Annotated in this window: 100 protein-coding genes, 3 tRNA genes and 1 pseudogene (2 of these 104 running past the window's edge); 59 read left to right on the top strand and 45 right to left on the bottom strand. The window is 70.7% G+C overall.

Features of this window, described 5'->3' with window-relative positions:
- The 8 genes from gnd to ACIRD7_RS30095 all read left to right on the top strand — a co-directional run.
- On the top strand, positions 1 to 468 hold the 3' portion of the coding sequence (gene gnd, locus ACIRD7_RS30130; RefSeq protein ID WP_403458542.1) for a phosphogluconate dehydrogenase (NAD(+)-dependent, decarboxylating). 408 nt of this gene lie to the left of the window's left edge; 468 of the gene's 876 nt are visible here — the last part of the coding sequence; the start codon falls outside the window, past its left edge; the stop codon is at positions 466 to 468.
- A 166-nt stretch (positions 469 to 634) separates the two neighbouring features.
- Positions 635 to 1756: a DNA replication/repair protein RecF gene (gene recF, locus ACIRD7_RS30125; protein WP_403458541.1), complete on the top strand. Its 1122-nt coding sequence runs from the start codon at positions 635 to 637 to the stop codon at positions 1754 to 1756.
- Positions 1753 to 2307 carry a DUF721 domain-containing protein gene (locus ACIRD7_RS30120; RefSeq protein ID WP_403458540.1) on the top strand — a complete coding sequence of 185 codons (555 nt, stop codon included), beginning with the start codon at positions 1753 to 1755 and terminating at the stop codon, positions 2305 to 2307. The genes recF and ACIRD7_RS30120 overlap by 4 nt, the downstream gene beginning before the upstream one ends.
- Before the next feature lie 462 nt (positions 2308 to 2769).
- Positions 2770 to 4854, top strand: a complete 2085-nt coding sequence (gyrB, locus tag ACIRD7_RS30115) for a DNA topoisomerase (ATP-hydrolyzing) subunit B (protein ID WP_403458538.1) — start codon at positions 2770 to 2772, stop codon at positions 4852 to 4854.
- A gap of 42 nt (positions 4855 to 4896) precedes the next feature.
- Complete coding sequence (gene gyrA, locus ACIRD7_RS30110; protein ID WP_403458537.1) at positions 4897 to 7494, top strand: DNA gyrase subunit A; 2598 nt, start codon at positions 4897 to 4899, stop codon at positions 7492 to 7494.
- Positions 7495 to 7512: 18 nt separating this feature from the next.
- On the top strand, positions 7513 to 8304 hold the full coding sequence (locus tag ACIRD7_RS30105; RefSeq protein WP_403458535.1) for a DUF3566 domain-containing protein: 792 nt from the start codon (positions 7513 to 7515) through the stop codon (positions 8302 to 8304).
- 111 nt (positions 8305 to 8415) lie between these two features.
- A tRNA-Ile gene (locus ACIRD7_RS30100) sits at positions 8416 to 8492 on the top strand.
- 77 nt (positions 8493 to 8569) lie between these two features.
- Positions 8570 to 9313, top strand: coding sequence for an AAA family ATPase (locus ACIRD7_RS30095; RefSeq protein ID WP_403458533.1), 744 nt, complete (start codon positions 8570 to 8572; stop codon positions 9311 to 9313).
- 233 nt (positions 9314 to 9546) lie between these two features.
- On the opposite strand, the gene ACIRD7_RS30090 is transcribed toward ACIRD7_RS30095, so the two are convergent.
- Positions 9547 to 9927, bottom strand: coding sequence for a DUF6344 domain-containing protein (locus ACIRD7_RS30090; RefSeq protein WP_403458531.1), 381 nt, complete (start codon positions 9925 to 9927; stop codon positions 9547 to 9549).
- A 337-nt stretch (positions 9928 to 10264) separates the two neighbouring features.
- On the opposite strand from ACIRD7_RS30090, the gene ACIRD7_RS30085 reads away from it, so the two are divergent.
- Both ACIRD7_RS30085 and ACIRD7_RS30080 read left to right on the top strand, forming a co-directional pair.
- On the top strand, positions 10265 to 10393 hold the full coding sequence (locus ACIRD7_RS30085) for a DLW-39 family protein (protein WP_003999697.1): 129 nt from the start codon (positions 10265 to 10267) through the stop codon (positions 10391 to 10393).
- A gap of 229 nt (positions 10394 to 10622) precedes the next feature.
- The gene (locus ACIRD7_RS30080) at positions 10623 to 11996 is read left to right on the top strand and encodes a hypothetical protein (RefSeq protein ID WP_403458529.1); all 1374 of its coding nucleotides are present in this window, start codon (positions 10623 to 10625) and stop codon (positions 11994 to 11996) included.
- A 106-nt stretch (positions 11997 to 12102) separates the two neighbouring features.
- Here ACIRD7_RS30080 and ACIRD7_RS30075 read toward each other — a convergent pair whose 3' ends face one another.
- Positions 12103 to 13734: a serine/threonine-protein kinase gene (locus ACIRD7_RS30075; RefSeq protein ID WP_403458526.1), complete on the bottom strand. Its 1632-nt coding sequence runs from the start codon at positions 13732 to 13734 to the stop codon at positions 12103 to 12105.
- Between the two features lie 176 nt (positions 13735 to 13910).
- On the bottom strand, positions 13911 to 14459 hold the full coding sequence (locus ACIRD7_RS30070; protein WP_403458525.1) for a helix-turn-helix domain-containing protein: 549 nt from the start codon (positions 14457 to 14459) through the stop codon (positions 13911 to 13913).
- A 182-nt stretch (positions 14460 to 14641) separates the two neighbouring features.
- Between ACIRD7_RS30070 and ACIRD7_RS30065 the strand changes: the two genes are divergently transcribed.
- Positions 14642 to 14714: transfer RNA gene (locus ACIRD7_RS30065), tRNA-Ala, on the top strand.
- 178 nt (positions 14715 to 14892) lie between these two features.
- Here ACIRD7_RS30065 and ACIRD7_RS30060 read toward each other — a convergent pair.
- A complete protein-coding gene (locus ACIRD7_RS30060) occupies positions 14893 to 15600 on the bottom strand; it encodes a DUF5324 family protein (protein WP_403458522.1) in 708 nt (235 codons plus the stop codon).
- Between the two features lie 326 nt (positions 15601 to 15926).
- On the opposite strand from ACIRD7_RS30060, the gene ACIRD7_RS30055 reads away from it, so the two are divergent.
- Positions 15927 to 16454: a peptidylprolyl isomerase gene (locus tag ACIRD7_RS30055; RefSeq protein ID WP_403458521.1), complete on the top strand. Its 528-nt coding sequence runs from the start codon at positions 15927 to 15929 to the stop codon at positions 16452 to 16454.
- Between the two features lie 140 nt (positions 16455 to 16594).
- Complete coding sequence (locus ACIRD7_RS30050) at positions 16595 to 17479, top strand: rhomboid family intramembrane serine protease (protein ID WP_403458868.1); 885 nt, start codon at positions 16595 to 16597, stop codon at positions 17477 to 17479.
- Between the two features lie 310 nt (positions 17480 to 17789).
- On the opposite strand, the gene crgA is transcribed toward ACIRD7_RS30050, so the two are convergent.
- On the bottom strand, positions 17790 to 18044 hold the full coding sequence (gene crgA / locus ACIRD7_RS30045; RefSeq protein ID WP_403458519.1) for a cell division protein CrgA: 255 nt from the start codon (positions 18042 to 18044) through the stop codon (positions 17790 to 17792).
- A 143-nt stretch (positions 18045 to 18187) separates the two neighbouring features.
- On the opposite strand from crgA, the gene ACIRD7_RS30040 reads away from it, so the two are divergent.
- Genes ACIRD7_RS30040 through ACIRD7_RS30015 form a run of 6 tightly spaced genes read left to right on the top strand, consistent with a single transcriptional unit; the run spans position 18188 to position 22583 of the window.
- Positions 18188 to 18964, top strand: coding sequence for a DUF881 domain-containing protein (locus tag ACIRD7_RS30040; protein ID WP_403458518.1), 777 nt, complete (start codon positions 18188 to 18190; stop codon positions 18962 to 18964).
- An 18-nt stretch (positions 18965 to 18982) separates the two neighbouring features.
- Complete coding sequence (locus ACIRD7_RS30035) at positions 18983 to 19690, top strand: class E sortase (protein ID WP_403458515.1); 708 nt, start codon at positions 18983 to 18985, stop codon at positions 19688 to 19690.
- Positions 19691 to 19744: 54 nt separating this feature from the next.
- The gene (locus tag ACIRD7_RS30030) at positions 19745 to 19906 is read left to right on the top strand and encodes a hypothetical protein (RefSeq protein WP_403458514.1); all 162 of its coding nucleotides are present in this window, start codon (positions 19745 to 19747) and stop codon (positions 19904 to 19906) included.
- Entirely contained in the window at positions 19903 to 20541 is a 639-nt protein-coding gene (locus tag ACIRD7_RS30025; RefSeq protein ID WP_403458513.1) for an aminodeoxychorismate/anthranilate synthase component II, read from the top strand. The genes ACIRD7_RS30030 and ACIRD7_RS30025 overlap by 4 nt, the downstream gene beginning before the upstream one ends.
- Positions 20538 to 21809, top strand: a complete 1272-nt coding sequence (locus tag ACIRD7_RS30020) for a class E sortase (protein WP_403458511.1) — start codon at positions 20538 to 20540, stop codon at positions 21807 to 21809. The genes ACIRD7_RS30025 and ACIRD7_RS30020 overlap by 4 nt, the downstream gene beginning before the upstream one ends.
- A 12-nt stretch (positions 21810 to 21821) precedes the next feature.
- Positions 21822 to 22583, top strand: a complete 762-nt coding sequence (locus ACIRD7_RS30015) for a class E sortase (RefSeq protein ID WP_403458509.1) — start codon at positions 21822 to 21824, stop codon at positions 22581 to 22583.
- Between the two features lie 103 nt (positions 22584 to 22686).
- Here the strand turns inward: ACIRD7_RS30015 and pknB are convergent, their stop codons facing one another.
- The 6 genes from pknB to ACIRD7_RS29985 all read right to left on the bottom strand — a co-directional run bounded on the left by pknB (position 22687) and on the right by ACIRD7_RS29985 (position 30889).
- Positions 22687 to 24684: a Stk1 family PASTA domain-containing Ser/Thr kinase gene (gene pknB / locus ACIRD7_RS30010; RefSeq protein WP_403458508.1), complete on the bottom strand. Its 1998-nt coding sequence runs from the start codon at positions 24682 to 24684 to the stop codon at positions 22687 to 22689.
- Positions 24685 to 24854: 170 nt separating this feature from the next.
- The gene (locus ACIRD7_RS30005; RefSeq protein WP_403458507.1) at positions 24855 to 26333 is read right to left on the bottom strand and encodes a peptidoglycan D,D-transpeptidase FtsI family protein; all 1479 of its coding nucleotides are present in this window, start codon (positions 26331 to 26333) and stop codon (positions 24855 to 24857) included.
- Positions 26330 to 27778, bottom strand: a complete 1449-nt coding sequence (locus ACIRD7_RS30000) for an FtsW/RodA/SpoVE family cell cycle protein (protein WP_403458506.1) — start codon at positions 27776 to 27778, stop codon at positions 26330 to 26332. The genes ACIRD7_RS30005 and ACIRD7_RS30000 overlap by 4 nt, the downstream gene beginning before the upstream one ends.
- A gap of 27 nt (positions 27779 to 27805) precedes the next feature.
- A complete protein-coding gene (locus tag ACIRD7_RS29995; RefSeq protein ID WP_403458866.1) occupies positions 27806 to 29389 on the bottom strand; it encodes a Stp1/IreP family PP2C-type Ser/Thr phosphatase in 1584 nt (527 codons plus the stop codon).
- Positions 29390 to 29484: 95 nt separating this feature from the next.
- Positions 29485 to 30000, bottom strand: a complete 516-nt coding sequence (locus ACIRD7_RS29990) for an FHA domain-containing protein (protein WP_403458505.1) — start codon at positions 29998 to 30000, stop codon at positions 29485 to 29487.
- Between the two features lie 10 nt (positions 30001 to 30010).
- On the bottom strand, positions 30011 to 30889 hold the full coding sequence (locus ACIRD7_RS29985; protein WP_403458503.1) for an FhaA domain-containing protein: 879 nt from the start codon (positions 30887 to 30889) through the stop codon (positions 30011 to 30013).
- A gap of 504 nt (positions 30890 to 31393) precedes the next feature.
- On the opposite strand from ACIRD7_RS29985, the gene ACIRD7_RS29980 reads away from it, so the two are divergent.
- Positions 31394 to 31480, top strand: a tRNA-Leu gene (locus ACIRD7_RS29980).
- 581 nt (positions 31481 to 32061) lie between these two features.
- Positions 32062 to 32610: a DUF4232 domain-containing protein gene (locus ACIRD7_RS29975; RefSeq protein WP_403458502.1), complete on the top strand. Its 549-nt coding sequence runs from the start codon at positions 32062 to 32064 to the stop codon at positions 32608 to 32610.
- A 66-nt stretch (positions 32611 to 32676) separates the two neighbouring features.
- Here ACIRD7_RS29975 and ACIRD7_RS29970 read toward each other — a convergent pair whose 3' ends face one another.
- Both ACIRD7_RS29970 and ACIRD7_RS29965 read right to left on the bottom strand, forming a co-directional pair.
- Positions 32677 to 33039 carry a DUF1304 domain-containing protein gene (locus tag ACIRD7_RS29970; protein ID WP_403458501.1) on the bottom strand — a complete coding sequence of 121 codons (363 nt, stop codon included), beginning with the start codon at positions 33037 to 33039 and terminating at the stop codon, positions 32677 to 32679.
- A gap of 367 nt (positions 33040 to 33406) precedes the next feature.
- On the bottom strand, positions 33407 to 34057 hold the full coding sequence (locus tag ACIRD7_RS29965) for an FMN-dependent NADH-azoreductase (RefSeq protein ID WP_403458500.1): 651 nt from the start codon (positions 34055 to 34057) through the stop codon (positions 33407 to 33409).
- A 149-nt stretch (positions 34058 to 34206) separates the two neighbouring features.
- Here ACIRD7_RS29965 and ACIRD7_RS29960 point away from each other — a divergent pair, with 149 nt between their 5' ends.
- The 4 genes from ACIRD7_RS29960 to ACIRD7_RS29945 all read left to right on the top strand — a co-directional run bounded on the left by ACIRD7_RS29960 (position 34207) and on the right by ACIRD7_RS29945 (position 37748).
- Complete coding sequence (locus ACIRD7_RS29960; RefSeq protein WP_403458497.1) at positions 34207 to 34572, top strand: winged helix-turn-helix transcriptional regulator; 366 nt, start codon at positions 34207 to 34209, stop codon at positions 34570 to 34572.
- 217 nt (positions 34573 to 34789) lie between these two features.
- Entirely contained in the window at positions 34790 to 36226 is a 1437-nt protein-coding gene (locus tag ACIRD7_RS29955) for a DUF2252 domain-containing protein (protein WP_403458496.1), read from the top strand.
- A 68-nt stretch (positions 36227 to 36294) separates the two neighbouring features.
- Positions 36295 to 37287, top strand: a complete 993-nt coding sequence (locus tag ACIRD7_RS29950; RefSeq protein WP_403458494.1) for a hypothetical protein — start codon at positions 36295 to 36297, stop codon at positions 37285 to 37287.
- A gap of 113 nt (positions 37288 to 37400) precedes the next feature.
- Positions 37401 to 37748 (top strand): rhodanese-like domain-containing protein, encoded by a 348-nt coding sequence (locus ACIRD7_RS29945; RefSeq protein ID WP_403458493.1) that lies wholly within the window; start codon positions 37401 to 37403, stop codon positions 37746 to 37748.
- Positions 37749 to 37859: 111 nt separating this feature from the next.
- Here ACIRD7_RS29945 and ACIRD7_RS29940 read toward each other — a convergent pair whose 3' ends face one another.
- A complete protein-coding gene (locus ACIRD7_RS29940; RefSeq protein ID WP_403458492.1) occupies positions 37860 to 38993 on the bottom strand; it encodes an acyl-CoA dehydrogenase family protein in 1134 nt (377 codons plus the stop codon).
- Between the two features lie 253 nt (positions 38994 to 39246).
- On the opposite strand from ACIRD7_RS29940, the gene ACIRD7_RS29935 reads away from it, so the two are divergent.
- From ACIRD7_RS29935 to ACIRD7_RS29925, 3 genes are read left to right on the top strand one after another with little or no spacing between them, the layout of a single operon-like run.
- A complete protein-coding gene (locus ACIRD7_RS29935) occupies positions 39247 to 40029 on the top strand; it encodes a DUF5819 family protein (protein ID WP_403458491.1) in 783 nt (260 codons plus the stop codon).
- On the top strand, positions 40026 to 41252 hold the full coding sequence (locus tag ACIRD7_RS29930; protein ID WP_403458490.1) for an HTTM domain-containing protein: 1227 nt from the start codon (positions 40026 to 40028) through the stop codon (positions 41250 to 41252). The genes ACIRD7_RS29935 and ACIRD7_RS29930 overlap by 4 nt, the downstream gene beginning before the upstream one ends.
- Positions 41249 to 41992, top strand: coding sequence for a TrmH family RNA methyltransferase (locus ACIRD7_RS29925; RefSeq protein ID WP_403458489.1), 744 nt, complete (start codon positions 41249 to 41251; stop codon positions 41990 to 41992). The genes ACIRD7_RS29930 and ACIRD7_RS29925 overlap by 4 nt, the downstream gene beginning before the upstream one ends.
- Here the strand turns inward: ACIRD7_RS29925 and paaN are convergent.
- The gene (paaN, locus tag ACIRD7_RS29920) at positions 41989 to 43683 is read right to left on the bottom strand and encodes a phenylacetic acid degradation protein PaaN (RefSeq protein WP_403458488.1); all 1695 of its coding nucleotides are present in this window, start codon (positions 43681 to 43683) and stop codon (positions 41989 to 41991) included. The two genes, ACIRD7_RS29925 and paaN, sit on opposite strands and share 4 nt — an antisense overlap.
- A gap of 160 nt (positions 43684 to 43843) precedes the next feature.
- On the opposite strand from paaN, the gene ACIRD7_RS29915 reads away from it, so the two are divergent.
- The 3 genes from ACIRD7_RS29915 to ACIRD7_RS29905 all read left to right on the top strand — a co-directional run bounded on the left by ACIRD7_RS29915 (position 43844) and on the right by ACIRD7_RS29905 (position 46347).
- Entirely contained in the window at positions 43844 to 45361 is a 1518-nt protein-coding gene (locus ACIRD7_RS29915) for a 3-hydroxyacyl-CoA dehydrogenase (RefSeq protein WP_403458487.1), read from the top strand.
- On the top strand, positions 45358 to 45948 hold the full coding sequence (locus tag ACIRD7_RS29910) for a TetR/AcrR family transcriptional regulator (protein ID WP_403458486.1): 591 nt from the start codon (positions 45358 to 45360) through the stop codon (positions 45946 to 45948). Before ACIRD7_RS29915 ends, ACIRD7_RS29910 begins: the two co-directional genes overlap by 4 nt.
- 96 nt (positions 45949 to 46044) lie before the next feature.
- A complete protein-coding gene (locus ACIRD7_RS29905; RefSeq protein ID WP_403458485.1) occupies positions 46045 to 46347 on the top strand; it encodes a hypothetical protein in 303 nt (100 codons plus the stop codon).
- A 16-nt stretch (positions 46348 to 46363) separates the two neighbouring features.
- Here ACIRD7_RS29905 and ACIRD7_RS29900 read toward each other — a convergent pair whose 3' ends face one another.
- Complete coding sequence (locus ACIRD7_RS29900; protein ID WP_403458864.1) at positions 46364 to 46849, bottom strand: Lrp/AsnC family transcriptional regulator; 486 nt, start codon at positions 46847 to 46849, stop codon at positions 46364 to 46366.
- A 189-nt stretch (positions 46850 to 47038) separates the two neighbouring features.
- Here ACIRD7_RS29900 and pdhA (ACIRD7_RS29895) point away from each other — a divergent pair, with 189 nt between their 5' ends.
- The 6 genes from pdhA (ACIRD7_RS29895) (at position 47039) to ACIRD7_RS29870 (ending at position 54060) form a co-directional block, all read left to right on the top strand.
- A complete protein-coding gene (gene pdhA, locus ACIRD7_RS29895) occupies positions 47039 to 48184 on the top strand; it encodes a pyruvate dehydrogenase (acetyl-transferring) E1 component subunit alpha (RefSeq protein ID WP_403458484.1) in 1146 nt (381 codons plus the stop codon).
- The gene (locus tag ACIRD7_RS29890) at positions 48181 to 49185 is read left to right on the top strand and encodes an alpha-ketoacid dehydrogenase subunit beta (protein ID WP_403458482.1); all 1005 of its coding nucleotides are present in this window, start codon (positions 48181 to 48183) and stop codon (positions 49183 to 49185) included. Before pdhA (ACIRD7_RS29895) ends, ACIRD7_RS29890 begins: the two co-directional genes overlap by 4 nt.
- Positions 49185 to 50543 carry a dihydrolipoamide acetyltransferase family protein gene (locus ACIRD7_RS29885; RefSeq protein ID WP_403458481.1) on the top strand — a complete coding sequence of 453 codons (1359 nt, stop codon included), beginning with the start codon at positions 49185 to 49187 and terminating at the stop codon, positions 50541 to 50543. Before ACIRD7_RS29890 ends, ACIRD7_RS29885 begins: the two co-directional genes overlap by 1 nt.
- A gap of 66 nt (positions 50544 to 50609) precedes the next feature.
- Positions 50610 to 51581, top strand: a complete 972-nt coding sequence (locus ACIRD7_RS29880) for an NTP transferase domain-containing protein (RefSeq protein ID WP_403458480.1) — start codon at positions 50610 to 50612, stop codon at positions 51579 to 51581.
- The gene (locus tag ACIRD7_RS29875; RefSeq protein ID WP_403458477.1) at positions 51578 to 52954 is read left to right on the top strand and encodes a molybdopterin molybdotransferase MoeA; all 1377 of its coding nucleotides are present in this window, start codon (positions 51578 to 51580) and stop codon (positions 52952 to 52954) included. The genes ACIRD7_RS29880 and ACIRD7_RS29875 overlap by 4 nt, the downstream gene beginning before the upstream one ends.
- Positions 52942 to 54060, top strand: a complete 1119-nt coding sequence (locus ACIRD7_RS29870) for a potassium channel family protein (protein ID WP_403458476.1) — start codon at positions 52942 to 52944, stop codon at positions 54058 to 54060. The genes ACIRD7_RS29875 and ACIRD7_RS29870 overlap by 13 nt, the downstream gene beginning before the upstream one ends.
- A gap of 9 nt (positions 54061 to 54069) precedes the next feature.
- Here ACIRD7_RS29870 and ACIRD7_RS29865 read toward each other — a convergent pair whose 3' ends face one another.
- Positions 54070 to 54918: an ABC transporter permease gene (locus ACIRD7_RS29865; RefSeq protein ID WP_403458474.1), complete on the bottom strand. Its 849-nt coding sequence runs from the start codon at positions 54916 to 54918 to the stop codon at positions 54070 to 54072.
- On the bottom strand, positions 54915 to 55997 hold the full coding sequence (locus ACIRD7_RS29860; RefSeq protein ID WP_403458862.1) for an ATP-binding cassette domain-containing protein: 1083 nt from the start codon (positions 55995 to 55997) through the stop codon (positions 54915 to 54917). Before ACIRD7_RS29860 ends, ACIRD7_RS29865 begins: the two co-directional genes overlap by 4 nt.
- A 143-nt stretch (positions 55998 to 56140) precedes the next feature.
- On the opposite strand from ACIRD7_RS29860, the gene ACIRD7_RS29855 reads away from it, so the two are divergent.
- Positions 56141 to 57121 carry an NAD(P)H-quinone oxidoreductase gene (locus tag ACIRD7_RS29855; RefSeq protein WP_403458473.1) on the top strand — a complete coding sequence of 327 codons (981 nt, stop codon included), beginning with the start codon at positions 56141 to 56143 and terminating at the stop codon, positions 57119 to 57121.
- 135 nt (positions 57122 to 57256) lie between these two features.
- On the opposite strand, the gene ACIRD7_RS29850 is transcribed toward ACIRD7_RS29855, so the two are convergent.
- Positions 57257 to 57532: a hypothetical protein gene (locus tag ACIRD7_RS29850; RefSeq protein WP_403458472.1), complete on the bottom strand. Its 276-nt coding sequence runs from the start codon at positions 57530 to 57532 to the stop codon at positions 57257 to 57259.
- Between the two features lie 127 nt (positions 57533 to 57659).
- Here ACIRD7_RS29850 and ACIRD7_RS29845 point away from each other — a divergent pair, with 127 nt between their 5' ends.
- Positions 57660 to 58220: a hypothetical protein gene (locus tag ACIRD7_RS29845; protein ID WP_403458471.1), complete on the top strand. Its 561-nt coding sequence runs from the start codon at positions 57660 to 57662 to the stop codon at positions 58218 to 58220.
- A gap of 86 nt (positions 58221 to 58306) precedes the next feature.
- The gene (locus ACIRD7_RS29840) at positions 58307 to 58849 is read left to right on the top strand and encodes a bacterial proteasome activator family protein (RefSeq protein WP_403458469.1); all 543 of its coding nucleotides are present in this window, start codon (positions 58307 to 58309) and stop codon (positions 58847 to 58849) included.
- Between the two features lie 66 nt (positions 58850 to 58915).
- On the opposite strand, the gene ACIRD7_RS29835 is transcribed toward ACIRD7_RS29840, so the two are convergent.
- Positions 58916 to 60550, bottom strand: coding sequence for a protein kinase (locus tag ACIRD7_RS29835; protein ID WP_403458466.1), 1635 nt, complete (start codon positions 60548 to 60550; stop codon positions 58916 to 58918).
- A gap of 351 nt (positions 60551 to 60901) precedes the next feature.
- On the opposite strand from ACIRD7_RS29835, the gene ACIRD7_RS29830 reads away from it, so the two are divergent.
- Positions 60902 to 62470, top strand: coding sequence for a protein kinase (locus tag ACIRD7_RS29830; protein WP_403458465.1), 1569 nt, complete (start codon positions 60902 to 60904; stop codon positions 62468 to 62470).
- A 105-nt stretch (positions 62471 to 62575) separates the two neighbouring features.
- Here ACIRD7_RS29830 and ACIRD7_RS29825 read toward each other — a convergent pair whose 3' ends face one another.
- Entirely contained in the window at positions 62576 to 63598 is a 1023-nt protein-coding gene (locus ACIRD7_RS29825) for a phosphotransferase (protein ID WP_403458464.1), read from the bottom strand.
- A gap of 501 nt (positions 63599 to 64099) precedes the next feature.
- Here ACIRD7_RS29825 and pdhA (ACIRD7_RS29820) point away from each other — a divergent pair.
- From pdhA (ACIRD7_RS29820) to ACIRD7_RS29810, 3 genes are read left to right on the top strand one after another with little or no spacing between them, the layout of a single operon-like run.
- The gene (gene pdhA / locus ACIRD7_RS29820; protein WP_403458462.1) at positions 64100 to 65278 is read left to right on the top strand and encodes a pyruvate dehydrogenase (acetyl-transferring) E1 component subunit alpha; all 1179 of its coding nucleotides are present in this window, start codon (positions 64100 to 64102) and stop codon (positions 65276 to 65278) included.
- A gap of 2 nt (positions 65279 to 65280) precedes the next feature.
- Positions 65281 to 66261, top strand: coding sequence for an alpha-ketoacid dehydrogenase subunit beta (locus ACIRD7_RS29815; RefSeq protein ID WP_403458459.1), 981 nt, complete (start codon positions 65281 to 65283; stop codon positions 66259 to 66261).
- Between the two features lie 10 nt (positions 66262 to 66271).
- Positions 66272 to 67678 carry a dihydrolipoamide acetyltransferase family protein gene (locus ACIRD7_RS29810; protein WP_403458457.1) on the top strand — a complete coding sequence of 469 codons (1407 nt, stop codon included), beginning with the start codon at positions 66272 to 66274 and terminating at the stop codon, positions 67676 to 67678.
- A gap of 67 nt (positions 67679 to 67745) precedes the next feature.
- Here the strand turns inward: ACIRD7_RS29810 and ACIRD7_RS29805 are convergent, their stop codons facing one another.
- Entirely contained in the window at positions 67746 to 68645 is a 900-nt protein-coding gene (locus ACIRD7_RS29805) for a D-alanyl-D-alanine carboxypeptidase family protein (RefSeq protein WP_185932862.1), read from the bottom strand.
- Between the two features lie 208 nt (positions 68646 to 68853).
- Here ACIRD7_RS29805 and ACIRD7_RS29800 point away from each other — a divergent pair, with 208 nt between their 5' ends.
- Positions 68854 to 69516: a GntR family transcriptional regulator gene (locus ACIRD7_RS29800; protein ID WP_403458456.1), complete on the top strand. Its 663-nt coding sequence runs from the start codon at positions 68854 to 68856 to the stop codon at positions 69514 to 69516.
- On the top strand, positions 69513 to 70808 hold the full coding sequence (locus ACIRD7_RS29795; protein ID WP_403458455.1) for a nitrate/nitrite transporter: 1296 nt from the start codon (positions 69513 to 69515) through the stop codon (positions 70806 to 70808). Before ACIRD7_RS29800 ends, ACIRD7_RS29795 begins: the two co-directional genes overlap by 4 nt.
- A 1-nt stretch (position 70809) precedes the next feature.
- Here the strand turns inward: ACIRD7_RS29795 and ACIRD7_RS29790 are convergent, their stop codons facing one another.
- The gene (locus ACIRD7_RS29790) at positions 70810 to 71583 is read right to left on the bottom strand and encodes an SAM-dependent methyltransferase (protein ID WP_403458453.1); all 774 of its coding nucleotides are present in this window, start codon (positions 71581 to 71583) and stop codon (positions 70810 to 70812) included.
- A gap of 88 nt (positions 71584 to 71671) precedes the next feature.
- The gene (locus ACIRD7_RS29785) at positions 71672 to 72496 is read right to left on the bottom strand and encodes a maleylpyruvate isomerase family mycothiol-dependent enzyme (RefSeq protein ID WP_403458452.1); all 825 of its coding nucleotides are present in this window, start codon (positions 72494 to 72496) and stop codon (positions 71672 to 71674) included.
- A gap of 178 nt (positions 72497 to 72674) precedes the next feature.
- Here ACIRD7_RS29785 and ACIRD7_RS29780 point away from each other — a divergent pair, with 178 nt between their 5' ends.
- Positions 72675 to 73469 carry a carbon-nitrogen family hydrolase gene (locus ACIRD7_RS29780; protein WP_403458451.1) on the top strand — a complete coding sequence of 265 codons (795 nt, stop codon included), beginning with the start codon at positions 72675 to 72677 and terminating at the stop codon, positions 73467 to 73469.
- Positions 73470 to 73556: 87 nt separating this feature from the next.
- On the opposite strand, the gene ACIRD7_RS29775 is transcribed toward ACIRD7_RS29780, so the two are convergent.
- The gene (locus ACIRD7_RS29775; RefSeq protein WP_403458450.1) at positions 73557 to 74054 is read right to left on the bottom strand and encodes an LURP-one-related/scramblase family protein; all 498 of its coding nucleotides are present in this window, start codon (positions 74052 to 74054) and stop codon (positions 73557 to 73559) included.
- Positions 74051 to 75049 carry a helix-turn-helix domain-containing protein gene (locus ACIRD7_RS29770; RefSeq protein WP_403458449.1) on the bottom strand — a complete coding sequence of 333 codons (999 nt, stop codon included), beginning with the start codon at positions 75047 to 75049 and terminating at the stop codon, positions 74051 to 74053. Before ACIRD7_RS29770 ends, ACIRD7_RS29775 begins: the two co-directional genes overlap by 4 nt.
- Positions 75050 to 75101: 52 nt before the next feature.
- Here ACIRD7_RS29770 and ACIRD7_RS29765 point away from each other — a divergent pair, with 52 nt between their 5' ends.
- Together ACIRD7_RS29765 and ACIRD7_RS29760 are read left to right on the top strand one after the other, a co-directional pair.
- A complete protein-coding gene (locus ACIRD7_RS29765) occupies positions 75102 to 75488 on the top strand; it encodes a cupin domain-containing protein (RefSeq protein WP_403458448.1) in 387 nt (128 codons plus the stop codon).
- 29 nt (positions 75489 to 75517) lie between these two features.
- Positions 75518 to 77386: a thioredoxin-like domain-containing protein gene (locus tag ACIRD7_RS29760; RefSeq protein WP_403458447.1), complete on the top strand. Its 1869-nt coding sequence runs from the start codon at positions 75518 to 75520 to the stop codon at positions 77384 to 77386.
- Here the strand turns inward: ACIRD7_RS29760 and ACIRD7_RS29755 are convergent.
- The 4 genes from ACIRD7_RS29755 to ACIRD7_RS29740 form a co-directional block, all read right to left on the bottom strand.
- On the bottom strand, positions 77374 to 77625 hold the full coding sequence (locus tag ACIRD7_RS29755; protein WP_403458446.1) for a DUF6458 family protein: 252 nt from the start codon (positions 77623 to 77625) through the stop codon (positions 77374 to 77376). The two genes, ACIRD7_RS29760 and ACIRD7_RS29755, sit on opposite strands and share 13 nt — an antisense overlap.
- A 59-nt stretch (positions 77626 to 77684) precedes the next feature.
- Positions 77685 to 78983: a M18 family aminopeptidase gene (locus tag ACIRD7_RS29750; protein WP_403458444.1), complete on the bottom strand. Its 1299-nt coding sequence runs from the start codon at positions 78981 to 78983 to the stop codon at positions 77685 to 77687.
- Positions 78984 to 79121: 138 nt separating this feature from the next.
- A complete protein-coding gene (locus ACIRD7_RS29745) occupies positions 79122 to 80948 on the bottom strand; it encodes an acyl-CoA dehydrogenase (protein WP_403458861.1) in 1827 nt (608 codons plus the stop codon).
- Positions 80949 to 81076: 128 nt separating this feature from the next.
- Entirely contained in the window at positions 81077 to 81940 is an 864-nt protein-coding gene (locus tag ACIRD7_RS29740; protein WP_403458441.1) for an intradiol ring-cleavage dioxygenase, read from the bottom strand.
- Between the two features lie 120 nt (positions 81941 to 82060).
- Between ACIRD7_RS29740 and ACIRD7_RS29735 the strand changes: the two genes are divergently transcribed.
- Positions 82061 to 82534, top strand: coding sequence for an SseB family protein (locus tag ACIRD7_RS29735; protein ID WP_403458438.1), 474 nt, complete (start codon positions 82061 to 82063; stop codon positions 82532 to 82534).
- An 88-nt stretch (positions 82535 to 82622) separates the two neighbouring features.
- Here the strand turns inward: ACIRD7_RS29735 and ACIRD7_RS29730 are convergent, their stop codons facing one another.
- Positions 82623 to 83369 (bottom strand): TetR/AcrR family transcriptional regulator, encoded by a 747-nt coding sequence (locus ACIRD7_RS29730; RefSeq protein WP_403458436.1) that lies wholly within the window; start codon positions 83367 to 83369, stop codon positions 82623 to 82625.
- 144 nt (positions 83370 to 83513) lie between these two features.
- On the opposite strand from ACIRD7_RS29730, the gene ACIRD7_RS29725 reads away from it, so the two are divergent.
- From ACIRD7_RS29725 to ACIRD7_RS29715, 3 genes are all read left to right on the top strand, one after another.
- Positions 83514 to 85013: an MFS transporter gene (locus tag ACIRD7_RS29725; protein WP_403458434.1), complete on the top strand. Its 1500-nt coding sequence runs from the start codon at positions 83514 to 83516 to the stop codon at positions 85011 to 85013.
- Positions 85014 to 85204: 191 nt separating this feature from the next.
- Entirely contained in the window at positions 85205 to 86176 is a 972-nt protein-coding gene (locus ACIRD7_RS29720) for a pirin family protein (protein WP_403458431.1), read from the top strand.
- A 124-nt stretch (positions 86177 to 86300) separates the two neighbouring features.
- Positions 86301 to 87395 (top strand): AI-2E family transporter, encoded by a 1095-nt coding sequence (locus tag ACIRD7_RS29715; RefSeq protein ID WP_403458429.1) that lies wholly within the window; start codon positions 86301 to 86303, stop codon positions 87393 to 87395.
- On the opposite strand, the gene ACIRD7_RS29710 is transcribed toward ACIRD7_RS29715, so the two are convergent.
- Positions 87329 to 89497, bottom strand: a complete 2169-nt coding sequence (locus ACIRD7_RS29710) for a SpoIIE family protein phosphatase (protein ID WP_403458426.1) — start codon at positions 89495 to 89497, stop codon at positions 87329 to 87331. The two genes, ACIRD7_RS29715 and ACIRD7_RS29710, sit on opposite strands and share 67 nt — an antisense overlap.
- 215 nt (positions 89498 to 89712) lie before the next feature.
- On the opposite strand from ACIRD7_RS29710, the gene aspS reads away from it, so the two are divergent.
- Together aspS and ACIRD7_RS29700 are read left to right on the top strand one after the other, a co-directional pair.
- On the top strand, positions 89713 to 91476 hold the full coding sequence (gene aspS / locus ACIRD7_RS29705; RefSeq protein WP_403458424.1) for an aspartate--tRNA ligase: 1764 nt from the start codon (positions 89713 to 89715) through the stop codon (positions 91474 to 91476).
- Positions 91477 to 91599: 123 nt separating this feature from the next.
- Positions 91600 to 92505 (top strand): intradiol ring-cleavage dioxygenase, encoded by a 906-nt coding sequence (locus tag ACIRD7_RS29700; protein WP_403458421.1) that lies wholly within the window; start codon positions 91600 to 91602, stop codon positions 92503 to 92505.
- An 87-nt stretch (positions 92506 to 92592) separates the two neighbouring features.
- On the opposite strand, the gene ACIRD7_RS29695 is transcribed toward ACIRD7_RS29700, so the two are convergent.
- From ACIRD7_RS29695 to ACIRD7_RS29665, 7 genes are all read right to left on the bottom strand, one after another.
- Positions 92593 to 95796: an FG-GAP-like repeat-containing protein gene (locus ACIRD7_RS29695; protein ID WP_403458418.1), complete on the bottom strand. Its 3204-nt coding sequence runs from the start codon at positions 95794 to 95796 to the stop codon at positions 92593 to 92595.
- A gap of 131 nt (positions 95797 to 95927) precedes the next feature.
- Positions 95928 to 96614 carry a nucleotidyl transferase AbiEii/AbiGii toxin family protein gene (locus tag ACIRD7_RS29690; protein ID WP_403458415.1) on the bottom strand — a complete coding sequence of 229 codons (687 nt, stop codon included), beginning with the start codon at positions 96612 to 96614 and terminating at the stop codon, positions 95928 to 95930.
- 61 nt (positions 96615 to 96675) lie between these two features.
- Entirely contained in the window at positions 96676 to 97041 is a 366-nt protein-coding gene (locus ACIRD7_RS29685; RefSeq protein ID WP_030950219.1) for a PH domain-containing protein, read from the bottom strand.
- Between the two features lie 85 nt (positions 97042 to 97126).
- Positions 97127 to 97603, bottom strand: a complete 477-nt coding sequence (locus tag ACIRD7_RS29680; protein ID WP_403458412.1) for a hypothetical protein — start codon at positions 97601 to 97603, stop codon at positions 97127 to 97129.
- Positions 97604 to 97796: 193 nt separating this feature from the next.
- Positions 97797 to 99248 carry an ATP-binding protein gene (locus tag ACIRD7_RS29675; protein ID WP_403458409.1) on the bottom strand — a complete coding sequence of 484 codons (1452 nt, stop codon included), beginning with the start codon at positions 99246 to 99248 and terminating at the stop codon, positions 97797 to 97799.
- 159 nt (positions 99249 to 99407) lie between these two features.
- A complete protein-coding gene (gene metG, locus ACIRD7_RS29670; RefSeq protein ID WP_403458407.1) occupies positions 99408 to 101123 on the bottom strand; it encodes a methionine--tRNA ligase in 1716 nt (571 codons plus the stop codon).
- 156 nt (positions 101124 to 101279) lie between these two features.
- Complete coding sequence (locus ACIRD7_RS29665) at positions 101280 to 103088, bottom strand: VWA domain-containing protein (protein WP_403458405.1); 1809 nt, start codon at positions 103086 to 103088, stop codon at positions 101280 to 101282.
- Positions 103089 to 103375: 287 nt separating this feature from the next.
- On the opposite strand from ACIRD7_RS29665, the gene ACIRD7_RS29660 reads away from it, so the two are divergent.
- Positions 103376 to 105454 carry a PhoX family protein gene (locus tag ACIRD7_RS29660; protein ID WP_403458404.1) on the top strand — a complete coding sequence of 693 codons (2079 nt, stop codon included), beginning with the start codon at positions 103376 to 103378 and terminating at the stop codon, positions 105452 to 105454.
- A 29-nt stretch (positions 105455 to 105483) separates the two neighbouring features.
- Here the strand turns inward: ACIRD7_RS29660 and ACIRD7_RS29655 are convergent, their stop codons facing one another.
- Complete coding sequence (locus ACIRD7_RS29655) at positions 105484 to 106428, bottom strand: LysR substrate-binding domain-containing protein (RefSeq protein ID WP_403458403.1); 945 nt, start codon at positions 106426 to 106428, stop codon at positions 105484 to 105486.
- Between the two features lie 172 nt (positions 106429 to 106600).
- On the opposite strand from ACIRD7_RS29655, the gene snpA reads away from it, so the two are divergent.
- A complete protein-coding gene (gene snpA, locus ACIRD7_RS29650) occupies positions 106601 to 107260 on the top strand; it encodes a snapalysin (RefSeq protein ID WP_403458401.1) in 660 nt (219 codons plus the stop codon).
- Positions 107261 to 107354: 94 nt separating this feature from the next.
- On the opposite strand, the pseudogene ACIRD7_RS29645 reads toward snpA, so the two are convergent.
- The 3 genes and pseudogenes from ACIRD7_RS29645 to ACIRD7_RS29635 form a co-directional block, all read right to left on the bottom strand.
- Positions 107355 to 107552, bottom strand: a pseudogene (locus ACIRD7_RS29645) (FUSC family protein); the annotation flags it as partial.
- Between the two features lie 167 nt (positions 107553 to 107719).
- Positions 107720 to 108694, bottom strand: a complete 975-nt coding sequence (locus ACIRD7_RS29640) for an endonuclease/exonuclease/phosphatase family protein (RefSeq protein WP_403458858.1) — start codon at positions 108692 to 108694, stop codon at positions 107720 to 107722.
- A 61-nt stretch (positions 108695 to 108755) separates the two neighbouring features.
- Positions 108756 to 109568, bottom strand: a complete 813-nt coding sequence (locus ACIRD7_RS29635) for an alpha/beta fold hydrolase (protein WP_403458400.1) — start codon at positions 109566 to 109568, stop codon at positions 108756 to 108758.
- Between the two features lie 76 nt (positions 109569 to 109644).
- Between ACIRD7_RS29635 and ACIRD7_RS29630 the strand changes: the two genes are divergently transcribed.
- Entirely contained in the window at positions 109645 to 110964 is a 1320-nt protein-coding gene (locus ACIRD7_RS29630) for a PLP-dependent aminotransferase family protein (protein WP_403458398.1), read from the top strand.
- Here ACIRD7_RS29630 and ACIRD7_RS29625 read toward each other — a convergent pair.
- Positions 110879 to 111796 carry a hypothetical protein gene (locus ACIRD7_RS29625; RefSeq protein WP_403458397.1) on the bottom strand — a complete coding sequence of 306 codons (918 nt, stop codon included), beginning with the start codon at positions 111794 to 111796 and terminating at the stop codon, positions 110879 to 110881. The genes ACIRD7_RS29630 and ACIRD7_RS29625 overlap by 86 nt on opposite strands.
- A 192-nt stretch (positions 111797 to 111988) precedes the next feature.
- The gene (locus ACIRD7_RS29620) at positions 111989 to 112441 is read right to left on the bottom strand and encodes a hypothetical protein (protein ID WP_403458395.1); all 453 of its coding nucleotides are present in this window, start codon (positions 112439 to 112441) and stop codon (positions 111989 to 111991) included.
- A gap of 143 nt (positions 112442 to 112584) precedes the next feature.
- Between ACIRD7_RS29620 and ACIRD7_RS29615 the strand changes: the two genes are divergently transcribed.
- Positions 112585 to 113317 carry the 5' portion of a PP2C family protein-serine/threonine phosphatase gene (locus ACIRD7_RS29615; protein ID WP_403458394.1) on the top strand. 485 nt of this gene lie beyond the right edge of the window, so only the first 733 of its 1218 coding nucleotides appear in the window; its start codon is at positions 112585 to 112587; the stop codon falls past the right edge of the window.

Below are 113317 nucleotides of genomic sequence, written 5' to 3'. Positions count from 1 at the left end.
CAGCCGGTCTTCGACGCCCTCAAGCCCGAGGGCGACTTCGGCGCCGTGCACGCCGGCAAGGTCGGCGCGGGGCACTTCGCGAAGATGGTCCACAACGGCATCGAGTACGCGATGATGCAGGCCTATGCCGAGGGCTGGGAGCTGCTGGAGAAGGTCGACTCCGTGACCGACGTCCGGGAGGTCTTCCGCTCGTGGCAGGAGGGCACGGTCATACGTTCCTGGCTGCTGGACCTCGCGGTGAACGCCCTCGACGAGGACGAGCACCTGGACAGGCTCAGGGGTTTTGCACAGGACTCCGGTGAGGGACGCTGGACTGTGGAAGCCGCCATCGACCACGCGGTGCCGCTGCCGGCGATCACGGCGTCGCTGTTCGCGCGGTTCGCGTCGCGTCAGGACGACTCCCCGCAGATGAAGATGATCGCGGCGCTGCGGAACCAGTTCGGCGGCCACGCGGTCGAGGCGAAGTGACCGGCGGGAACAAGAAGGCGGTGACCGGCGGGGTGGAAGAGCCCGCCGGTAACGAGAAGAAGTAATCCACACCCTGGGGATGCCGCCCTGGCACCCTCGGGAGTGACCCGGTTGTCCACAGCTGGGGAAAGTCGAACCACATGTTGGGGGAGGTCGGGCAACGACCATGCACGTCACGCATCTGTCGCTGGCCGACTTCCGCTCGTACGCCCGGGTCGAGGTTCCGCTGGACCCGGGCGTCACCGCCTTCGTGGGCCCCAACGGCCAGGGCAAGACGAACCTCGTCGAGGCCGTCGGCTATCTCGCCACCCTCGGCAGCCATCGCGTCTCCTCCGACGCTCCCCTGGTCCGCATGGGCGCCGAGCGGGCGGTCATCCGGGCGCAGGTGCGGCAGGGTGAGCGGCAGCAGCTGGTCGAGCTGGAGCTCAACCCGGGCAAGGCCAACCGCGCCCGTATCAACAGGTCCTCGCAGGTCAGGCCGCGTGACGTGCTCGGGATCGTGCGGACCGTGCTGTTCGCGCCGGAGGACCTCGCCCTGATCAAGGGCGACCCCGGCGAGCGGCGCCGCTTCCTCGACGAGATGATCACCGCCCGCTCCCCGCGGATGGCGGGCGTGCGCTCCGACTACGAGCGCGTGCTCAAGCAGCGCAACACCCTCCTGAAGTCGGCCGCGCTCGCGAGACGGCACGGCGGCCGCACCATGGACCTGTCCACACTCGACGTCTGGGACCAGCATCTCGCGCGCGCCGGCGCCGAGTTGCTGGCCCAGCGCCTGGACCTGATCGCGACGATCCAGCCGCTCGCCGACAAGGCGTACGAGCAGCTGGCCCCCGGCGGCGGACCCGTGTCCCTGGAGTACAAGCCGTCGGCTCCCGGCGAGGCGCACACGCGCGAGGACCTCTTCGAGCAGCTGATGGCGGCGCTGGCGGAGGCGCGCAAGCAGGAGATCGAGCGGGGCGTCACCCTCGTAGGACCCCATCGGGACGATCTGCTGCTCAAACTCGGTCAGCTGCCCGCCAAGGGATACGCCTCCCACGGCGAGTCCTGGTCCTACGCGCTCGCACTGCGCCTGGCCTCGTACGACCTGCTCAGGGCCGAGGGCAACGAACCGGTGCTGGTCCTCGACGACGTCTTCGCCGAGCTGGACACCCGCCGCCGCGAGCGCCTGGCCGAGCTGGTCGCGCCCGGCGAGCAGGTGCTGGTGACAGCCGCGGTCGATGACGACGTACCGCACGTACTGACGGGGGCGCGGTACGCCGTGTCCGACGGGACGGTGGAGCGGGTATGAGCGACGACCGGTCCGAGAACCCGGCCGAGAACACCCCCAAGCAGACCCCCGAGCCCTCCGGCGTCGACCTCGCGCGCGTGGCGCTCAGGGCGGCCAAGGAGCAGGCACGCGCGCGTGGGGACGCGGCGCGGCAGAAGAAGCAGGCGCGTCGCGGGGGCGGTCTGCGCTCCGGCGCGCGGGCCGACGGACGCGACCCCCTGGCGCTCGGCGCCGCCATTAACCGCTTGATCACCGAGCGGGGCTGGGAGACCCCGGCCGCGGTGGGCGGGGTGATGGGCCGCTGGCCGCAGATCGTCGGGGACGACGTCGCCAAGCACTGCGTGCCGGAGAAGTACGACGAGGACGAGCGGATCCTCTTCGTGCGCTGCGACTCGACGGCCTGGGCGACGAATCTGCGGCTGCTCGCCCCGACCCTGGTCGCCCGCCTCAACGAGGACCTCGGCCATGGCGCGGTCCGCCAGATCAGGGTGAACGGCCCCGGCGGCCCGGCCCGCCGCTACGGTCCGCTGCGCGCTCCCGGCAGCACCGGGCCCGGCGACACCTACGGCTGATCACGCCGGCCGGACCTGCGGCGACGGGTGCACCGACCCCCGCCGGACCGCCTTCGCAGCAGTCCCGCCTGCCCCATCAGCCACAGGTGACCGACATCACATCAGCAGTCGTCGACGGTCGCGAAGCGCGGTCGGCGACGCCCTCCTCGTACCACCGCACGCGGTTGCGAATAGCGACCTGACTCCGAAGTAGCCAAGGGTTGACGGCCGGAAGCGCTGAGTGGCTCTGTGAGCCTCTTTGAGCCCCCATCCGCATATCGGGAGTCGGCGGAGGCAGGTTCAGGGCGGCACATGCGGACTCAGGTACCGGCAAACCCCCATCACTGTCGGCGCTACCGGTAGACTGGAGCCCAATCCCGCCCCACTCGTGGGGACAGTCCGGGAAAAGCTGAGCAACGCTGATCAGGGCTTACCAACGCAACATGCCGCAGCCGCTCCGGCAACCGCCGACGAGCCCGGCTCGTGCTGTGCCAGAAAGGGCGCTTCGTGGCCGATTCCGGCAACCCCAACGAGAACATCCCGTCCACCGACGCCGGCGCCAGCGGCGCGGTGACCTCGTCGAACGACGAGGTCACCGCCTCGTACGACGCCAGCGCCATCACCGTCCTCGAGGGTCTGGACGCGGTCCGCAAGCGACCCGGTATGTACATCGGCTCAACCGGTGAGCGCGGACTGCACCACCTCGTGTACGAGGTGGTCGACAACTCCGTCGACGAGGCGCTGGCCGGCCACGCGGACACCATCGAGGTCACGATCCTCGCCGACGGCGGCGTGCGCGTCGTCGACAACGGCCGTGGCATCCCGGTGGGCATCGTCCCCTCCGAGGGCAAGCCGGCCCTCGAGGTCGTGCTGACCGTGCTGCACGCGGGCGGCAAGTTCGGCGGCGGCGGCTACGCGGTCTCCGGTGGTCTGCACGGCGTGGGCGTCTCCGTGGTGAACGCGCTGTCGTCGAAGGTCTCCGTCGAGGTCAGGACCGACGGCCACCGCTGGACGCAGGACTACAAGATGGGCGTCCCCACGGCACCGCTCGCCCAGCACGAGGCCACCGAGGAGACCGGCACGTCGGTCACCTTCTGGGCCGACGGCGACATCTTCGAGACCACCGACTACTCCTTCGAGACGCTCTCGCGGCGCTTCCAGGAGATGGCGTTCCTCAACAAGGGTTTGACGATCAAACTCACTGATGAGCGCGAGTCGGCGAAGGCCACCTCAGGGGCGGACGAGGCCGGCGCGGACGAGACCGCCGAGGTCAAGACGGTCACGTACCACTACGAAGGCGGCATCGTCGACTTCGTGAAGTACCTCAACTCCCGCAAGGGCGACGTGGTGCACCCGTCCGTGATCGACCTCGAGGCCGAGGACAAGGACAAGGCGCTCTCCCTCGAAGTCGCCATGCAGTGGAACAGCGGCTACAGCGAGGGCGTGTACTCCTTCGCCAACATCATCCACACGCACGAGGGCGGCACCCACGAAGAGGGCTTCCGCGCGGCGCTCACCAACCTGATCAACAAGTACGCGCGCGACAAGAAGCTGCTGCGCGAGAAGGACGACAACCTCACGGGTGACGACATCCGCGAGGGTCTGACGGCGATCATCTCGGTGAAGCTGAGCGAGCCGCAGTTCGAGGGCCAGACGAAGACCAAGCTGGGCAACACGGAGGCGAAGACCTTCGTGCAGAAGGCCGTCTACGAGCACCTCAACGACTGGCTGGACCGCAACCCGAACGAGGCGGCGGACATCGTCCGCAAGGGCATCCAGGCGGCCACCGCGCGCGTGGCGGCCCGCAAGGCCCGCGACCTGACCCGCCGCAAGGGTCTGCTGGAGTCGGCGTCCCTGCCGGGCAAGCTCTCCGACTGCCAGTCCAACGACCCCACCAAGTGCGAGATCTTCATCGTCGAGGGTGACTCCGCCGGCGGCTCGGCCAAGTCCGGCCGCAACCCGGAGTACCAGGCGATCCTCCCGATCCGAGGCAAGATCCTCAACGTCGAGAAGGCGCGGATCGACAAGATCCTGCAGAACCAGGAGATCCAGGCGCTGATCTCGGCCTTCGGCACGGGTGTGCACGAGGACTTCGACATCGAGAAGCTCCGCTATCACAAGATCATCCTGATGGCGGACGCCGACGTCGACGGCCAGCACATCAACACCCTGCTGCTGACCTTCCTGTTCCGCTTCATGCGGCCGCTGGTCGAGGCCGGGCACGTGTTCCTGTCGCGTCCCCCGCTCTACAAGATCAAGTGGGGCCGGGACGAGGTCGAGTACGCCTACTCCGACCGTGAGCGCGACGCGCTCCTGGAGATGGGCCGCCAGCGCGGCAAGCGCGTCCGCGAGGACTCGATCCAGCGCTTCAAGGGTCTCGGCGAGATGAACGCCGAGGAGCTGCGCATCACGACCATGGACCAGGAGCACCGCGTCCTCGGCCAGGTCACCCTCGACGACGCCGCCCAGGCCGACGACCTGTTCTCGGTCCTCATGGGCGAGGACGTCGAGGCCCGCCGCGCGTTCATCCAGCGCAACGCCAAGGACGTCCGCTTCCTCGACATCTGAGTCGGTCTCAGCTGACCGCACCAGGAAGGAACTTCACCAGCAATGGCCGACGAGAACACCCCCGTCACCCCTGAAGAGGGCGGCGAACTCGCGATGCGTGTCGAGCCCGTCGGGCTCGAGACCGAGATGCAGCGCTCGTACCTCGACTACGCGATGTCCGTCATCGTCTCGCGTGCGCTGCCGGACGTCCGTGACGGTCTCAAGCCCGTCCACCGCCGCGTCCTGTACGCCATGTACGACGGCGGCTACCGCCCCGAGCGCGGCTTCTACAAGTGCGCCCGTGTCGTCGGTGACGTCATGGGTAACTACCACCCCCACGGCGACTCCTCGATCTACGACGCCCTGGTGCGCCTCGCGCAGCCCTGGTCGATGCGCATGCCGCTCGTCGACTCCAACGGCAACTTCGGCTCGCCGGGCAACGACCCGGCCGCGGCCATGCGCTACACCGAGTGCAAGATGGCGCCGCTGTCGATGGAGATGGTCCGCGACATCGACGAGGAGACCGTCGACTTCACGGACAACTACGACGGCCGCTCCCAGGAGCCGACCGTCCTGCCGTCCCGTTTCCCGAACCTGCTGATCAACGGCTCTGCCGGGATCGCGGTCGGCATGGCGACCAACATCCCGCCGCACAACCTGCGCGAGGTCGCGGCCGGCGCCCAGTGGTACCTGGAGAACCCCGAGGCCTCGCACGAGGAGCTGCTGGACGCCCTCATCGAGCGCATCAAGGGCCCCGACTTCCCGACCGGCGCGCTCGTCGTCGGCCGCAAGGGCATCGAAGAGGCGTACCGCACCGGCCGCGGCTCGATCACCATGCGCGCGGTCGTCGAGGTCGAGGAGATCCAGAACCGCCAGTGCCTGGTGGTCACGGAGCTGCCGTACCAGACCAACCCGGACAACCTCGCGCAGAAGATCGCCGACCTGGTCAAGGACGGCAAGATCGGCGGCATCGCGGACGTCCGCGACGAGACGTCCTCCCGCACGGGCCAGCGTCTCGTCATCGTGCTCAAGAGGGACGCGGTCGCCAAGGTCGTACTGAACAACCTCTACAAGCACACGGACCTGCAGACGAACTTCGGCGCCAACATGCTGGCGCTCGTCGACGGCGTCCCGCGCACGCTCTCCCTGGACGCGTTCATCCGCCACTGGGTGACGCACCAGATCGAGGTCGTCGTCCGCCGTACGCGCTTCCGGCTGCGCAAGGCCGAGGAGCGGGCGCACATCCTGCGCGGCCTGCTGAAGGCCCTGGACGCCATCGACGAGGTCATCGCGCTGATCCGGGCCAGTGAGACGGTCGAGGTCGCGCGCACGGGCCTGATGGAGCTCCTGGAGATCGACGAGATCCAGGCCAACGCCATCCTCGAGATGCAGCTGCGCCGACTTGCCGCCCTGGAGCGCCAGAAGATCGTCCAGGAGCACGACGAACTCCAGGCGAAGATCACCGAGTACAACGAGATCCTCGCCTCGCCTGTCCGCCAGCGCGGCATCGTCAGCGAGGAGCTCGCCGCGATCGTCGAGAAGTACGGCGACGACCGCAAGACCATGCTGGTGCCCTACGACGGCGACATGTCCATCGAGGACCTCATCGCCGAAGAGGACATCGTGGTCACCGTCTCGCGCGGCGGCTATGTCAAGCGCACCAAGACGGACGACTACCGGGCGCAGAAGCGCGGCGGCAAGGGCGTACGCGGCACGAAGCTGAAGGAAGACGACATCGTCGACCACTTCTTCGTCTCGACGACCCACCACTGGCTGCTGTTCTTCACCAACAAGGGCCGCGTGTACCGCGCGAAGGCCTACGAGCTCCCGGACGCCGGCCGTGACGCGCGCGGGCAGCACGTCGCCAACCTGCTGGCCTTCCAGCCGGACGAGGCCATCGCCGAGATCCTCGCGATCCGCGACTACGAGGCGGTGCCTTACCTCGTGCTCGCCACCAAGGCGGGTCTGGTGAAGAAGACGCCTCTGAAGGATTACGATTCGCCGCGTTCCGGCGGTGTCATCGCGATCAACCTCCGTGAGATGGCGGACGGTTCCGACGATGAACTGATCGGTGCCGAGCTCGTTTCGGCCGATGACGATCTGCTCCTGATCAGCAAGAAGGCACAGTCGATCAGGTTCACCGCCACGGACGAGTCACTGCGTCCCATGGGCCGGGCGACCTCGGGTGTCAAGGGCATGAGCTTCCGCGAGGGAGACGAGCTGCTCTCGATGAATGTTGTTCGACCCGGTACGTTCGTGTTCACTGCCACCGACGGCGGGTACGCGAAGCGGACCGCCGTCGACGAGTACCGCGTCCAGGGTCGCGGCGGCCTCGGCATCAAGGCCGCCAAGATCGTCGAGGACCGCGGCTCCCTCGTCGGCGCGCTGGTGGTCGAGGAGACCGACGAGATCCTCGCCATCACGCTGGGCGGCGGTGTGATTCGTACGCGAGTCAACGAGGTCAGGGAGACGGGCCGTGACACCATGGGCGTCCAACTGATCAATCTGGGCAAGCGCGATGCCGTGGTCGGCATCGCACGTAACGCCGAGGCGGGACGCGAGGCGGAGGAGGTCGACGGCGATGTGGCCGTCGACGAGACCGCCGAGGAGACCGCCACGACCATCGGCACGGACGAGGGTGAGGCACCCTCGGCCGAGTAGCACGAGGAGAGAGACATCGTGAGCGGAGCCACGGGCGCCGGATCGTCGGGTACCTCGGCCGGTTCTCCGGCCGGTTCGGACGGCGGCGGCCGTGGCTCCGCCGCGCCTGCGACGGACACGCACACCACCCAGCTGAAAGCGATCAAGTCGCCCGCCAAGGGCGCTTCCTCGCCGGACGCGCCCGGATCCCAGGGGGGAACCGTGACGGACGGCCGAGGCCCGCAGAGCCAGCAGTACGCGGCCGGCGCGGGCTCGGCGGGCGCCCAGCCCGCGCCCGCGGCGGCCCAGCAGGCGTCCCCTGCGGGGTCGGCGTCGCCGCTGCCCGGGGAACGGCAGCCGCAGCAGCCCGCGGGCCCCTACCACCCGCCGCAGGCCTACCAGACGGGCGCTGGGGCGGCCGGGACGCGCAAGCCGCGCACGGGGGCCCGTACGACCCCGCGCACCCGCAAGGCGCGCCTGCGGGTCGCCAAGGCCGACCCGTGGTCGGTGATGAAGGTCAGCTTCCTGCTCTCCATCGCGCTGGGCATCTGCACGATCGTGGCGTCCGCGGTGCTGTGGATGGTCATGGACGCGATGGGCGTCTTCTCCACGGTCGGCGGCACGATCTCCGAGGCCACCGGCTCGAACGAGTCGAACGGCTTCGACCTGCAGTCCTTCCTGTCGCTGCCGCATGTGCTGATGTTCACATCGATCATCGCGGTCATCGACGTCGTCCTCGCTACGGCGCTGGCGACGCTGGGCGCGTTCATCTACAACCTCTCCGCCGGCTTCGTCGGCGGCGTCGAGCTGACGCTCGCTGAGGATGAGTGACCTGCTGCTAAACCGCGGCTGACGGTCCTGCGACAACCGATTTTGGGACTACCCCGGTCGTGCGCTAATCTTCAGGAGTCAGCGCGCGGGACACACACCGCAGAGCGCGGCGGGGCTATAGCTCAGTTGGTTAGAGCGCATCCCTGATAAGGATGAGGCCACAGGTTCAAATCCTGTTAGCCCCACCAGCGAGAAGACCCCCAGTCCACAGGGCTGGGGGTCTTTCGCGTCCCGGTTGTCAGTACCGGGTGAGAGCCTGGTCGGCATGATCGTCGAACGGGCATACGCGCACGTCGCCGAGGGCGAGAGGGACGAAGGCGACCAGTGGCCGTGGTCGGTGCCGTGTGTGCGGCAGCTGCTGGACGACGGCCTGAGATTCACCGCGCCGGTCACGTTCCTGGTGGGGGAGAACGGCTCGGGCAAGTCCACGCTCGTCGAGGCGCTGGCGGAGGGCTTCGGCCTGGACTCCTGGGGCGGATCCGCGGGCTACAAGTACGCGAGTTGGCGTGAGCCGTCGGCCCTGGGCGGGCGGATACGGTTCGAGGCGACTGCGGCCGGCCGACGGATGCTGCGCGGGCCTCGTACGCGCCGCAGAGGCTTCTTTCTGCGGGCGGAGACGGCGCTGGACGCGCTGGGCAGGGAGCAGAAGTCCGGAAGGCTGTCCGGCGATGCGGACGGGATGAGCCACGGTGAGGGCTTCCTCATGGCCTTCCGCGAGCGGTTTCAGGAGCCTGGGCTGTACGTCCTGGACGAGCCCGAGGCCGCGCTGTCCTTCGCTTCTTGTCTTCAACTCGTGGGCCAGCTGCATGAACTGGGGCGTTCCGGCGCACAGGTCATCTGCGCGACGCACTCACCTGTGCTGACGGCGCTGCCTGGCGCCGAGATCATCGAGGTGGGTGACCACGGAATGCGTCCCGCCGGGTGGCGGGATCTGGAGCTCGTCGACCACTGGCGGCGTTACCTCAACGATCCGTGGGCCTATCTCCGGCACATCGTCGATGCGGGATGAGACGGGGAGCGGGCGGAGCGCAGGGTGAAGCAAGCCGTGGCACTGCTACTGCCGAAGGGGCTGTCGTCACGGGCGGTGCCGGGTAGGCGGGATCGCCGTGGCGGCGGTTGGAGCAGAGGGAGCAGATGAAGCAGATGAAGCAGAAGGAGCAGAAGGAGCAGGTGAAGCAGAAGGAGCAGGTGAAGCGGCGGATCTGAGAGGACTCAAGGTTTCCGCTCGGCTGGAGCCGGGGCTCAGCGCTGGTGTGGGACGAGCGGCTGGGCCGGTGGGCCGGCGTGGGCGCATTCTCGGGCGGGCGAGGCCGGCGTCGTGGCCGCTTCCGTCTCCGTGAGCGGGCGGTGGCGGCAGCTGGGGGTCTTGCCGTGCGCCTCGGCGCGGATGCGCTGCTTCATCGTGGGGGGCAGTGCTCTGGCGTAGGACCAGGCCCAGTGGGGCATCGCCGGCACCGTCAGCTCAGCGCTGCGGTTGCTGTCGTCGCCGTCGCTCTTGCGGCTCGTCTCGGTGTGCGGCACGGCCGCGGCGGCGGTGTTGGTGGCGAATCCGAGCGCCGTGCACAGCGCGAGGAACGCGGTGACGATGGCGGTCCACAGGTTCATGACCTTGTTCCTGGTCATGGCCCCTCACTTTCGGGTTGGGCGATTTGCGTACTTTCCTCATGATGTGTATGGGGGCTGAGAAGTCATGGACCGACGCCCGTGGCGCGTCGATCTTCAGATGAACAGCACTCGAATGGGTGCAAGGAGACCGACCAGTGAGCAAAGTCGGAGGAAAGGGTCAAAGGTCACCGTCTGTCGGGGTGTGATCACCCTCCGATCGGAGCGGTGGGATCCGCTTCTACTGGGGTGTGCCGACGGGCAGTTGAGCGCGGACGCAGGTCACCGATTGATATCGACCGGTGTGTATAGTCGGGCGCCAGAGGTCCCCTACGTCAAGGAAAGACGAGGTCGCGCGGTGAAGAAGCTTCTCCTGGTCGCACTGGCCGCCATCGGCGGGCTCCTCGTGTACCGCCAGATCCAGGCGGATCGCGCCGAGCAGGATCTGTGGACGGAGGCGACTGACTCCGTGCCCACGGGTTCGTGAGCCACGACATCGGATTGCACACAGGACCCCGGCCGCCGAAGCGGCCGGGGTCCTGTGTTTCCGTCGGGCGGCGGCACAGCGCGGCCGCTTCGAGTTGCGCGAGCGGTGCGGAGGCTTTAGAGCCGGGCGTTTCGGACGCTCGTACGGATTGCGGGGGTGACGTGCGGCCAGGCTGGGCAGGATGGGCGACGGTCCGTGGTCCGGTTGTGGTGACGAGGGGTGGCGCGTGATGAGGAGGCGGCGGCGTACGGCGCGGTGGCGATCCGCGAGGGTGCGGCGCCCGGGGAGAGGGGGGCGCGGTCTTCCCTCGGTTCCGCGGACACACGTGCGCGTGGCCGTCGTAGCGGCGCTGTTGCTGGGCACGACAGCCGGCCTGCCGGACGGCCCGGCGCAAGCCGCCGGAACACCCGGCCCCTACGCCTACGCGCCGGACGCCCGGTCCGTCACCGGCACCGCGAGCACGGCGGACGCCGTATCCCTGACACCCGGCACGACGTACAAGAGCTCCGTGCCGAGCGAGGGAGCGGTCCACTACCGCCTCGACCTCGACGCCGTCTCGGACGCGTACGTGTCCGTGACCGCCGTCCCCCCGCTCGGCAGCACGGTCTACGCGGGCGACGGCATCAAGGTGTCCGTGCGGGACGCCGCCGGCCGTTCCTGCTCCCAGAACACCGAGAGATTCGGCTTCGTCCCCAGCCCGCGTCCGATCGCGGCATGGGGCGCACGCGAGATCTCGGCCAACCGGCCCCGCTGTGAGAGCGCGGGCGCGTACGACGTGACCGTCGAGCGCGTCCGTACGGCGAAGTCCGCGCCGGACACCTGGGGCCTGGAACTCTTCGCCGCCTCCGAGTCGCCCCTGAAGGAGGCCGGCGAGACGGAGGCCCCCGAAGCCTGGAACTCCGTCTCGCCCGATCCCGTCACCGGCAAGGCCGAGCCGCGCGAAGGCGGCACCGGCTTCGCTTCGGCCGCACCCGTCGCCCAGGGCGTCTGGAGCACCAGCATCGAGCCCGGAGGGACGCTCTTCTACAAACTGCCGCTCGACTGGGGCCGCCAACTGCACGCGACCGCCGAACTCGGCAGCTCGAACGGCGGCGACGGCTACGCGGTCGGCGGCGCGCTGAACCTGTCGCTCTACAACCCGGTACGCACCTTCGTCGACGACGCGAGCGCCAACTACGACGGTGAGCGAAAGGCCGCCCAACTCGACCCGCTGCCGCCGGTGGCGTACGAGAACCGGTACGCCGTCCCCGACCGGGTCAGCGCCCTGCGGTTCGCCGGGGCCTATTACCTCGTCGTGCACCTCTCGGCGGAGGTGGCCGAGCGATATGGCGAGGGGCCGTTCCGGCTGACACTGCGCGTGCGGGAGGAGGGCACGGCGCAGACGGGTCCCGGCTATGCGGGGGAGTCCGAGCCGGGGGGTGTGTTTCAGATCTCGGCGGGGGATCGGGCGGTGGCTGCGGGGGGCCCGGTCGGGGGCGCTGGTGGTGATGGGGACGCCGCGATGACCGTGCTGGCGGTGAGCGGGATCGGGGCGGGGACCCTGGTGCTGGTGGTGTTGGGGGTGTGGGTGGTTGTGGCTCGGCGGAGGGTTGGGGTCGGGTAGCGGGCCCCCAGGGTTGGTGGTGCTGAGCGCGTTCTCTTCGGGGCGCTCTCGGTGCGCTCTCGGGACGCTCTTTTCGGGCGGCGGCGAGACCCGGGTGGTCGTCGGCTCAGATGCGGGTCAGCGCCCAGAAGCCCACCGCGTAGCAGACCAACGCCAGCAGCAGGAGCGGTAGCGCCACCTTGGCGGGCGGGCCTGGGCGGCGGGCGGTGTTGCGGGGGTTGCGGGGCGCGCGTCGGGCGGCGCGGTGGCCGCCGCGGCGGCTCGGCTGCGGAATTGGGGGCGCCGAAGGTGGAACCTGCGGGCTCTGAGCGGTGTACGAAGCAGTAGAGGTGTCGACGTGCTGGTGGTGTACCGGCGTCGCCGTCGGTGGCTGAGACGGGTACTGCGGTGTGCGTGGCTGGGGGGAGGACAGGACGTGCGTGGTGTCGTAGGGGGAGCCGTGCGAGGAGTGATGCTGTGCGCCGTCGTGTGTCTGGCCGTGTGCTTGGGCCTGGTGGTGATGGGGGCGAGGTGGCGGCGGCTGCGTGGTGGGGGGCTGTGGCAGGGGCGTTTCCGCCTGGAGGGAGCCGAGGGAGCCGTGAAGGGAGTTCTGGAGGGACGAGCCTGTGGACTGAGGTGGGGGCAGGTGGAAGCTGCCTGTGTCCGACATGGAGACGGAGCCGCTGCTGTCAGCCTGCTGCGAGCTGTCGCCCTGCTGCGAGGCGCGGCGAGGATCGGGCGTGGCCTCGGACGGCCCGGTGCTGGACGCTACCGAGCCGCTGTCGACCGAACCTTCGGCGCTCCGATCCCCAGCGACCCCACCCTCACCGGCCCGCCCGGAACCAGCCCCGCTCCCCCCTCCAACCCCCGGCGCCCGCTTCAGTGGCCCCTCCGGGGCGAACCCCGGTGGCAGCGGCCCGAGTTGGTCGAAGATCTCGATGAGCTCGTCGTCGGGACCGGGTTCCGGCAGGAGCTCGGCGGCGGAGGCAAGGGCCTTGCGCGCACCCGTGGCCGTGCGGAACCGCGCGTCGGGATCCGGCTGCAGCAGCGAGGCCACGACCTGCCACAGCGGCTCGGGAACGCCCTTGGGCGCACCCGGCGTCCCGTGGGCCGTGAAGTACTGGACCAGCGCCTTGGCGTCCGGCTTGGCGCCCTCCAGCAGGTACAGCGCGACCAGCCCCACGGCGAACAGGTCGGCGGGGAAGTCCGGCTCCGCGCCCATGAGTTGCTCGGGAGCGAGGTAACCGGGTGTTCCCACCACGAGGTTGGTCTCGGTCAGCCGAGGCTCACCGAGCCGCATGGCGATACCGAAGTCGGACAGCCGCAGCCGCGGCCGGCCCGTGCCGGTGGCTTCGAGGAGCAGGTTGGCGGGCTTGACGTCACGGTGGACCACACCCTCCGCGTGCACCGCGGCCAGCCCCGCGAGGAGCTGGTCGAGGAGAAGGCAGACGAACGACGGCGGCAGGGGACCGTAGTCCCCCACGAGGTGGACCAGCGAGCCGCCGCCGACCAGGTCCATCGTGAACAGGACCTTGTCGTCGTCGGCGGCCCAGCTGGCCGGCGCCAGCACATTCGGATGGTCGATCCGGAGGGCCTGCTCGCGGACGAACCGCAGCAGGGAGTGCGCGTCGCTCTGCAGCAGCACCTTGGCGGCCACATACCGCCGGCGGCGATGGTCCCAGGCACGCCAGACGGCGCCGACACCTCCGCGCCCGATCGGGTCGACCAGTTCGTACCGCCCGGCGAAGACCTCACCCATGGCTGTGCGTCGCTCCTCCCCCTCCGGTTACCCCCCTTGCTTCCCCCTCGACGAGCGATACGACTCCCCCTCGCTGACCGCCCTTCGCGCACTCACCCCGCACGACCCCCTCGTGCCCGCTCAGGACGCTCTCCGTCGGCCCGGCTGCCGACCCCCTCGGCGACCGGGCCTCGGGGTCAGCTCTGGTGAGACTGGTAGTGCGCGACCGCGTCGGAGGTGCGGCCGGCGCCGTACACCCGGAGGAACTCTGCCAGTTCCGGGTGGCTGGGGGCGAGGGTGTCCGCGGCATCGATGATGTCGCCCGCGGCCGCGACCGAGCGCAGCAGCGACTGGATCTCCCGAACCACCCGCTTGACCGTGGGCGCACCCGAACTGTTCGTCGTCTGCGTCGTGTTGCTGAGCACCGATCCCCCCTGCGACTTCTTGATCTCCTCCATGCGCTCGGTGGCCTCGGCCGCGCTCACGCTGCCGTCGGCGACCTGCCCCGCCAAGTCCTGCAGCAGCTGCACCCGCTGGACCACGGCGGGATTGCCGATCTTCGCCCGCTGTCCGCTCATCAGCTGCGACAGCATCGGAGCGGACAGTCCCAGAACCCCCGCGAGACGAGCCTGGTTGAGACCAAGATCGTCGATGAGCTTACGGAAGAGCGTCCCCAGCGGCTCCCCGTACCAGTTCCGCTGCAGATCCCGCGCTCTTGCGGTGGCTTCCTGCTGTGCGGCGTCCATTGCGTCTCCCCATCGCTTCCCCTAAACCGCGGTTCGCTGTCGCGAACCACGCCGAGCATCTTACGGAGAGTGGTCGTTTACGGGGACCCCCAATCCTTTTGCGGGATCCGGGGGGCGACCGGGTACTCTGGTCTGGGCGCCCGCCGGTGTGGGGTTTCTTCCGGTCGGACGTTCCTTGTTGAGGGGCCTTAGCTCAGTTGGTAGAGCGCTGTCTTTGCATGGCAGATGTCAGGGGTTCGACTCCCCTAGGCTCCACACCTCAAGCCCTCCGACTTACGGAAACGCAGGTCGGGGGGCTTTCTCGACCCCTGCCGCCGAGCGGCACGACAAAGGGTGGTGTGCGTCCCGGGCATCGGGACGCACACCACCCTTCGTTCACGTCATAGGCGCGAGGGGCGCAGGCCGCCCCTCACCTCACCGACTTCTTCTCATCTCACCGACCCTCGTCCCGCCGAGCCGCCTCCTCCTCGGCCTCCTTCGCCTCGACCTCGGGGTCCAGAGCACCACTGCCGTCCACCGACGTGAGATGGCCCGACTCCGGCACCTCGGTCGCGGCCGGCGGTTCGACCAGCCAGTCCGGGTTGGCCTGCTTGTCCCACCACTTCCACGCGGCGAACGCACCGCCGGCCACGGCGCCGAGCACCGCCAGCATCTTCACGACACGACCTGCCTTGGCGCGCCGCTCGTGCTTGCGGACCAGCTTCTGGATCTCCCTCGCCGAGACCTGGCCGCGCAGCGCGGCCAACGCCGCCACGCCCCGTGCGGTCGCCTCGTCCCGCACAGGCGCGGCCGCGGCCACCGCCTGCTCGAGCCTCGGCCGGGAGTAGTCGGCGGCCTGCTTGGCCGCCTTACGTGTACGGGCCGCCGCGTCATGGGCGGCCTGGTCGACCTTCGGGGGCACATGCGAACGAGCCTGTTCCAGATAGGGCGCCACATGAGCGCCGTACTGGAGACGCGCCTGCGCGCGGGCCTGCTCGGTGGCCTGCGACACCATGGGCGCGAGTCGTACGCGCGCCTCCTGCGCATATTGCGCGGCCCTGTCCTTGGCGGTGTCGGCGTAGGGCGCCACCACTTCCGCGGCGTGCAGCACGCTGTCCTTCGCCGAGCCGGTCGCGGCGCGCACGCTGTCGATGCGGGTCACGGGATCCTCCTCCTCGGTGGCGTACGGTATTTCGACTTTCCACCCTTTTACGGATCATGCCTGTCGGAACGCTCCGCGGCATGTGAGGGCGGGCATTTGGGTGCCGATTCACTTGATCAAACGCAATAACGGACCAATGCGGTGCAACGGTGGCTTGTCGTCGACAATGCCACGGTTCGCTGCCCCGCGCCCCCGCCAAGTACCCACTCGGCGAGTTTTCTGCAAGCGAATCGACGGGTTGCGTACCGGTGAACCACCGCCCGGCGACGGATCCGGTGGTCCGTGCGAGGATCGTGGGGTCACAGAAAGACAACGGAAGGCAGATCGTGGCCGAGCAGCTCTACGCCACCCTGAAGACCAACCACGGCGACATCGAGGTCCGGCTCCTCCCGAACCACGCGCCGATCACGGTCAAGAACTTCGTCGAACTCGCCACGGGCGAGCGTGAGTGGACGAACCCCGCCACCGGCGAGAAGTCCACGGCCAACCTCTACGACGGCACGGTCTTCCACCGGGTCATCAGCGGCTTCATGATCCAGGGCGGCGACCCGCTGGGCAACGGCACCGGCGGTCCGGGCTACCAGTTCCAGGACGAGTTCCACCCGGACCTCGCCTTCGACAAGCCCTACCTGCTCGCCATGGCCAACGCCGGTCCGGGCACCAACGGCTCCCAGTTCTTCGTCACCGTCGCGCCGACGACCTGGCTCAACCGCAAGCACACCATCTTCGGTGAGGTCGTCGACCCGGCCAGCCAGAAGGTCGTCGACGCGATCGCGACCGTGCAGACCAACCCGCGCACCGACCGCCCCCTCAACGACGTCGTGATCGAGTCCGTCGTCGTGGAGACCCGCTGAGGTCGGAACCCCTTGAGGCCGGGTCCCGCCGAGGTCCCGTCCGAGACCTCCCACAGGGAACCAAACGCCCCGCTCGTCCGTAAGGAAGAGCGGGGCGGTGCATGCGGACGTGCATCGCGTACGACGACCTAGGGGACCTCATGGACCAGCAGGCAGGCAGCCCGCAGGACGCGCAGAGCCTGCCCGTCTGCTACCGCCATCCGGACCGCGAGACCGGCATCCGCTGCACCCGCTGCGAGCGGCCCATCTGCCCCGAGTGCATGGTCAGCGCCTCCGTCGGCTTCCAGTGCCCCGACTGCGTCCGCGGCGGTTCCGGCACCGGGCACGCCCCCGACGCCGCCCGGCCCCGCACCCTCGCCGGCGGCACCGTCACCGCGGACCCCCGTCTGCTCACCAAGATCCTCATCGGCATCAATCTCGCGGTCTTCATCGCCGTCCAGACCAGCACCACATTGCTCAACGACCTCGTCCTGATCGGCTCCTGGCCGCCCGCCCCCTTCAACCCCACCGAGGGCGTCGCCGAGGGCCAGTGGTGGCGCCTGGTGACCTCGATGTTCACCCACGAGGCCATCTGGCACTTCGCCTTCAACATGCTGAGCCTGTGGTGGCTCGGCGGCCCCCTCGAAGCCGCCCTGGGCCGGGCCCGCTACCTCGCGCTCTACTTCTGCTCGGGCCTCGCGGGCAGCGCCCTGACCTATCTGCTGGCCGGTCCGACCACGGCCTCCCTCGGCGCCTCCGGCGCCATCTTCGGCCTCTTCGGCGCGACCGCCGTCCTCATGCGCCGCCTCCAGTACGACATGCGGCCGATCATCGCCCTGCTGGTGATCAACCTCATCTTCACGTTCGGCTGGAGCAACATCGCCTGGCAGGCCCACATCGGCGGCCTCGTCGCCGGTGTCGTCATCGGCTACGCCATGGTTCACGCCCCGCGTGAGCGCCGGTCGCTGGTCCAGTACGGCACGTGTGCGCTGGTCCTGGCCGCGGTGGTGCTGCTGACCGTGCTCAGGACGCTCCAGCTCACCTGAGCGGCGCCCTCATCCGCCTGAGCCCCGCAGTTGTCCACAGCGTGTGGCGGATCTTGTGCACTTTGTGCGGGAACAACTGTGCCCCCTGTCACCGACCAGCGTTTTCGCAGGTCAGACAGGGGGCGAACAAGTTTTCGGTTGCTTGTCGTTCACCGGTAGTTCCGTCACACCGGCGTCAACCCTCAATGGGTTATCCACAGATCGTCGTTCTTTTCCCCATGTGGAAAACGGCTGTGGATAACTCAGCGGATAGTCCTGGGCAGAGCTGCGTTCACCGCGAGGTGACCGCAGCTTCTCCCGGTCAGGACCGCTACTTCCACTGGGTCGAGACGCCGAATCCGGCGGCGATGAAGCCGAAGCCCACCACGATGTTCCAGTTGCCCAGTGCGTCGATGGGCAGCGAACCGTCGGTCACATAGAAGACGACGATCCAGGCCAGGCCGAGGATGAACATGGCCAGCATCACGGGCGCGACCCAGGCGCGGCTGTTCAGCTTGATGGTGGCCGCCTGCTTCGACGGCGGCGGCGTGTAGTCGGCCTTCTTGCGGATACGTGACTTCGGCACGAGGGTCTCTCCTGTCGATGCGCTGCGTGGCCGCGCAGGGAACTGGGGGCTGGCTCCGGGGCAGCGTACAAGGGGACTCTGATTGCTCCCCCGGGCGTCCGTTAGCGTAGTGCTTCCGCGGCGTCGAAGGAGATAAGGGTACGTTGAGCAATTCTGCCGACTCTCCCGGTACGGGATCCAGTCCCGCTCGTGGCCGTTTTCGGCCGGTGCGGGTGCTCACCGCGGCCGTCTTCGCTCTCGCCGGGCTCATCTTCTTCACCAGTTTCAACACGGCCAAGGGCACGAACATCCGCACGGACGCCTCGCTGCTGAAGCTGTCGGACCTGATTCATGAGCGCAGTCGTGAGAACGGTGAGCTCAATGAGTCGAACGCGGGCTTGCGTGACGACGTCGAGGCACTCGCCGAACGGGACGACGGCAGTACCAAGGCGGAGGACGACAAGCTGACGGCGCTGGAACACAGCGCGGGCACCCAGAAGCTGTCGGGCAAGGCGATCACGGTCACGCTCAACGACGCCCCGCCGGACGCGACCGCCAAGCTCCCCGGTTATCCCGAGCCGCAGCCGGACTACCTGGTCATCCACCAGCAGGACCTCCAGGCCGTGGTGAACGCGCTGTGGCAGAGCGGCGCCAAGGGCATCAAGGTGATGGACCAGCGGCTGATCTCCACGAGCGCGGTGCGCTGCGTGGGCAACACCCTGATCCTTCAGGGCCGGGTCTACTCACCGCCGTACAAGATCACGGCGGTCGGTGACCCGGAGAAGATGCAGCAGGCGCTCGCGGCCTCGCCGGCGATCCAGAACTACATGGTCTACGTCAACGTCTACGGCCTGGGCTGGAAAGTCACCGAGGACGGGACGGTGACTCTGCCGGGTTACTCGGGCACAGTGGATCTGCAGTACGCCAAGCCCGTGGAGTGAGCCTCGCTGGAGCTGCCGGTGCGCGTAGTGGTCAGGACCGTCAGCGAACTGTGCATCACCATCGGCACGGTGATCGTCCTTTTCGTCGTCTATGTACTGTTCTGGACCGGCGTGAAAGCCGACAACGTCATGGACGACCAGATCGATCAGTTACAGGACCAGTGGGCGCAGGGGGCGGTGCGCCCGACGGAAGCCGCTCCCGGAGGTGCGGCGAGTCCCGGTGCCGTGGACAGTCCGCCGAAGCCGGGGCCGTATGTCGCGGACAAGCCCTTCGCGATCATGTACATCCCGCGTCTTGGTTTCACGTGGAACAAGCCGGTTCTCGAAGGCACCGCCACCAAGACCCTGAAGAAGGGCCTCGGCCACTACGCCGGAACCGCCCAGCTCGGTCAGAAGGGCAACTTCTCGGTGGCCGGCCACCGGCGTACGTACGGCGACCCCTTCAAGGATTTCCCCAGGCTGCGCGCCGGTGACGCGGTGGTGCTGACGGACGGAACGACCTGGTTCACGTATCGGATCGACAAAGGGCCCTACAAAACACTGCCCACCGACATTGAGGTGATCGACCCTGTGCCCCGTAAGTCGGGGTACACGCGTGAGGGCCGCTATCTGACCCTGACCACGTGCGATCCCGAGTGGGGGCACAGTCATCGGCTGATCGTGTGGGCACACCTGGACTCGACGCAGCCTGTGGAGGCCGGGAAACCGGAGGCGTTGCGCCGTTAGTCTGTTGGCTGTAACGGCGAGAGTCTGGTGCCGTGGTGCGACGGAAGGGACGGCATGTACGGCTGGATCTGGCGGCATCTGCCGGGGAACGCGTTGGTGAAGGCGCTGCTCTCACTACTGCTGGTCGTTGCCGTCGTCTACGTCCTGTTCAACTACGTCTTCCCGTGGGCCGAACCGCTGCTGCCCTTCAACGATGTGACGGTGGACAACCAGTGAGCGCGCGCATTCTCGTCGTGGACAACTACGACAGCTTCGTCTTCAACCTGGTCCAGTACCTCTATCAGCTCGGCGCCGAGTGCGAGGTGCTGCGCAACGACGAGGTGTCGACCGCGCACGCCCAGGACGGCTTCGACGGTGTCCTGCTGTCGCCGGGCCCGGGGACGCCGGAGGAGGCGGGCGTGTGCGTGGACATGGTCCGGCACTGCGCCTCGACCGGGGTGCCGGTCTTCGGTGTCTGCCTCGGCATGCAGTCGATGCAGGTGGCGTATGGCGGTGTCGTCGACCGCGCGCCGGAGCTGCTGCACGGCAAGACCTCGCTGGTCGAGCACGAGGGCAAGGGGGTCTTCGCGGGCCTGCCGACGCCGTTCACGGCGACCCGCTACCACTCCCTCGCCGCCGAACCGCAGACCGTGCCGGCCGACCTCGAGGTCACCGCACGGACGCACGACGGCATCATCATGGGCCTGCGCCACCGTGAACTTCCGGTCGAAGGCGTGCAGTTCCACCCCGAGTCCGTGCTGACAGAGCACGGGCACCGGATGCTGGCCAACTGGCTGGTGGAGTGCGGCGACCAGGGCGCGGTGGCGAGGTCGACCGGGCTCGCCCCGGTGGTGGGCAGGGCCACGGCGTGACCGCCCTGCGCCCTGAGCGCGAGTCCGGCGCCGCGTACGGGGAGTCCTTCACGGACTCCTACGGCGGCGCCGGCGACCAGGGGACCTCGTACGGGCAGCAGCCGTACGGGGACTCCGGTGCGCTCGGGGAGTGGTACGGCGGGCAGAGCCACGTCACGCAGGGGCAGGCGCAGGCGCAGGGGAGCGCCGGGTACGGCGGGCAGGGCTACGGCGACGTGCCGCCGGCCGCGCCTCAAGGGCCGTACGCGGAGCCGTATGCGAAGTCGTACGAGACGTATGACGAGCCCCACCAGGAGCCCTACGAAGAGCCTTACGCCGAGCCGTACATACCCCCGGCGGACGACGAGACCGTAGCCCTGCGGATCCCCGATCCGCCGTCCTCCGGCGATTCAATATCGCCCTCTGCCGCCTCCTCGGCCTCATCCGCCTCTTCCACCCCGGCTGGTGGACGTGCGGCCCGCAGAAAGGCCGCCAAGCGGCGTCACGGGCGCCATGGAGGCACCCGCCCGGCCGCGGACGCCGACGAGACGGGCTCGGAGAGCTCCGGCGCCCCGCTCTCGCGCGTGGAGGCGCGCCGGCAGGCGCGGGCGCGCAAGGCCAGCCCGGCCACCGTCGCGAGCCGCGCGATCGGTGAGGTCTTCATCACCACCGGCGTGCTGATGCTGCTGTTCGTGAGCTACCAGCTGTGGTGGACGAACGTCCGGGCGCACGCCCAGGCCGACAAGGAAGCCAGCAGCCTCCAGGACGACTGGGCGAGCGGCAAGCGCAACCCGGGAAGCTTCGAGCCGGGGCAGGGCTTCGCCATCCTGCACATCCCGAAGCTGGACGTCGTCGTCCCGATAGCGGAGGGCATCAGCAACAAGAAGGTGCTCGACCGGGGCATGGTCGGCCACTACGGCGAGGGCAAGCTGAAGACGGCGATGCCGGACGCGAAGACCGGCAACTTCGGCCTGGCCGGGCACCGCAACACGCACGGCGAGCCCTTCCGGTACATCAACCGGCTCGCGCAGGGCGACGACATCGTCGTGGAGACGCAGGACAAGTACTTCGTGTACAAGATGGCGTCGATCCTGCCGGTGACGTCTCCGAGCAATGTGAGCGTGCTGGATCCGGTTCCGCCGGGGTCGGGTTTCACCGGGCCCGGCCGCTACATCACACTCACCACGTGCACGCCGGAGTTCACCAGTAAGTACCGGTTGATCGTCTGGGGCAAGATGGTCGAGGAACGGCCGCGCAGCAAGGGCAAGCCGGATGCGCTCGTCAGTTAAGGGCAGATGAAAGTGGCAGCGACCACCGACGGCACGGAAGAGCACACGGCCGCCCGCGCAAGACGGCGGCCCCCGGCTCGCCGCCGCGGAATGGGCCCGATCGCGAGAGCGGTCAGCGTCTTCGGCGAACTCCTGATCACGGCGGGCCTCGTGCTGGGCCTGTTCGTCGTCTACTCCCTGTGGTGGACGAACGTCGTCGCCGACCGTGCGGCGAACAAGCAGGCCGACCAGGTCCGGGACAACTGGGCCCACCAGGGCGAGGACCCGGGCCGTCCCGCCGAGTACGACTCGAAGAACGGCATCGGCTTCCTTCACGTGCCCGCGATGACCAAGAGCGAGATCCTCGTCGAGAAGGGCACGACGTCGAAGATCCTCAACGACGGCGTCGCCGGCTACTACACCGACCCGGTCAAGGCGACCCTGCCGACGTCGGGCAAGAAGGGCAACTTCTCCCTCGCCGCGCACCGCGACGGCCACGGGGCCAAGTTCCACAACATCCACAAGCTCAAGGACGGCGACCCGATCGTCTTCGAGACGAAGGACAAGTGGTACGTCTACAAGGTCTACGCCGTGCTTCCCGAGACCTCGAAGTACAACGTCAAGACCCTCGCCGCGATCCCGAAGGAATCGGGTCGGACCAAGGCGGGCCACTACATCACGCTGACGACGTGCACGCCGGTCTACACGAGCCGGTACCGGTACGTGGTGTGGGGCGAGCTGGAGCGGGTGGAGAAGGTGGACGCGGAACGGACGCTGCCGGAGGAGCTTCGCTGACCTGACCCGGACTGGAGCCGGCTTCGCGGTACGACACAGGCCCCGGCGCCCTGATGAGGGTGCCGGGGCCTGCTGCGGTCTCGGAGCGGCGGAGAGGCTTCCGTCAGCCGAAGATGCCTCCGTCGCCTCCGCCGCCGTTGTTGTTCCCGCCTTGGTTGCCGAAGCCCACGGTGGTCAGGGTGATCGGGGTGTTGGCAGGGTCGTCGACCTGCTGGTTGCCCTTCGGGTCCTGATCCGTGACGAAGGCCGTGTCGCTCTGGTCACTGCCGTTGGCGAACTGGATGTTGGTGAAGCCGGCCCCCGCGAGGGTCTGCTTCGCCTGTCCCACGGTCTGACCGACGACGCTCGGCACCTGCGTCTTCTGCTGTGCCTGCTTGCCGATCTGGATGGTCACCGTGGAGTTCTTGTCGGCCTCGCTGCCGGCCTCCGGCGAGGTCGCGATGACCTTGCCGACCTGGTTCGGGTCCTGGGTCTCGACCTCGGTGCAGGTGCCGACCAGGTTGTTGGCCGTCATCTGTGCCTTCGCCTCGTCGCAGGAGCGGCCGAGGACGTCGGGCACGGTGGCCTTCTCCTCCTCCTTGGCGATGACGAGGGTGATCGTCGTGCCCTTCTCGACTTCCTCGCCGCGCCGCGGGTCCTGGTCGAGGACGGTGTTCGGATCATCCGAGGAGGTCTCTCGGGTCTCGGTCTTGATCTCGAACTGGTAGTCGTCGGCCTCGAGCTGCGACTTGGCCTCTTCGAGGCTCAGACCGATCACGCTCGGCACGGTCACCTTCGGCGCACCGGTCGACACTACGATGTTGACCGGGGTGTTCTTGTCGACCTTGGACTTGGCGACGGGGTCCTGCTTGCACACGTTGCCCTTGGGCTGGTCCCCGCACTCCTTCGGCGTGACCGTACCGAGCTTCAGGTCGCTGTTGGTGAGCAGGTCCTTCGCGTTGGCCTCGGTCTCGCCGACGAGGTTCGGGACGGCCACCTGGGCGTTGCTCGCGTTGTTGCCGTCGAACACCCACTTGCCGATGAGGACCGCGCCGACCAGGACCAGTACCGCCGCGACGGCCAGCAGTATCGTCGAGGTGTTCGACTTCTTCTGGCGGCGCCGGTCGGGGCGGTCGTCGTAGCCGTAGCCACCGTCGTCCGGGTTCATCGGCGGCAGCATCGAGGTGGCGCCGGCGTCCGCGGAGCGCAGGGCCGTCGTCGGCTGGTCGTCGGGGTAGCCGCCGTAGCCCACCGAACCCATCGCGGCCGTGGCGGCGACGGGCTGGCCGTCGAGGCAGGCCTCGATGTCGGTGCGCATCTCGTCGGCCGACTGGTAGCGGTAGTTCGGGTCCTTGGTGAGGGCCTTCAACACGATCGCGTCCATCTCGGGCGTGATCTCGGGGTCGAAGACCGAGGGGGCCTGGGGCTCTTCCCGTACGTGCTGATACGCGACCGCGACCGGGGAGTCACCCACGAAGGGCGGGCGGACCGTGAGGAGCTCGTAGAGCAGGCAGCCGGTCGAGTACAGGTCGGACCGGTTGTCGACCTGCTCGCCCTTGGCCTGCTCCGGCGAGAGGTACTGGGCGGTGCCGATGACGGCCGCGGTCTGGGTCATCGTCATGCCGGAGTCGCCCATGGCGCGGGCGATGCCGAAGTCCATCACCTTGACCTGGCCGTTGCGCGTCAGCATGACGTTTGCGGGCTTGATGTCGCGGTGGACGATGCCGTTGCGGTGGGCGTATTCCAGACCCTGGAGGATGCCGATGGTCATCTCCATGGCGCGCTCCGGCAGCAGCTTGCGGCCGCTGTGCAGCAGCTCACGCAGCGTGGAACCGTCGACGTACTCCATGACGATGTACGGGATCGACACGTTGTCGATGTAGTCCTCGCCCGTGTCGTAGACCGCCACGATCGCGGGATGGTTGAGCGAGGCGGCCGACTGGGCCTCTCGGCGGAACCGGGCCTGGAAGGACGGGTCGCGCGCGAGGTCCGCGCGCAGCGTCTTCACCGCCACGGTGCGGCCGAGCCGGGTGTCGTGCGCGAGGTATACCTCCGCCATGCCACCACGGCCGAGCACCTGGCCCAGCTCGTACCGGCCGCCGAGGCGACGCGGCTCTTCCATAAGCTACCTACCAGCCCTCTCCGTCGGTCCCGCCCTCACCCTTGTGGGTGTGGCGGTGTGCCGTCCGGGCATACCGTACCCGGCTCATCTTGTGTGACCTGGCCAAGCCCGTAACCCGATACAGGACCGGTATCGCAACGTGCACCGATGTGAAGGGGACGTGAGCGGGGTCACTTCTTGCTGTTGATGACCGCCTCCATGACGCTCTTGGCGATGGGGGCCGCGAGGCCGCCACCGGAGATGTCGTCGCGGACCGCCTTCTCGTCCTCGACCACTACCGCCACGGCCACCGGCGAGCTGCCGTCCTCGGCCTTGGCGTAGGAGATGAACCACGCGTAGGGGTTCTCGCTGTTGTCCACACCGTGCTGGGCGGTACCGGTCTTGCCGCCCACCTTGACGCCGTCGATCTGCGCGTTCTTACCGGTGCCGTCCTCGACGACGGTCTCCATCATCGACTGCAGGATCTGCGCGTTCTCCGCCGACAGCGGCTGGCTCAGTTCCTCGGGCTTGGTCTTCTCGATGGCATCGAGGTTGTTGGTCTGGAGCTCGTCGACCATGTACGGCTTCATGAGCTTGCCGTTGTTGGCGACCGCGGAGGCGACCATGGCCATCTGCAGCGGGGTGGCGGCGGTGTTGAACTGGCCGATGGAGGACAGCGCCGTCTGCGAGGGGTTCATGTCGTCCGAGAAGACGGACGCGCTGGTGCGGACCGGCGTGAACTGCTCCTCGGTGAAGCCGAACTTCTTGGCCTCGTCGAGCATCTTGTCGTTGCCGAGGTCCGAGCCGATCTTGCCGAACACGGTGTTGCAGGAGTACTGCAGGGCGACCCGCAGCGTCGCGTTCTTGCAGGGGATGTTGCCCTCGTTCGGCAGCTTGGTGGTGGTGCCCTCCATGACCCACGGGTCCGGGGAGTTCGTCTTCTCGTCCGCGTCCTTGTACAGGCCGTTCTCCAGGGCCGCGGCGGCGGTGACGACCTTGAAGGTCGAGCCGGGCGGGTAGACCTCGCGCAGCGCCCGGTTGAGCATCGGGTCGTCCGGGTTGTTCTTCTTCTGGAGCTTCTGCCACGCCTCGGTGTCGGTCGTCGTGGAGTTGCCCGCGAAGGACGAGGGGTCGTACGACGGGAAGGAGGCCAGCGCCAGGATCTTGCCGGTGGACGGTTCGATGGCCGCGACGGCGCCCTTGCCGCCCCGGCTCTTCAGACCCTCGTACGCGGCCTTCTGCGCGGCGCCGCTGAGGGTGGTCACCACGTTGCCGCCCTCCCTCTCCTTGCCGGTGAGCATGTCGAGGGTGTTGCGGAAGAACAGCCGGTCGTCGTTGCCGGTGAGGATGCCGTCCTCGATGGACTCCAGCTGGTTGGCGCCGAAGGCCTGCGAGGCGTATCCGGTGATGGGCGCCCACATGGGCCCGTTGGTGTACGTGCGCTTGAACTTGAAGTCGGTGCCGGAGGTTTCGTCCGAGCCGGTGATCGCCTTGCCGTCGACGATTATGTCGCCGCGGGGGGTGCCGTAGCGCTCGATGGTGACGCGGCGGTTGTTCTTGTTGGTCCGCAGCTCGTCGGCCTGGACGTACTGGATCCAGTTGTCGCGGATGAGCAGAGCCAGGACCAGAAGTCCGCAGAAGATCGCGATCCGGCGTAGGGGCTTGTTCACGGACGGACCACCTGGGTCATCTCGGCGTCGGGGTTGGGCGCGGGGGCGGGCGCGGGACGGCGGGCGGTGTCGCTGATGCGGAGCAGGATGCCGATCAGGGCCCAGTTGGCGATGACGGAGGAACCGCCGTACGCCACGAAGGGCAGCGTCATACCGGTCAGCGGGATGAGGCCCATGACACCGCCGGCCACGACGAAGACCTGGAGGGCGAAGGCGCCGGACAGGCCGACGGCCAGCAGCTTGCCGAACGGGTCGCGGGCCGCGAGGGCCGTGCGCACGCCGCGCTCCACGATCAGCCCGTAGAGCAGCAGGATCGCCATGACGCCGGCCAGACCCAGCTCCTCGCCGAACGTGGCGAGGATGAAGTCGGAGTTGGCGGCGAAGCCGATGAGGTCGGAGTTGCCCTGGCCGAGGCCGGTGCCGAGGGTGCCGCCGGAGCCGAAGGCCCACAGGGCCTGCATGGCCTGCTCGGAGTGGACGATGCCGTCCTGGACACCGGCGCGGGAGAGCTCGAACTCGCGCATCGGGTCGAGCCAGGCCTGCACACGCGTCTGGATGTGCGGCTCGAAGCTCGCCACACCGACGGCGCCGACCGCGGACATCAGCAGACCGAAGACGATCCAGCTGGTCCGCTCGGTGGCGACGTACAGCATGATGACGAACATTCCGAAGAACAGCAGCGACGTACCGAGGTCGGTCTCGAAGACCAGGATGAGGATCGAGATCATCCAGACCACGATGATCGGGCCGAGGTCGCGGCCGCGCGGGAGGTACAGGCCCATGAAGCGACGGCTGGCCAGTGCCAGGGCGTCTCGCTTGACCATGAGATAGCCGGCGAAGAAGATCGCGAGAATGATCTTCGCGAACTCACCGGGCTGGAGCGTGCCGAGGCCGGGGATCTTGATCCAGATCTTGGCGCCGTAGACGTTCGCGCCGAGTCCGGGCACGAGCGGCAGCAGGAGCAGGAACAGCGCCGCGGCCATGGAGATGTAGGTGTAGCGCTGCAGGACGCGGTGGTCCTTGAGGAAGATCAGCACCGCCACCAGCAGGGCGACGCCCATCGCGGAGTACAGCAGCTGGCGCGGCGCCGCCTCGACGTAAGCGCTGCTCTGCTGGAGCCGCTTCGACTGGTCCAGACGCCAGATCACCACCAGGCCGATGCCGTTCAGCAGGGTGGCCAGCGGCAGCATCAGCGGGTCGGCGTACGGCGCGAACTTCCGCACCGCCAGGTGGCCGATGCCCGCGAGCAGGCCGAGCCCGACGCCGTAGCTCAGCAGTCCGGGCGGCACCTGGTCGTTGATGGCCAGACCCACGTTGGCGTAGGCGAAAACCGGAATGACAACCGCGAACACCAACAGCGCGAGCTCGGTGTTGCGCCGGCTCGGAGCACCGATCGCGCCGATGGTGGACGTGTGGTGCGTCGGGTTGTTCGTAGTACTGCTCATCGTGTGACGGGGCCTCTCACGGCTTGCCTACTGCGTACCGCAGTTCGTAACGACCTTCTGCTCTTCCTCCGAGAGTGTGGGGCCGGGGCTTGGCGTCGCAGTCGGTGTCGGGGAGGTGGAGGTGGACGGGGGCGGGGTCTTGGTGGACGCCGAGGGATTCGGCGTCGGCGTCGCCTTGGACGTAAGAGAGGTACGGGTGGTTCCCGTGGTGCCTCCGGCCTCGCCCTCGCCCGTCTTGGAGTTCTTCGCGCTTTCGGAAGCCTGCTGCTCGGAGCGCTTCTTGCACGCGGAGGCCTGCAGCGCGAGCTCGTCGATCTTCGCCTGGGCGTCCTTCAGGCCGCCCTCGGCGATGGTCGCCTCGACGAGTTTGCGCTGGTATGGCGGCAGGTACTTGAGTTCGATCTCGGGGTGGTCCTTCTCCACCTCCGACAACGACACCCAGGCCAGGTCCTGGCTGATGCCGCGGTACAGGGCGACGTGTTCCTCGTTCGTGCCCACGTAGTACTGCGTCTGCGTCCAGCGCCAGCCGCCGTACATGCCGCCGCCGATGACGGCGAGCGCGAGCGCGGAGTAGAAGGATCTCTTCAGCCACTTGCGGCCCTTGCGGGGCTTGACGAAGTCGTCGTCGGTGTAGTCCCCGAAGCCGCCCGCCGGGACGTAGCCGGTGGTGTCGCCGGAGCCGGGCGGGCCGAACTCGCCGCCCCCGCCACCCTGTCCGGGCACCTGGCGCCCGAGCCCGGAGGCACGGCCGGCCGGGGTCTGCATGATGCCGTTGTCGTGTGGCTGGTTCTGGTTCTCGGCGACGGCGCCGACCACGACCGGGGTGTCCGACAGCTGCCCGGCGAGGGTGTCGCCGGTGTCCAGGTCGAGGACGTCCGCGACGATCACGGTGATGTTGTCGGGGCCGCCGCCGCGCAGCGCGAGCTGGATGAGCTCCTGGACGGTCTCCTGCGGGCCCTGGTAGCTCGCGAGGGTGTCCTCCAGGGTCTGGTGGGACACGACGCCGGAGAGGCCGTCGGAGCAGATCAAGTACCGGTCGCCGGCGCGGACTTCACGGATCGACAGGTCGGGCTCGACGTGGTCGCCGCTGCCCAGCGCCCGCATCAGCAGGGAGCGCTGGGGGTGGGTGGTGGCCTCTTCCTCGGTGATGCGGCCTTCGTCGACCAGGCGCTGCACCCAGGTGTGGTCCTGGGTGATCTGCGTGAGGACGCCGTCGCGCAGCAGATAGGCGCGCGAGTCGCCGACGTGGACGAGACCGAGGCGCTGGCCGGTCCACAGCAGGGCCGTGAGCGTGGTGCCCATGCCCTCCAGCTGGGGGTCGTCCTCGACCATCGAGCGCAGCTGGTCGTTCGCGCGCTGCACGGCGGTGCCGAGCGAGGTGAGGATGTCCGAGCCGGGGATGTCGTCGTCGAGGGCGACGATCGTCGAGATGGCCTCGGACGAGGCGACCTCGCCCGCGGCCGCGCCGCCCATGCCGTCGGCGATCGCGAGCAGGCGCGGACCGGCGTATCCGGAGTCCTCGTTGCCCTCGCGGATCATGCCTTTGTGCGATCCGGCGGCGAAGCGCAGTGACAGACTCATGCGCACCTCGCCCGTCGGCTCCGGGTACATCCGCACGGTGCCCACCCTCCGGTCGGGAGCGCGCCGGGGCCCGTGGTGTGAGCCACCGCTGCGTGCTCGCTCCGCTCGCGCTCATTCATGACGTACTACTTCCGCAGCTCGATAACGGTCTTGCCGATGCGGATCGGCGCGCCCAGCGGAATAGGTGTGGGGGTCGTCAGCCGCGTTCGGTCGAGGTACGTGCCGTTGGTGGAGCCCAGGTCCTCGACGATCCACTGGCCGTCGCGGTCCGGGTAGATCCTGGCATGCCGGCTGGAGGCGTAGTCGTCGTCCAGCACGATCGTGCTGTCGTGCGCCCGGCCAAGGGTGATCGTCTGGCCCTGGAGCGCGACGGTGGTGCCGGTGAGGGTGCCCTCGGACACGACCAGCTTCGAGGGAGCGTTACGGCGCTGGCGGCCGCCGCCCTGCTGGCCGCGCTGCTGCGGAGGCGCCGCCGTCTGCCGGGCGGCCTGCTGCTGCCGTCCGGCCTCTCGCCTGGACCCGCGCTGGGTGACACGCGTACCGAACAGGTCGCTGCGGATGACCTGCACGGCCACGATCACGAACAGCCACAGTACGGCCAGGAAACCCAGCCGCATGACCGTGAGGGTCAGCTCTGACATTGCCCCCGCTTCACCCTTCGGCTTGCCGGTAAATGATGGTGGTGCTGCCCACGACGATCCGCGAGCCGTCGCGGAGCGTAGCGCGGGTGGTGTGCTGCCCGTCCACCACGATGCCGTTGGTGGACCCGAGATCCTGGATCGTCGAGGGCGTTCCGGTCCGGATCTCGCAGTGCCGGCGGGAGACGCCGGGGTCGTCGATCCGCACGTCGGCTTCGGTGCTGCGACCCAGCACGAGCGTGGCGCGGGAGATCTGATGGCGGGTGCCGTTGATCTCGATCCAGTAGCGGGTGCGGCCGCCTGCCGCGGGTGCGGCGGGAGGACGCTGGCCGCCCGCGGGCTGCGGGTAGCCGTAGCCGCCGGGGCGCGCGCCGCCGGGCGGCGGCGCGGCCGGCATGGGCGGGGCGCCCGAGGGCGCGGCGGGCTGCGGGTAGCCGTAGCCGCCGCGGGCGGCACCGGGCCGCCCGGAGGGGGCGGCGGGTGCGGAGGCCTGCGGGCCCTGCCCCTGCTGGTCGGTGGAGCCGGCGAGCGTACGGCTGCGCACGCGGTACAGACCGGTGTCGAGGTCGTCGGCCTTCTCCAGGTGCACCTTGATCGGGCCCATGAAGGTGTAGCGCTGCTGCTTGGCGTAGTCGCGGACCATGCCGGCGAGCTCGTCGCCGAGCTGGCCCGAGTAAGGGCTGAGCCGCTCGTAGTCCGGCGTGCTCAGCTCCACGATGAAGTCATTGGGGACGACCGTGCGGTCGCGGTTCCAGATGGTGGCGTTGTTGTCGCACTCGCGCTGGAGCGCTCCCGCGATCTCGACGGGCTGGACCTCGGACTTGAACACCTTGGCGAAGGTGCCGTTGACCAGACCTTCGAGACGCTGCTCGAACTTCTTCAGGACTCCCATGGGGCACCTCCTCCGTCGTTGCCTTCGTCCTGCATCCCGCCGGGCGGGCACTGCCTTACCTGGTACTGCTTACTGATCGTATCCACGCGCCGGTAAATCGGCTGGTTCCCCCTGTCGGCACGGTCGACGGGTGTCGACGCCCTCGAAGTTCCCTGCGAAGCTCCTCTTCGAACTCCTCAGGGTCACAGTCTTGCCATGTCTTGCCATGGATCGTAGAGGCGGCCGCAAACCAGTGTCCCGCACCTGACTGTGGACCCTGACCGGCTCCTGGGGAGATGCCCAGGACCGGTACGAGGTTGATACGTGAACAAGCACTCGTTGATACGGAGCGGACGGCGCCGCGGATCGGTCGGTGCCGGACGGACCGCGGCGACTGCCCTGGTGGGCGCCCGCACAGCGGCTGCCTGGGGATAAGTGATGTGAACCCACCCTGGCGGGCGTGCTAATGTTCTGGATGTCGGAAGGCGCCGAGCCGCAAGGCGAGGCCCCGAGGACACACCCAATGCGCGGGTGGCGGAATAGGCAGACGCGCTGGATTCAGGTTCCAGTGCCCGCAAGGGCGTGGGGGTTCAACTCCCCCCTCGCGCACCATGAGACACGGGTCTCTGCAGGTGACAGAAGTCACCGCAGGGGCCCGTTTCTCGTTTCCATGATCGCTGTGAGGGATCACACAGCCTGGCCACGGCAGAGGCGGCTCTCTGCGCGTGAGCTATCTCACGGGCGGTGCCTGGCCTTCCTGTTGTCCAGTGCCTGTGCTTTCTGTGCCCTTTCTGTTGCCAGGCGCCTGCCCCTTCTGCTGCCCGGTGCCTGTCCTTTCTGTTCCGCGGTGAGGGTCGCGTCTGTTCCGCGGTGAGGGTCGCGTCTGTTCCGCGGTGAGGGTCGCGTCTGTTCCGCGGTGACGGTCGCGCCGTTGCCCGGTGACGATCGCGCCCCGCATCCCGCACGGCATCCCGCGTGGATCACATACGTCCAGGTCAGAGCCGGTGCGAACGTTCCAGCATCCCGAACGTGCCCGATGGAATGGCGGACGGGACAGAACGCGGCACAGGGTTGGGGCACCTGAGCACGCCGCCTCGCCGGACACGGTGACCGGCGCCGCTCGATTCCCTTTGCAGGGCCCGCACTTGAGCGCGCCCACGCACACTTATGACGCCGAGAAAGGCAGTACACCCATGCGTATCGCCACCCGTTTCGCCTCCCGAGCGACCGCCTCCGCCATGGTCGTCGCCGCGGCCCTCGCGTTCGCCGGCGTCCAGGCCGCCGGGCAGAGCGCGTCCGCCGCCACCGCGAAGGCGCCCTCGGTGGTCACCTGCACCGCGGCGAACACCAAGCTGACCGTCACCGAGGTGTCCCGCCCGATCAACCACCTGCTGCTCAAGGTCACCAACACGGGCACCAAGCCCTGCTACGCCTACAGCGCCCCCTACCTGAGGGCCGGCGACGACGCCCAGGCCCCGCTGCCGTGGATCGAGGAGAGCACGCCCCAGTCCGTGGTGACCCTCGAGCCCGGCCGGTCCGCGTACGCGGGCATCACGACGTACAGCCCCGAGGGCGAAGGGGGCAGCGAGGCGAAGACGCTGGGCGTGCTGCTCACCGACCGGAACGGCAACCCGACCGGCCAGGAGAAGACCCTGAACCTGCCGAACGGCGGCGTCTTCTTCAACAGCGCCGCCACCGTCACCTACTGGCAGGACAACGCCGCCGACGCCCTCGTCTGGTAGCCGCCTCGGCGTCCCACGCCCGGCTGGGGCGTGGGACGCCGCGCGCGTGCCGGGCGGCGGGACGGTTCAGCCGGCCGCGATGACCGTGGCGAGCGTCACCGCGGCGGGCAGGGCCTGGGCGAAGAGGATGCGGCGGTTGGCGGTGGCCGCGCCGTACACACCCGCGACGAGGACACAGGACAGGAAGAAGATCTGGACCCGGTATCCCGTCGGGTCGTCGGCGATCAGGCCCCAGATCAGGCCGGCGGCCAGGAAGCCGTTGTAGAGGCCCTGGTTGGCGGCCAGCGCCGCGGTGGAGCGGGCCAACTCGGCGTCGAAGCCGGAGAGGCTGCGGCCCGGGCCGCGCTGCCACAGGAACATCTCCAGGATCAGGATGTAGACGTGCAGCAGCGCTACGAGCGCGACGAGGACGACTGAGATCGTGTGCATGCCATGATTGTGCCGGTTCGGGGGCCGGGACCGGTCGGTCGGTCCGTCTCTCGGACGGTCGTCTCTTCGGTGGGCGGGTCGGCTTCTCGGCCGCAGTAGCCGTGAGTCGTACGTCCCGTGCTCCCGGGTGCGCCGGGAGGTGCCGTTCTGGCTCGGCTGTGCCGCCTTCGCGCTGTCGCCGGTCCCTCGCCGCGCATCGGTCTGGGACGTCTGCCTGTACGGCCGCCTCGGACCGTCGTTCGCCGTATCGGCCTGGTGACGGGAGCAGCGGCACGGACTGCCACGCGCGCGTAGGGCCCGTTGTGGATGAGCGGGCGCTATGCGCGCGTGCGCGCACCGAGCGGTGTGCGAGGGCCGGGCGGCGGTCCTACGCCGCGAGCCGCTGGGCCAGGAGCTTCGCCTTCGTGGTGGCCTCGTCGAGGGCGCGCTCGCGGGAGGCCTCGAAGAGGGGGACCAGTTCGGTCATCTGCGGGTTGACCGGCGCCATCGTGAGCTCCGGGACGATGAAGTCGAGGTCGGTGCCGAGGAAGTCGGCCAGGACCGCCGACAGATAGTTCTGCACGTACTCGTAGCCCGCACGCGGCGTGCCCGGACCGTACGCGCCGCCGCGGCTGGCGACCACGGTGACCGGCAGGCCCTTGACCGACTGGGCGTCGCCGGCGGTACGGCCCATCAGAACCACATTGTCCAGCCAGGCCTTCAGCGTCGACGGGATCGTCAGGTTGTACATCGGGGCACCGATCAGCACGGCGTCCGCGCTCTCCAGCTCCTCGATCAGCTTCACGCGCTCGGCGAAGGCCGCGGCCTGCTCCGGGGTGTGCGTGTCCGGATCGGAGAAGCCGGCGGTGTGCGCGTGGGCGGTGATGTGCGGCACCGGATGCGCGGCGAGGTCGCGGTGGATCACCGTGCCGTCGGGGTGCTGCTCCTGCCACGTGCGGCGGAAGGCGTCGGTGACGGCGCGGGAGGAGGAGGCCTCGGCCGGAAAGACGGAGGAGTCGATGTGCAGGAGCGTTGCCATGGGTTTCTCCAGAGAGGACGGGAGCGGGCAGGGGAAGGCAGTGCGCAGGACGCACCTTCTTGCTGCAACGAAGTATTCGTACTCGACTATGGATAACACAGTCACTTACTTTTTTTCATCCCCGTACGGCAGGGCAGTACCCTGGAGCCATGGCGACGGGTGAGCAAGAGCACGACGTAGCGGCGTGCAAGCGGGTCGACGGGGGCATCTCGCGCGTCTTCCAGCTGCTCGGAAAGCGCTGGACCGGCCCGATCGTGTCGGTCCTGACCGCCGGACCCGCGTACTTCGTCGCCCTGCGCCGGGCGATTCCCGGCATCAGCGAGCGCATGCTCTCCGACCGGCTCACCGAGCTGGCGGCCGCGGGGCTCGTCGTGCGCGAGGTCTACGAGGGGCCGCCGCTGCGGGTCGTGTACCGGCTGACGGAGGCCGGAGCCGCCCTGGAGCCCGCGCTGTCCGAGCTGGGCATATGGGCGAAGGAGTATCTGCCGGAAGGGGAGCGGCCCGAGGGCTGCTGAGGCGCGGGCGGGGAACGCTCCTGCCGGTGCCCTTGCCCCTTGCCCCTGGCCCCGGCTCGTTGTCGGTCCGGTGCAGTCGGTCCAGTGCAGTCGGTCGAGTGCTTCGGGTGGGTTTTCCACAGCCGTGGAGTTGTCCACAGGGTCTGACGCGTTTCGGCCACCGGTTGTAACGTCGGCACGAGTTGATGTTCGTTCGTGAGCGGGGGAGGCGGTCGGTATGACCGAGGTCGGTGCGCAGGCTGCGGTGGAGGAGACAGCGAAGTCCGTGGCGCGTCGGCTGCCCCGTGTGCGCGGCTTCGCCGAGTGGCCCGGCGGTGGGGCGCCGAAGGAGGAGGGCAAGGCGCTGCGCAAGCGGGTGCCGCGCTCCGAGCACAAGGTTCTCGATCTGGACGCCGGGCGGCCCGACGCCGTGGCCGCCGTCGAGGAGTCCAACCTCGGCCGGCTCCCCGAGCTCACCCCGATAAGGGTCGGCCGGATGGCGGCGACGCCGTTCGCCTTCCTGCGCGGCTCGGCGGGCCTCATGGCGTACGACCTCGCGCGCACCCCCATGACCCGGATCCGCGCCCAGATCTGCGGTGACGCGCACGCGGCGAACTTCGGTCTGTACGGAGACGCGCGCGGCGGCCTGGTCATCGATCTGAACGACTTCGACGAGACGCTGTACGGCCCCTGGGAGTGGGACCTCAAGCGGCTCGCGACCTCGCTCGTGCTCGCGGCCCGGGAGGCGGGCGCGGACGAGGACACGTGCCGCAAGGCGGCGCACGACACCGTCGGCGCCTACCGGCGGACCATGCGTCTGCTGGCCAAGCTCCCGGTGCTGGACGCGTGGAACGCGATCGCGGACGAGGAGCTGGTCTCCCACACCGACGCCCATGACCTGCTCGGCACCCTGGAGCGGGTCGCGGAGAAGGCGCGGGCCAACACCAGCGGGCGCTTCGCCGCGAAGTCGACGGTGCCGACCGAGGACGGCGGCCGTGCGTTCGTCGACGCGCCGCCGGTGCTGCGCCGGGTGCCGGACGAGGAGGCGGCGGCCGTGGCGGCCTCGCTGGAGAGCTACGTCACGACGCTCTCCGAGGACCGCCATCCCCTGCTCGCCCGGCATGCCGTGCACGACGTGGCGTTCCGGGTGGTCGGCACCGGCAGTGTCGGCACTCGCTCCTATGTCGTCCTGCTCCTGGACCACCGGGGCGAGTCCCTGGTCCTCCAGGTGAAGGAGGCGCGCCCCTCGGCCCTGGTCCCACACCTGGTGACGGCCGGCTTCGAGGTGCCGGAGCCGGACCACGAGGGGCGGCGGGTGGTCCTCGGCCAGAAGCGCATGCAGGTCGTCAGCGACATTTTGCTGGGCTGGACGACGGTCGAGGGACTTCCCTTCCAGGTACGCCAGTTCCGCAACCGCAAGGGCAGCGTCGACCCGGCCGCGCTGGCCGCCGACCAGATAGACGACTACGCCCGGATGACCGGCGCCCTCCTGGCCCGCGCCCACTCCCACAGCGCCGACCCCCGACTGGTCTCGGGCTACTGCGGCAAGAACGAGGAACTGGACGAGGCCATCGCCACCTTCGCCGTGGCCTACGCCGACCGCACGGAGGCGGACCACACCGAGCTCGTGGCGGCGGTGCGGGCGGGGCGGATCGCGGCGGAGACGGGGGTCTGAGGGCGACGCCCACAGGGGCCGCGGTCCGTGTTCGAAGGGCCGGGCTCGGTGTGGCCTACGCTGGGCGGGTGATGACGCCGGAAGCTGAGCAGTCCCAGGCCGAGCCCGCCGGTGCGGGGGCGCCGGGCGGTGCCGAGGTGCCCGTCGGTGGAGCCGAGCAGGGTGGTGAGGCGCATGAGGCGCGCGTGACTGCCGAGGAAGCGGCCGGGCGGTCCGACGAAGGGGCCGAAGCGGCCGAAACGGCCGAACCGTCCGAGGCATCGGCTGAGCGGCCCGAGGAGCCCGCTGAGCGGCCCGAGGCGCGGCTGGAGCGGGCCGTGCGGGCCGCCGAGCAGGCGTTGATCGAGTACGAGATCGCGGTGGAGACCTTCCGCGTCGAGGTCGACAACTTCTCCCGGCTGCACCACCAGAAGCTCGGCCCGATGTACGCCCGGCTCGACGAGCTGGACGCCCGGATCGCCGAGGCCGTCGCGGCCCGCACCGGCGACCCCGAGGACATCCGCAAGGCCGACGAGGCGCGTGCCCGGGTGCTGCCGATGCCCGGTGTCGAGGAGTTGTTCCACGGCTGGATGGACGGGGGCGGGCTGTTCCCGGAGGCCGCGGCGATGCTCACGGACCAGCCGGTGCGGCCCCCGCAGCGGGTGCGACCCAGCGACGAGGCCCGCAAGCTCTACCGCGAGCTGGCCCGCAAGGCGCACCCCGACCTCGCCCAGGAGGACGGGGAGCGGGCCAGGCGTGAGGAGTTCATCACCCGGGTCAACGCCGCCTACGCCCGAGGCGACGAGGCGCTGCTGCGGGAGCTGGCGGCGGAGTGGGCCGCCGGACCCGCGCCCAAGGAGCAGGGCCCGACGCCGAGCGAGGAGCTCTACGCCCGCCTCGAATGGCTCGCCCAGCGCAAGGAGCTGCTGTCGCTGGTCGCGAAGGAGCTGGAGGAGAGCGCGATCGGCGCGATGCTCCGCCTCGCCCCCGACGACCCCGACCGCCTCCTCGACGAGATCGCCGACCAGCTCCTGGCCCAGGTCGCGGAGCGGGAGGCTGAGCTGGCGGCCCTGCTCGGCTAGGGGCCCTGCTCGGCTAGAGCGCCGGCGAGCGCCGGCCAGCGCCGGCCAGGGCCCGGGGGTGTCTTGAATACGCGGCTCGGCCGACCCGCGCCGCGTCCGGTAGCGTCGGTGCCATGCATTTCGGATCTGGCGTACCCACCGTCGAGGTCACCGACCTCAAGGACGACGACTTCCTCCTCGACGTCCGCGAGGCCGATGAATGGCAGGCGGGACATGCCGAAGGCGCCCTGCACATCCCCATCAGCGAGTTCGTGGCCCGCTACGGCGAGCTGACCGAAGCCGCCCCGCAGGACGCCCGCGTCCATGTGATCTGCCGCTCCGGCGGCCGTTCGGCGCAGGTCGCGATGTACCTCGTCCAGCAGGGCATCGACGCCGTGAACGTCGACGGCGGCATGCAGGTCTGGGCGGCCGTCGGACGCCCCGTGGTGAACGACGAGGGCCAGGCCGGCTTCGTCCTGTAGGACACAGGACACGGGCTACGGGCTACGGGCTACGGGCTACGGGCCACGCGCCACCGGCACCCGGCGCCGGGAACCAGCACACGCGGCACCCGGAACGCGCCACCGCGCGGATCAACCCAGCGGATGCGCCGCCAGCAGATCCCCCAGTGCCTCCTCGTGCGCCGCCGCCGGGCCGAGCGCCAGTTCCAGGTGCTTGGCCCAGGCGTGGTACCGGTGCAGCGGATAGTCGACGTCGGCGCCGAAGCCGCCGTGCAGGTGCTGGGCCGTCTGCACGACCCGTCGTACGCCCTCCGAGGCCCAGATCTTGGCCACTGCCACGTCACCGGAGGCGGGCAGCGCCCCCGGCGCCCCCGAGGCGATCCGCCAGGCGGCCTGCCACAGCGTGGCCTCCATCGCGCGCAGGTCGATGTAGCGGTCGGCGGACTGCACGGCGACGGCCTGGAACGTGGCGATCGGATACCCGAACTGCTCCCGCTTGCTCGCGTACTCGGACGTCATCCCCAGCACCCGCTCCCCCAGCCCGAGCGCGAGTGCACACGTCCCCGTGGCCAGCAGCTGCCGCAGCCACTCCCACGCCCCCTCGGCGTCGATGACGTCCCGCTCCGCCAGCCGCACCGACTCCAGCCGCAGCTCCGCCAGCCGCTCCCCGCTGGTCGAGAACTGCTCGGCGAGGGAGACCCCCTGCGCGTCGCGCGGCACCAGCGCGAGGACGGTCCGGTCGGTGGCCGTACGGGCCGGTACGACGACGAGATCGGCGTCGTACGCCCAGGGCACCGCGGTCTGTACGCCGTCCAGCACCCACCCGGCGCCGTCCCGCCGCGCGGTCGACGCGAGCTCGGCCGGGTCGTGGCCGGTGCGGCCGTGCGCGGCGACCGTCAGGACGACCTCGCCGCGCCCCGCCCGCGCGAGCAGCTCGTCCTTCAGCTCACCGCTTCCGTGGGCCTGGACGGCCGCGGCCGCCGCGCCGCTCTCCAGGAGCGGCACCCGGGCCAGTACCTTCGCGGACTCGCGCAGCACCAGGCAGAGCGCGACGGCGTCGAGGCCCGCGCCGCCGTACTCCGGCGCCGTGAGCAGGCTCAGCAGGTCCGCGTCGGCGAGGCGGTTCCACAGCGGGCGGTCGAAGCCGTCGGCGACGGCGCCCGGGGTGAGCGCGGGCGAGGGCACCGCGTCCGGCGCGACCCCGGCGAACACCCCGCGCGCCGCCTCGGCCGCCGCCTGCTGCTCCTCGGTGAAGGTGAAGTCCACGGTCCCTGCCCTTCCGCACGTCCACAAGCACGGCTGTCTGACGGTGCGTCAAGATAGAACAGGTTCTAGAAGAAGGGAATGCCGCGGGTCCGTGCTCCGCGAGGTCGAGCGGGACGCCCGTACGGTCCCGTGGGTCCCCCGTATGGTGTGGGCAACGGCGGCCCGTCAGGGGCTGTGCCCGGCGCGTGGGCCTGAGTACCGTTCCCGTGCGAGCGCCGAGCAAGGACGGACCGGAATCGGGAAACGGGGCAGGATGGACGCGCACCAGGCAGGCTCGGCCGCCCGGCACGGGCCGGACCAGGGGTCTTCGGACGCCGCGCCCGCTGTCGTAGCGCCCGCCGCCCCGCCGCGCCCCGAACCGGAACCCCGGACGGGCGTGGCCGCCCTCTCCCTGCGGTACCAGATCGGCGCCGCCCTCGCCCTCGCGGTGGTGGCCATCGCCGTCTGTGTCCATGTGGGCATGGTCTTCCTGCACGTCGCCCCGCCGAACACGGTCACCAAGCAGCACGGCCAGGCCATCGACGACTGGATATACCCGGAGTTCGAGCAGAACTGGAAGCTGTTCGCCCCCAATCCGCTCCAGCAGAACATCTCCGTGCAGGTGCGCGCCGAGGTCGGCACCGCGGATGGTGGCAGGCGCACGACCGGCTGGTACGACCTCTCCGCGCAGGACGGCCGGTCCATCGACGGCAATCTGCTGCCCAGCCACACCCAGCAGAACGAGCTGCGCCGGGCCTGGGACTTCTTCGTCGCCACGCATGACGCCGAGAACCGGCCCGTGGGCCTGCGCGGCGCCCTGTCCGAGACGTATCTGCGGCGCATAGTCCGGCTGCGCCTCGACCGGGTGGAGGCGGCCGGCGCAGGGGGCACCGTGGAGCGCGTGCAGGTCCGCTCCCGCACCGCGAACGTGCCCCCGCCGAAGTGGAGCGACGAGCAGATCTCGGGCCAGGCCACCTACCGGGTGCTGCCCTGGTGGTCGCTCCCGGAGGAGGAGACCGCCGGCGCGGTCGCGGCCGGCGAGGGAGGCGCCCGGTGAGCCGCTTCGCCCTCGCGATCTCGGCGGCCATCGCCCGCGTCACCGAGTCGGCCCTCGGCCCGTACCAGACGGCCGTGATCCGCATCGGCTTCACCGCCACCTGGCTGCTGTTCCTGCTCCGCGAGTTCCCGCACCGCCAGGAGCTGTACGGCCCCGACGGCCCCTGGGACTTCGACCTCGCCCAGCAGCTGATCGGGACGAACGGCTCCTTCACCGCCCTGATCTGGTCGAACAGCGGGTTCTGGTTCGAGAGCGTCTACGTCTTCGCCGTCCTGACCAGCGTGCTGCTGCTGCTCGGCTGGCGCACCCGCACGATGTCCGTGCTGTTCATGGTCGGTGTGCTGTCCCTGCAGAACCGCTCCATCTTCATGGGCGACGGCGGCGACAACGTGCTGCACCTGATGTGCGTCTACCTCGTGTTCACGCGCTGCGGCCAGGTCTGGTCGCTGGACGAGCGCCGGGCCCGGCGGGCGAACGAGGCACGCGCGCGTGGGGAGCGTGTCGCGCCGGACCGGGTGGGCCCGGCCCTGTGGTGCGTGTCCGGGTTCGTGCTGGTCGCGGTGACCGCCGCGGGGCGGCTCGACGGCGACCTGACCGTGCCGCTGATCCTTTGGGGCCTCTGGTCGGCCCTGGCCGTGTGGTGGGTCGTGGGCCGACGCGCGCGGACCGCCGAGCCCCGCATCCTGCTCGACGTCATCGGCAACATCGTGCACAACGGCGCCCTGCTGGTGATCATGGCCGAGGCGTGTCTGATCTACGCGACCGCGGGCTGGTACAAGATCCAGGGTTCGCGCTGGCAGGACGGCACCGCCGTCTACTACCCGCTGCACCTCGACTACTTCTCGCCCTGGCCGGCCCTCGCCGACCTGCTGTCCTCCAGCGGCACGATGGTGATGCTCATCACCTACGGCACGGTCGTCGTGCAGGTCGCCTTCCCGTTCACCCTGTTCAACCGGCGGGTCAAGAACGTCCTCCTCGCCGCGATGATCACCGAGCACGCCGTGATCGCCGTCGTCCTCGGACTGCCGTTCTTCTCGCTGGCGATGATCGCGGCGGACGCGGTCTTCCTGCCGACGTCGTTCCTGCGCCGGCTCGGCGATCGGGCGGCACGCGCGCGTGGACGCCTCTCGCGTCGGGGCCGGCGCGGTGAGGTCCAGGAGAGCCTTCCCGGGCCGCGCACCCCGGAGAACCCCGAGCAGGCGCCCGTAGGCTTCACGGCATGACCGTGACCACCTGGAACCGGCTCGCCGAGAGCTCCGTCCTGCTCGACGGCTTCCACGCCCTCAAGCACGCCGTGCGCTTCGGAGCCGAGGTCCCGGTCGCGGTCGCCGTAGACCGGGAGGCCGCGCTGGCCCTCGCCGACGAGCTGGCGCCCGACGTACGGGACACCCTGGACGCGCTTCTGACGCAGGTCCCGGAGTCGACGTACACGTCCCTGGTGCCGCGGCCGCACCCCACCGAGGTGGCCGCCCTGGCCGTACGACCGCCCCGCGCCACCCACCTCGACAGGCTGGCGCACACCCCGCGCACCGCCCCCGTCGTGGTCCTGGACAACCCCCGCAACCTCGGCAACGCGGGCGCCGTGATCCGCCTGGCCGCCGGTTTCGGCGCGACCGGCGTGGTCACCACCGGCACCCTCGACCCCTGGCACCCCACGGTCGTACGCGGTGGGGCGGGCCTGCACTTCGCGACGGTGGTGGAGCGGCTGACGGCCGCCGAGCTGCCCTCAGGTCCGCTGTTCGCGCTGGACCCGGAGGGCGACGACATCCGGGGCGTGAAGCTCCCGGACGACGCCGTCCTCGCCTTCGGGTCGGAGCGCAGCGGGCTGTCGCCCGAACTACGCGCGCGTGCCGACCATTTGCTGTCCCTGCCGATGCGCCCGCAGGTCTCCAGCTACAACCTGGCGACCAGCGTGGCGATGACGCTGTACCACTGGAGCCTCGGCGGCTTCAGCGAGGCCTAGGCCTCCCGCCGCACCTCGACCACCCGGAACCGGTTGGCGACGAACGCGCCGTCGCACAGCGCCGAGTTGGCCGCCGGGTTGCCGCCCGAACCGTGGAAGTCGGAGAACGCGGCCGTCTGGTTGACGTACACGCCACCGGTGAGGTTGAGGGACAGCTGGGCCGCCTCCTCCAGGCAGACCTCCTGGATCGCCGCCTCGACCTCGTCGTCGGTGGTGTACGCCCCGACGGTCATCGCACCCTTCTCCCGGACGGTCCGCCGCAGCAGCTCCGCCGCGTCGGCGGCCGAGTCGACCGCCACGGCGAACGACACCGGGCCGAAGCACTCGCTCATGTAGGCGGCCTCGTCGTCCGGCTTGGCGCCGTCCAGCTTGACGATCACCGGCGTGCGGACGACCGCGTCCGGGAACTCGGGGTTCGCGATCTCCCGGGAGACGAGGGCGACTTCGCCGAGCCCGGCCGCGGCCTCCAGACGGGCCTTGACGTCGGGGTTCACGATCGCGCCGAGCAGCGCGTTCGCACGGGCGTCGTCGCCGAGGAGGCCGTCGACCGCGCGGGCGAGGTCGGCGACGACCTCGTCGAAGGTCCGGGGACCCTCCTCGGTGCGGATGCCGTCGCGGGGGATGAGCAGGTTCTGCGGGGTGGTGCACATCTGACCGCTGTACAGGGACAGCGAGAAGGCCAGGTTGGACAGCATCCCCTTGTAGTTGTCCGTGGAGTCGACGATCACCGTGTTGACGCCGGCCTTCTCCGTGTAGACCTGCGCCTGGCGGGCGTTGGCCTCCAGCCAGTCGCCGAAGGCGGTGGAACCCGTGTAGTCGATGACCCGGACCTCGGGGCGCGTGGCCAGCGTCTTGGCGATGCCCTCGCCGGGCCGCTCGGCGGCCAGCGCGACCAGGTTCGGGTCGAAGCCCGCCTCGGCGAGCACCTCGCGCGCGACCTGCACGGTGAGCGCGAGCGGCAGCACCGCGCGCGGGTGGGGCTTGACCAGGACCGCGTTGCCGGTCGCGAGCGAGGCGAACAGGCCCGGGTAGCCGTTCCACGTCGGGAAGGTGTTGCAGCCGATGACCAGCGCGATCCCACGCGGGACCGGCGTGAACTGCTTGTTCAGCGCCAGCGGGTCGCGCTTGCCCTGCGGCTTGGTCCACTCCGCCGCGTCGGGGGTGCGGACCTGCTCCACGTAGGCGTAGGCCACCGCCTCCAGGCCGCGGTCCTGCGCGTGCGGGCCGCCCGCCTGGAACGCCATCATGAAGGCCTGGCCGGAGGTGTGCATGACCGCGTGCGCGAACTCGTGCGTCCGGTCGCTGATCCGCTTGAGGATCTCCAGACAGACCACCGCGCGCATCTCCGCGCCCGCGTCCCGCCACGCCCGCATGCCGGACTTCATGGCGGGCAGCAGCTGGTCGATGTCCGCGTGCGGGTACTCGACGCCCAGCTCGATGCCGTACGGGGACGTCTCGCCGCCCACCCAGTCGTCGGTGCCGGGCTGGCCGAGGTCGAGGCGGCTGCCGAGGAGGGCGTCGAAGGCGGCCTTGCCCGCCGCCGCGTCCAGGCTGCCGTTCTCCCCGTAGGCCTTGGGGTGCTCGGGGTGCGGGGACCAGTACGCGCGTGTGCGGATCGCTTCCAGCGCCTGGTCGAGGGTGGGCCGGTGCTTGGCGATCAGCTCGTGGGTGGTCAGTTCGGCGGTGGCCATGCGGGACCAACTCCTCGTTTCCTGAGCTCTCCGTCGAGCTCATGACCTGGGCAGAAACATGGGCGGGAACAGCCAGTCAGAGTTAGAGTAACCGAACGATCGGTCGGTTCAAGGGGGTCCGCCGCATCTGTGGAAAACCCCGTGCGGGAGGATCGCGCACATGACAGCACTCGACCTCAGCAGCCCCGTGGCCGTCGTCGGCACCGGCACCATGGGCCAGGGCATCGCCCAGGTCGCGTTGGTGGCCGGCCATCCCGTGCGGCTGTTCGACACCGTTCCCGGGCGGGCCCAGGAAGCGGCGGACGCGATCGGCGCCCGTCTCGACCGGCTCGTCCAGAAGGACCGCCTCACCGGCGCCGACCGCGACGCGGCCCGCGCCCGGCTGCTGCCCGCCGAGACCCTCGCCGAGCTCGCGGACTGCGCGCTGGTCGTCGAGGCCGTCCTGGAGCGCCTGGACGTCAAGCAGCAGCTGTTCCGTGAGCTGGAGGGCGTGGTCGGCGAGGACTGCCTGCTCGCCACCAACACCTCGTCGCTGTCCGTCACGGCCATCGGCGGCGCTCTCGCGAACCCCGGCCGCTTCGTCGGTCTGCACTTCTTCAACCCCGCGCCGCTGCTGCCGCTGGTCGAGGTCGTCTCCGGGTTCGCCACCGACGTCACGTCGGCCACGCGCGCGTACGAGACCGCACGCGCCTGGGGCAAGACGCCGGTCGCCTGCGCCGACACCCCCGGCTTCATCGTCAACCGCATCGCCCGGCCCTTCTACGCCGAGGCCTTCGCGGTCTACGAGGCACAGGGAGCCGACCCGGCCACCATCGACGCCGTGCTGCGCGAGTGCGGCGGCTTCAGGATGGGCGCCTTCGAGCTCACCGACCTGATCGGGCAGGACGTCAACGAATCCGTCACGCACTCCGTGTGGCAGGCCTTCTTCAACGACGTGCGCTTCACGCCCTCGCTCGCCCAGCGCCGCCTGGTCGAGTCGGGCCGGCTCGGGCGCAAGAGCGGGCACGGCTGGTACGACTACGCGGCCGGCGCCGAGCGGGACGAGCCGCACACCGCCGAGAAGCAGCCGCAGCCCGGCTATGTCGTCGCCGAGGGCGACCTGGGCCCCGCCGCCGAGCTGCTCACGCTGATCCGTGAGGCGGGCATCCCGGTGCGCGAGGAGGAAGAGGACCACGGCACCCGCCTGGTGCTGCCCAGCGGCGGCCAGCTCGCGCTCGCCGACGGCCAGACGTCGGTGGAGTTCCGGGACGTCGTGTACTTCGACCTCGCCCTCGACTACCGGCGGGCCACCCGGATCGCCCTGTCCGCATCCCAGGACACCTCGCCGCACACCCTCAACGAGGCCATCGGCCTCTTCCAGGCGCTCGGCAAGGCCGTCAGCGTCATCGGAGACGTCCCCGGCATGATCGTCGCCCGCACGGTCGCCCGGGTCGTAGACCTGGCGCATGACGCCGTAGCCAAGGGCGTGGCCACCGAGGAGGACATCGACACCGCGATGCGGCTCGGCGTGAACTACCCCATGGGGCCCTTCGAATGGAGCCGCCGGCTCGGCCGCGGCTGGGCGTACGACGTCCTGGACGAGCTGCACGTGCGCGAACCGTCCGGCCGCTACGCCCCGTCCCTCGCGCTGTACCGCCACGCGTACGCCTCCGACAAGCGGGAGGGCAGCACCTCATGACCACCGCCAAGCGCGACACGTACACCCCGGAGACGCTGCTCTCCGTCGCCGTGCGGGTCTTCAACGAGCGCGGCTACGACGGCACCTCCATGGAGCACCTCTCCAAGGCGGCCGGCATCTCCAAGTCGTCGATATACCACCACGTCAGCGGCAAGGAGGAGCTGCTGAGCCGCGCCGTCAGCCGGGCGCTCGACGGGCTCTTCGGGATCCTCGACGAGGAGCACGCGCGCGTGGGGCAGGCGGCCGACCGGCTGGAGTACGTCGTGCGGCGCATGGTCGAGGTGCTCATAGCCGAGCTGCCGTACGTCACGCTGCTGCTGCGCGTGCGCGGCAACACCGGCACCGAGCGCTGGGCCCTGGAGCGGCGTCGCGACTTCGACCACCAGGTCGCCGAGCTCCTCAAGGCGGCCGCGGCCGACGGCGAGGTGCGCGCCGACGTGGAGGTCAGGCTCGCGACCCGGCTCGTCTTCGGCATGGTCAACTCGATCGTGGAGTGGTACCGCCCGGACGGCCGCGGCATGAACGAGCGCGAGGTGGCGGACACCGTGGTGCGGCTGGTTTTCGGGGGCCTGCGCCAGGCGGGCTGAGCACGCGCGACGCGACGTGCGCCTGAGTACGCGCGCGTGGCCGGGTGAGTACGCCCCCCGACGACCCGGGGGTTTCCGGCTGGTGGACTGTGGCGCATGGTCCACAACGACATGCCGTCGCCCGCCGGTGACCCGCGGTGGTGGCGGGCGCCGCTCGTCGCCACCCTGCTCGGGCTGCCGGTCCTCGCGTGGGAGTACACCCTGTGGGGCGCGAATCTCTTCGGCGTCCTCGGCGGGACGGCCGGCTGGGCGTTCGTCCTGCTCGCGCTCGCGTGGCTGATTCCCCGGCGCCGGTCGGCGCGGATGCTGCGGGCCACGGTGGCCACCGCCGCGGTGGTGTGCGCGCTGCTTCCGCTGCTGCTGGTGGTGATGATCGCCGTGGTGATGGTCTCGGGCTGACCGGCGTCGGCCGGGCTCAGCCCTGCGGCTCCAGGTCCTCCTCCTCGAACACCAGCAGGGTGCGGGAGCTGAGCACCTCGGGGATGGCCTGGAGGCGGGTGAGGACCAGTTCGCGCAGGGCGCGGTTGTCGGGGGTGTGCACCAGGAGCAGGACGTCGAAGTCGCCGCCCACCAGGGCGATGTGGGAGGCGCCGGGAAGCTGGCGCAGTTGCTCGCGGACCGTGCGCCAGGAATTCTGGACGATCTTCAAGGTGATGTAGGCGGATGTGCCCTGACCTGCGCGTTCGTGGTCCACGCGGGCCCCGAAGCCACGGATGACACCGTCCTCGATGAGGCGGTTGATGCGCGCGTAGGCATTGGCGCGCGAGACATGGACCCGTTCGGCGACCGACCGTATCGACGCGCGGCCGTCGGCCTGGAGCATCTGCAGGATGTCCTGATCGATGGCGTCGAGCGGACGCGGCGGCGGAAGGGGGACACCGCCGTCCGGGCTCTCGGCCATTTGTTCAGGCGCCATGTCCCCCTGCCTTCCTTCCGTGGACGTAGTGCGTTCATTGCAGGCTGTGGAGAACCGTTTGTCCACAGCCTGAGGCCGCCTGTAGCCAAAATGTGCCGACGACCGAACAATCGGTAGGTGAGGCGCATCACAGAGTTGCGCCTCCCGTAGCCACTCCCACGAGGAGGTGCCGTCATGACGGTCATGGAGCAGCGGGGCGCGTACCGGCCATCGCCGCCGCCCGCCTGGCAGCCCCGTATGGACCCCGCGCCGCTGCTGCCCGACGCCGAGCCCTACCGCGTCCTCGGCACCGAGGCCGGCGCGAAGGCCGACCCGGAGCTGCTGCACCGGCTCTACGCCGAGCTGGTGCGCGGCCGCCGGTACAACACGCAGGCGACCGCGCTCACCAAGCAGGGCCGCCTCGCCGTCTACCCGTCCAGCACCGGGCAGGAGGCCTGCGAGGTCGCCGCCGCGCTCGCCCTCGAGGAGCGCGACTGGCTCTTCCCGAGCTACCGCGACACCCTCGCGGCCGTCGCACGCGGCGTGGACCCCGTCGAGGCCCTGACCCTGCTGCGCGGCGACTGGCACACCGGCTACGACCCTCATGAGCACCGCGTCGCGCCCCTGTGCACGCCGCTCGCCACCCAGCTTCCGCACGCCGTCGGCCTCGCCCACGCCGCCCGCCTCAAGGGCGACGACGTGGTCGCGCTCGCCATGGTCGGCGACGGCGGCACCAGCGAGGGCGACTTCCACGAGGCGCTGAACTTCGCCGCCGTGTGGCAGGCGCCGGTCGTCTTCCTGGTCCAGAACAACGGCTTCGCGATCTCCGTCCCGCTCGCCAAGCAGACCGCGGCCCCGTCGCTGGCCCACAAGGCCGTCGGCTACGGCATGCCCGGCCGCCTGGTCGACGGCAACGACGCGGTCGCCGTGCACGAGGTCATCGGCGACGCCGTACGGCACGCCCGCGCGGGCGGCGGTCCCACCCTGATCGAGGCGATCACCTACCGCATCGACGCCCACACCAACGCCGACGACGCCACCCGCTACCGCGGGGACTCCGAGGTCGAGACCTGGCGCGGGCACGACCCGATCGCCCTCCTGGAGCACGCGCTGACCGAGCGCGGGCTGCTCGACGAGGCCGGCAAGCAGGCCGCGAAGGACGCCGCCGAGGCGATGGCCGCCGACCTGCGCGAGCGCATGAACCAGGACCCCGCGCTCGACCCGAGGGACCTGTTCGCCCACGTGTACGCCGAGCCCACCCCGCAACTGCGCGAACAGCAGGCCCAGCTCCAGGCGGAGCTCGACGCCGAGCACGGCTCTCAAGGGGGAGCGCACCGATGACCACCGTCGCCGTCAAGCCGGCCACCATGGCGCAGGCCCTCACGCGCGCGCTGCGCGACGCCATGGCCGACGACCCCACCGTGCACGTCATGGGCGAGGACGTCGGAACCCTCGGCGGTGTCTTCCGCGTCACCGACGGGCTCGCCAAGGAGTTCGGCGAGGACCGCTGCACCGACACCCCGCTGGCCGAGGCGGGCATCCTCGGCACGGCCGTCGGCATGGCCATGTACGGCCTGCGCCCGGTCGTGGAGATGCAGTTCGACGCCTTCGCCTACCCGGCGTTCGAGCAGCTCATCTCGCACGTGGCGCGCATGCGCAACCGCACCCGTGGCCGTATGCCGCTCCCCATCACCATCCGCGTCCCCTACGGCGGCGGCATCGGCGGCGTCGAGCACCACAGCGACTCGTCCGAGGCGTACTACATGGCGACTCCGGGGCTCCATGTCGTCACGCCCGCGACCGTCGCCGACGGCTACGGGCTGCTGCGCGCCGCCATCGCCTCCGACGACCCGGTCGTCTTCCTGGAGCCCAAGCGGCTGTACTGGTCGAAGGAGGCCTGGAACCCGGAGGATCCGCAGACCGTTGAACCGATAGGCCGCGCGGTGGTGCGGCGCTCCGGCCGGAGTGCCACGCTCATCACGTACGGACCGTCCGTGCCCGTCTGCCTCGAAGCCGCCGAGGCGGCGCGGGAGGAGGGGTGGGACCTGGAAGTCGTCGACCTGCGCTCGCTGGTGCCGTTCGACGACGAGACGGTCGCCGCCTCGGTACGGCGGACCGGACGGGCGGTCGTCGTACACGAGTCGGGCGGGTTCGGCGGACCGGGAGGGGAGATCGCGGCCCGGGTCACGGAGCGCTGCTTCCACCACCTGGAGGCGCCGGTGCTGCGCGTGGCCGGGTTCGACATCCCCTATCCGCCGCCGATGCTGGAGCGTCACCACCTGCCCGGCGTGGACCGGATCCTGGACGCCGTGGGGCGTCTGCAGTGGGAGGCCGAGAGCTGATGGCACAGGTGCTCGAGTTCAAGCTCCCCGACCTCGGGGAGGGGCTCACCGAGGCGGAGATCGTGCGCTGGCTGGTCCAGGTCGGCGACGTCGTCGCGGTCGACCAGCCGGTCGTCGAGGTCGAGACGGCCAAGGCGATGGTCGACATCCCCTGCCCCTACGGAGGCGTCGTCACGGCCCGCTTCGGCGAGGAGGGCACCGAACTGCCCGTCGGGGCACCGCTGCTGACGGTGGCCGTGGGCGCACCGGCCGCCGACGGAGAGACCGAGGGCTCTGGGAACGTGCTGGTGGGATACGGCACCTCGCAGGCCCCGGCGCGGCGCCGGAGGGTGCGGCCGGGGGAGTCGGTGCCCGCCGTACCCGTGGAGGTCGCGGGGGCGCCCGGAGCGGAATCCGCCGCCAACGGCAGTGCCGCCGCCCGGGAGGTGGTCGAGGGCCCCGTGCCGGTCATCTCCCCGCTCGTCCGCCGCCTCGCCCGGGAGAACGGCCTTGATCTGCGGGAGCTGCACGGCTCCGGACCCGACGGGCTGATCCTGCGCGCCGATGTGGAGTACGCGCTGCGTGCCGCCGCCGCGCAGGGCAGGACGGCGGCCCCGGCCACCGAGACGCGGGCCCCCGCCATGTCGGCCCCGCCGGCGCCGGCCGCCCCCGTCTCATCCGCCGCTCCCGCAGGCCTGCGCGTCCCCCTCAAGGGCATCCGCGGTGCCGTCGCCGACAAGCTCTCCCGCAGCCGCCGGGAGATCCCGGACGCGACCTGCTGGGTGGACGCCGACGCGACGGAGCTCATGCGGGCGCGGACCGCGATGAACGCCGCCGGGGGACCGAAGATCTCCCTGATCGCCCTGCTGTCCCGCATCTGCACCGCCGCCCTGGCCCGCTTCCCCGAGCTCAACTCCGTGGTCGACATGGAGGCCAGGGAGGTCGTCCAACTCGACCAGGTGCACCTCGGGTTCGCCGCGCAGACCGACCGGGGACTCGTCGTCCCGGTCGTACGGGACGCGCACGCGCGGGACGCGGAGTCGCTGACCGCGGAGTTCGCCCGGCTGACCGAGGCGGCCCGCACGGGCACCCTCACCCCCGCGGAACTCACCGGCGGGACCTTCACGTTGAACAACTACGGCGTGTTCGGCGTCGACGGCTCCACGCCGATCATCAATCACCCCGAGGCCGCGATGCTCGGCGTCGGCCGCATCATCCCCAAGCCGTGGGTGCACGAGGGCGAGCTGGCGGTGCGCCAGGTCGTCGAGCTCTCGCTCACCTTCGACCACCGCGTCTGCGACGGCGGCACGGCGGGCGGCTTCCTGCGGTATGTCGCGGACTGCGTGGAACAGCCGGCGGTGCTCCTGCGCACCCTGTGACACCCGGCCGAGGCCCGCTGCTTCCCCTGCGTTCCCTGTGATCGCCGAGGCACGCATACTCGGGGGGTGACCGCGTACGAACCGAGGGGCGCGCAGGGCGCCGCCGACGCAGGACAGGACGTCGTGTACGACGCCGTGGTCCTCGCCGGGGGTGCCGCGCGCCGGCTCGGCGGGGTGGACAAGCCCGGCGTCCAGGTGGGCGGCCGGGCGCTGCTCGACCGGGTGCTCGCCGCCTGCGCCGACGCGCGGACCACCGTCGTCGTCGCCGACCCCCGGCCCACCGCCCGCCCGGTGACCTGGGCGCGCGAGGACCCGCCCGGCGGCGGCCCGCTGGCCGCCCTCGACGCCGGCCTGCGGCACACCACGGCGGAACACGTCGTCGTCCTGTCGGCCGACCTGCCCTTCCTCGACGAGCGCACGGTACGGCGGCTGCTGGCCGCGCTGCGGACCGGCGGCGCCGACGGGGTCCTGATCACCGACGCGGGCGGCCGGGACCAACCGCTCGTCGCCGCGTACCGCGCGCCCGTGCTGCGCCGCCGACTGGCCGCGCTCGCCCTCGGCCAGGAGGGCCCGGCCGGTCCCGAGGGCGCCGGGCTCACCGGTCTCCCCCTGCGCCGGCTGACCGGCGCGCTCGACCTCACCCGCGTCCCCGACCCCGTCGCGTCCTTCGACTGCGACACCTGGGACGACATCGCCACCGCCAGGGCACGCATCAGGGAGCATGGGCACGTGTTGGATGAATGGATTTCCGCAGTCAAGGACGAACTGGGCATCGACCTCGAGGTCGACACCAAGGTCCTGCTGGATCTCGCGCGCGACGCCGCCCACGGCGTGGCGCGGCCCGCGGCCCCGCTGACCACCTTCCTCGTCGGCTACGCGGCAGCGCGGGCGGGCGAGGGCCAGGGCGGACCCGAGGCCGTCGCCGAGGCGTCCCGCAAGGCCGCCGCGCTCGCCCTGCGCTGGGCCGAGGAGGCCGCGGCAGCCAAGTCCGACGCGGCCCCCGACGCCACCCCGGACACCCGCCCGGACGCCGGATGACCGCCCGCGGCATCCGGACGGGCGAGGACGCCGAGGACCTCGATGTCGAGGAGGTGCTCGCCCTCGTGAACGAAGACCACGGTCACCGCACGCCCGGCGACAAGGTGCCCCCACCCGCCCCGCCGGCCCAGGACCCGGGATCCGGCCGGGCGGACCGGCAGCACAGGGCCACCGCCTGGCCCGAAGCCCGCGACATCGCCGCCCGCGCCGCCCGGACCGCCGGCCGGGCGGCCGGCCGCGCTCCGGTCTCGGTCCCCCTCGACGCCGCGCTCGGCCTCACGCTGGCCGCGCCCCTCACCGCTCTCACCGACCTGCCGTCCTTCGACACCTCGGCGATGGACGGCTGGGCGGTCGCGGGCCCCGGCCCCTGGGGCGTACGGGAGGAGGGAGTGCTGGCCGGGCACGCCGAGCCCGAGTCGCTCACCGACGGCGAGGCCGTCCGGATCGCGACCGGCGCCCGCGTCCCGCTGGACACCACCGCAGTCCTGCGCAGCGAGCACGGCCACATCGACGCCAAGGGCCATCTGCACGCCACCCGCGAGATCCAGCACGGTCAGGACATCCGTCCGCGCGGCCAGGAGTGCCGTAACGGCGATCAACTGCTCGCCGTGGGCACCCTGGTCACCCCGGCCGTGCTCGGCCTGGCGGCCGCCGCCGGATACGACACCCTCACCGCCCTGCCCCGCCCCCGTGTCGAAGTGCTGATCCTGGGTGACGAGTTGCTCACGGAGGGGCTTCCGCACGACGGGCTCATCCGTGACGCCCTCGGCCCGATGCTGCCGTCCTGGCTGCGCGCGCTCGGCGCCGAGGTCACCGCGGTGCGCCGGCTCGGCGACGACGCCAAGGCCCTGCGCAAGGCCCTCACCAAGTCCGAGGCCGATCTCGTCGTCACCACCGGCGGCACCGCGGCCGGCCCTGTCGACCATGTCCACCCCACCCTGGAACGCATCGGCGCCGAACTCCTCGTGGACGGCGTCAAGGTGCGGCCCGGTCACCCCATGCTGCTGGCCCGCACCAAGGACAACCAGCACCTCGTCGGCCTGCCGGGCAACCCCCTGGCGGCCGTCTCCGGCCTGCTCACCCTGGCCGAGCCCATGCTGCGCACCCTCGCGGCCCGCCCCGCCCCGGAGCCGTACACGCTGCCCCTGAAGGAGGCGGCGCACGGGCACCCGTACGACACCCGGCTCATCCCGGTCGTGCTGCGAGGTGACCATGCGGTGCCGTTGCACTACCAGGGCCCGGCCATGCTGCGGGGCATGGCGGCGGCCGACGCCGTGGCCGTCGTGCCGCCGGGCGGTCTGCGTGCGGGTCAGGAGGCGGAACTGCTGGATCTGCCCTGGGCCAGTGCCGGCATCGAGGTGTGTTTCACGTGAAACTTCCGGGCCAGGACGCCATAGCGCGGCGGGCGGACGAGCGGGTCGAGACCTATCGGGTGAAGCTCCCGAAGAAGATCGTGGAGCATCCGTTCCGGCAGGTGGCCAAGCGGGTGACGCTGGCGCTGTTCCTGCTCGTTCTCACGGCTTTGATCGTCTACGCCGACCATGAGGGCTACAACGACAACTCCGACGGCTCGGTCGATCTCCTCGACTCCTTCTACTACGCGACCGTCACCCTCTCCACCACCGGATACGGCGACATCACCCCGGTCAGTGACGCCGCCCGGTTCACCAACATCTTCGTCATCACGCCCATGCGCGTGCTGTTCCTGATCATCCTGGTCGGCACCACCCTCGAGGTCCTCACGGAACGGACCCGGGAGGAATGGCGCCTGAACCGCTGGAGGTCCACCTTGCGCGACCACACCGTCGTCGTCGGTTTCGGTACGAAGGGGCGTTCGGCGATCCAGACCGTCTGCGCCACCGGCCTGAAGAAGGACCAGGTCGTCGTGGTCGACCCTAGTTCCAAGGTGATCGAGGCTGCCGTCGCGGAGGGGTACGCCGGGATCACGGGCGACGCGACCCGCAGCGAGGTCCTGAAGCGGGCCGAGGTGCACAGGGCCCGGAAGATCATCATCGCGACCCAGCGGGACGACACGGCCGTGCTGGTGACACTGACGGCCCGGCAGCTCAACCGTGGCGCGAAGATCGTGGCCGCGGTGCGGGAGGAGGAGAACGCGCCGCTGCTGAAGCAGTCCGGCGCCGACGCGGTCATCACCAGCGCCAGCGCGGCCGGGCGGCTGCTCGGTCTGTCCGTGCTCAGCCCCGCCGCCGGCATGGTGCTGGAGGATCTGATCCACCAGGGCACCGGGCTCGACATCATCGAACGGCCGGTCATAAAGGCCGAGGTGGGCAAGACCCCGCGGCAGACCGACGACCTGGTGGTCAGCGTCATCCGCGGGCACCGGGTGCTCGGATACGACGATGCGGCCGTCGGGACACTGGAGTTGACGGACCGCCTCATCACCATCGTGCGGGCGACGCCGGCCACTCAGGTCACACCTGATGACCGGCGTCTGCCCCCGGGGATGAAGCCCCTCTGAGGCCGGGCCCTACTTGCGGTTGTACAGCCGCATCGTGATCGGCCCGAAGACCAGCACGAACAGGGCCGCCCAGCCCAGCGACCAGGCGACCTCGCCGGCCGGCCAGTCGCCCGCCATCAGCCCGCGCACGGCCGAGGCCAGATGGGTGATGGGGCTGTTGTTAACGAACGCCTGGAGCCAGCCCGGCATGGTCTTGGGGTCGACGAAGATGTTCGACAGGAAGGTCAGCGGGAACAGCACCATCATGCTGACGCCCATCACCGACTTCTCGCTGCGCAGCAGCAGGCCGAACATCGTCCAGGCCCAGGAGAAGGCGAACGAGAAGGCGACCAGCAGGGCGATCCCGGCGATGACGCCGCCCACCCCGCCGTCCGGGCGGTAGCCGATGATCATGCCGACGGTGAGCATGACCACGGACGCGATGGTGTAGCGCAGGGCGTCGCCCAGCAGATAGCCGACCATGGTCGACGGCCGCCAGATCGGCAGCGAACGGAACCGGTCGAAGACGCCCTTCTCGATGTCGGTGTTCACCGAGACGCCCGTGTACATGGTGATCATCACTACCGACATCACCAGGATGCCCGGCAGCAGGAACTGGATGTACTCCCCCGGGGACCCGGCCAGGGCGCCCCCGAACAGGTACGTGTACATCAGCACCATCATGATCGGGAACGCGGTGACGTCGAAGAGCTGCTCCGGCACATGTTTGATCTTCAGGATCGCGCGCCAGCCGAAGGTCATCGAGGCCGACCAGGCGCTCGGCCGCGGCGGGCGTTCCTTCGCGACCAGCAGTGCGGCGAGCGACTCGGCGCTGACGGGGGCGAGGTCCTTGCTCTCGGTCTGCGTCACCGTGCTCATGCCGTCACCTTGTTCTTCTCGTCGCGGTCGTTCCTGTCGTCCCGGTCGTTCCTGTCGTCCCGGTCGTTCTTGTCGTGCCTGTCGGCGCTGCCGTTCTCGGTCTCGTGGGTGTCGTGTCCGGTGAGGGCGAGGAACACCTCGTCCAGGCTGGGCTGACCGAGCGAGAAGTTGTCGACGGTGATGCCGGCCCGGGCCAGCTCGGCGAGCGCGCGGCCCGCCTGCTCCGCCCCGCCCTGACCATTGGCGATCCCGGATCCGACGCGGGCGGTGAGGGCCACCGGGTCGGGCTCCAGCTGCACCTCCGCGTCCAGGGCCAGCCGCAGCACCTGTTGGGCCTGCGGCCGCTGCTCCGGATCGCGCAGCCGCACATGGACGGACCCGGCGCCGACGGAAGCCTTGAGCTCGCCCTTGGTCCCCTCGGCGATCACCTTGCCGCGGTCGATGACGGCGATCCGGGACGCCAGCTGGTCGGCCTCGTCGAGGTACTGCGTGGTCAGCAGCACGGTGGTGCCCTGGGCGACGACCGCGCGCACGATGTCCCACACCTGGTTGCGGCTGCGCGGGTCGAGGCCGGTCGTCGGCTCGTCCAGGAAGAGCAGGTCCGGGGTGTTGAGGATGGACGCGGCGATGTCGATACGGCGCCGCATGCCACCGGAGTAGTTCTTGACCTGCTTCCCGGCCGCGTCCGTCAGCCCGAAGGCTTCCAGCAGCTGCGCGGCGCGCTCGCGCGCGGCGCTCTTGCCGTGCCCGAGGAGCCGGCCCAGCAGGACCAGGTTCTCGGTGCCGGTGAGGTCCTCGTCCACGGAGGCGTACTGGCCGGTGAGGCTCACCCTGCCGCGCACCGCGTCGGCCTCGCGGACGACGTCGTGCCCGAAGACATGGGCCTCGCCGCCGTCGGGTCGTAGGAGGGTGGCGAGCATCTTCACCGTGGTGGTCTTGCCGGCGCCGTTCGGGCCGAGGACGCCGTAGACCGTGCCGGCCGGAACCGCGAGGTCCACGCCGTCGACGGCCCGTGTCTCACCGAACGTCTTCACCAGGCCCGCGGTCTCGATGGCGAGACCGGACGTCGTCTGCGTGATCATGCTGTCGGGTTCCTTCCGAGTGGTCCTTCCGCGCTCTTGGCCTACGCATGGGGAGACTTTTACGGTCGCGCAAACTCATCGGCCGCGCACAGGGATTTTCGAAGGGATCCGGCGTGCGGCCGAGGGGTAGCGTCCGTCCCATGTATGCGATCACGATTCCCGAACCTGGTGGGCCCGAGGCGCTGGTGTGGGACGAGGTCCCCGACCCCGTCGCCGGCGAGGGCGAGGTGCTGGTCGAGGTGGTGGCCGGCGCCGTCAACCGTGCCGACATCCTGCAGCGACAGGGCTTCTACAACCCGCCGCCCGGCGCCTCCCCCTACCCCGGCCTGGAGTGCTCCGGACGGATCGCCGAGATCGGCCCGGGGGTCTCCGGCTGGGCCGTCGGCGACGAGGTGTGCGCGCTGCTCTCGGGCGGCGGCTATGCCGAGAAGGTCGCCGTGCCGGCCGGTCAGCTGCTGCCCCTGCCCAAGGGCGTGAGCCCGACGCAGGCCGCCGCGCTGCCCGAGGTGGTCTGCACGGTCTGGTCCAACGTCTTCATGATCGCCCACCTGCGGCCCGGCGAGACGCTGCTCGTGCACGGTGGCTCCAGCGGCATCGGCACCATGGCGATCCAGCTCGCCAAGGCCGTCGGCGCCAAGGTCGCCGTCACGGCGGGCAGCAAGGAGAAGCTGGACCGGTGTGCCGAGCTGGGCGCCGACATCCTGGTCAACTACCGGGAACAGGACTTCGTCGCCGAGATCGCGAAGGCCACCGACGGAAACGGGGCCGACGTCATCCTCGACAACATGGGCGCCAAGTACCTCGACCGCAACATCCAGGCCCTGGCCGTCAACGGGCGGCTCGCCATCATCGGCATGCAGGGCGGCATCAAGGGCGAGCTGAACATCGGCGCGCTCCTGGGCAAGCGCGCCGCCATCAGCGCGACCTCGCTGCGCGCCCGCCCGCTCACCGAGAAGGCGGCGATCGTCGCGGCCGTACGCGAACACGTCTGGCCCCTGCTGGACGCCGGTCAGGTACGCCCCGTCGTCGACCGCGAAATCCCCATGAACGACGCGGCCGAGGCACACCGGGTGGTGGAGGAGAGCGGGCATGTCGGCAAGGTGCTCCTCGTGGTGCCGTAGGACTGACGGCGCCTCTGGGCCTGGCGCCTCTTGGCCAGGCACCTCTGGGCCCGGCGCCTCTAGGCCCGGCGCCTCTTGGCCAGGCATCTCTTGGCCAGGCACCTCTAGGCCAGGCACCTCCTGGCCCGGCACCCCCTAGCCGCGCCGAAGCCGAAGCCCCACGAAGGCGAGGCCCAGGCCGAGGCCGATGAGGACGAGGCCGGTGCCCAGCGGCAGGAGTTCGAGGACGGGCCCGGTGGGGGCCTCGGCGCGCGGGACGGGCCGGCCGGCGGGGCGGGCCGACGGGGTGGCGGGCGACGGGTCCTGGGCGGGGGCGTCGGCGGCGTCCGAGCTCTCGGGCACGCGGCCGCGCTCGCCGTCACCCCGCCCCTCGGCCTCTCCCTCTCCCTCTCCCTCACGCCTGTCCCGCATCCCCGATCCGTCGCCCTCCCTGTCGCCGCCCGGCTTCTTCCTCCCCACCTCCTCGTCCTCCAGCGGTCCCTTCTCCCGCCCCGGTCGCTCCCGCCCCTCTCCGGCCCGGCTCCCGGCCCGGGAGGGCTTGTCGGACGGGGTGGGGCGGGACGCGCCGGGCCCCAGCGCGGAAGGCGAGGCCGACTTCCTGGGCTTCGCCGCCTTCCCGGAGGCCTTCCCGGATGCCTGCCCGGACGAGGACGCCGACGCGGACGAGGAAGCGGAGGGGGCCGAGGGGAGCGAGGAGGTCCCGGACGCCTCCGGAGACGCGGACGCGGGCGGGCCCTCGGCCGCCGTCCCGGTGCCGGCCGACGGCGAGTCCGCCGGCTCCGAGGAACGGACGGACCACGGCCGGGGCATCACCGCGGACCCGGAGGACACCGCCGTCGGCGCCCCTCCGACCGGGTCGTCGAAGCCGTACGCCACCCCGGGCCCGCACAGTGTGACGACCAGCCCCGCCACCACCACGGCCAACGGTCCCGCCCGCCCCGCCAAGGCGCGCGGCCCGCAGGAAGCCACTCGCGTACGCCCCCGCACCGCCCCCGGCCATGAAGTCATGGAACAACCCTCACAGCAGCCGGCGCACCCGGCATTCCGGACTCCGCCACCCGATCCAATCCCCGGGCGGACCGGCGTCGGCGGGGTTTGACGAAATCCACACCGACGTAAACGGTGGATCACCCCACACAGGGGGCACCACGATGATGAGCTGTACGGGTGCGAGAGAATGGCGGCATGGAGATGCCGAGGAACGAAAGGTCGCCCGAGAACCCCCAGATCCTGGTTGTCGGCCAGGACGGGATGGCGCTCACCGGCGGCAACGGAGACGAGGACTCCCGCGAGATCCCGGTGACGGAGCAGGTCGAGCAGCCGGCGAAGGTCATGCGGATCGGCAGCATGATCAAGCAGCTGCTCGAAGAGGTACGCGCCGCACCTCTGGACGAGGCGAGCCGGGTCCGGCTGAAGGAGATCCACGCCAGTTCGGTGAAGGAACTGGAGGACGGCCTGGCCCCGGAGCTCGTCGAGGAGCTGGAGCGGCTCTCCCTGCCCTTCACGGACGAGGGGACCCCTTCCGACGCGGAACTGCGCATCGCGCAGGCCCAGTTGGTCGGCTGGCTGGAAGGCCTCTTCCACGGCATCCAGACCACGCTCTTCGCCCAGCAGATGGCCGCGCGGGCCCAGCTGGAGCAGATGCGCCGCGCCCTGCCCCCGGGCGTCGGCGGCCACGAGGACGGCGAGCAGCACCCGGGCGGCCGCTCCGGCGGGCCCTACCTGTAGTCAGCGCCCCAGATCCGCGAAGGGCCCGGCAGCCAGATGCTGCCGGGCCCTTTCACTGCGCGGACGTCACTGCGGGTTGCCCGTGGAGACGCGGAACGTGAACGTCGGCGGGTCGTCCGGGTCGAAGTCCGTGCGCGCCTCGGGCGACTGCTCCATGACGGTGCCCTGACCGTAGGTGTTCTCCTCGACGTCGACCTTCTCGTACTCCCACCCGGCGGCGTCGAGGCACTCGACGACCGACGGCCAGTACTTGAACGTGAAGCTCGGCATCGTCACGCGGTCCGGGTCGGTGTACGACTCCGACGGCTCGGTGCAGTCCGTCGTCTCGACGGTCTTCGAGGTGTCCCCCTCGCGGTATCCCGCCTTCTTCGTCACCGACGGCGTGGGGGTCGAGCCGCCGCCGCCCGCGTCGTCCTCGGAGCCGCCGCCGTTGAGCGTCAGCGCCGCGATCAGACCGACCACCGCGACCACGGACACGACGAGCGAGCCGATGATCACCGGCTTGTTGCTCCTGCCGCCGCCCGAAGTGCTCCGCGTTTGCGGCGAGATGGAGTACGGCGGCGGCGTCGCGTGGCCCGGCTGCGGGGAGTACCCCGTCGGCGCGGGGGTCTGGAAGCCGGGCTGCTGCGGATAGCCGTACGCCGGGGAGGGCGCGGACGGCGGCGGGGTGCCGTACGGATTCGGCGCCGGAGCCGGCTGGTACGGCGTCTGGACCGGGCCGCCGGGCGGCGGCGTCTGGCCGACCGGCGGGAAGACGGAGGCGCCGACGCCCTGACCGCTCTGCGTCTGCGCGCCCGGCACGATGCTCGGCGGGGCGGCCTGGAAGGACGCGGCCACGCGCAGGCACTCGTCGCGCATGGCCTCGGCGCTCGGGAAGCGCTCGTTCGGGTTCTTCTTCAGCGCGCGGGCGACCAGCGCGTCCACGGCCGGCGGCAGCGCGCGGTTGATGGAGGACGGAGCGACCGGCTCCTCCTGCACATGCGCGTACGCGATCGCCAGCGGGGAGTCCGCGTCGAACGGCAGCCGCCCGGTGACGAGTTGGAACAGCATGATGCCGACCGAGTACAGGTCGGAGCGGGCGTCCACGGCCCGGCCGAGCGCCTGCTCGGGCGAGAGGTACTGCGGGGTGCCGACGACCATGCCGGTCTGCGTCATCGACGTCACGCCGGACTGCATGGCGCGCGCGATGCCGAAGTCCATCACCTTGACCACGCCACGCTTGTTCAGCATCACGTTGCCCGGCTTGATGTCGCGGTGGACCAGCCCCATCTCGTGGCTGATCTCCAGCGCGGCGAGCACGTCCGCGGTGATCTTCAGTGCCTTGTCGGCGGGCACCGCGCCGAACTGCCGTACGTCCTCGTCGAAGACCGAGCTGAGCGGGCGGCCCTCGATGTACTCCATGACGATGTACGGCGTCGTCATGCCCTCGACGGTGTCCTCGCCCGTGTCGAAGACCGAGACGATATTGGTGTGCGTGAGCTTGGCCACTGCCTGCGCCTCGCGGCGGAAGCGCTCGCGGAACGCCTGCTCGCGGCCGAGCTCGGTGTGCAGGGTCTTGATCGCGACCTGCCGGTCGAGCACGGAGTCGTACGCGAGATGCACCGCGGCCATGCCGCCCTGCCCGAGCAAGTCGCGCAGTTGGTAGCGGCCGCCGGCCAGTGATCGCCCCGCGGTGCCGCCGTGTGCGCCGTCCTGGCTCATGTTCTGCGTCCCCCGTACCCTCTCGGGCGCCCTGCGACCCGTGGACCGAGTGATCCCGAGTGATCCAATGTGCTATTCCCGGCCAAGTCTGCCCCACGGCACTGACAGGTCAAGCGCGGTGCCCGTTCCGTGACCGTACGCGAAGGGAGCGTCGCGGAAGCGTTACAGGGGCCGTACGGTCGGTGCACAGAATTTGCACGAGACGACGGGGTGCGGGTTTCATGGCCGGTCTGTCTCCGTCCGGTTGGGGCGACCGTCTCGGACCGGTGGCTTGCGCAGAGGCTGTAGCGTGGCCGACGGAGACCGTAACAACACCGCGCGCACCGCGGGCAGAAACGACGGCGAGGACTGATGGCACAGCAGCAGCGCGCTCAGGGCCCGTCCGACCCCGAGGCGGCTGGCGGCGGTATGTCAGACGCGCCGGAAATGTGGGGTAATGGCGGACTTGTCGGGGACGGCCGTTACAGGCTGACCCGCAGACTCGGCCGGGGCGGCATGGCCGAGGTGTTCGCGGCCGAGGACGTGCGTCTCGGGCGCACCGTGGCGGTCAAACTGCTGCGCTCCGACCTCGCCGAGGACCCGGTGTCCAAGGCCCGCTTCACGCGCGAGGCGCAGTCCGTCGCCGGTCTCAACCACCACGCGATCGTCGCCGTGTACGACTCCGGCGAGGACTTCGTGAACGGCCAGAGCGTGCCGTACATCGTCATGGAGATCGTCGAGGGCCGCACGATCCGCGACCTCCTCATCAATGCCGAGGCACCCGGCCCCGAGCAGGCGCTGATCATCGTCTCCGGCGTCCTGGAGGCCCTCGCCTACTCGCACCAGCACGGCATCGTGCACCGCGACATCAAGCCGGCCAACGTCATCATCACCAACAACGGCGCGGTGAAGGTGATGGACTTCGGCATCGCCCGCGCCCTGCACGGCGCGCAGTCCACGATGACGCAGACCGGCATGGTCATGGGCACCCCGCAGTACCTGTCGCCCGAGCAGGCGCTCGGCAAGGCCGTCGACCACCGCTCGGACCTCTACGCGACCGGCTGCCTTCTGTACGAACTGCTCGCGCTGCGCCCGCCGTTCACCGGCGAGACCCCGCTGTCGGTCGTCTACCAGCACGTCCAGGACATCCCGACCCCGCCGTCCGAGGTCTCCGACGCCACGCCGCCGGAGCTCGACGGCCTGGTCATGCGCTCGCTCGCCAAGGAGCCGGACGACCGGTTCCAGACGGCCGAGGAGATGCGCGGCCTCGTCCAGTACGGCCTGCAGATGCTGTACGACCAGGGCGGCCACACCGGCACCTGGAACACCGGCCCGGTGACCATGCACGACGGTCGGCACACCCCGGCCGCGGGCTTCGCGAACACGACCGTCATGGGGCACCCGGGCACCCCGGCCTCCGGCACGACGCAGATCCCGCAGCCGATCCTGCCCGCCGGCTACGGCGGCGGGGACGACGGCGGCTTCGAGGGGCACGGCAACCGGGGCGGCGGCCGCGGCAAGCTGTGGATCCTCGCCGTCCTCGCGGTGATCGCGATCGCGGTGGGCGTCGCGCTGGCGCTGAAAAACGGCGGTGGCGGGGGTGGCGGCGGTGACGGCACCACGCAGAAGCCGACCACCTCGCAGACCACCGACGAGGACAAGGCGACCGACGAGCCGACCGACGAGGCGACCGAGGAGCCGACCGACGAGGCCACCGACGACGGCAGCGGCACGGGCACCGACCCGGACTACACGCCGACCGAGGAGCCGACGTACACGGAGACCGAGGAGCCGACGCAGGACCCCACCGAGGAGCCGACGACGGACCCGACGACGCAGGAGCCGACGGAGGAGCCGACCACGGCGGAGCCGACGGACGAGCCCACCGCGCCGCCAACCCTGCCGACGGCGCCGACGGGTGGTGGCGGCGGCGAGGCCTGACCCGCTGGCCGGCACGGACCCCGGCTGATCGACCTCACGCGCGCGTGCGGCCCGGAAACGGGCTCCACGCGCGCGTGGAGTTTGCCCGGCATTGCCCCATCCCGGTCAGTCCGTGAAGGCCTCGCGCACCGCGTCGTACTCCCGGGTCCACCACACCGCCAGCGCCGAGGCCGCCGGGAACTGCCGGTCCGCGCGGGTGTCGCCGCGCTCGTAGTGCCAGCGCAGCATCCAGAAGTCGTTGAGCCGCTCCCACCACACGCGGTGCGCGGCCGCCGCGAGCTCGGCGGGGGTCGCGACTGCCGTACGCCGGTACGCGCGCGTGTAGGCCCGTACCCGCGCGAGGTCGAGCGCCCCCGTGGGCCGTACGAAGAAGATCGCGGCGGCGCGTACGGCCTCCTCCGCGCGGGGCTGCACGCCGAGCCGGTCCCAGTCGACGATCGCGACGGGGGCGTCGCCGCGGTAGAGCAGGTTGAAGGGGTGGAAGTCGCCGTGCACCCAGCCGACCGAGGTGCCGCGCGCAGGACGCCGGCCGGCGTGCCGTTCCAGGAGGTCGCGGCGTTCCAGGAGACGGTGGCGGGCGAGTGCGTCGAAGCGGTCGGCGGGGTGGTGACGGCGTACCCGGCCGAGCAGGTCCTCGATGAGCGTGAACGTCTCGGCGGGGTCGGCGCTCTCGACCGGCGCCCGCCCCTCCACCGGCATCACCCGCTCCAGGCTCGCGTGCACGACGCCTAACAACGCCCCCAGCCGCGCGCACTGCCCGAGGGTGAGCTGGCCGCCGTGGCGGTGCCGGCCGTCGATCCAGGGGTGCAGCGCGTAGGCGTGGCCGCCGACGACGGTGACCGTACGTCCGTCCCGGCCGGCCAGCGCCGGGGCCACCGGGACGCCCAGGGCGGCCAGGCGCCGGGTCGCCCGGTGCTGGCGGGCGATGGCGGCCGGGTCGGCGGTCTCGGGGTCGTAGTGCTGCTTGAGGAAGTACCGGCCGCGGGTCGTGCGCAGCCGGTAGCCGCGGTTCAGCAGGCCCTGGTCGACGGGGTCGCAGGCGAGCACGGAACCGGCGGAGTACTGGCGCAGAAGGGCGCCCAGAGGGGGCGTGTGAGGTACAAGGGGTGGTACACAGGAGCGCGGCACGCGCCGATGCTAGGGCAACGGCCCGGCCCGTGAGCTGGGCGTTGTCACAGGCGGTCGTCGGCAGTCGCCGACAGTCACTTCCGGTCGCGGTGCCGATCAATGGGCCCGGGCCCAATTCCTGATCTCCATTCAGGTGAACTCGCCGGTGATCTGCGACCCGGCGACTCTTCCCGTGGCCTGGCTCACCGATATAACGTGCCGTTGTTCCGGCCCCCTGCAAGGCTGTGACCAGGAGTTGTTCCCGACTTTCGAGATTTACTTGGAAATCCAAGCAAAATCGCAGGTCAGGAGGGGTTTCACAGAAATGTGGAGCACTGGGTAACGTGCCTTTTGCAGGGCGCTCGCCGGGGCACCTGTCACGCCTGTCCCCATCGAGCCGCACCCAACCCCGTGCGTCCGAGGGGCGGCAGGTGAGCCGCTCCCCCAGGCTCCTGAACGGAGCTGGGGGGACCCCCAGGCCCTCGGCGAACCCGGGGTAGCCGGACCGACGGAGGAGCACACGTGACCGTGGAGAGCACTGCCGCGCGAAAGCCGCGACGCAGCGCCGGTACCAAGAGCACGGCCGGCAAGACCACAACCGCACGGAAAACGACGGGATCCGATCCCGAGCTCGTGCAATTGCTGACGCCCGAGGGCAAGCGCGTCAAGAACGCCGAATACGACAAGTACGTCGCCGGCATCACCCCCGAAGAGCTCCGCGGCCTCTACCGCGACATGGTGCTCACCCGACGCTTCGACGCCGAGGCCACCTCCCTGCAGCGCCAGGGCGAGCTGGGCCTGTGGGCGTCGCTGCTCGGCCAGGAGGCCGCCCAGATCGGCTCCGGCCGGGCCACCCGCGAGGACGACTACGTCTTCCCGACCTACCGCGAGCACGGCGTCGCCTGGTGCCGCGGGGTCGACCCGACCAACCTGCTCGGCATGTTCCGCGGCGTGAACAACGGCGGCTGGGACCCGAACAGCAACAACTTCCAGCTGTACACGATCGTCATCGGCTCCCAGACGCTGCACGCCACCGGCTACGCGATGGGCATCGCCAAGGACGGCGCGGACAGCGCGGTCATCGCCTACTTCGGCGACGGCGCCTCCAGCCAGGGCGACGTGGCCGAGTCCTTCACCTTCTCCGCGGTCTACAACGCGCCCGTGGTGTTCTTCTGCCAGAACAACCAGTGGGCGATCTCCGAGCCGACCGAGAAGCAGACCCGCGTGCCGCTCTACCAGCGCGCACAGGGCTACGGCTTCCCCGGCGTCCGCGTCGACGGCAACGACGTCCTGGGCTGCCTGGCCGTGACGAAGTGGGCGCTGGAGCGCGCCCGCGCCGGCGAGGGACCCACGCTGGTCGAGGCGTACACCTACCGCATGGGCGCCCACACCACCTCCGACGACCCCACCCGCTACCGGGGTGACGAGGAGCGCCAGTCCTGGGAGGCGAAGGACCCGATCCTGCGCCTTCGCCGCTACCTCGAGGCCTCAAACCACGCGGACGAGGGATTCTTCGCGGAACTGGAGACCGAGAGCGAGGCGTTGGGCAAACGAGTGCGCGAGGCGGTCCGCGCCATGCCGGACCCAGACCACTTCGCCATCTTCGAGAACGTGTACGCGGACGGGCACGCGCTCGTCGACGAGGAGCGCGCCCAGTTCGCCGCCTACCAGGCGTCGTTCGCGGACGTAGAGGGGGTCTGACCATGGCAGCCGAAAAGATGGCTCTGGCGAAGGCGATCAACGAGTCGCTGCGCCGCGCCCTGGACGCCGACCCCAAGGTCCTCGTGATGGGCGAGGACGTCGGCAAGCTCGGCGGCGTCTTCCGCGTCACCGACGGTCTGCAGAAGGACTTCGGCGAGAGCCGGGTCATCGACACCCCGCTGGCCGAGTCGGGCATCGTGGGCACGGCGATCGGCCTCGCCCTGCGCGGCTACCGCCCGGTGGTGGAGATCCAGTTCGACGGCTTCGTCTTCCCGGCGTACGACCAGATCGTCACGCAGCTCGCCAAGATGCACGCGCGCTCGCTGGGCAAGGTCAAGCTGCCCGTCGTCGTCCGCATCCCCTACGGCGGCGGCATCGGCGCGGTCGAGCACCACAGCGAGTCCCCCGAGTCCCTGTTCGCGCACGTCGCGGGCCTGAAGATCGTCAGCCCGTCCAACGCGTCGGACGCGTACTGGATGATGCAGCAGGCCATCCAGAGCGACGACCCGGTGATCTTCTTCGAGCCCAAGCGGCGCTACTGGGACAAGGGCGAGGTCGCCACCGAGGCCATCCCCGGCCCGCTGCACAAGGCGCGGGTCGTCCGCGAGGGCACCGACCTCACGCTGGCCGCGTACGGCCCGATGGTCAAGCTCTGCCAGGAGGTCGCCGACGCGGCCGCCGAGGAGGGCCGCAACCTGGAGGTCCTGGACCTGCGCTCGGTCTCCCCGCTGGACTTCGACTCCATCCAGGCGTCCGTGGAGAAGACCCGCCGTCTGGTCGTGGTCCACGAGGCCCCCGTGTTCTTCGGTTCGGGCGCGGAGATCGCCGCCCGGATCACGGAGCGCTGCTTCTACCATCTGGAGGCCCCGGTGCTGCGGGTGGGCGGTTACCACGCCCCGTATCCGCCGGCGCGTCTGGAGGAGGAGTACCTGCCGGGCCTGGACCGGGTGCTCGACGCCGTCGACCGTGCCCTGGCGTACTGAGGAGAGGGTCGTGACGACGATGACTGAAGCGTCCGTGCGCGAGTTCAAGATGCCCGACGTGGGCGAGGGACTCACCGAGGCGGAGATCCTCAAGTGGTACGTCCAGCCGGGCGACACGGTCACCGACGGCCAGGTGGTGTGCGAGGTCGAGACGGCCAAGGCGGCCGTGGAACTGCCCATCCCGTACGACGGGGTGGTCCGTGAGCTGCGCTTCCCCGAGGGCACGACGGTGGACGTCGGTACGGCGATCATCGCCGTGGACGTCGCGGGCGGGGCGCCGCCCGTGACCGAGGAGCCGGCCGCGCAGCCGCAGGCCCCGGCCGAGGAGCCCAAGGCCGAGGGTTCGGGCCGCCAGCCGGTGCTCGTCGGCTACGGCGTGGCCCAGACCTCCACCAAGCGCCGCCCGCGCAAGGGGGCCGACGTCCCGCGCCAGGAGCCCGCGGCGCAGGCCCTCCAGGCCGAGCTGAACGGCCACGGTCCCGCCCCCGAGGCGGCACCGCCCCGGCCGCTGGCGAAGCCGCCGGTGCGCAAGCTGGCGAAGGACCTGGGCGTCGACCTGGCCACGGTGACCCCGACCGGCCCTGACGGCATCATCACCCGCGAGGACGTCCACGCGGCGGTGGCCCCGGCCGCCGAACCGGCACCCCAGGCGGCCCCGGCCGCCCCGGTCACCGCGCCCGCCGCGGCCCCGGCGCCGGTGGTCGCGTACGACACGGCGCGCGAGACCCGTATCCCGGTCAAGGGCGTCCGCAAGGCGACGGCGGCGGCGATGGTCGGCTCGGCGTTCACGGCCCCGCATGTCACGGAGTTCGTGACGGTGGACGTGACGCGCACGATGAAGCTGGTCGAGGAGCTCAAGGAGGACAAGGAGTTCGCGGGCCTGCGCGTGAACCCCCTGCTGCTCATCTCCAAGGCCCTGCTGGTCGCGATCAAGCGCAACCCGGACGTCAACGCGTCCTGGGACGAGGCCAACCAGGAGATCGTGCAGAAGCACTACGTGAACCTGGGCATCGCGGCGGCCACCCCGCGCGGTCTGATCGTCCCGAACATCAAGGACGCCCACGCCAAGACGCTCCCGCAGCTGGCCGAGGCGCTCGGCGAGCTGGTGTCCACGGCGCGGGAGGGCAAGACCACCCCCGCCGCGATGCAGGGCGGCACGGTGACCATCACCAACGTCGGCGTCTTCGGCGTCGACACCGGCACCCCGATCCTCAACCCCGGCGAGTCCGCGATCCTCGCGGTCGGTGCGATCAAGCTCCAGCCGTGGGTCCACAAGGGCAAGGTGAAGCCGCGTCAGGTCACGACGCTGGCGCTCAGCTTCGACCACCGCCTGGTGGACGGGGAGCTGGGCTCCAAGGTGCTCGCGGACGTGGCGGCGATCCTGGAGCAGCCGAAGCGGTTGATCACCTGGGCGTGAGCCACGGGTGACGGCGAAAGGGGCGGCCACCTCCTCAGTGGCCGCCCCTTTGCATGTGAGATACGCGTCAGCTGATACGGGCGTAGCCGTAGTTGATCAGCTTCTTCACATCCGCCGTGCGGTTGTCCGCGGAGGACGCGGTGAGGACGGCGCCCATCACCGACTCGCCGTTGAGCGTGGCGGCGAAGACGAGGCAGTACTTGGCCTCGGTGCCCGAGCCGGTCTTGATGCCGAGCGTGCCGTTCCAGCCGAGCAGGGTGTTCGTGTTGTACCAGGTCGCCATGGTGCGGGTGGACCCGGAACTGGTGATGGTCTTGGCCGTGTAGGACTTGGTCTTCACGACGGCCTTGAACGTGGTGCTCTTCATCGCGCTGCGCGCGAGCTTCGTCAGGTCGCGCGGCGTCGAGTAGTTGGAGCCATTGCTTATGCCGTCGAACGAGTCGAAGTGCGTGTTGGTCATGCCCAGGCTCTTGGCCATGGTGTTCATCTTGCCGATGAAGTTGGCGGTGCGGGCCTTGACCGTGGTGCCGGAGCCGAACTTGTCGGCGAGGGCCATCGCGGCGTCGCAGCCGGACGGCAGCATCATCCCGTAGAGCAGCTGGCGGACGGTGACCTTGTCACCGACGATCAGCCGGGCCGAGGAGGCGCCCCGGGAGACGATGTAGTCGCTGACCTCCCTGCGGATGGTCACCTTGGTGTCCAGGTTCAGGTTCGTCTGCGAGAGCACGACCTTGGCGGTCATGATCTTCGTGGTGGAGGCCGTGAGCCGCTTGGTGTCGGCGGCCTTGGTGAACAGCGTCGCACCGGTCGCGCCGTTCATCAGATACCCGCCTGGGGCGGTGATGGTGGGCGTCGTAACGGCTTGCGCGGGCGCCGCGGTGAGGGCGCCGGTGGCGAACATGGCGCCCGCCGTCGCGACGACGGCGACGGCTCTGCGGACACGGAGTCCCTTGGTGGCGGTGATCAACTAAATACCCCGATTGCGTCGAAATGCCCCGAATATACGGCCAAGTTGGCAGGGGAAGAAAGCCGGGCCGTACGTGTGTGACACGTAAGTAGCACACAAGGTTGTGCAACGGCTGGCATGAATGTTGCTTCTTTGCCGGAGGGTTTCTCGGAGGTCCGGATGCTGGACGGGCGCCGCCATGCGTACGTGTTGTATCTATGCTGTGGGCATGCCTTCCGCCCCGCCCGCGCCCCTCAAGCAGCCCCCTGCCGCCGACCGCGTCTACACCCACGTCAAACAGGGCGTCCTGGACCGCCGTTACGAAGGCGGGACCCTGCTCACCGAGGGCGAGCTGGCGGAGGCCGTCGGTGTGTCGCGCACTCCGGTGCGCGAGGCGCTGCTGCGGCTGGAGGTCGAGGGGCTCATCAAGCTCTACCCGAAGAAGGGCGCCCTGGTCCTGCCGGTCTCCGCGCAGGAGATCAAGGACGTCGTGGAGACGCGGATCCTCGTCGAGGAGCACGCGGCGCGCAAGGTCGTGCCCGCGCCCCCCGGACTCATCGCGCGCCTGGAGGAACTGCTCGCCCAGCAGAAGACCCAGGCCGCCGCCGGCGACCTCGCCGCGGCCGCCGTCACCGACCGCTGCTTCCACGCCGAGATCGTCCGCAGCGGCGGCAACGAGATCCTGTCGCGGCTCTACGACCAACTGCGCGACCGGCAACTGCGCATGGGCGTCGCCATCATGCACTCCCACCCCGACCGGATCGCCAAGACGCTCTCCGAGCACGAGGAGATCCTGACGGCCCTGCGCTCCGGGGACGCCGAGGCGGCCGTCGCGGTGATGCACCGGCACATCGACTGGTTCTCGCACCTCGCGCGGGGTGAGGAGCGATGAGGTCGACCGCCCTGCCGGGCGACCCTCCGGGCGGCCGCCGCGCCGTCGCCGTCTGGGGCATAGGCGTCTCGGTCTACTTCGTCGCCGTCATCTTCCGTACGTCGCTGGGGGTCGCCGGCCTCGACGCCGCGGACCGCTTCGACGTGAACGCCTCGGCCCTGTCGACGTTCTCGATCCTCCAGTTGCTCGTGTACGCGGGCATGCAGATACCCGTCGGCCTGCTCGTCGACCGGCTCGGCACCAAGAAGGTGCTGGCCATCGGCACGGTCCTGTTCACCGCGGGCCAACTCGGCTTCGCCTTCTCCCCGTCGTACGGCATGGCCCTCGCCTCCCGCGCCCTGCTCGGCTGCGGCGACGCCATGACGTTCATCAGCGTGCTGCGGCTCGGCACCCGCTGGTTCCCGGCCCGGCGCGGTCCGCTCATCGCCCAACTCGCCGGTCTCGTGGGCATGGCGGGCAACCTCGTCTCCACGCTGGTGCTGGCCCGGCTGCTGCACGGGGTGGGCTGGACGGCGGCGTTCGCGGGGAGCGCCGGCGCCGGCGTGGTCGTACTGGTCCTGCTGCTCCTGTTCCTGAAGGACCACCCCGAGGGCCACGAGCCGGAGCCGTTCCCGCATCAGGGGGCGGCCTACGTCCGGCGTCAGATCGCCGCGTCCTGGCGGGAGCCGGGCACCCGGATGGGGCTGTGGGTGCACTTCACGACCCAGTTCCCGGCGATGGTGTTCCTGCTGCTGTGGGGGCTGCCCTTCCTGGTGGAGGCGCAGGGCCTGTCCCGGTCGAGCGCCGGTGAACTCCTCACCCTCGTCGTCCTGTCCAACATGGTGGTGGGCCTGGTCTACGGCCAGATCGTCGCCCGGCACCACGAGGCGCGCCTCCCGCTGGCGCTCGGGACCGTCGCGGCGACGGCGACGCTGTGGGCGACGACGCTGGCCTGGCCCGCGCAGACCGCTCCGATGTGGCTGCTGGTCGTGCTGTGCACCGTGCTCGGGGCGTGCGGGCCGGCCTCCATGCTCGGCTTCGACTTCGCCCGGCCGGCGAATCCGCCGGAGCGCCAGGGGACGGCGTCCGGCATCACCAACATGGGCGGCTTCGTGGCCTCTATGACGACCCTGTTCGCGGTCGGGGTGCTGCTGGACGCGACCGGGGGCGACTACCGGATCGCCTTCTCGGTGGTGTTCGTCCTCCAGGCGCTGGGTGTCAGCCAGATCCTGCGGCTGCGGAGGCGCGCGGCGCGCAGGGAGCGGGAACGGCTGGTGGCGAGCCGGGTGGAGACCGTGCACGTGCCCGCCTGAGTCAGCGCACGGGGACCAGCGTGAGATAGGCGAGGCCGAGGACCCCGCGGTAGCTCATCCACTGGCCGCGATGCCTCTCCAGGCGCTCGCGGGTCTCCTCCGCCAGGGGGTGACCGGGGTGCTGCGCCAGCCACACCTCGGCGTCCGCCTGGTACGCCGACTCGAACTCCTCCCACTCGTCGAGGCTCGCCGTCTCCGTCCACTCGGGGCGGAAGCCGGCCTCGACCGCGAGATCGAGCAGCGTGGCGAGGTCGTGGTGGTCGCTCGCCCCGGCCCCGGGCCACATGCCCCCGAGTTCGCCGACGGTTGGCGTGCGCTGCCAGAAGCCCTCGCCGAGCAGGACCCGGCCGTCGTCGGTGACCAGGCGGCGCAGTGCGCTCAGCGCCTCGGTGAGGTGGCCGGGAGGCTCGGTCACGGTCAGGGCATGGCTCGCCCCGACACACAGGACGAGGTCGGCGGGCCCGCGTGCGGTGCCGGTGGCGGACTCCTCGACGAACTCGGCCCGGTCCGCCAGTCCGCGGTCCTCGGCGCCTCGGCGACCGCGGGCGAGATCCTCCGCGTTGAGGTCCAGGCCCATACCCGTCGCCTCCGGCGCGGCCGCCAGGACCCGGAGCATCAACTCGCCCCAGCCGCAGCCGATGTCGAGGACGGTCCTGGGACGCGTACGGGTCAGTCGCCGGACGAGCCCGTGGGCCCGCGCCTCGGACAACGGACCGTGGAAGGTCAGTCGGGTCAGCCGCGGGGGACGGGTGGTCGTGCTGTCGGTATCGGTCACGGCGGGGACGGTAGCCGTGGGCGGGCAGCGGACGACAGCGGTTTTCGCCCCCGCCGCCCACAGAGGATCGCCGACGCGGCGAGATCCCCTACTGCGTCACCGTGAAGTTGCGCAGGATCGCCCTCGTCAGGTCCGGGTCGCCCTCCGTCTTCAGCCGGTCCGCGACCGCCTCCGGCGTGACACGGCCGCAGGCCAGACGGAAGAACGTCTCCCAGTCGAGGGTGAGGGTGGCGGCGGGGCCGAGGGCGGGAGCCGTCTCCAGGGTGCCGCGGCCCTGGATGTCGACGCGGATCGTGCGCAGGAACTCGATGGGGCCGTGCACGTCGAAGACGACGGCCGAGCTGCGGGGCGCGTCGGCCTTGGCGGCGACGACGTCGGGCAGCCGGGACAGAAGGACGTCACGCGCCACCTGCGCGCCGGGGGAGTCGAGGTTGCCGGGGCGGCCGAGGGCGGTGCGCAGGTCCTGTTCGTGCACCCAGATGTCGAAGGCGTGGCCGCGCATGGACTCCTCGAGGGTGAGCTCCGTGCCGAGCGGGCCGCGCACCTTCGTGCCGGGGTCGCGGGACTCGTTGCGCAGCTGGCGGTTGCGGCGGATGACCGTGTACTCCAGCTCGGAGGTCATCTCCGGCGCCGTGTGATGGCGGCGTACGTCGACCTGCATCTCCATGTAGCGCTGGTGGTCGTTGGTGACGTGGAAGAGGTCGCGCGGGAGCGTGTGGATGGGGCGCGGGTCGCCGAGCATCTCGCAGTCCAGGCCGATGACGTGGGACACCACGTCGCGCACCGACCAGCCGGGGCAGGGCGTGCGCCGGTTCCACTCGCCCTCCACAAGCGGCGTCACCAGCTCGGATATCGCTTCGATGGAGTGGGTCCAGGCGTCGGCGTAGGGCTGGAGGGTGGGATGCAGACTCACGGAACGGGACCCCTCGGCGGTTGGTACGTCGGTACACGGGCAAGTTGGCGGCGGTGCCAGTGGGAGGCGGCGGGTGTCTTGGAACGCTAAGTTACGCTGCTGTGAGGCACCCCGGCAGTGCTTTCGTGTGACGATCGTAGGCCCGTATGGACGGCTCGAATGCCAGGACGGTGGTAGTGTGCGCGCCTCTCTCCTCCAGATCGACGTCAACGAGGGCGAATCGGTCGAATCGCGCCGCGGTCGCGTAGCGTCACTCGTGCGGGAACAGGCCGGTGCCGATCTGGTCGTGCTGCCCGAGCTGTGGACCACCGGGGCGTTCGCCTACGAGGGGTTCGCCGACGAGGCCGAGCCGCTCGAAGGGCCGACCCACGACGCCATGGCGAAGGCGGCGAGCGACGCCGGCGTGTGGCTGCACGCGGGCTCGATTCCCGAGCGGGACCCGGACGGGCCGCTCTACAACACCTCTCTCGTCTTCTCCCCCTCCGGTGATCTCGTCGCCGCCTACCGCAAGATCCATCGGTTCGGCTTCGACAAGGGCGAGGCCGTGCTGATGAGCGCGGGCGAGGAACTGGTGACGGTCCGTCTGCCCGAGACCACGCTCGGCGTGGCCACCTGCTACGACCTCCGATTCCCCGAACTCTTCCGCGGCCTCGTCGACGCCGGCGCCGAGACCCTGGTCGTCCCGGCGGGCTGGCCGGAGCGCCGCCGGGCGCACTGGACGCTGCTGGCTCAGGCGCGGGCGGTGGAGAACCAGGCGTTCGTGCTCGCCTGTGGAACGGCCGGGACCCACGCCTCGGTTCCGCAGGCCGGTCACTCGATCGTGGTCGATCCGTGGGGCGAGGTGCTGGCCGAGGCCGGCGCGGGTGAGGAGGTCCTCACGGTGGAGTTCGACCCGGGGAAGGCCGCGGTGACCCGGGATCAGTTCCCGGCGCTGAAGGACCGAGTGCTGGGGCTGGCGCCGCCGCGACACTGACTGTCGGCTCGGCCGCCGCCGCGACGCTGACCGTCGGCTCGGCCGCCGCCGTGTCGCCGACCGTCGGCTCCGGCCGCCGCCCCGGTCTCAGTCGTCCCCGCGTTCCTTCTCCGCCAGGTGGATCACACACACCGTCACCGCGATCAGCAGCGCCGGGTCCGCGTCGTCCCGTACGACGTCCACGCCGTACGTCTCCCGGACGTGCAGCCACCGTCGGGAGACCACCGCGAGCAGTTCGCCGTCGTACTCGATGGCGAACTCCCGGTCCAGGATCTTGCCGCTGACGTCGAGTTCCGTGCTGCCGTCGGCCAGGGCCACCCGGTAGTGGTTGCGCAGCAGCGACAGCCGCTTGCGGCGGATCGTCGCGAGCGGCTCCCCGCCCCGCTCGATCACCATCGTGTCCCGCAGCGCGAGCATCTTCTGGTGGATGTCGATCAGGACGTGCCCCTGGCTGTCCTTCAGCTCGAAGGTGTCCCGCAGCCGCATCGCCTTGCCGTCGACGAGGAACACCTTGCTGCCCCGGTCGTCCTCGATCCAGTAGTCGTCACCGAAGCCGAGAAGCCGGTCGCGTACGAGGAATCTCATGACACCAGAGGTTCCCCGCCGCCCGGTCCGAAACGCCGTCTGTAGGCCGAGGGGCTGAGCCCGGTCTCGCGCCGCACCCGCGCGCGGAGGTTCGCCGCGGTGCCCAGCCCGCTGCGGGCCGCCACCACGTCCAGCCGTTCCTCGCCGCGCTCGATCAGCCGGCACGCCAGCGCCACCCGCTCCCCTGTCAGCCAGGCCAGCGGCGTCGTCCCGAGCTGCGCCTTGAAGCGCCGGTGCAAGGTGGCCGGCGACACCGCCGCGCGGGCCGCCAGACGGGCCACCGTCAGCTGCTCCCCCAGCCGTGCCTGCGCCCAGGCCAGCAGCGGGGCCAGCGACTCGTCCGGCACGTCCGGCAGCGGCCGCTCCACGAACTGCTTCTGCCCGCCGTCCCGGTGCGCGGCGAAGACGAGCCGCCGGGAGACCGCGTTGGCGACCTCCGCGCCATGGTCCCGCCGTACGACATGCAGGCACAGGTCGAGCGCGGCGGCGCTGCCCGCGGCGGTCAGGATGTCGCCCTCGTCGACGAAGAGCACGTCCGGTTCGAGCAGCACCTTCGGATGGAGCTCACGGAAGAGGTCGGCCCACCGCCAGTGGGTGGTGGCCCGGCGTCCGTCGAGCAGCCCCGCCTCGGCGAGCGCGAAGCTTCCGGTGCACAGGCTCAGGACACGGGCCCCACGCGCGTGCGCGCGCCGGATGGCGTCGAGCACGGCCTGACCGCGCGGGACGACGTTGTCCGGGCGGCCGGGCACGACGAGGGTGTCGGCCGCGTCGGCCGCGTCCAGGCCGGGCACGCCGGTCAGCGTGAAGAAGCCGTGGTTCATCCGCACCTCGCGCGCGGGCGCGCACAGCGTCACGTCGTACAGCGGCCCGGCGAGGCCGAGCTCGGGCCGCGGCAGTCCGAAGAGCTCGGTGGCGACGCCGACCTCGAAGGGGTTGGTGCCCTCGTCGACGATCACCGCCACGCGATGTGGTGCGTGAGAGGATCCTTGCGCCATATGCGATTCCTAGCACTCGCGCGCGTAGCGGGCCACCCCGCAGGCTGGCCGCATGGAACCCATCTCCCTGGAAAAGGCCCTCGCGTCCTTCACGGAAACCTGGAGCCCGCGCATCGTCACGCAGGTCAACGACTACGACGTCCGCGTGGCCAAGGTCGACGGCGAGCACGTCTGGCACGTCCACGACCACACCGACGAGTTCTTCCTGGTCCTCGACGGCGAACTGCACATCTCCCTGCGGGAGCCGGCCGGCGAGCGCACGGTCGTCCTCCCCAAGGGCTCCGTCCTCACGGTCCCCCGCGGCATCGAACACAAGCCGTACGCCCCGTCCCCCGCCGCGATCCTCGTCCTCGAACCGACCGGCACCCTGACCGTCGGCGACCGCCACGACGAGGTGCCGGACCATGTGGACGCCACGACGGGGCACGCCCTGACCTGACTGTCAGTGCTGGGTGGCACCCTTGGGGCATGAACGACTCCCCCCGCCGCCGCGTCCGCGTCCGCGCCCCCGAGCTGGTCGGCAAGGGCGGCTGGCTGAACACGGGCGATCGCTCGTACTCACTGGCCGACCTGCGCGGACGCATCGTCGTTCTGGACTTCTGGACGTTCTGCTGCATCAACTGCCTGCACGTCCTGGACGAACTGCGCGAGCTGGAGCACAAGCACCGGGACACCGTCGTCGTCATCGGCGTGCACTCACCGAAGTTCGTGCACGAGGCGGAGCACGGAGCGGTCGTGGACGCCGTGGAGCGGTACGGCGTCGAGCATCCCGTGCTCGACGACCCGGAGCTCGCCACCTGGAAGCAGTACGCGGTGCGGGCCTGGCCGACGCTCGTGGTGATCGACCCGGAGGGGTATGTCGTCGCGCAGCACGCCGGTGAGGGGCATGTGCACGCCATCGAGCGTCTGGTGACCGAGCTGGAGGCCGAGCACGAGGCGAAGGGGACGCTGCGGCGCGGCGACGGGCCGTACGTGGCGCCGGAGCCGGAGCCGACCGTGCTGCGCTTCCCGGGCAAGGCCGTGTTGCTGCCGTCCGGGAACTTCCTGGTCAGCGACACGACCCGGCATCAGCTGGTGGAGCTGGAGGTCGACGGGGAGAGCGTCGTACGGCGCATCGGTCAGGGAAGTCGTGGGCTCACCGACAGCACCTCGGTCCGCTCGCGGTTCAACGAGCCGCAGGGCCTCGCGCTGCTGCCGGACGGCTCCGTGGTCGTGGCCGACACCGTGAACCACGCGCTCAGGCGCTTCGACCCGCAGAGCGGCCGCACCACCACCCTCGCGGGCACCGGCCACCAGTGGATGCGGGGCGATGCGACGTCGGGGCCCGCGCGCGAGGTCAATCTGTCCTCACCGTGGGACGTGGCGTGGTGGCAGGGCAGGGTCTGGATCGCCATGGCCGGCATCCACCAGCTGTGGGCGTACGACCCGGCTGGGGGCACCTCCCAGGCTTTCGGCTCTGGGGGAGGCACCGTCTCCGTCGTCGCCGGCACCTCCAACGAGGGCCTGGTCGACGGTCCGGCCGACGAGGCCTGGTTCGCCCAGCCGTCGGGCCTCGCGGCGACGGCCGAGCGGCTGTGGCTGGCCGACTCCGAGACGAGCGCCCTGCGCTGGGTGGCCCCCGACGGCAAAGTGCACACCGCCGTCGGCACCGGCCTCTTCGACTTCGGCCACCGCGACGGCGCCGCCGAACAGGCCCTGTTGCAGCACCCGTTGGGCGTCACGGCGCTGCCCGACGGCTCGGTCGCGATCAGCGACACGTACAACCACGCCGTGCGCCGCTACGATCCCGCGACCGGCGAGGTCACCACCTTGGCGACGGATCTGCGGGAGCCGTCGGACGCGGTCCTGGTCGGGGACGACATCGTGGTCGTGGAGTCGGCGAGGCACCGCCTGACCCGGCTGCGGCTGCCGGAGGAGTCCGTGCGCGTCGAGGCGGTCGCCCACCGCACGCGGCGCGCCGCCACCGAAGTCGCCCCGGGCAAGCTCCACTTGGACGTGATCTTCCAGGCTCCGGCGGGCCAGAAGCTGGACACCCGGTACGGCCCCTCGACCCGCCTGCTGGTCTCCGCGTCCCCGCCCGAGCTGCTGCTCGCCGGCGAGGGCGCGGACACGGACCTGGCACGCACGCTGGAGCTCAACCCGGCCGTCCCCGAAGGCGTTCTGCACGTCTCGGCGATGGCGGCGTCGTGTGACGACGACCCCGCCGAGGAGTATCCGGCCTGCCATGTCCACCAGCAGGACTGGGGAGTGCCGGTCCGCCTGGCCGAGGCCGGGGCGGACCGGCTCCCGCTGGTGCTCGCCGGGATGGACGGCGAGGCGGACTCTCAGACGCCGTAACCGTCGCTGTACCCGTCCCGGCGATGGTGGTGGGGTTCCTCGCCGACGACCGGGGTCGAGGGCGGTACCACCACGCGCTTGCGCCGGGCGATGCTGCTGAACGTCGTGGTGCCGATCAGTCCCACGATCATCAGGATGATCCCGACGAGGTCGAGATTGACCCCCTCCATCTCCCAGTCGGTCGCGAACGTGAGGATGGCTCCCACGGCGATGAGGATGATGCATCCGCCGAGGCCCATATGTGTCGCCTCCCTGTCCGGTGGTTCCGGTCGGAGGCGGGTACCCCGCCCGGTCCGGGCTACCCCTCCAGGAACGCCACCAGCGCGTTCGCCAGCAGCCAGGGGTCGTCCACCCCGCACAACTCCCGTGCGCTGTGCATGGAAAGGATCGCCACGCCGATGTCGACGGTCCTGATGCCGTGCCGGGCCGCGGTGATCGGACCGATGGTGGTGCCGCAGGGCATGGAGTTGTTGGAGACGAAGGTCTGGAAGGGGACGTCGGCCTTCTCGCAGGCCGCCGCCCACACCGCGCGGCCCGAACCGTCCGTCGCGTAGCGGTTGTTGACGTTGACCTTGAGGATCGGCCCGCCGTTGACCCGCGGGTGGTGCGTCGGGTCGTGGCGCTCGGCGTAGTTGGGGTGGACCGCGTGGCCCGTGTCGGAGGAGAGACAGACGGTGCCCGCGAAGGCGCGCGCCTTGTCCTCGTACGAGCCGCCGCGCGCGAACACCGAGCGCTCCAGGGCGCCGCCGAGCAGCGGCCCGTCCGCGCCGGTGTCGCTCTGCGAGCCGTTCTCCTCGTGGTCGAAGGCGGCGAGCACGGGGATGTACGGCAGTGCGGCGCCCGAGCCGGCCACCGTGGTCAGGGCGGCCGTGCCCGCGTGGACCGACAGCAGGTTGTCCATGCGCGGGCCCGCGACCAGTTCCTTGTCCCGGCCGAGGTGGGCGGGCGGTTCGACCGAGTGGACCATCAGGTCCCAGCCGGTGACCTCGCCCGCGGGGAGCCCGGCGGTCTCCTCCAGGAAGGCGATCAGGTCGCCGTCGCGCACGCCGTCGCCGAGGCCCCAGACGGGCTGCAGATGCCGCTGCTTGTCGAGCTTGAGGCCCTCCGCCGACACCGAGCGGTCCAGGTGGATGGCGAGCTGGGGGACGCGCAGCAGCGGGCGGTCCACGTTCACCAGCCGGGTCGAGCCGTCCCGCAGGGTCAGCCGGCCGGCGAGGCCCAGGTCGCGGTCGAGCCAGGAGTTGAGCAGCGGTCCGCCGTAGATCTCCACGGCCACCTGCCGCCAGCCGTGCGCCCCGAGGTCGGGCTGCGGCTTCACCCGCAGGTTGGGGGAGTCCGTGTGCGCGCCGACGATGCGGAACGGCGTGTGGGGCGCCGCGCCCTCGGGGACGTACCAGGCCACGATCGCGCCGCCGCGCAGCACGTACTTGCCACCGCTCGTCCCGTCCCAGGCGTCCGTCTCGGCGACCTGTCGGAATCCGGCCTTCTCCAGCCGCTCGGCGGCGTTCGCCACGGCGTGGTACGGCGACGGGCTCGCCGCGAGGAAGGACATGAGGTCGTCGGTGTGGCCGCGGTCGAAGCGGGGGGGTTCGCTCATGGGGTTCACCTTAACGACGTACGAGGGCCCGCTCCCGGTGAAGGGGAGCGGGCCCTCGTAAGGGCGATGTGGAATGTCCGTGAGTGCCTGGAACGGGTGGCCGGAAAGGGACGACGGTGCCGCCCCCTCCGGGTCCGGTCAGAACGCCGCTTCGTCCAGCTCCATCAGGTCCAGGTCGATGCCCTCGGCGAGCTTGCGCGCACCGGTGACGCCCGGCAGGACGTTGGCCGCGAAGAACTTCGCCGCCGCGATCTTGCCCTGGTAGAACGCCTTGTCCTTGGAGGAGGCCGTCGCAAGCTTCTCGGCGGCGACCGCGGCACCCTTCAGCAGCAGGTAGCCGACGACGACGTCACCGGAGGCCAGCAGCAGGCGGGTGGTGTTCAGACCCACCTTGTAGATGTTCTTGACGTCCTGCTCGGTGGCCGCGAGGTCGGTCAGCATCAGACCGACGATCGCCTCCAGCTCGACGGCGGCCTTGGCCAGGTGCTCGCGGGCGCCGGCCAGCTCCTCGCCGCCCTCGCCGAGCGCCAGGAACTTCTTGATGTCCTCGGCGAGGGAGTTGAGCGCCGCGCCCTGGTTGCGGACGATCTTCCGGAAGAAGAAGTCCTGGCCCTGGATCGCGGTCGTGCCCTCGTACAGGGTGTCGATCTTGGCGTCACGGATGTACTGCTCGATCGGGTACTCCTGGAGGAACCCGGAGCCGCCGAAGGTCTGCAGCGACTGCGCGAGCTGCTCGTAGCCCTTCTCGGAGCCGTAGCCCTTGACGATCGGCAGGAGCAGGTCGTTCAGGGCGTGCTCGGTCTTGGCGTCCTCGCCGGCGGCCTCCTTGACGGCGATCGCGTCCTGGATCGAGGCGGTGTACAGCACCAGCGCGCGCATGCCCTCCGCGTACGCCTTCTGCGTCATCAGCGAGCGGCGCACGTCGGGGTGGTGGGTGATGGTGACCTTGGGCGCGGTCTTGTCCATGAAGTTCGCGAGGTCGGGACCCTGGACGCGCTCCTTGGCGTACTCCAGCGCGTTGAGGTAGCCCGTCGACAGCGTGGAGATCGCCTTCGTGCCGACCATCATGCGGGCGAACTCGATGATGCGGAACATCTGGCGGATGCCGTCGTGCTTGTCGCCGATCAGCCAGCCCTTGGCGGGGTGCTGGTCGCCGAAGGTCATCTCGCACGTGTTGGAGGCCTTCAGGCCCATCTTGTGCTCGACGTTCGTGGCGTAGACGCCGTTGCGCTCGCCCAGCTCGCCGGTCTCGAAGTCGAAGAGGTACTTCGGGACGAGGAAGAGGGACAGGCCCTTGGTGCCGGGACCGGCGCCCTCGGGACGCGCGAGGACGTAGTGGAGGATGTTCTCCTCCATGTCGTGCTCACCGGAGGTGATGAAGCGCTTCACGCCCTCGATGTGCCAGGAGCCGTCCTCCTGCTGGACCGCCTTGGTGCGGCCGGCGCCCACGTCCGAGCCGGCGTCCGGCTCGGTGAGCACCATGGTGGAGCCCCAGGTCCGCTCGACGGCGATCTGGGCGATCTTCTTCTGGACGTCGTTGCCCTCGTCGTAGAGGATGCCGGCGAACGCCGGGCCGGAGGAGTACATCCACACGGCCGGGTTCGAGCCGAGGATCAGCTCCGCGTACGACCAGATCAGGGACGGCGGAGCCGTGGTGCCGCCGATGGCCTCGGGCAGGCCGAGCCGCCAGTACTCGGAGTCCATGAAGGCCTTGTAGCTCTTCTTGAAGGACGCCGGGACCGGCGCGGTGTTCGTCTCGGGGTCGAAGACCGGCGGGTTGCGGTCGGCGTCCGCGAAGGAGTCGGCCAGCTCGTTCTCCGCGAGCCGGGTCAGCTCCTCGAGGATGCTCTTCGCGGTCTCGACGTCCATCTCCTCGAACGGACCCGTGCCGTACAGCTTGTCGCGTCCGAGTACTTCGAAGAGGTTGAACTCGATGTCGCGGAGGTTCGACTTGTAGTGCCCCATGGTGACGACTCCGTAGAGGGATCGGCGAGGCACTTGGATCCTCGCGCTAGTTCACGTACCAACAAGTAGCTACGATGATGCTACCCGTCAGTAATAAGACGCAACCCCGATCCGCAATCTGTGACAGGTCACACCGGAACCGTCAGTGTCGCCGTGTATCCCTCCCTCACGCCGCCCGTCACCGTCGCCAGCTGCTGGTCGTGCCCGTCGCTGAAGATGCCGTCGGTCTCCAGGGAGAGGCCGCTCAGATTGCGCACGCTCGCCTCGTAGCCGTCCGTGGCGTACACCGTGTCGCAGACGTCCTCGGGGAACGCCAGCTGTGAGGTGTTCGTGATCGCCGTCGCCGCGGTGGCGTCCGCGAGGCTGCCGTAGACCTCGAAGTGGATGTGCGGCCAGCGGCCCGCGTAGCAGCCGGGGAAGACGCTCCTGAAGGTGACCTGGCCCTCTTCGTCGGTCTCCTGGACACCGCGCAGGTAGTTCTCGTCGGTGACGCCCTCGGAGTACAGGGAGTAGTTGCCCTCCCGGTCGCAGTGCCAGAGGTAGACGGCGGCGCCCTTCTTCGGCGTCCCGCACCCGGAGGCGGCGTCCACGACCGTCAGCGTGAGGGTCAGCGGCACGCCCTCGGCGGTGCCGCCCGCCGAGTCGCCGAAGCTCCCGGTGATGTCGCTGCGGACGACTCCGCTCTCCTTGAGGACGTTCACGCCGTTCGAGCCGTCGCCGGGGAAGGGGCCGGCGGTCTCGTCGGGGATGGTCGCGCACTCGGCGGACGAGGAGGAGGACGCGGAACCGCCGGAGCCCCTGGACGAGGCGGCGGCCGACGTCTCGTCGTCCTCCGTGGTGCAGCCCACCAGCGGGATCAGGCTCGCCCCGGCCATCAGCCGGATCATGCGGCGACGGGCGAGGACCGGAAGGTCGTGGGAGAGCCCGCGATCGTGCTCGTGGACTTCTCCGGCGGCGTCTTCGGCGACTGCTTCGGCATGGTCTCGGCGCATGGAAAGACGCTAGGAGCGGCGGCGCCGGGAACCCAGGGGCACACGCTGTCAAGCTGCTGTCGGTTTGGCGGAGCCCCCGTACTGGTCCACAGCCGGGCCGCTCTCGGTACTCTTGCGCCCATGTACGGCTACGACCAGAACGTCGGTGCACAGCAGCAGTACGCCCCGCCGCAGCAGCCCATGGCCGGTGGCGTCGGTGGATACGGCCAGCAGCCGCCGCTCTACCCCGAGCCGTCCCCGCCCTCGCTCGCGGACGCGGTGCGGGCCTTCACCACGGGGCAGATGTCCGCCGAGGACTTCCAGCAGGTCTTCGCGACCTCGAAGGTCTACTGCCCGCGCGGTGACAACCCGGGCTTCCTCGCCCTGCACAACACCCAGCAGCCGGTGATCCCGATGTTCACCTCGCTGAAGGAGCTGCGCAGGTACGCGGGCAAGGAGTCCAAGTACTTCGTCATCACCGGCGCCGAGGTGATCGACCTGCTGCCGACCGGCTACGGCTTCGTCGTCGACATGGAGGGCGAGCACCGCATGGTCTTCGACGCGAAGGCCGTGGAGCAGATGGTCGAGTTCGCCATGCGCAGGATGTACGGATAGCGCTTCGCGGGGGTGCCGCGCCAGGTCGTGTGGCGTCTGCGGGGCCGTTGTGGCTGGTCGCGCAGTTCCCCGCGCCCCTGAGGGGTGCTCAGGATCCCGGCGTTTTGAGGCGCAGGGCCAGGCCGTCGAGGACGATGTCCAGGGCGGCCGCGAACTTTGTGTCCCGCATGGCCGCCGGGTCCGTGGTGGCGATTTCCTCCGTCTGGGCGTAGCCCTTGGCCAGGTGTTCGTGGTCCGCCACCGCCTGCTGGGCCGCAGGCATCAGCCGTGCGATGAAGTCGGCCTCGGTCTCCCCGGAGCGGGCGACCGTGATGAGCCAGGCGCCCTCGGTGGTGCTCATCCCGATGACGTACGACAGGACGGCGTCGATCGCCCCGTTGGGGTCCGGGAACCCGGCAGTCGTGAACAGGGCGGCCAAGCGCTCCGAGTACGACATGAGGTTGGGGCCGAGATAGGCGAGGCCGGCCTGGCCGAGGACCGAGGACAGCCACGGATGCCGTAGTGCCGTCGTGCGGAAGGAGTGTGCGGCCTGCGCCACGGCCGCCCGCCAGTCCGGGCTGTCCGCGGGCGGTACGTGGATCTCGGCGGCGACCTCGTCGACGGCCAGCTCCATCAGCTCGTCCTTGGTCGCCACGTGCCGGTACAGGGAGGCCGCGCCGGCGTTCAGCCTGGTGGCGAGCTTGCGCATGCTCAGCGCCTCGACGCCCTCCGCGTCCAGCATGACGATCGCCTCGCGCACGATCGCGGCCCGGCTGAGCGCGGGCTGGTCGCTCTCGCGCTGGGGGCGGGCCCAGACGGAGGGGATGGGGCTCTGCTTCGTCGACTTCGCGGCCATCGGGGCTCCTTCAGTGAGGCCGAACGCTCCCTGCGTACATCGTTCGCATCCAGCGTACAAGAATCGATTGTTGCGAACGCTGTTCCGTTGTGCGTACAGTGTTCGCAACGAAGGAACGGTGTTCACGTACCGGAGGGGAACGTCATGGACGTCAAGGGAACGCGTGATCCACGCCGCTGGTGGATCCTGATCGTGCTGTGCCTGAGCACGCTGGTGCTGGTCGTCGACAGCATGGCGCTGACCGTCGCGGTGCCCGTCATGACCGGGGAGATCGGGGCGAGCGCCCAGGAGACCCAGTGGATCCTGGACTCCTACATCCTGGTCTTCGCCGGTCTGCTGCTCACCTCCGGCAGCCTCGGTGACCGGTTCGGGCGCCGGAAGGTGATGCTGATCGGGCTGCTGCTCTTCGGGGCGGCCTCACTGGCCGCGACCTGGTGCACAACCCCCGGTGAGGTGATCGCCGTACGTGTCGCGATGGGGGTCGGCGGAGCGCTGATCATGCCGTCCACCCTGTCCATCCTCATCACCGTCTTCGACGAGGACGAGCGCGGCAAGGCGATGGCCGCCTGGAGCTCGGTGTCGATGCTCGGCCTGGTCGGCAGCCCGGTGCTCGGCGGGGTCCTGATCGAGCACTTCTCCTGGCAGTCGATCTTCTTCGTCAACGTGCCGATCGCGGCCCTCGCGATCGTCGCCGGTCTGACGCTGATGCCGGAGTCCAGGGCGCCCTGGCAGAAGGCCGACCCGCTGGGCGCGGTGCTGTCGGCGACCGGCATGACGGCCCTGGTCTGGTGGATCATCGAGCTCCCGCAGCACGGGGTGTGGACCGCCGCCCTGCCTGTGGCTCTCGTCTCGCTGGCCGGCTTCGTCGTCTGGGAGAACGTCACCAAGTCCCCGATGGTCCCGCTGGTCCTCTTCAAGCACCGCAACTTCAGCGGCGGTTCGCTCTCCCTGGCCCTGGTGCAGATCGGCAACGGAGGTCTGCTGCTGGTCCTCACCCAGTACCTGCAGTTCGTGCTCGGCTACTCGCCGATCAAGGCCGGCCTCGCCTTCCTGCCGCTGGCGATCACCGCTCTCGTCGGCAACGGCGTGGGGGTCAAGCTCGCCGCGAAGTACGGCAACCGGTGGGTGATCCTCGGCGGAATGCTGGTGATGGTGGCCTGCTTCGCCCTGCTGACCACGGTCTCGGCGGACTCCGGCTTCACGGTCCCGGCGGTGGCGCTCGGTCTCCTCGGCCTCGGCGCCGGCCTCGCGATGCCGGCCGCGGTGGGCGCGCTGATGGGCACGATCCCCGAGGACAAGGCGGGCGTCGGCTCGGCCCTGAACGACACCGTCCAGCAGGCCGGCACCGCCCTCGGCATCGCGATCCTCGGCTCGCTGCTGTCGAGCGGGTTCGCCGACCGGATGCCCGAGGGGGCCCCGGCGGAGGCGAGGCACTCGATCGCCGGTGCGGTCGCAGGCGGCGACGCCGGTCTGATCGCCGCGGCCCGCGAGGCCTTCACCGCCTCGATGTCGACCACCTTCACGGTCAGCGCGATCGGTGTCCTGGCCGCGGCGGTGCTGGCGGCGCTGGTCATGCGGGACGGCCGGCGAGAGCCGGAGGAGACGGTCCACACCCCCGCGGAACAGCACGAACTGACCGTCTGACCCCAGCGCCGCGGCTCTTGCTGACACACTGAGCCGCCGCCGGAGCACCGGATCCTCGCGACGAAGGCCGACGCCCATCCAGGGTGTCGGCCTTCGGCTGTGCCCGGAGGGAATGCCTTCCGGGCTTTTCCCGTTAGGGGTGGCAAGAAGTTCAATGCTCAACTAAACTGGACGCACAAGGAGGTACCGACATGCCTGCAGTGACCGTCGAGAACCCGCTGACGCTGCCCCGCGTCGCCGCACCCGCGGAGGCCGTGGCCCGTCCCGTGCTCGCCGTCACGACCGCGCCGAGCGGTTTCGAGGGTGAGGGCTTCCCGGTGCGCCGCGCGTTCGCCGGGATCAACTACCGTCACCTGGACCCGTTCATCATGATGGACCAGATGGGAGAGGTGGAGTACGCGCCGGGTGAGCCCAAGGGCACTCCCTGGCACCCGCACCGCGGCTTCGAAACCGTCACCTACATCATCGACGGGGTCTTCGACCACCAGGACTCCAACGGCGGCGGTGGCACCATCACCAACGGCGACACCCAGTGGATGACGGCCGGCTCCGGTCTGCTGCACATCGAGGCCCCGCCGGAGTCGCTGGTCATGTCCGGCGGTCTCTTCCACGGGCTCCAGCTGTGGGTGAACCTCCCGGCCAAGGACAAGATGATGGCGCCGCGCTACCAGGACATCCGCGGCGGCAGCGTCCAGCTGCTCACCACCCCCGACGGCGGCGCGCTGCTGCGTGTCATCGCCGGTGAGCTGGACGGCCACCAGGGCCCCGGCATCACCCACACCCCGATCACGATGATCCACGCGACCCTCGCGCCGGGCGCGGAGATCACCCTGCCGTGGCGCGAGGACTTCAACGGCCTCGCGTACGTCCTCGCGGGCCGCGGCAGCGTGGGCGCCGAGCGCCGTCCCGTCCACAAGGGCCAGACGGCGGTCTTCGGGGACGGCGGTTCCCTGACCGTCCGCGCCGACGAGAAGCAGGACTCGAACACGCCGGACCTGGAGGTCGTCCTCCTCGGCGGGCAGCCGATCCGTGAGCCGATGGCCCACTACGGCCCGTTCGTCATGAACACCAAGGACGAACTCATGCAGGCCTTCGAGGACTTCCAGAAGGGCCGCCTCGGGACGATCCCGGCGGTGCACGGAATGTCGGAGGGCGGGCTGTAACCCACCCGGTCACGAGGCCCGGAGCGGCACGCACGTCGTGCGGCTCCGGGCCTCGCGCCGTCCCGTCACCCACCCGGTCCGCCCGCGCACGACAGCCCCGCCCCGCGCGTGATCCGCTGGAAGCGTGCAGGCCCCCACCCCGCTGCTCCCCGACCCTGTCCGGCGGCTCGCCGCCTGGTGTGTGGTCGTGCTGCTCGTCGCCGGGGTGGTCTACGTCGGGATCCGGCTGGCCGTGGAGTTCCGTACGGCCGTCGTGCCCGTGCTGCTCGCGCTGCTGGGGACGGCCTTGCTGGGGCCGCTGCACCGGCGGCTGGTGAAGGCCAGGGTCAACCGGTCCGTCGCCGCCGCGCTCACCTGCGTGGCCGTGGTGGCCGTCGTCGGCGGGGCCGTCTACATCGTCGTCGCCGCGATCGTGGACAGCGGCGACGAGATCGTCGCCTCGCTCAAGCAGGCGGGCGAGGACCTCACCGACCACTTCGGGGCCGCCGGGACCTCGCTGGACGACGTCGCCTCCAACTCCAGGGAACTGCTCAGCAAGTTCGGCGGCACGGCGGCCTCCGGGGTGATCAGCGGGGTCAGTGTCGTGGGCGAGACGATCGCCATCGCCGTACTGGCGCTGCTGCTCGTCTTCTTCTTCCTGCGGGACTCCGACCGGGCCGCGGCCACCCTCAGATCCCTCGTTCCGGGCAGCGGCGGGGACGTCGTGGAGGCCATGGCCCGGCGGGCGTACCAGGGAGTGGAGGGGTTCATGCGGGGGACCACCCTCATCGCCCTCATCGACGCGGTGTGCATCACCGTCGGCCTGCTGATTCTCGACGTCCCCGGCGCGGTCGGGCTCGGCGCCCTCGTCTTCGTGGGGGCCTACATCCCCTATCTCGGCGCCTTCATCTCCGGAGCCGTCGCCGTGCTGGTCGCGCTCGCCGACCGCGGGTTCCTCATCGCGCTGTGGGTGCTCGGAGTGGTGCTCGCCGTGCAGGTGCTGGAGGGCCATGTGCTGCAGCCCGCGATCCAGAGCCGGACCGTGCAGATGCACCCGGCCGTCGTCATGGTGGCGATCACCGCGGGTGCCTCGGTCGCCGGCATCCTCGGCATGCTGCTCTCCGTACCGCTCGTCGCCGCCGCCTTCGGCGTCCTCCACGAGACGCGGGAGCGCTACGGGAGTCCGGCGAGCCCCGGCACGGCCGCGCCCCCGGAGACCTCGGCGCCCTCGGACTCGTAGAGCTCGAACCAGATGCTCTTGCCCTCGCCGCGCGGGTCGACGCCCCACGCCTGGGCCAACAGCTCGATCAGCATCAGGCCCCGCCCGGACGACGCCAGCTCCCCCGGGCTGCGCCTGTGCGGCAGGTCGTCGCTGTTGTCCGTCACCTCGACGCGCAGCCGGCGGGCGCCCGGCCCGCCCCGCACCTCCGCGAGCAGCAGGGCGTCGGCGTCGGTGTGGACGAGGACGTTCGTCAGCAGCTCGGACAGCAGCAGCACGGCCGAGTCGACCTGGTCCGCGGAGGCCCAGTCGTGCAGCATCTCGCGCAGTTGCTGGCGGGCCGCCGCGACCCGCTCCGGCTCGGCCTGCGCGACCGACAGCACCGTGCGCCGGACCGTCGGCCGCAGGGCCGTCGTGTCCCCGCAGCCGCAGCCGTCCTCCTCACGCCACAGCAGCAGGACCGCTATGTCGTCCTCGCGCCGGTCGGCAAGGGGGCCGGTGGTGTGGTGGGAGGACGGGCCGTGGACGGCCTGGACGAGGGCGTCGGCGAGCGCCTCCAGGTCGCCGTCGTGCTCCTCCAGGATCGTGCGGATCCGCTTCCAGCCGGTCTCCAGGTCGTGGCCGCCGGTCTCGATCAGGCCGTCCGTGCAGATCAGCATGGTCTCGCCGGGCTCCAGGGTGATCCTGGTCGTCGGGTAGTCCGCGTCCGGGTCGATGCCGAGCGGCAGGCCGCCGGCCGTCGGGCGGGCGAGCACCGTGCCGTCGATCATGCGGATCGCCGGGTCGGGATGGCCGGCGCGGGCGATGTCCAGCAGGCCGGTCGTGGGGTCGACCTCGACATACAGGCAGGTCGCGAAGCGCAGATCGGACGGATCCTCGTCGAGGGCGCCGAACGTCATCCCGTGCAGGAAGCGGGACGCGCGGGACAGGACGGCGTCGGGGCGGTGGCCCTCGGAGGCGTAGGCGCGCAGCGCGATCCGCAGCTGGCCCATCAGGCCCGCCGCCCGGACGTCATGGCCCTGGACGTCACCGATGACCAGGGCGAAGCGGCCGTTGGGCAGCGGGATCATGTCGTACCAGTCGCCGCCGACCTGGAGTCCGCCGCCGGTGGGCACATAGCGGGCGGCGACGCTCATGCCCGGTATCTCGGGGCCGAGCTGGGGCAGCATCGAGCGCTGGAGGCCGTCCGTGAGCTCCCGCGCGGTCTCGGCGGCCTCGGCCCGGGTCAGGGCCTGGGCGAGCATCCGGGCGACCGTCGTCAGCACGGACCGCTCGTCGGGGGTGAACGCGACCGGATAGGTGAACGCCGCCATCCAGGCGCCCATCGTGCGGCCGGCGACGGTCAGCGGCAGGAACGCCCAGGACTGGCGGTTGAAATGCGCGGCGAGCGGCCAGGTGAGCGGGTAGCGCTCCTTGTACCGCTCGGGTGAGGACAGATAGACGGCACGGCCGGTGCGCACGACCTCGGCGGCCGGGTAGTCCGTGTCCAGGGCCATCTGTGTGAAGGGGTTCTCGTCGCCGGGCTGATGGCCGTGGTGGCCGATGATCGTCAGGCGATCGCCCGTGACCCCGAAGACCGCGAGCCCGTCCGGGGAGAAGCCCGGCATCGACAGCCCGGCCGCGACCCGCAGCACCTCCGCCGTGGACCGCGCCTCGGCCAGCGCCCGGCCCGCGTCCAGCAGGAACGCCTCGCGTGAGCGCCGCCAGTCGCCGGTGACCGCGGAGCGCCCCGCCCGGGTGCCCGGTGCCGGCTCGGTGACCTCCTGAAGGGACCCCGTCACCTCGTACGACCGCTTCTCCCGGTCGAAGGAGGCCTGAAAGCGGCTGCGGCCGACCCGGACGACCCGGCCCCGGTCGTCCATGATCCGCACCCGCACCTCCCCGAGCGTGCCCTCGGCCACGGCGAGCTGGATCACTCCGCTGATCTCGTTCCAGTCGACCGGGTGCAGCCGGGCCCGCACCTGGGCCTGACTGAGGGTGGCCCGCTCGGCGGGCAGCCCGAGCAGCCGTGCCGCCTCCGCGTCGACCGAGACCAGTCCCGTGGCGGTGTTCCAGTGCCACAGTCCGGTCGCGAGGGCGGCCAGGACCTCCCCCACGGCGGGCAGGGGCTCACCAGTGCGCATTGCCCCACTTTAAGAACAGGTGATCGCGGACTGCCACCGAAGCTGTACGGGGCATCTGTCCACAGGGGCCCGCGGGCAAGGCGAAATGGTGGGGAGGCGATCTTGGGGTGCCCGGTAGGCTTGGGGGAGTTTCACGTGAAACACGGCACCCGCATCACGTGAGCCCCCGACTCAGGGGAACAAGCCCCCGATCCGCGAAGGCTGGATGAACGACGATGCATCGGTACAGGTCCCACACCTGCGGCGAGCTCCGCTCCTCTGACGTCGGCACCGACGTCCGACTGAGTGGCTGGCTGCACAATCGGCGCGACCTGGGCGGCATCCTCTTCATCGATCTGCGCGACCACTACGGCATCACGCAGCTTGTCGCCCGCCCCGGCACCCCCGCCTACGAGGCCCTGGACAAGCTGTCCAAGGAGTCCACGGTCCGGATCGACGGCAAGGTCGTCTCCCGCGGCGCCGAGAACATCAACTCCGAGCTGCCCACCGGCGAGGTCGAGGTCGAGGTCGGCGAGGTCGAGCTGCTCGGCGCGGCCGCCCCGCTGCCGTTCACGATCAACACCGAGGACGGGGTCAACGAGGAGCGGCGCCTGGAGTACCGCTTCCTGGACCTGCGCCGCGAGCGCATGCACCGCAACATCCTGCTGCGTACGGCGGTCATCTCGGCGATCCGCCACAAGATGACGGCGCTGGGCTTCAACGAGATGGCGACGCCGATCCTGTCCGCGACCTCCCCCGAGGGCGCCCGTGACTTCGTCGTCCCCTCGCGTCTGCACCCGGGCAAGTTCTACGCCCTGCCGCAGGCGCCGCAGCAGTTCAAGCAGCTGCTGATGATCTCCGGCTTCGACCGCTACTTCCAGATCGCGCCCTGCTTCCGCGACGAGGACGCGCGTGCCGACCGCTCGCCGGGCGAGTTCTACCAGCTCGACGTCGAGATGAGCTTCGTCGAGCAGGAGGACGTCTTCCAGCCCGTCGAGAAGCTGATGACCGAGCTCTTCGAGGAGTTCGGCGGCGGCCGCCACGTCACCTCGCCGTTCCCGCGGATCCCGTTCCGCGAGGCGATGCTGAAGTACGGCTCCGACAAGCCGGACCTGCGCGCCCAGCTGGAGCTCGTCGACATCACCGACATCTTCGAGGGCTCGGAGTTCAAGGCGTTCGCCGGCAAGCACGTGCGCGCGCTGCCGGTGCCGGACGTCTCCGCGCAGCCCCGTAAGTTCTTCGACCAGCTCGGTGACTTCGCGGTCTCGCAGGGCGCCAAGGGCCTGGCCTGGGTCCGGGTGGCCGAGGACGGCTCGCTGTCCGGCCCGATCGCGAAGTTCCTCACCGAGGAGAACGTCGCCGAGCTGACCAAGCGCCTGTCGCTGGCCGCCGGTCACGCCGTGTTCTTCGGCGCGGGCGAGTTCGACGAGGTCTCCAAGATCATGGGCGCGGTCCGCGTCGAGGCCGCCAAGCGCGCCGGGCACTTCGAGGAGGGCGTGTTCCGGTTCTGCTGGATCGTCGACTTCCCGATGTACGAGAAGGACGAGGAGACCGGCGCGATCGACTTCTCGCACAACCCGTTCTCCATGCCGCAGGGCGGTCTTGAGGCCCTGGAGACCCAGGACCCGCTGGACATCCTGGGCTGGCAGTACGACATCGTCTGCAACGGCGTCGAGCTGTCCTCCGGCGCGATCCGGAACCACGAGCCGGAGATCATGCTGAAGGCCTTCGAGATCGCGGGCTACGACCGCGAGACCGTCGAGGACAAGTTCGCCGGCATGCTGCGCGCGTTCCGCTTCGGCGCCCCGCCGCACGGTGGCATCGCCCCCGGTGTCGACCGCATCGTCATGCTGCTGGCCGACGAGCCGAACATCCGCGAGACCATCGCCTTCCCGCTCAACGGCAACGCCCAGGACCTGATGATGGGCGCGCCGACGGAGCTGGAGGAGGCGCGGCTGAAGGAGCTGCACCTGTCGGTGCGCAAGCCGCAGCCGAAGTAGGCGGCTGAGCAAGCCTGAGCAAAGGGCCCGGAACCGTGATCGGTTCCGGGCCCTTTCAGGTTCCACAGGTACACACAGCCCGCGCCCATGCCTCCTACAGAGCTCTTACCTAGCGTCCTGGCCATGACGGGAAACCACACGGCCCAAGGGCCGCAACACAAAAGGGATCTGACGCGCCGTAAGGTCGTCGCCGCCGGAGCGGGCGCGGTCGCGGCGGTGGGCGTGGGCGGCACGCTGGCGGCCGGCGCGTTCGCCGACGAGCAGAGCGCGAGCGCCGCGGAGACCGCGTCCGAGAGCTGCTACAAGCTCACCTCGGAGACGACCGAGGGGCCCTACTACATCGACGCGGACAAGCTTCGCGAGGACGTGACCGAGGACCAGGAGGGCATCCCCCTCACCCTCCGGCTCAAGGTGATCGACGCCGAGACGTGCCGGCCCCTCAGGAACGCCGCGGTCGACATCTGGCACTGCAACGCGCTGGGCGTGTACTCGGGATACGAGGCCATGGGCAGCGGCGGTGGCGGCGGAGGCGGCACCCCGCCCTCCGGTGAGCCGACGGGCGAGCCCCCGTCCGGGCAGCCCTCGGGCGAGCCCGGTGGCGGAGGCGGCGTGCACGAGGAGCCGACCGACGACGAGCGCTACCTGCGCGGCATCTCGAAGACGGACCGCAACGGCCTGGTGGAGTTCAGGACCCTCTTCCCCGGCTGGTACCAGGGCCGCTGCGTGCACGTCCACACCAAGGTGCATGTGAACGGCACCTGGACCGACGCCGGGTACGAGGGCGGCAACACCTGCCACACGGGCCAGTTCTTCTTCGACGAGGAGAGCGTGCTGGCCTCCGCCGAGGTGGCGCCGTACTCCACCAACACCACCACCCGCACCACGCTCGACGAGGACACCATCTACCCGGACAACGGGACCGAGGGCGGCCTGCTGAAGCTCAAGTACAACAAGAGGGACATCGCGAAGGGCGTCCTCGCCACGATCACGGTGGGAGTCGATCCGGAGGCCACCCACACCGGCACCTGACCGGCGTCGGATCACCCACAGCAGCCCGTTGCCGCTGCGCCCGGGGACATCGGTCTCCGGGCGCCTTCAGCTGGGTCGATCGCTCGGCTACGAAAGGGACTTGTAGCCGCTCCATCCGCTCGCGATCTGCGTCCGCGAGCCGAACGACCCCTTGCCGTCACCGCTGTTGCGCCACGCGTTGCCGCTGGTGTCGCGGGAGACGAGGTCCGGGCGGCCGTCGTCGGTGATGTCGCCGACGCCGACGACGGCGTTGTAGCTGCCGCCCCAGTTGGTGAACACCTTCACGCGGGCGGCGAAGGTGCCGTCGCCCTTGCCGTCGTAGCGCCAGAGGGTGTTCGCCGTGTCCTGGGCGAGAAGGTCGGGCCTGCCGTCGCCGGTGATGTCGCCGACGCCGACGATCTTCTTGTAGCCCTTCCAGCTGTCGTAGAGCTTCACCCGGGAGGCGAGCTTGCCGTCGCTGGTGCCCTTGTAGAGGTAGACCGTGCCGGTCGACGCCTGGCGGGCGATCAGGTCGGGGCGGCCGTCGCCGCTGACGTCGCCGGGCGAGGTGAGCGCGTTGTACTGCGTCCAGCCGCTGCTCGCCAGCGTGGTGTACGACGTCGACGGCTTGACCGCCGCGCCGCAGCCCGGCTTGTACAGCCGCAGGGCGCCGCTGCTGTAGCGCACGAGCACGTCGTTGCAGCGGTCGCCGCTCAGGTCGCCGAAGGGGACGGCCGTGACGGTGGTGGGCCAGCCGGTGCCGGTGTACTTGTCGCCGAACTTGCCGGTGCCGGTGCCGGAGTGGAAGGTCAGGCCTCCGGAGGAGTTCAGGGTGAGCAGGTCGCCGCGGCCGTCGGGCCCGTCGGGGCTGACGAAGTCGTGGCGGACCGCCGAGCCCCGCTCCAGGTAGCCCTCGCCGGACGTCACCGTGACCGGTGTCGTGGTGCCGAGGCCGGTCGCCTTCAGCGTCCACGTGAACGCGCCCGTGGGGAAGTACGCCCCGCTCGACGTCTTGCCGTTCCAGGACGCCGAGACCATGGCCGAGGCGGCGCCGCCGGTGATCGTGCGGGTGGCCTTGCCGTTCGCGCCGCTCTGGACCGAGGCGACGGTCAGGGACCAGGAGGTGACCGGGCGGGACAGCAGCCACTCGCCGGTCCAGGGCACCGAGATGCCCGCGTAGGTGGTGGCGTCCGTGCGGAAGGCCGTCACCGCGGACGGGGTGATGCCGGTGGTGGCGACGTGCGTCTGCTCGAGCTTGTCGAACCAGGCGACCAGGCCCGTGTACTCGTCGACCGTCCACCGGAAGCGGCGGTCCACGGCGAGCCCGGAGTCGGGCAGACCCGAGGCGACCACGCGCGTGGTGCCGGTGGCCGCGTCCGTCAGGACGAGCCGGTCGGCCTCGTGGTCGTGGCGGACGGTGAAGCCGTCGCCGAGGAGTACGTCACCCGGGGTGACCGGCTGGGACGTCCTGGCCTTGGTGTCGTAGACGCCCGCCGAGGCGGTCCCGCACGTCCAGTACACCCAGCGGCCGGCCGCCTGCAGCTCGCTCGGCACACAGCCGAGGTCCGGGACGTCCACCGTGGCGAGGGTCTTCCTGGTGACCAGGTCGTACGAGGTCAGCCTGCCGGCGGTCGTCGTCGGGCTCCAGAGGGTGGAGCCGTTGAGCGCGGCGGCACGGACGGACCGCTTCAGGATCTGGCTGTACCCGAACTCGCCGACGTACTGCGTGGGCGTCGAGCCGCCCGAGTTGTAGACCGCGAAGTTGTCGGAGACGTCGACGATCGCGCCGCCGGTGGTGCCGTAGGACAGCGTGTGGTTGGACCACCCGTCGTGGATGGAGACCAGCTGGTCCTCGTTCTCCAGACCGGTGCCACCCTCGTCGCTGTTGTAGAAGGTGTTGAGGTAGACGTCCTCGGGCTCGCCGGTGTTGTTGCCCCACAGGACGGAGCAGGCGGTGTCCGGGTACGGGCACGTGGGGGAGACCGGGTCGCCCTCGGTGGCGGCGGACGCGGTCAGTGCGGTGCCGCCGTTCGTGGTGAGCGTGCGCACGGACGTGGTGTCGCTGTTGGCGTTCCTGGGATTGTGCTCGGCGACGCGCAGGCTGCCTCGGCTGAGCGCGAGCCCCGTCTTCTTGTTCTCGAACGGCGCGATCTTGACCAGCTTCTTCACCTGCGGGACGCCGTCGGCGCCGAGGCTCACGCGCTGCACCCACCAGTCGGAGGCGGTGGTGCCGCCGGTGACCAGGGCACCGCCGTCGGGCGTGGCCAGCGGGGCGCCGTACGTGGCGGTGAGCAGGGTCTTCGTGGTGCCGTCGGTCAGGGAGACGGCCTTGACCCCGAAGGCGCTGGTGAAGACGGCCCAGCCCCCGACGAGGACGGGCACGGGCTTGGGCATGACGTTGCTCGCCGCGCCCGCCACCGGGACCGTCTCCTCGGCCCCGAGGTCGGCGCGCGGCTTGAGGTGCAGACCTGCGGCCTCCGTGTACCAGCCGACGCGGTCGTCGCTGAGGACCGGCTCCGGCAGTTCCTCGAGGCCGGTGAAGACCGGCGTGAACCGCGCGGTGGCGAAGTCGAGGTAGCCGACGGTGTAGGACTGGAGCTCGCCGTACTCGTTGTCGACGGGGTAGGTCAGCAGGGCACCGTTCTCGTCGCCGGTGCGCGCGTTGTTCCACTCCCAGAAGGTGTCGGCCGGATAGCCGGTGACGACGCGGTCGCGCTGCTGTCCGTCGACGAGGTCGACGAGGTGCAGGACATGGCCGTCCAGCTGCTCGCCGTCGACGACGCCGTCGAACTCGACGGTGACGGTCGTCTCGCCGTACGTTCCCACGCGGTCGGCCGACTGGCGCAGGTCCACGGTCCGCAGCGGACTGCCGTCCGGGCGCCACAGGTACACCGGGTCGCCGTAGGTGCGGTGCGGCAGCGCGACGGTGTCGGCGCCCTGCCCGAACACGCCCGTGGCGCAGCGGGTCTGGATGTCGTAGCAGCTGGTGGTGGTCGGCGTGTAGAGCCCGGACGTGCCCTCGACGCCTACGGTGGAGCCGTCGTCGTAGTCCGTCCAGAGCAGGCCGGTGACTCCCGACTGCCGGTGCAGGAAGCCGGTGTCGCCGGCGGCGAGCAGCCGGTCGGTGCGGCGGGTCTCGCTGTTCGGGTCGTCCAGGACGATCTCGGTGGTCCCGGCCGCCGCGGTCGTGGCCGCCTGCGCGCCGGTGTCCTCCGTGCTGGAGAACAGGGTGATCGATCCGGCCGCCACCGCCACGGCCAGTGTGGAGACGAGCGTGGTACGGCGTGCTCGTCTCGGGGCGTGTCTGCCCACGTGAGTTTCCCTCCCCTGCGAGGGCCCCTGCCCTCGCACAAGTGGGCGGATGCTAGCAGTGGGTTGGGTGGCGGCATCGCGCGACCCGGTGCGGGACCTCGCCGACGGCGATGCGCGACCGGGGGGCCGCGTCACTCGTCGGCGTCCGCCGGTGGCCTGAGCGCCTCCTCCTCCAGCAGCCGCTCCGCGATGTCGTCCGCCCACGCCCGGACCCACCGGCGCAGGTCCGGCACGGACTCCTCGTCCAGGCCCTGGGCGGTGAAGTCCCGGTCGTCCAGCAGTTCCGTCGCCTCCAGTCGGGACTGGAGGTCGGCCGGGTCGAACTCGTCCCAGGCGTGGCGGCGGCCCTGTTCCTCCAGGTCGGGGAAGCTCCAGTGGGCCGCGGCGGCGTAGACGTCGGTGAGGTCGCGGGCGGTGCCGCGGTCGGTCAGGGCACGGACCTTGGTGCCGATGAGGTCTTCGAGGGAGAGGGCCGGGCCCAGGTCGGTCGCCACCGGCGGGTGCCAGAGGGTCTCCTTCAGGAGGTCGACCGGCAGTTCCTCCGCACCCTCCACACCGGTGACCAGGAGGCGGGCGGAGAGCGGGTCGGTCTCCATGGGGCGTACCCGCCAGCCGAGTCCGGTCAGGCCCCGCAGGATCGCTGCGGCGACGCGGTCCATCGGCTCGGGGGTCTCGGTCGCCAGTTCCAGCGGCCCTGTCACGAACCGCTCCGGTGTCAGGCCGTGCGCCCGGACCGCGTACCCGCCGGCCAGGACGAGCGGGTAGGAGGCGCCGATCGTGAGGACGTCGGTCAGCAGGTGGCGGCGGAGCGGGATCATCGTGGGCCGATTATGGCGGCCCCGCCGGGTCGGCTGACCACGGCGGGGCCGGATGTGCGGGCTACTTCGCCACGAACTGCGTAAGGATCGCCTGCACCTCGTAGATGTCGACGCCCTTGGTGAACGTCTTCTCGATCGGCGTCGGCGTCCCCGAGACCCAGATCTTCAGCTCGGCGTCGAGGTCGAAGGTGCCGGCGGTCTCGACGGCGAAGTGCGTGATGCTGCGGTACGGGATGGAGTGGTACTCCACCTTCTTGCCGGTGATGCCCTGCTTGTCGACCAGGATGAGGCGGCGGTCGGTGAACAGGATGGTGTCGCGTATCAGCAGGTAGGCGGCGTGCACCTGCTCACCGTGGCCCAGCAGACGGGCGAAGTCCTGCTGCGCCTGTCCCGAGTCGATGGTGTGCGCGTTACCGAAGAGCGCCATGAATGGATCCCCCCACTTGATGGCTCTACATGATCTTCGCAATGTATAGCGCCCCGGAGGGGTCCAGGCATAGAGGCGTAAACGATCAGGTGTCGTACGAACCGTCCCAGGGTGCGCCGAAGCCCAGATTGTCGGGATACAGCTCGGCCCACCCCTCCTCCTCGTCCTCGCCGGTCACCAGGCCGAACAGCACGCCGTCGACGGTGAGCTGGAACGGACGTATCGCGATGTCCGTGTACGTGCGCCGGGGCAGGCTGCGCAGCAGCGTCGCCAGGTGGGCGCGGGCGCGGGCGAGGGGCGCCTCGGGACCGTGCGGAGCGCGCTGCTGCTCGGCCCAGGTGCCGGCACACCAGATCTCCGAGTCGCGGTACCTGCCCTCGGGATCGAAGGTGTGCAGGACCGCGTAGAGGCGTTTGTGCTCTTCCCAGCCGGTGTCGAGTTCGAAGCCCTTGGGGAAGGCGTAGGTGACCGACCCCATGAACTGCCCGTCCTCGTAAAAGCCGATCGCCTCGGTACGGCCGTGCGGCTCGTACGCGACCGGAATGACCTCAGGGACTGCCATGGCGGAAACCATACGGTCGTGCGGGGGGACATGGTGGCGGTGGGGTGCGATCGATGCCAACCAGTTGGGCAACATCCCCGTGATGTCCCCGACTTGGGCACCGATCGGTCAAGAAATCCACGGCAACCTTTCAGATCTTCGCGTCCGCACCCATTGGACAGGACCAGAGTGCGGTGGGGCGATCTGCGCTGTCTCACGATTCCCAGGCGGAGACCACCTCCTGGGGTCCCCACACCAGGCCGACCGCGTCGGCGGACACCGCCGACGTCGTACCGGACAGGGATACGACGGCCAGGCCGGCCGTGTCGGAGTGGAAGCCGGGGATCTCCGTCGCGCCTTGCGCGAGCGTGGTCAGATCGTGCTGGTCGAAGGGCGTGGCCAGCCATTTCACGGACCCCGCGAAGAAGATCGTCCCGGCCACGGGGGCGCGGTCGGATCCGACGAGGTCGATCTCCGGTGCGAACCGGCGGTTCCACCAGCCACCTACGACGTCGGTGTCCGGCCATGGGAAGTCACCTGAAGCGGCGGCGAGTTCCAGCGCCTGGCGGATCAGGGGTTCGACGGCCCGGCCCCGCCAAGCCGTCCAGCGCCGCTCGACCACTCGGTACGCGGCCTCGGGGCGACCGCGCCGGGACAGCTCCTGCGCGGAGCGCATGGCTGCCAGATAGAGGCGCAGGTTGCTGTCCGCCACGCGGTAGAGAGCTGGTTTGCCGGGCCGGGTCGACAGGGGGGCGTCCGAGGCGAGGACCCGCTTCTCGTCGGTGAGACGGCGCAGCAGGGGGGACAGGATCCCGGACGGCAGGGCTCCGCTCTGGCTGCCGGCCGTCGCCGCGATGTTGGCGTGCGTGCGGTCACCGCTGCCCACGGCCTCCAGGACTCGGCGTGCCTGGTCCGGTGCCGGGAACTCGGCCAGCAGCGCGGCTTCCGGAACACCGAACAGCGGCGAGGCGGGGTCGGCGCACTCGGACTCGATGAAGTCGAGCGCTGGGGTGCCGTGCGGCCAGGCCCGCAGAATTCCCGGCAGGCCGCCGGAGACGAGGTGCGCGTCGATGGCGTCCGGTGCCGCCAGACCCAGTGCGTTCCCCGTCTCCGCCGGATTGAGGGGGCCGAGGACGAGGCTGTCGGCGCGCCCGTAGAACGGCCGGTCGTACGCCGTGAACCGTTCCATCATGTGGAGGTCGCTGCCGAGTAGGAGCAGCAGTACGGGCCGACCGGACAGCAGCCGGTCCCAGGCGGTCTGCAGTGCGCCGTCGAACACGGGGTCCTGTTCGGCGAGCCAGGGCAGTTCGTCGAGTACGACGATGCTGGGAGTGTCGGGCAGCAGCGCGGCGAGGGCACGGAAGGCGTCGGGCCAGTTGGCGGGGGCTGTCCTGGGTACGAGCTCCGGGTCGGTCGGGAGCGAGGACTCGCGTAGTTCCGCCATGAAGTCGGCGATGCCCTCCACGGGCGAGGCGCCTTTGGTCGCGGTGAAGAAGACGTACGGCCGCCCCGCACGGTCACAGAACTCCTGCACGAGCCGCGACTTCCCGACCTGCCGTCGTCCTCTCATGGCGACCGCGACGCCGGCGCCGTCGGCGGTGACGCGATCCAGGCGCTTGTGAAGGAGCGCCAGCTCGGTTCGGCGGCCTACGAAGGAGGCGGGCATGGGGCTCTCCCTGTGGGTTGTGCAGGGCTCTCATCTCTATGTATGTAGATTGATTCTACATAGATTCAATCTACGGCATCTTCTGGCCTGGCCTGGCCGGGTCACAAGAGAAAGGCCCGGAACCATGTCGGTTCCGGGCCCGGGAAGTGGGGGCGGGGGCTACGCCGGCTCGCCGCCGAAGCGCTCCTTGTAGGCCTCCAGGTCTTCCTCCGTGAGCTTGGCGAAGAGGACCGGGGGGACGGTGAAGGGGGTGCCGACGGGGACCGACGTGAGGGACCTGGCCTCCTCGGGGGTCACCCAGGTCGCCGTGTCGTCGGGCAGGGCGAAGGCCTGGCGCATGGCCGCCGAGGAGGACGGGATGAAGGGCTCCGAGACCACCGCGTAGAGGTGGATCAGGTTCATCGCCGTGCGCAGGGTGAGGGCCGCGCCGTCCTTGTCGGTCTTGATCTCCAGCCAGGGGGCCTTCTCCTCCAGGTAGGAGTTGCCGGCCGACCACAGGGCGCGCAGGGCGGCGGCCGCCTTGCGGAACTGGAGCGCCTCCATCTGCGACTCGTACTCGCCGAGGAGTTCGGCGATCTGCTCGCCGAGCCTCGCCTCCGCCGCACCGGGCTCGCCGCCCGCCGGGACCTCCTCGCCGAAGCGCTTCTTGGAGAAGGACAGGACGCGGTTGACGAAGTTGCCGAGGGTGTCGGCCAGGTCCTTGTTCACCGTGGCCGTGAAGTGCTCCCAGGTGAAGGACGAGTCGTCCGACTCGGGGGCGTTGGCGATCAGGAAGTAGCGCCAGTAGTCGGCGGGCAGGATCTCCAGGGCGTGGTCGGTGAAGACACCGCGCTTCTGGGACGTGGAGAACTTTCCGCCGTAGTACGTCAGCCAGTTGAAGGCCTTGACGAAGTCGACCTTCTTCCAGGGCTCGCGGATGCCGAGCTCGGTGGCCGGGAACATCACCGTGTGGAACGGGACGTTGTCCTTCGCCATGAACTGGGTGTAGCGGACGGTGTCGTCCACGTCGTACCACCACGACTTCCAGTCGCGGGTCGACGGGTCGATGTCCGACCACTCCTTCGTCGCGCCCAGGTACTCGATCGGGGCGTCGAACCAGACGTAGAAGACCTTGCCCTCGGCCGCCAGCTCCGGCCAGGTGTCCGCCGGGACGGGGACGCCCCAGTCCAGGTCACGGGTGATCGCGCGGTCGTGCAGGCCCTCGGTCAGCCACTTGTGGGCGATGGAGGAGGCCAGGTGCGGCCAGACGCCGTCGTGACGGGCGACCCACTCCATGACCTCGCGCTGCAGCTTGGACTGGAGGAGGAAGAGGTGCTTGGTCTCGCGGACCTCCAGGTCCGTGGAGCCGGAGATCGCCGAGCGCGGGTTGATCAGGTCGGTGGGGTCCAGGACGCGGGTGCAGTTCTCGCACTGGTCGCCGCGGGCCTTGTCGTAGCCGCAGTGGGGGCAGGTGCCCTCGACGTAGCGGTCCGGGAGGAAGCGGCCGTCGGCCGGGCTGTAGACCTGGCGGATGGCGCGCTCTTCGATGAAGCCGTTCTCGTGCAGCTTGCGGGCGAAGTGCTGGGTGATCTCGACGTTCTGCGGGGAGGAACTCCGGCCGAAGTAGTCGAAGGCCAGCGCGAAGCCGTCGTAGACCGCCTTCTGGGCGTCGTGCGCCTGCGCGCAGAAGTCCGCGACCGGGATGCCCTGCTCCTTCGCGGCGAGCTCGGCGGGGGTGCCGTGCTCGTCGGTGGCGCAGATGTAGAGGACGTCGTGGCCGCGCTGGCGGAGGTACCGGGAGTACACGTCCGCCGGGAGCATGGACCCCACCATGTTGCCCAGGTGCTTGATTCCGTTGATGTACGGAAGGGCGCTGGTGATGAGGTGTCGAGCCATCGCGGGCTGCTCCCAGGTCGTTACGTGGGGTGACGGGCGCCGGGTTTTGAGGCGTCTGTCGTCGTTTTTCGAACCTTGAAATCGTAGCCGACATGGGTGGGCCGCCCGCTTCTCGTTTTACGGGGTGAGAAGCGGGCGGCCGGGTTTTGCTCGGGGTTACGGGCGCCAGGTCGCCAGGATGCCCTCGTAGACCTGGGTGTCGGTCAGCTCCAGGGGGGTCGCGCCGGCCAGGAAGTGGGCGGTGTTGTCCGTCTTGAGCTTGCGGAGGTAGTCGAAGGCCTTCTGCTCGGGGTCGCCGAAGGCGACGAAGGAGAAGAACACGGAGGGGTGGTTCTTCGCGGCCTCGGTGAGGGCGTGGGTGGCGGGGGTCTTGGCGTCGGGGGCGCCGTCGGTCTGGAAGACGACGAGGGCGGGGGTGTCGGGGGCGGTCTTGGTGTGGTGGGTGACCACCTCGTCCACCGCTACGTGGTAGCTGGTACGGCCCATGCGGCCGAGGCCGGCGTGCAGCTCGTCGATCTTGTTCTCGTGGTCGGTGAGGGTGAGTTCGCCGGTGCCGTCGAGTTCGGTGGAGAAGAAGACGACGTGGACGGTGGGGGCGGACGTCTCGGGGTCGAGGTGGGCGGCGAGGGCGAGGGTCTGCTCGGCGAGGGCCTGGGCGGAGCCGTCCTTGTAGTACGGGCGCATGGAGGCGGAGCGGTCCAGGACGAGGTAGACCTTGGCGTGGGTGCCGGTGAGGTCGTTGGCCTGCAGCACGGATTCTGCGGCCTTGTAGGCGGTGAGGAGGCCTGGGGGGAGGGTGGTCGGGGCGGAGGTGGTCGGGGTCGGGGTAGGGGGCGCAGTCTTGGCCTCGGCTTCGCCTTCGGCCTTGGTGTTCCCACCCGCACCACCCGTGACGCTTTCGTCGTCGGCTGCGAGTGGCCCCTGTGGGGCGTCCACGCCGTCGGCGACTGCGGCAGCCACCGGCTCGGCGGCTGCGGCGGGCTCCGGCTCCTCGGAAGCCGCGGGCTCCTCGACGACGGGCTCGGGCTCCGGCGTCGGCTCCTCGATCACTGCCGCGGGAGCGGGCTCGTCGACAGCAGGGGTGTCCGCGATGGGCTCCTCGGCCGCCGGGGCCTCAGCGGCCGGCTCCTCGGCAGCAGGCGTCTCCGCCGCAGGCGCTTCCTCAGCCGCAGGCTCTTCGGCGACGGGGGTCTCGTCGGCGGGTTCTTCGGTCGCGGGCTGGTCAGCGACCTGCTCTTCCACGGCCGGGGTCTCCGTAACCGGCTCCTCGGCCGCCGGGGTCTCCGCCACCGGCTCCGCCGCAGCCGATTCCTCAGCCACCGGCTCTTCGGTGGCGGGAGCCTCTGCAACGGGCTCCTCGGTCGCGGGCTGGTCAGCGATCTGCTCTTCGACGGCCGGGGTCTCGGCGACCGGCTCCTCGGTAGCGGGCGTCTCCGCAACCGGCTCCTCGGCGACCTCTTCGGCAGCGGGCGTCTCCGCGACCGGCGCCTCGGCGACCTGCTCTTCACCAGCGGGCGTCTCCGCAACCGGCTCCTCGGCAACCGCCTCGGCAGCAGGCGTCTCCGCAACCGCCTCAGCGGCAACCGGCGCCTCGACAGCCGCCTCCTCGGCCACCGCCTCGACAGCCGCCTCCTCGGCAACCGCCCCCTCAGAACCGGGCGCCTCCGCGCCCCCCTCCGCGCCCTCCGAATCCACCGGCCGAGCCGGCTTCGGGACCGTGACGTTGTCGAAGGCCGCCGAGACCAGTTCGTGCTCGTCGTCCGTGGTCTCGTCGGGGGCCGCGACGCGGGGTTCCGGTACCTGGGCCGTGGCCGTGGCCGCGGGCTGGGGTTCCGGGGACGGGGAGGGGACGGCCGGCTGAGGGGCCGGCTCCGGCGAAGGAGTCGTCGTCGCACCCTCCGCCTCAGCGGTCCGCCCCTTGCGTGACCGGCCGAACGCGTTCCGCAGGAGAGTGAGAATGCCCATGTGCGCAACCCTTCGAGTGAGTTGATGCCCGTAGATCCCTGGCCAGGACGGACACGTAAGGTTAGCGGCCCCGGGTGGCGATCTTGGGGAGGGGTGAACACAGGGGTTCCTCGTCCGTCAAGGGCCCGGCCGGCCACCCGGCGGGTCGATCGGAGGCGACGCGGCAACTGCCGTACATCTACCTCTGGTTCACCCTTCGTTCATTCAAACGCCCCGCTCCCGCACAAACGTGCCCCTACCGTCCCCCACGCTGCATTCAAGGGGAAGCAAGGGGAGTACCAAGAGCCATGCGTATTCAGTTGCCGATCGTCAGCGTCAATGACTCGCATCATGGTGGCAGAGCGGCCCTTACCTGCCGTTTCCGGTGTGGAGACGCCTGTTTCCACGAGGTGCCCAACACCACCACCAACCCGTACGTCGGTGATGTCATCGCCGACGCCCTCAGCCGCCGTACCGTGATGCGCGCCGCCGCCGTCGTCACCGCGGCGTCCGCCGTGGGTGCCTCCGCGACCGTGGCCGCCCCGAAGGCGAGCGCCGCCGAGGACGCCACCGCCACCGCGGCCACCAGCACCCGCCACGCCTCCCACGGCGCGCGCGGCCTGCGCTTCAGCCCCGTCGCGCCGAACACGGCCGACACCGTGACCATCCCGGACGGCTACGCGCAGAACATCGTCATCCGCTGGGGCGAGCCCATCCTGCGCGGGGCGCCCGCCTTCGACGCGGAGAACCAGACCGCCGAGGCGCAGTCGAAGCAGTTCGGCTACAACAACGACTTCCTCGCGCTGCTCCCGGTCCCGGGCGAGCAGGGCCGGCAGATTCTCGTCGCGAACCACGAGTACACCGACGAGGTGCTCATGTTCCGCGGGTACGACGCCGCCAACCCGACCAAGCAGCAGGTCGAGGTCGCCTGGGCGGCCCACGGGCTCTCCGCCGTCGTCGTCGAGGGGGACCGGCGGACCGGGCAGCTCACGCCCGTCACCCGGCACCCGCTCAACCGGCGCGTGACCGCCACCAGCGAGTTCAAGGTCACCGGCCCGGCGGCCGGCTCCGACCTGCTGAAGACCTCCGCCGACCCGACCGGCACCAAGGTCCTCGGCACGCTCAACAACTGCTCCGGCGGCGTCACCCCGTGGGGCACCACGCTGCACGGCGAGGAGAACTTCAACCAGTACTTCGCCAACGGCACCCGTGCCACCGACAAGCGGTACGGGATCGGGGCCGCCGCGACCGAGCGCAAGTGGGAGCGGTTCGACAAGCGGTTCGACGTGGCGCAGGAGCCGAACGAGCCGCACCGCTTCGGGTACGTCGTCGAGCTCGACCCGTACGACCCCACCTCCAAGCCGCGCAAGCACACCGCGCTCGGCCGCTTCAAGCACGAGGGCGCGACCGTGCGGCTCACCGACGACGGGCGTCCCGTCGTTTACTCCGGTGACGACGAGCGCTTCGACTACTTCTACAAGTTCGTCGGCACCAAGCGGATGAAGAAGGGCAGCTCGCGCGCCGTGCGGGAGCACAACCTCTCGCTGCTCGACGAGGGCACGCTCTACGTCGCCAAGCTCACCGGTGACTCCCCGGCCATCGAGATCGACGGCACGGGCAAGCTTCCGGCCGACGGCGAGTTCGACGGCAGCGGCGAGTGGATCCCGCTGGCCACGGCGACCGCGAAGGGTGCCGTCTCGCACGTCGAGGGCATGAGCGCCGAGGAGGTGTTCGTCTTCACGCGCCTGGCCGGTGACAAGGTCGGCGCCACCAAGATGGACCGGCCCGAGGACATCGAGCCCAACCCGCGCACCGGCAAGGTGTACGTCGCCCTCACCAACAACTCCAACCGCGGTGTCGGTACGAACGCCAAGGCGGACGAGGCCAACCCGCGCAACGCCAACAAGCACGGCCAGATCCTGGAGCTGACCGAGCGCTGGAACTGCGCCGACAGCAAGAAGTTCGCCTGGTCGCTGTTCCTGGTCGCGGGCGACCCGAACGACCCGGCCACCTACTTCGCCGGCTTCCCGAAGGGCGACGTCTCCCCGATCTCCTGCCCGGACAACGTCGCCTTCGACTCGCACGGCAACCTGTGGATCTCCACAGACGGCAACCAGCTCGGCTCGCACGACGGCCTCTTCGGCGTCGCCACGCGCGGTGACAAGCGCGGTGAGCTCAAGCAGTTCCTGACGGTGCCGAAGGGCGCGGAGACCTGCGGTCCGCTCATCCAGGACCGTCGCGTGCTCGTCGCCGTGCAGCACCCGGGCGAGATCGACGGCGCCACGGCCGAGAAGCCGCTGAGCGCCTGGCCCGACGGTGCCGGCAAGATCAACCGCCCGGCCGTCGTGGCGGTCTGGCGCAAGGACGGCTGCGACATCGGCGTCTGAGCCGGTGCCCTTATGGGAGTCCGGTGCCCTTACGGGAGTGCTGGGACCGGCGGCTGCCGCTCGCCGTCGTGTTCCAGCCACTCCCGGTACGCCGGCGCCTGACGCGCCGCCTCCCAGTACGCCTCCTCCAGTGCGGGATAGACCCCGTCGAGGTCCGTCTCCGTACGGGCCGCGAGGAGGAGGCGTACCCCGAGCGGGTCGCCCTGCAGACGCCGTACCGCCATCGTGGGGCTGTCGGCGTGGGTGGGCTGGCAGACGGCGACCACCTCGCCGGTGGCCACCAGCGCGTCGGCCGTGTAGTAGTCGCCGTGCAGGACATGGGGGTTGACGCCCGCCGCGCGGAACATCCGCTGCACGGCGTCCCACTCGCCGTCCACCGTCGGGTCGACCATCCAGCGGTCCTCGGCCAGGTCGCGCAGGTGGACCTCGGACTTCGCGGTGGCCGGATGGTCGGTCGGCAGCGACACGAACTGCGGCTCGCGGTCCATCAACACGCGTAGGCGCAACTCCGGCGGGATGCGCAGCGGGCTGCCCTCCACCTCGTGCACGAAGGCGACGTCCAGCTGTCCGTCGGCGACCATGCGCAGCAGGGCGTTCGGGGAGACGTTCATGTGCAGCGTCGGGTCCTGGCCCCGGCCGCGCAGCCGGCGCAGCCAGCCCGCCAGCGCCTTGCTCGCCGTCGAGCCGACCCGCAGTTCCGGACCGCCCGCGGCGGCGGCCCGCGCCTCCGCGACCAGGGCACGCATATCGGCCACCAGCGGGCGGGCCCGGCTGAGCACCAGACGGCCCAGCGGGGTGGGGCGGCAGCCGGTCCGGGCCCGCAGGAACAGCGCGCCGCCCAGCTCCTGCTCGATCCGCCGCAGCTGGGTGCTGAGCGACGGCTGGGCAACCCCCAGTTGGCGCGCGGCCCGGTGCAGACTGCCGGTGTCGGCTATCGCGCACAGCGCGCGGAGGTGTCTCACCTCGAGCTCCATGCCCTGGGAGACTAAAGCGGAAGCACAGGTTTCACCAGCCGCACAAACCCCCTCCGATGCACGCCAATTGGGGCCCCGATAGGGCAGGGCTATCACCGATTGCCATCATCACAGCGGCCACACGGGCGCCGACACTCGCCTTGACGACTCACCCCCCACCTAGGAGTCATCGATGCGCATGTCCTTTTCCCTGTCCGCCCGTTCGGCAGTGGCAGTCGGTCTCGGTGTCGCGGCCCTCGGCCTCGGCTCGGTCGCTCCGGCGGCGGCCGCCCCGGTCTCCGACCAGGCCGGCTTCGTCGCCAAGTCCTCCGACTCCGACGCCAGTCGCGCCTTCTTCCAGGCCGTGCTGAAGTCGGTCGCCGAGAAGCGCGCCGAGAACCCGAACGCCGCGGCCGTCACCGTCACCTACGACGCCTCCGGGGCGCCCACGTTCAGCGCGCAGATAGCCCGCAGCACCCAGATCTGGAACAGCTCGGTGTCCAACGTCCAGCTCCAGCAGGGCTCGAACGCCGACTTCACCTACCGCGAGGGCAACGACTCGCGCGGCTCGTACGCCTCGACCGACGGTCACGGCAACGGCTACATCTTCCTCGACTACCAGCAGAACCAGGAGTACGACTCCACTCGCGTCACCGCGCACGAGACGGGGCACGTCCTGGGGCTGCCGGACCACTACGAGGGGCCGTGCAGTGAACTGATGTCGGGCGGCGGTCCCGGTACGTCCTGCACCAACGCCGTCCCGGACGCCAACGAGAAGGCCCGTGTCCAGCAGCTGTGGGCCAACGGGTTCGCCGCCGCGATGGACAAGGCCCTGGAGAAGGCCGGCCGGTAGGCCCGCTCAGTCCCACCCCCCACATGGCGCGGTCGCCCTCCTGCACGGGGCGGCCGCGCCGGCCTTTGGGGGCGCGTCCCCGAGCAGGCCGCCCTCAGTGCGGGGACGCGATGGCGCGGGCCGCCGCCACCTCCTGGCGTACGGGCTCCAGAACGCTGCCCGCGGGGCCGGTCAGATCGGCGCGGACCTCGTAGAGGGTCTCGGCCTCGCGTACGCCCGCCGCCAGTTCCCGGAGCTGGAGGGCGACCTGGGTCACCTCGGCCGCGGACGGTGGGGCCGCACCGTGTTTCACGAGACCGACGGCCGGCGGGAGGGCCATCGCGACGGCGGCGCGGATCAGGGCCGGCCGGTTGAGGGGGGCGGGCTGGGCCCGCAGGTTCCGCACGAGCCAGTCGGGAGGGGTGAGGCCGAGGGGGAGCTCGCGGGGCATGCGGCCCGTTATGGGCAGCCCGGTTCAGCTCATCGGCGCCGGTGGAGGGTGACGTCGGTGACCAGCGCGCGGTGGTCGGTGTCCGCCAGGTCGAGGAAGCGGGCGGTGCGGGCGGAGAAGTCGGCGGAGAGCAGGACGTGGTCGATCTGCGCGCCGAACGTCGGTGTCGTGCGGGCCGGCCAGCTCGGGGTGCGGTGGTGCCCGGCGAGCCGGGCGGCGTCCTGCAGGCCGGTGTCCAGGATGCGGCGGAAGGCGGCGTGGTCCTGGGAGGCGTTGAAGTCCCCGGCGACGACGAGGGGCATGCGGTCGTCCCCGGCGGCGAGGTCCCGCAGCTTCCCGAGTTCGCGGCGCCACAGGTCGACGTGTCCGGGCAGCGGGGGCATGGGGTGCGCGAGCTGGAGCCGTACGGCGTGCCCGCGCACGTCGGCGACGGCGCCGGGCATGGCCATGGTGGCGTCGACGCCGTCGGCCGGGTCGAGCGGGAAGCGGCTGAGGACGAGCGAGCCCCTCGAACCGGCGGCCACCTGGGCCGCGCGGTGCGGATAGTCGGCGCCGAGCGCCTTGCCGAGCGTGGCGTCGCAGGTGTACTCGCACTCCTGGACGAACACGAGGTCCGGCTTCTCCCGGCGGACGGCGGCGACGAGCGCGTCGGTCCCCTGCCCGAACTCGACGTTCGAGGTCAGTACCCGGAAGGAGACCAGCGGGGGCCCGTCCGGCCGGTCGGTCCTGCCGTACGGCTCGATGAACCAGGCCAGCAGCCCGAGCACCACCAGCGCCCACACGACGCCGGGCCACCAGCGTGCGAGCAGGGCGAGCGCCAGCCCGAGGCCGGCGGGCACCAGCAGCCAGGGCAGGAAGGCGAGGAGCTGAGGGAGAGGGGTGACGGCGTCGGTGTCGGCGGCACGGGCGCCGACGACGCCGGTGACGCCGAGCAGGAACAGGGCCGCGAGCCACCGCCCGGCACGATGGCGCCCCCGCCGGGAGTCCTGGTCCGCGCCGTCCAGGAGGCCGTCGCGCTCGGACGTCCTGGAACGCCGGACAGGCTGGTAGGTCACGGCGACGACGTTACGAGGTGCGGTCCGTCCTCGCCAGGAACTCCCGCAACGCGGCGTTGAACTCCGCCGGCCGCTCCAGGTTCGGCATGTGTGCCGCGCCCTCGATGACCCGCAGGGTCGAGTCGGGGATCGCCGCGTGCATCGCCTCCGCGTCGGAGACGGGCGTGTAGGCGTCGTCGGCGCCGACGACGACCAGGGCGGGGACGGTGACGCGGGTCAGCAGGGCGCGGTAGTCGGGGCGCCTGGCGCGGCCCCGCAGGGCCGCCGCGGCGCCCTCGGGCGGAGTCGCCGTCATCATCCGGTGGACGTGGGCCTTGACCTCGGGGGCCGCGTACGGCGCGACCATCTTCTCCAGCACCTCGTCGGCGTATCCGCGCATGCCCTCGCGCAGCAGCCGGTCCGCCATGGCCTCCCGGGCCCGCCTGCCCTCCTCGCTCTCCGCGGCCGGGAAGGTGTCCGCGAGGACCAGGCCCCGGACGCGCTCGGGGAAGCGGGCGTAGCACTCCATGACGATCTGGCCGCCCATCGACAGGCCCGCCAGCACGCACGTCTCCACCTTCAGGTCGTCCAGCAGGCTCTCGATGTCGTCGGCGAAGGCGGACAGCGGGGTGATGCCGGGGACGACCGGGGAGGCGCCGTAGCCGCGCAGGTCGGGGGCGACGACCCGGCGGGTGGCGGAGAACGCCTCGGTCTGCGGGGCCCACATGGTGCGGTCGAAGGGGTGGCCGTGCACGAGGACGAGAGGGACGAGGGGCACGAGCGGGACGCCCTGAACCGAAGCGTTATCGGCGCCTTTGTCCTCGTATGCGAGAAAGGGGCTCATGGGGACGACCCTAGGTCTCGCCAACTCCTCGGTGCAATAAAATCTTTGCCCTCGGTGCAATGTCAGGAGGACCCTCGTGCACGACTTCCGGCGCATCGCCGACCGCATCGCCGACGAGATCACCGCCGGACGGCTGAAGCCGGGCCAACGGCTGCCCCCGCAGCGGGTGTTCGCGCGGCGGCGCGGGATCGCCGGGTCCACGGCGGGGCGGGTCTACGCCGAACTCGTGCGGCGCGGACTGGTCGTCGGCGAGGTAGGCCGCGGGACCTTCGTGCGGGCCGCTCCCGCGGGCACCGCGCGGGCCCTCGTCGAGGCCGCGACCGAGGCCCCGGTGAACCTGGAGCTCAACTATCCCTGCGTGCCGGGCCAGTCGGCGCTGCTCGCCCCGGCCCTCGCCCCGCTCCGGCGCCCCGACGTCCTGACCGAGGCGCTGCGTCCGGCCGCCGCCACCGGCACCCCCGCGGCCCGCCGGGCGGTGGCCGGCCTGCTCTCCGCCCCGGGCCAAGTACCCGCCCCCGACCGGATCGTCTTCGCCGGCAACGCCCGCCAGGCCGTCGCCGCCACCCTCGCCTCCCTGGTCCGGCCGGGCGGCCGGGTCGGCGTCGAGGCGCTGACCTACCCCGTGGTCAAGGAGATCGCGGCCCGGCTCGGAATCACCCTGGTGCCGCTGGCCACCGACGAGGAGGGCCCGCGCCCGGAGGCCGTCACCGCGGCCCACCGCACCGCTCCGCTGGCCGCGCTGTACCTCCAGCCGACCCTGCACAACCCGACCTCGGTCACGACGAGCCCCGAGCGCCGGCGCCTGCTCGCGCGCACCGTGCTCGACCTGGACATCCCCGTCGTCGAGGACCGCATCTGGTCCTTCCTGACCGACGACGAGCCCTTCGCCGTCCTCGCCCCCGGCCTCACCCATGTCGTCGACGGCCTGTCCAAGCGCGTCGCGCCCGGACTCACCGTCGGATTCGTCGTCGTCCCCGAGGGGCGGCTGGACGCGGTGGCGGCGGCCGTGCGGTCCGGGGGGTGGAGCGCGCAGTCGTTCGCGCTGGAGGCGGCCGTGCGGTGGATCGAGGACGGGACGGTGGCGCGGCTGGTCGCGGCGAAGCGGGCGGACGCGGAGCTGCGGCAGCGGATCGCCGGCGAGGAGCTGCGCGGGTTCGCCGTACGGTCCGACCCGCGGGCCTGTTACGCCTGGTGGGAACTGCCCGCGCCGTGGCGCGCCGACACCTTCACGGCCGCCGCGGCCGCCCACGGCATCGCGGTGACACCCGGCCCCGCCTTCGCCGTGGCTCCCCACCACACCCCGGACGCCGTCAGACTCGGGCTCGCGTCGGCTCCCGAGCCGGATCTGCGGCGCGCTCTGCGGACGCTCGCCGGTGTCGTGCGAGGAAGTGCGTGAGCCGGCAGAGCAGGGCCACCGTCAGGCCGAGGACGACCAGGAGCCAGGACACCGTGCGCAGGGTGTGCGTCAGCGCGTCGTAGATCGCGCCCGCGGCCGGACGGTGGGCCGCCTCCGGCACGTCGGACACGGTGAGCTTGCGGCCAACCGCGACCGCCAGGGCGAGGAAAGCGCCGCCGAGGGCCGTGCCCAGCGCGGTCGCGGTGAGCGCGCGGCGGCGGCACGCGGCGACGGCGATGCCGGCCGCGGCGAGGACGGCGGCCGAGACGGGCAGCCAGAAACCGGCGACCTCGATCACGTCGTACCCCTTCCTGAGCCGGCCAAGTTCGTCGGCCGGGAGCACGGGGACCGCGGTGTGCTCGACCGGGATGTGGTGCGCGAACGGCACGTGGTCGTCGGTGAGCCGGCGCTTGACCTGGGCGGTGACCGGCGCCAGATCGACGGTGACGGTGCGCTCGCGCCCGTCCTGAAGGGCCCTCAGCACGGCGTCGTGGACCGCCCTGTTGCCCGCGTCCCACGCGGTGTGGAACGCCTCGGTCCGGGTGAAGGAGTGCACCGCGTCGTCCACGAAGGGGCGCACGCTGTCGGGCGGCGGCGCCACCGGTGAGGCCTCCAGCAGGCGGTCCACCTCATGCGTGATCCCGGCGCCCACGGTGTCCGCGACCGCGCCCTGCACCGCCGGATCCGCCGCCAGCGGCGCCATCGTGGCGACGTATCTGCCGGTGTCGGCCAGCGCGTACGTCACCCAGGCCGCCAGCGCGCCGAACGGCACGAGGAGGCACGACAGGGCGATCAGCGCTGCCGACAGGGCGTTCCGCACACGGGTGGACACCCCTTCAGACAAGGCTCACCAGGGCGGACGTGCCAGCGGGACGCCTGCATACGGCCGCACGGCACCGCTCTCCGGTGGAGGGTTCACCCGAACGGGTGTCTCATGGATCGGGGGAGCGAGAAGGCCGGGTTCGTGGGTGGATGAAGGGGAAACGGGTCGGCGCGGCCAGCCGCCGCGCCGACCCGTTCACTCTCAGCCGAGCCGGTGGCCCTGGGCGTCCTCGTGCGTGTAGTAGCGGTAGAACATCACGGCGAAGCAGACCGCGCCGACCGCGAGCCCCATCAGCGAGGACCTGAGGACGGAGGCGTCGGTCTGGCTGTACAGGAAGCCGAACGCGCCGCCCGTGAAGGCCGCCCACACCACGGCGTGCAGCTCGCGCCGCATGTGCGGGGCGAGGGCGCGGACGCCGACGTAGAGGATGATGAACGCGATCGTCGTGACGAAGCCGAAGAGCAGGTTCCAGCCGGTGATCTCGCCGCCCGCCCGCCGGTTCGCCGCGGCCCAGTAGCCGTAGACCAGCCCGAGGACGACCGGTACGGCCACGCTCGCGACGCGGTGCGTGCGCGCGCTGAACACATCGGGCAGGCCGGTCCTCGTGGCCGTCCCCGAGACCCGGCGGCCGGGTGCGGGTGCCGCATGAGCCATGAGAGCACTCCTCTCTCCTCGCCCCCGCCCTCCAGAGCACACCTGGGGCGGGCGGCAGGCAAGTCGACGCCTGCGCGGGCCCCCGTGGCAGGGGGCCGGGTACCCGGATGCGGCGCGCTGAACGTCGTGCTTGTCTGAGGCGCATGAGGGCCGTCAGCGACGGTGCAACCGGCCTCAAGGGCGATGCGCGCCGGCAGGAGCTGCTGAGCGTGCGGGGCCGCAGCGTCGCCTGGCTGGCGCCCCTGCTGCTGCTCGTCGCGATCGTGGCCGTCGACTTCCGCACCAGCAGCGACTTCCGGATCCTGTCCTGGATGGTGCTGGTGCCCGGTATCGCCGCCGCGATCTGCGGGGTGTGGTGGACGGCCGTGTACGCGGTGCTCGCGCCCACCACCTACGTCGCCGCGGACGCAGTCCTGCCGCACGAGTACCAGGCGGGAATGCCCGACCTCGTCCTGGCCGGCATCGGCGGTGTCCTCGCCACCGCGGCCTGTGTGGTCCGGGTGCGCGGCGAGCGGCGCATGGTGCACATCCAGGACGTCGCCGCCACCATCCGCCGTACCGTGCTGCGCCCGCTGCCGCCGGGCTGGGGCGGCCTGGAGCACGCGGCCGTCTATCTCGCCGCCGACAGCGAGGCCAGGGTCGGCGGCGACTTCTACGACATCCAGATCGGCCTGCACGGCACCCGCGTCGTCCTCGGCGACGTCCAGGGCAAGGGGCTGGGCGCGGTGGAGGCGGCGGCCGCGCTGCTCGGCACGTTCCGCGAGGCGGGGTACCACGAGCCGGACCTGGAGACGGTCGCGTCCCGCATGGAGGAGCGTCTGCAGCGGCACAGCCTCATGCGCGTGGCCCTCGGCCGGGAGGACGGCGACCGGTTCG

The sequence above is a fragment of the Streptomyces sp. NPDC093568 genome (genome assembly GCF_044764945.1).
Classification (GTDB): Bacteria; Actinomycetota; Actinomycetes; order Streptomycetales; family Streptomycetaceae; genus Streptomyces.
Note: the sequence above shows the minus strand (reverse complement) of the source record. Positions and strands in the feature narration are given on the sequence as shown.

Coding starts and splice junctions, on each gene's coding strand:
- ACIRD7_RS29750 (WP_403458444.1), bottom strand. CDS start 78,983: ATGAGCGAACCCCCCCGCTTCGACCGCGGCCACACCGACGACCTCATG.
- ACIRD7_RS29830 (WP_403458465.1), top strand. CDS start 60,902: ATGGCACAGCAGCAGCGCGCTCAGGGCCCGTCCGACCCCGAGGCGGCT.
- ACIRD7_RS30120 (WP_403458540.1), top strand. CDS start 1,753: ATGAGCGACGACCGGTCCGAGAACCCGGCCGAGAACACCCCCAAGCAG.
- ACIRD7_RS29665 (WP_403458405.1), bottom strand. CDS start 103,088: ATGGGCATTCTCACTCTCCTGCGGAACGCGTTCGGCCGGTCACGCAAG.
- ACIRD7_RS30075 (WP_403458526.1), bottom strand. CDS start 13,734: ATGGGTGAGGTCTTCGCCGGGCGGTACGAACTGGTCGACCCGATCGGG.
- pknB (WP_403458508.1), bottom strand. CDS start 24,684: ATGGAAGAGCCGCGTCGCCTCGGCGGCCGGTACGAGCTGGGCCAGGTG.
- ACIRD7_RS29985 (WP_403458503.1), bottom strand. CDS start 30,889: ATGGGAGTCCTGAAGAAGTTCGAGCAGCGTCTCGAAGGTCTGGTCAAC.
- ACIRD7_RS29800 (WP_403458456.1), top strand. CDS start 68,854: ATGCCTTCCGCCCCGCCCGCGCCCCTCAAGCAGCCCCCTGCCGCCGAC.
- ACIRD7_RS29840 (WP_403458469.1), top strand. CDS start 58,307: ATGGAGATGCCGAGGAACGAAAGGTCGCCCGAGAACCCCCAGATCCTG.
- ACIRD7_RS29945 (WP_403458493.1), top strand. CDS start 37,401: ATGCATTTCGGATCTGGCGTACCCACCGTCGAGGTCACCGACCTCAAG.
- snpA (WP_403458401.1), top strand. CDS start 106,601: ATGCGCATGTCCTTTTCCCTGTCCGCCCGTTCGGCAGTGGCAGTCGGT.
- ACIRD7_RS29975 (WP_403458502.1), top strand. CDS start 32,062: ATGCGTATCGCCACCCGTTTCGCCTCCCGAGCGACCGCCTCCGCCATG.
- ACIRD7_RS29910 (WP_403458486.1), top strand. CDS start 45,358: ATGACCACCGCCAAGCGCGACACGTACACCCCGGAGACGCTGCTCTCC.
- ACIRD7_RS29795 (WP_403458455.1), top strand. CDS start 69,513: ATGAGGTCGACCGCCCTGCCGGGCGACCCTCCGGGCGGCCGCCGCGCC.
- ACIRD7_RS30080 (WP_403458529.1), top strand. CDS start 10,623: ATGAGGAGGCGGCGGCGTACGGCGCGGTGGCGATCCGCGAGGGTGCGG.
- pdhA (WP_403458484.1), top strand. CDS start 47,039: ATGACGGTCATGGAGCAGCGGGGCGCGTACCGGCCATCGCCGCCGCCC.
- ACIRD7_RS29685 (WP_030950219.1), bottom strand. CDS start 97,041: ATGGCGCTCTTCGGTAACGCGCACACCATCGACTCGGGACAGGCGCAG.
- ACIRD7_RS29680 (WP_403458412.1), bottom strand. CDS start 97,603: ATGGCAGTCCCTGAGGTCATTCCGGTCGCGTACGAGCCGCACGGCCGT.
- ACIRD7_RS29675 (WP_403458409.1), bottom strand. CDS start 99,248: ATGCCCGCCTCCTTCGTAGGCCGCCGAACCGAGCTGGCGCTCCTTCAC.
- ACIRD7_RS30090 (WP_403458531.1), bottom strand. CDS start 9,927: ATGACCAGGAACAAGGTCATGAACCTGTGGACCGCCATCGTCACCGCG.
- ACIRD7_RS29760 (WP_403458447.1), top strand. CDS start 75,518: ATGAACGACTCCCCCCGCCGCCGCGTCCGCGTCCGCGCCCCCGAGCTG.
- ACIRD7_RS29935 (WP_403458491.1), top strand. CDS start 39,247: ATGGACGCGCACCAGGCAGGCTCGGCCGCCCGGCACGGGCCGGACCAG.
- ACIRD7_RS29960 (WP_403458497.1), top strand. CDS start 34,207: ATGGCGACGGGTGAGCAAGAGCACGACGTAGCGGCGTGCAAGCGGGTC.
- ACIRD7_RS29905 (WP_403458485.1), top strand. CDS start 46,045: ATGGTCCACAACGACATGCCGTCGCCCGCCGGTGACCCGCGGTGGTGG.
- metG (WP_403458407.1), bottom strand. CDS start 101,123: ATGGCTCGACACCTCATCACCAGCGCCCTTCCGTACATCAACGGAATC.
- ACIRD7_RS29720 (WP_403458431.1), top strand. CDS start 85,205: ATGCCTGCAGTGACCGTCGAGAACCCGCTGACGCTGCCCCGCGTCGCC.
- ACIRD7_RS29850 (WP_403458472.1), bottom strand. CDS start 57,532: ATGCGGGACAGGCGTGAGGGAGAGGGAGAGGGAGAGGCCGAGGGGCGG.
- ACIRD7_RS29990 (WP_403458505.1), bottom strand. CDS start 30,000: ATGTCAGAGCTGACCCTCACGGTCATGCGGCTGGGTTTCCTGGCCGTA.
- ACIRD7_RS29700 (WP_403458421.1), top strand. CDS start 91,600: ATGACGGGAAACCACACGGCCCAAGGGCCGCAACACAAAAGGGATCTG.
- ACIRD7_RS29690 (WP_403458415.1), bottom strand. CDS start 96,614: ATGATCCCGCTCCGCCGCCACCTGCTGACCGACGTCCTCACGATCGGC.
- ACIRD7_RS29855 (WP_403458473.1), top strand. CDS start 56,141: ATGTATGCGATCACGATTCCCGAACCTGGTGGGCCCGAGGCGCTGGTG.
- ACIRD7_RS30070 (WP_403458525.1), bottom strand. CDS start 14,459: ATGGACGCCGCACAGCAGGAAGCCACCGCAAGAGCGCGGGATCTGCAG.
- ACIRD7_RS29660 (WP_403458404.1), top strand. CDS start 103,376: ATGCGTATTCAGTTGCCGATCGTCAGCGTCAATGACTCGCATCATGGT.
- ACIRD7_RS29735 (WP_403458438.1), top strand. CDS start 82,061: ATGTACGGCTACGACCAGAACGTCGGTGCACAGCAGCAGTACGCCCCG.
- ACIRD7_RS29865 (WP_403458474.1), bottom strand. CDS start 54,918: ATGAGCACGGTGACGCAGACCGAGAGCAAGGACCTCGCCCCCGTCAGC.
- ACIRD7_RS29835 (WP_403458466.1), bottom strand. CDS start 60,550: ATGAGCCAGGACGGCGCACACGGCGGCACCGCGGGGCGATCACTGGCC.
- recF (WP_403458541.1), top strand. CDS start 635: ATGCACGTCACGCATCTGTCGCTGGCCGACTTCCGCTCGTACGCCCGG.
- ACIRD7_RS29620 (WP_403458395.1), bottom strand. CDS start 112,441: ATGGCTCATGCGGCACCCGCACCCGGCCGCCGGGTCTCGGGGACGGCC.
- ACIRD7_RS29770 (WP_403458449.1), bottom strand. CDS start 75,049: ATGGCGCAAGGATCCTCTCACGCACCACATCGCGTGGCGGTGATCGTC.
- paaN (WP_403458488.1), bottom strand. CDS start 43,683: ATGGCCACCGCCGAACTGACCACCCACGAGCTGATCGCCAAGCACCGG.
- ACIRD7_RS30095 (WP_403458533.1), top strand. CDS start 8,570: ATGATCGTCGAACGGGCATACGCGCACGTCGCCGAGGGCGAGAGGGAC.
- ACIRD7_RS29815 (WP_403458459.1), top strand. CDS start 65,281: ATGGCAGCCGAAAAGATGGCTCTGGCGAAGGCGATCAACGAGTCGCTG.
- ACIRD7_RS29655 (WP_403458403.1), bottom strand. CDS start 106,428: ATGGAGCTCGAGGTGAGACACCTCCGCGCGCTGTGCGCGATAGCCGAC.
- ACIRD7_RS29765 (WP_403458448.1), top strand. CDS start 75,102: ATGGAACCCATCTCCCTGGAAAAGGCCCTCGCGTCCTTCACGGAAACC.
- ACIRD7_RS29745 (WP_403458861.1), bottom strand. CDS start 80,948: ATGGGGCACTACAAGTCGAACCTCCGCGACATCGAGTTCAACCTCTTC.
- ACIRD7_RS29755 (WP_403458446.1), bottom strand. CDS start 77,625: ATGGGCCTCGGCGGATGCATCATCCTCATCGCCGTGGGAGCCATCCTC.
- ACIRD7_RS29900 (WP_403458864.1), bottom strand. CDS start 46,849: ATGGCCGAGAGCCCGGACGGCGGTGTCCCCCTTCCGCCGCCGCGTCCG.
- ACIRD7_RS29970 (WP_403458501.1), bottom strand. CDS start 33,039: ATGCACACGATCTCAGTCGTCCTCGTCGCGCTCGTAGCGCTGCTGCAC.
- ACIRD7_RS29955 (WP_403458496.1), top strand. CDS start 34,790: ATGACCGAGGTCGGTGCGCAGGCTGCGGTGGAGGAGACAGCGAAGTCC.
- ACIRD7_RS29995 (WP_403458866.1), bottom strand. CDS start 29,389: ATGTACCCGGAGCCGACGGGCGAGGTGCGCATGAGTCTGTCACTGCGC.
- aspS (WP_403458424.1), top strand. CDS start 89,713: ATGCATCGGTACAGGTCCCACACCTGCGGCGAGCTCCGCTCCTCTGAC.
- ACIRD7_RS29915 (WP_403458487.1), top strand. CDS start 43,844: ATGACAGCACTCGACCTCAGCAGCCCCGTGGCCGTCGTCGGCACCGGC.
- ACIRD7_RS30050 (WP_403458868.1), top strand. CDS start 16,595: ATGGACCAGCAGGCAGGCAGCCCGCAGGACGCGCAGAGCCTGCCCGTC.
- ACIRD7_RS29740 (WP_403458441.1), bottom strand. CDS start 81,940: ATGCGCCGAGACCATGCCGAAGCAGTCGCCGAAGACGCCGCCGGAGAA.
- ACIRD7_RS29775 (WP_403458450.1), bottom strand. CDS start 74,054: ATGAGATTCCTCGTACGCGACCGGCTTCTCGGCTTCGGTGACGACTAC.
- ACIRD7_RS29875 (WP_403458477.1), top strand. CDS start 51,578: ATGACCGCCCGCGGCATCCGGACGGGCGAGGACGCCGAGGACCTCGAT.
- ACIRD7_RS29725 (WP_403458434.1), top strand. CDS start 83,514: ATGGACGTCAAGGGAACGCGTGATCCACGCCGCTGGTGGATCCTGATC.
- gyrA (WP_403458537.1), top strand. CDS start 4,897: ATGGCCGACGAGAACACCCCCGTCACCCCTGAAGAGGGCGGCGAACTC.
- ACIRD7_RS30000 (WP_403458506.1), bottom strand. CDS start 27,778: ATGAGCAGTACTACGAACAACCCGACGCACCACACGTCCACCATCGGC.
- ACIRD7_RS29925 (WP_403458489.1), top strand. CDS start 41,249: ATGACCGTGACCACCTGGAACCGGCTCGCCGAGAGCTCCGTCCTGCTC.
- ACIRD7_RS29885 (WP_403458481.1), top strand. CDS start 49,185: ATGGCACAGGTGCTCGAGTTCAAGCTCCCCGACCTCGGGGAGGGGCTC.
- ACIRD7_RS29635 (WP_403458400.1), bottom strand. CDS start 109,568: ATGAGCCCCTTTCTCGCATACGAGGACAAAGGCGCCGATAACGCTTCG.
- ACIRD7_RS29730 (WP_403458436.1), bottom strand. CDS start 83,369: ATGGCCGCGAAGTCGACGAAGCAGAGCCCCATCCCCTCCGTCTGGGCC.
- ACIRD7_RS29710 (WP_403458426.1), bottom strand. CDS start 89,497: ATGCGCACTGGTGAGCCCCTGCCCGCCGTGGGGGAGGTCCTGGCCGCC.
- ACIRD7_RS30030 (WP_403458514.1), top strand. CDS start 19,745: ATGTACGGCTGGATCTGGCGGCATCTGCCGGGGAACGCGTTGGTGAAG.
- ACIRD7_RS29890 (WP_403458482.1), top strand. CDS start 48,181: ATGACCACCGTCGCCGTCAAGCCGGCCACCATGGCGCAGGCCCTCACG.
- ACIRD7_RS29965 (WP_403458500.1), bottom strand. CDS start 34,057: ATGGCAACGCTCCTGCACATCGACTCCTCCGTCTTTCCGGCCGAGGCC.